This window comes from Ruegeria sp. CDSC054 (genome assembly GCF_059610645.1).
On the sequence record NZ_JBXWOA010000009.1, the window covers coordinates 1 to 113,174 of the forward strand.

Genomic DNA, 113,174 nt, shown 5'->3' on the forward strand with positions numbered 1-113,174 from the left:
CTTTTGATTGGTGAGGCTGATAATATCAGGCCTCGTTTGCCCAAGGAGAGCGACCACCGCGATCACACCATGTCATTGGAATTTGTTGTAGCTAACGGCGGAATTGTCCCGCAGAGTGGTCATTCATACCGCGTGCGGCGAAAGACGGCTTCGAACCCTTTGCGGTCATTCGGCTTGACCTGACGCAAGCATTCAAGACAAGCGGCAAAGCTAGGGCCGCTCACAGGAAAAATCAGGCCGGGATACCTGCCTTTGCAAGCCCTTCAAGGTAAAGTTCCATTTGATCGTCCCGCTTCAGATAGAACAGCTTCTTTTTTGCGAATGACCGCGAGAATTTCGGCTCTTGCACCATTAAGTTATGCACCATCTTCGCCAAATCTTTGTCCCGGCCGAGATTGGCAAGCGCCACGACTGCATGCGCGGTAGCCCAGTATTGGCAATTTGGTAAATCGCGAGCCCGCTCTGCCCAGTCCAGAGCTTTCTCGAACTGGTGATCGAAAAGCAGAGTCAGCGCGCCATAACTCAGAAAAGCCCAAAGCTGCGGATGGTTGGGGCTCATCTCCACGGCTTTCTCGAAATTAGCAATCGCCTCTTCGTATCGTCCCTCATAGGAAAGTGAGTCTCCCAATCCGCAATATGCTGGGGCCAGCGTCGGGTTCAATTTGATTGCGGTTTCATTCTCAGCCAGCGCGCTGCGGTATTCCCGGCGGGCCAATTGGACTCTGCCCATCAGCATGTAGAGCAGCGCATTCTGGTTATCCATTGAAACGGCGGTGCGAGCGGCAGCCAGCGCTTTGTCCATAAGGGCAGAATCCGGTTCCGTGTCCCAATACACCATCCCGAGAATCGTGGCATAGGCCCACCAAGCATGTGCCTCGGGAAATCTGGGGTCCAGTTCGCGACTTTGGAGAAACAACCTCTGAGCTTCACGGTTGCTTACGGCAGTAAACTTGTAAAAGTGCGCAAGCCCATGATGATAGCAGTCCCAGGCATGGGGGTTTCGGCGCGGCGAATCTTCTAACTTGCGCCGGATCGCATTTCCGACCTCGGGCTCCAGTCTGCCAACAATTGTTTCCGTGATCTCGTCCTGAACATCGAAGATGTCTTCCAACTGACGGTCATATTTTTCCGCCCACACGTGGTTGCCAGTCGATGCGTCAATCAGCTGAACCGTGACTCGAATACGCGCACCCGCTTTCCTGACCGAGCCTTCGACAACGTAGTCGGCGTCCAAGTCATCGGCGAGCTGCCGAACATTCGGGGATTTTCCCTTGTAGGCAAAGGTCGTGTTGCGCGCGACGACCTCGAGCCAGTGGTGTTTCGACAGAGCAGTAATTATGTCTTCGGACAACCCGTCCGAAAAATATTCCTGTTCGGGGTCGCCTGAAATGTTGTCAAATGGCAATACGGCGATTGCAGTTCCGTCAGGGGACCCAGGCGGTTCAAAATCATCAAGCGGATCTACAGACTCGGCGTTCCCCCACCACCAGACTGGCACCGGTCGATCAATGTTCTTAAGCTCACGGTTTTCTCCGCCTTGGAACGCGCAAGCCGTTTTGCTGTCCAGGCATTCATAGGCGGAGCCGGAGATAAGAACCTGCCCGGCTTCGGCAAGCGCTTCCAAACGAGCGGCGACGTTAACGCCGTTACCAAAGACATCATCCTCCTCGAAAACGACTTCACCTGTGTGTATCCCAATTCTCAACTTCAGCGTATTCTCGCTGGCCAAAGAGTTCTGAATGGCGACAGCACAGGTCACAGCGTCAGAGACTGATGGAAACTCGACTATCCAACCATCCCCCATGCATTTCACTAAATTGCCGCGATGCGCGACTACAGAAGGGTCAAAAAGCCCAGATCGAAGCTCTCGCAACGCGCTGAGCGTTCCGCTTTGATCCGAGTTCATAAGGCGGGAATACCCAACCAGATCGGCTGCTAGTATGGCGGTCAGCCTGCGTTTCAGAGGTCATCCTCCTCCGAGCAAAGTGCAATTATCAAAGATTATCATGCGCAGGCTTGGAAAGAAACCGAAGGGCGACTTCGTCCGCAAGACGGCCGCCGGATGAGTAAAGTTGCACCGAAGGCATGAGCAAGGCCATTGGATGTCACAGTCGTGCCAAAGAGCATTAGCAGCGCAACAGCAGCGCTACTGGCCCACGCGTAACAAGCTGAATTGGAAGGACTGAGAGCTTCCCCAGGGAGTATAGTGTGTGTGCTTCCGATGCGTGACCAGAGAAATACGATCGCCTAATACCTCGCATAGCCCCTCTGGATCATAGCGAACGATTGGCAAACCGCTGCACTTCTCCGGACCGTCGAGCGCAAACGTTGCGATAATCGCATGGCTACCTGGGAGAAGGCAGCGGTACAACTGGTCCCGGTAGGCGGAACGGTCGTCCGCATCGACAAGGAAATGAAATACGGCGCGATCGTGCCATAGATCATAGCTTCTCTCCGGGCTCCAGGTTGTGACATCGGCTGCGATCCATTCAATCTGCTCGCCTACGGTGCCAAGTTGTCCACGAGATCGATCAAGCGCAGCTTTGGATAAATCGAGCACAGAAACGTCGCTCAGCCCTCTTTCGATCAGGCGTTCTGCGAAGCGTGAAGTGCCTCCGCCTATGTCTATCACGGAGGAGGCATTATCGACGCCGACCACGTCGCAGAGCTCCAACGAGATCGAGGGATCATCCTGATGCCAACTCAGCTGGGTATCGTCTTTCTCGCGGTAGACCTCCTCCCAGTGGCTCACTCTCTCGTCTGCCATGGTGTCTCCACTAAAGCCCTTCAGATGGTGATCATGTAACTTTGGTTCAATGACTGCAATGTCCGCATAGCGGTCATTGACGATGCAATCGGCTGATGGTTGCTTTCACCAAAACCGGCCATTCGTACAAAGCGCAACGAACGACGGCTTCCAGCCTAAAGTTACAATTAAGTAGTAACGGTGACGTTTTGGGTTTCACCGGGCCGATCGTTTGATCGTTCTGGTCTCGATTCTAAAGTTTTCTTGGGGGCCACAGGTGATCAGGTCGCGTTGAATTCGACACAAGTACGCTGGTTGCGCTCACACCTGTTACGGCATTAGAAGCCCGGCTGCAATGAGGGGCGTAGAGTGACGGCGGGTAGGTATCGGTGATTCCTCGTTAACTGACAGCAATCTTAGATCGAGCGTGCCTTTCAAGCACTAAATAATATCGCGATCTTGGTTTCAATAATTGCCTTGACGTGACATGAACTAAGCTAACGGTATCCGCGCAAAGCCTTTGTTTGTAGAAGAAAGGAACGACTCATGACCTCAGCCAAACCAAATGTTGGCGCGCAAATCGAGCAAATGAGTTTTTTTAGGCTGGGGTCTGAGGGCAAGGTTACGATCGGTCAACAAAAAGACCGCTGGACCATGTTGTTTGTTTATCGAGGCAAGCATTGTCCTCGCTGCAAGCGCTTCTTGAACAAGTTGAATGCGGCGCTGTCAGCATGGGCTGACGTTATGGACGTTATCGTTGTCTCTGCCGACACCAAAGAAAAAGCTGCGGCGGACAAAGCAGAATTTGGCTGGGATTTTGATCTTTGTTATGGAATGACCGAAGCGCAAATGCGCTCGCTTGGTCTTTTTGTGTCATCACCTCTGTCTGATGCAGAAACTACAGGTCTATTCGCCGAACCTGGTGCGTTTGGTATCCGTCCGAACGGGACGCTGATGTTGGTCGATATCTCAAACGGCCCAGCAGCACGCCCCGATTTGGAAGAGCTTTTGGACGGCATGAAATTCAATATTGATAATGACCGTCCGGAACGAGGAACGGCCTGAGACCAACAGATCGCATGGCCTCGGTTACTCAAAGTAGCCTGGGTGCGTCTTGTGAATGAAGTCGATGGTTTCGTCGAGGCGGGACAGGTGTGTTCTGACAGCGGCTTGCGCTTGATCATGGTCTCCTGCCGCCATGGCCTGTGCAATCTCTCGGTGATCGGCGAGGATGGCGTCTGCGGCACTGCCCTTTTCAAGACTGAGCATACAAAGCCGGTCAACCTTTTGCTTGGATTCTAGCATTACATCAAATGCCATCGGATTGCCGCTGAGCACGTAGATCAGTTTGTGAAAATCATAGTCCAGCGCGTGAAACGCCGATAGATCACCGTCACTGATCGCCTGCTCTTGTAAGGCGAGATTTTCCGCAAGTTTTGCTTCACGTGTTGCGTCCCAGACTTCCATTGCTCGATGGACGATCTCCAGCTCCACCGCCATTCGAACCAATCGAGCGAGAGCCACACGCTCCATAGAAAACCCTCGAACTACGGTCGCCTTTTGTGGTCGTATTAAGAGCAGATCTTCGTTGCCGAGCCTTGTGAATGCGTTGCGAACCGGTTGGCGTGATACGCCGAATCGGCTGGCTACCTCTGTTTCGGATAGCTTTGTACCGGGAAGAATTTCAAGCGAAACGATCTCGTCGTGTAGCGCTTCATAGACCGCATCGGTTGTGGTTCGTCTGACAATTTCTTCCACGGTATGTTGCTTGCGCCCTCTGTCTTAGTCACGTTTCAAATTACAGATCCACTGTTATGGCATTGAAACAAATAGAATATTCTATTTTGTTTTGCTTGAGTGAACCAATGTAGGCCTGTCACCTATCAAATGCCCTGCGCTTTCGACTGTCAAGCAATCTGACATACTAAAAGCCTACAGTTGACATAACTTGGATACTAGTGTCCCTTTAAGGGCAGCAGCGATTCTGGTTCTTGGGGGAAATCGAAAGCTACGTGGCTTACGGTCTCTGAAATTCCATGAAAGCCAAATCCTGTCCAAAAATAACCGGGGAGGAGAACCCATGACTTTCACGAAATCGTTCTTTGCGACTGCGACCGCTGTGGCATTCATTGCAACGTCAGTTTCAGCTGACACCTGGCGTGCCTGGAATATCCACAACGACGGCCATCCCAACACGGCTGCAATGGACAAGTTTGCCGAACTGGTTGACGCCGCTACAGACGGCGAAGTTACCGTCGATGTGTTCCACGGTGGTGTTCTTGGTTCCCAACCGGATGCCCTAGAACAGGTTCGTATCGGCGCAATCGAGGTTGGTAACTTCAACCTCGGTCCCATTGGCCCAATGGTGAAAGAAGCTAACCTTGTATCGCTTCCTTTCATCTTCAAAGATGTGCCGCACATGTTCCGCGTGCTGGACGGCGACGCCGGTGAGGTTGTTTCAGCTGCGATGGGTGAAGCAGGTGTTCTGCCACTGGCATGGTTCGATGCCGGTGCGCGTTCTTTCTACAGCCAAAAGCCGATCAACACGCCCGCAGATGTCGAAGGTCTGAAAATCCGTGTGATGAACAACGATCTTTATACATCTATGATTTCAGCTATGGGCGGTAACCCGTCTCCAATGGCATTCTCCGAAGTTCAGCAAGCGCTGAAAACCGGCGTTGTTGATGGTGCGGAGAACAACTTCCCGTCGTTCAAGAATGTCGGTCACTATGAAGTGACCACAAATTATTCTTTGTCCGAACACCTGATTATCCCCGAGTGCATCTGCGTGAACACGACCAAATTCAATGCGCTGTCTCCTGAATTGCAAGCCGCTGTGCGCGGTGCCGCAGAAGAAGCCGCATTGGTCCAGCGTGAGCTTTGGGCAATAGGTTCTGAACAAGCGCGTAAAGATGTTGAAGCGGCCGGCATCACCGTAAATGAAATCGCCGACAAAGGCCCATTCCAGTCCGCAATGGATTCGGTTTATGCAGACTACTTGGCTGCAAATCCTGATATGAAAGCGTTGGTAGAAATGGCGCAAGCCACTGAATAAGTTGTCTTAACAGTTCAACTTTGAGCGCCCGGCTCCGCCAATTGGATGCCGGGCGTTTTGTCTCAGAGGAAATCCAATGCAAGAGCCCGATACCTCCCCTGCCGCCATGCGCAACATGGACAGGATTCTTGATCTGCTCGCACGAGTTTGCATGTTGCTGTCTGGCGTCGCCATTGTGGTTATGACTGCGATCTTTGCCTGGCTGGTGTTCGGGCGCTACGTTCTGAACAACACGCCCACTTGGGTTGAGCAGGTTTCACTGCTTTTGGTTATGGTCATCGCGTTTCTCGGAGCGGCTGCGGGTGTGCACAATCACACGCACCTCTCTGTTGTCGTGTTCCGCAATTTAGTCCCACCCTCTGTGCGAACGGTTTTCGTCGTGCTCACTGATGTCCTGATGGCAGGTTTCGGTGGCATGATGTTTTGGTACGGGATCGAGCTGACAATATTCAAATGGAACACCCTGATCCCGCTAATCCAATGGTCAGAGGGCTTGCGCTCCTTGCCACTGACAATCAGCGGCGCGTTGGTGTTCCTTTTTTCCACTGGCCATCTGATCCGCCTGTTTCTGGGCCGAGACGAACGCCAAGACAACATAGATCAGGGATAGTCATGGGACTCATGATTCTGTTGGGGGTTTTTGCCCTATGTGTCATCATCGGCGCTCCAGTGGCATACGCCCTTGGTATCGCTGCATTGGCTTCCTTTTGGTTTGAAGGATTGCCGATGTTTGTTGGGTTCCAGCGTATCGTGTCCGGGATCAACGTCTTTTCCCTAATGGCGATCCCGTTTTTTATCTTTGCAGGCGAGCTGATGTTTCACGGTGGAATCGCGATCCGGTTGGTTCGGTTTGCGCAGGCCGCCGTAGGCGCTGTTCGCGGTGGGCTTGGTATCGTCAATGTCTTCTCGTCCATGTTGTTTGGTGGCATTTCCGGATCGGCAATTGCAGATATCTCGGCTCTTGGGTCAATCCTGATCCCGGTGATGAAAGACAAAGGTTATGATGCTGACTATGCGGTGAACGTCACAGTGACATCATCAATTGCCGGGATCATCATCCCTCCCAGCCACAACATGATCATCTTTGCCCTTGCAACAGGCGGTGCAGTTTCAATCTCAAAACTGTTCCTGGCCGGAGTTGTGCCCGGTGTCCTTATGTGTTGCTGCCTTGCGATTGCCGCCTATGTCGTGGCGGTCAAGCGCGGCTATCAGGCCGAACAGTTTCCGGGTTGGACCGCACTGGCCATCGCCTTTGTTGGATCGATCCCTGGCTTGTTGACGGCCGTGATCATTGTTGGAGGGGTCTTGTCAGGCGTCTTTACGGTCACTGAATCCGGCGCGTTCGGGGCAATGTATGCCTTTGTGGTGACGCTTATTGTCTATCGCAGCCTGTCCTGGGAAAACTTCAAAACCGCCGTTATCTCTTCGGTGCGCACAACGTCTATGGTGATGATCCTGATCGCCTGTGCCGGTGCCTTTGCCTATATGCTGACGTTCAACCGGGTGCCGACAAAAACAGTCGAATTCCTGTTGGGTATCACAGAAAACCCGATCCTGATCTTGTTGATGATCAACGCTGTGCTGTTGCTCTTAGGGATGATCATGGACATGGCCGCGTTGATCCTGATCTGCACACCGATTTTCCTGCCGGTGATGAACATGCTGGGCATCGACCCGCTACAGTTCGGCATGATCCTTTTGGTGAACCTCGGTCTTGGTCTTTGCACACCACCTGTCGGGACCTGTCTCTTTGTGGGGTGTGCTGTTGGAAAACTACCGATGGAGAAAGCGGTCAAAACGATTTGGCCTTTCTACCTCGCCATCTTTGCCGCGCTCATGCTGATCACTTTTGTACCGGCAATATCGCTGACACTGCCGAACTTGATCATTGGTCCCTAAATCAAAGGAGAATGAGGCGATGCTGACACTAAGACGCCTGGACATAGATGACGCGGGCAAGTTGATCGCAGGAGCGCGAGCCAAGGCGCAGGAAATTGGTGTACCGATGTGTATTGCCGTCACAGACGAAAGCGGCAACCTCATCGCGTTTGAGCGGATGGATGGTGGCAAGATTACCAGCATCATTTTGGCCATCGACAAGAGTTTCACTGCAACCGGTATCCAAAAAGGAACCGATGCTCTTGGTGAAGCAAATCAGCCTGGCATGGCCGCACACGGAATATCCTCAACGCTGGGCGGACGAATGGTGACCGTTGCAGGTGGCCTTCCCGTGACGGTCGACGGACAGGTGGTTGGGGGGATTGGTGTCAGCTCGGGTTCGCCAGCTCAGGATCTCGAAGTTGCACAGGCAGGGGTCACGGCACTCTGCGAAGCCTAATTGGAAAGAGTTTAAGGAGTCAGATATGACAAAACCCGTCATCGGTTTCATCGGCCTCGGTCTTATGGGCGGTAACATGGCAGAGTGCCTGCAAAACAACAGTTTTGATCTGGTTGTTATGGGTCGGAACAAGGAAGCCGTCGCAGCCACAGTCAACCGCGGTGCTGTAGAGGTTACAACGCCACGAGAGCTTGCTGAAAACAGCGATATCGTGATGCTTTGTGTAACAACATCGGATGTCGTCGAGAGCCTGATCTACGGCGATGACGGCATCCTGGCAGGCATCAAAGATGGTGCTGTGGTCATTGACTTTGGTACCTCGATCCCAGCGTCCACACGCAAAATCGGCACAGACTTGGCCGCAAAAGGTGCTGGTATGATTGATGCGCCGCTGGGACGCACACCCGCGCACGCCAAGGATGGTTTGCTGAACATTATGGCAGCGGGCGATATAGCCACCTTTGAGAAGGTGAAACCTGTCCTGGATGCACTGGGGGAAAATGTCTTTCACCTCGGCGAGCTGGGTGCGGGCCATGTGACCAAGCTCATCAACAATTATATGGGCATGACGACAGCTTGCACCATGAGCCAAGCCTTTGCTGTGGCTGAACGCTCAGGTGTAAACAAACAGCAGCTTTTTGACATCATGTCAGCTGGACCGTCCAATTCCCCTTTTATGCACTTTTGTAAGAACTACGCGGTGGATGGTGTCAGCGATTTGGGGTTTTCGATTAACAACGCCAACAAGGATCTTGGTTACTTCCTGAAGCTGGCCGAGGACGTGGGCACTCGTGCCGAGATCGCTGAAGGAACCGCGAACAACCTTCAGGCAGCCGCGGACGCAGGCATGGGCGACGGCAACGTGCCGGAAATCTTCGACTATTTTGCCAAGCTTTAGCGTCAGATCCATCAGTCACGCATAGCAGCACCAATTGAACGGGAAAAGCAACCATGAAACTTCAGGGAAAGACCGCAATTGTCACGGGTGGTGGCCGCGATATCGGGCGCGCCTGCGCTGTCAAACTCGCCTCCGAAGGGGTGAATGTCGCGGTGAACTACTTCGCCAGTAGTGCCGGCGCCGAGGAAACCGTAGCCGAGATCAAAAAGATCGGTGGACAGGCGTTTGCAATGCAAGGCGACCTGAACAAACCCGAAGAGGTCGATGCGTTGATCGCCAAGACGGTCGATACCTATGGCAGCCTGGACATTCTGGTGAACAATGCCGGAGGTTTGATCGCGCGCAAGAAAATCGCCGAGATGTCGCTTGAGCATTGGCAGGCTGTCATGGATCTCAACCTGACCAGCACGTTTCTTATGGTCAAAGCGGCACTGCTGCATATGAAATCCGGGGCCATTGTAAACATCGCCAGTCAGGCGGGTCGCGACGGTGGTGGCCCGGGTGCGTCGGCTTATGCAACGTCAAAAGGCGGGGTCATGACGCTCACCCGTGGTCTTGCAAAAGAACTGGGTCCTGATATCCGTGTCAACGCAATCTGCCCAGGCATGATCGACACGGATTTCCATAACATACATACTCCCGATGCAGGCCGTCGGGGGCTAGAAGCTGCTGCGCCGCTCAAGCGGCAAGGCCAGTCTCAGGACGTTGCGAACCTCGTGACGTTTCTGGCAAGCGAGGACTCGGCTTATCTGACCGGGACCAATGTTGATATCAATGGTGGGATGCTGTTCTCGTGATCGCAGCAGCACAGTTGGCGTAAGTGTCAAACGCTACTGTTCGTCAACCTTCAAAGTACTGGACACCGGACTATGCGTATTCTCTCGATTGGTGAATGTATGGCCGAAATGGCCCCTACTGACGCGCCAAGCACGTATCAGATGGGGTTCGCCGGAGACACGTTCAATACAGCTTGGTATCTGGCCCAACTCACTCCCGAAACGCCCTTGTCCTATTTTACCGCCGTCGGAGACGACGCCATCTCGTCCCGGATGCTGGGTGCCATGCGCGAAAGTGGGGTGGATACCCAGCAGGTGCGGATCGTGCGAAACCGTTCTGTGGGGTTGTATCTTATCACGCTGGACAACGGGGAGCGCAGTTTCACCTATTGGCGTGGTCAGTCAGCCGCACGTCTGTTGGCGCAAGACAAGCAAGCACTCGCCCATGCCATGACGCAATCAGATCTCATCTATTTCTCGGGTATCACTCTGGCAATCTTGGACCCTGAAGGGCGCGCCGCCTTGCTCGACGCTGCTCGGTCGGCGCGGCGCGATGGAAAACGGATTGCCTTTGATCCCAATCTACGCCCGCATCTTTGGGACAGCCCGTCCGAGATGACCGATACTATCATGCAGGCGGCGGCCGTTAGCGATATCGCCTTGCCATCGTTCGAGGACGAGGCACGTTGGTTCAGCGACATGGACCCTGCGGCCACTTTGCGGCGCTATGCAAGCGCGGGTGCGGAAACGATCGTTGTCAAGAATGGCGCAGAAACGGTCCTTTATCGTAGCGGTGACGCAGAGGGCTCTGTCCATGTTCCGCCTCTGGCTTCGGTTGTGGATACGACTGCTGCCGGTGACAGTTTCAACGCTGGCATTCTGGCGGGGCTGGCAGCAGATACACCCTTGCCAGACAGCATAGCGCTGGCGTGCAAACTGGCAGGGCATGTCGTGCAAGGCAAAGGTGCCCTTGTTCCCATCAACCAAAGCCTGCTCGACAGTTGCCCACAGCCTTAGCAGAAGGATCCAGCCCATGCCGAACCCTCAGCCTGCCAAAACGATCAAACTGCATCCCGATACGCTTGATCGCTTGTCAAAGGTCAGCACGGCAACCGTGGCCACGCTGCTTTACAAACGCGGTTACCAAAACGCCTATGTTCAAGGCGTTGCCCCATTGGGCAAGGGCAAGTCCACTCTTGTCGGCCCGGCCTTTACGCTGCGCTACATTCCGACGCGACCTGATACCGACCCAATCGAGGCGTTTCGTGAGCCAGATCACCCGCAGCGCGTGGCCGTGGAGACATGTCCGGAAGGCGCGGTATTGGTCATGGATTGTCGGCAGGATGCCTCGGCGGCCTCGGCCGGTTCGATCCTTTTGACGCGACTGGAAATGCGCGGAGCAGCGGGCGTCGTCACGGATGGTGGCATTCGCGATGCCGACGGTGCCGCCGCACTAGAGATGCCAGTGTTTGCTGCCAAACCGTCTGCCCCAACCAACCTTACGAAACATCATGCGGTTGATGTCGGATTGCCAATCGGGTGTGGCGGTGTGGCGGTCTATCCTGGTGACATCGTTCTGGGTGACAGCGATGGTGTCATGATTATCCCACGTCACCTTGCCGATGACATTGCGATCGAGGCAGGCCCAATGGAGCTGTTCGAACGCTTTGTTCTGGAAGAGGTACGAAAAAACACCCCCGTAATCGGACTTTATCCTGCAACCGACCCAGACGTTCTTGAACGATTTAAGGTCTGGCGCGCACGGCTCTCTGACTGATGAGTGAATCGCTGCCATGTAGGTTTTGTCAGAAGAACTTGCCTTGGGGCGGGCAGGGGGCATTCTTAGCCTTTGTGGATGGAAAGACGATCACCATTTAAATGCTTCAAAACCAGTCCCGAGATCATCCGCCTTGCGGTGATGCTGTACATCCGTTTCCCGCTCTCGCTTAGGAATGTCGAAGATCTGGTGCACGAGCGAGGCATCGACGTGAGCCACGAAACTGTTCGATTTCGGTGGCACAGGTTTGGCCCGATGTTTGCTGCTGATATAAGGCGGAAGCGTGTTCAGCTGCTGCGCGCGTTCTCCAACTGGAAGTGGCACGTTGACGAGATTTTTCGTGAAGGTAAATGGCAAGCGGCATTATATTTGGCGGGCCGTTTATCAGGAAGGCGAGGTACTGGAAGCTGTTGTCACCAAGCGCCGAAAAAAAGCTGCAGCATTGAAATTCCTTGAGAAATTGATGAAGCGACACGGCAAAGCGGAAACCATCGTCACGGATCGCTTTGCCTCATACAGAGCCGCTCTCAGAGAACTGGGCGCGCTTGAAAAACAACAGACGGGCAGGTGGCTCAACAACCGCGTCGAGAATTCGCACCTGCCGTTTCGACGACGCGAACGCGTAATGCAGCGGTTCAGGCGGGTGCGAAGTTTACAGACATTCGCCTCCGTCCATTCCTCCGTCTACAACCACTTTAACAAGGCGCGATCTCACCAGCAGAGATACATTCAAGCTGACCCGCGCCGCCGCCCTTAGTGAGTGGCGTCAACTTTGTTCCGGATAGGTTCGCTGTTTCCGCGGCAAACTGAGGCTAGTTCGAATTAGTCGGAAAACATCTAGGGAAATCCGTTTTCGGTCGGGCGGGCAACGCGACGCCATTTTTTGCGCCAGAAATCGGATCAATGACGGACGACGCTGCAGCTTAGGTTAAGAATTGCGTCCCTCGCGTGCTGATCCGATGCCAAGGATCAGGTCGGCGCATCGTTCGCCAAGCATCATGGCAGGTGCGTTTGTGTTGCCGGCGTTGATGTCAGGCACTGCGGACATGTCGCAAACCCGTAAACGCTCGATCCCGCGCACACGCATTCTGGCGTCCAGCACTGCCATTCCGTCGCCGTCCCGGCCCATTTTGGCAGTGCCCGCCGGGTGATAGTTGGTTTTTACGAATCTCTTACAATGTGCTCGCAGCGTCTGTTCGTCGTCCGCTATCGGAATGACGATTTCGCGGATCCTTTGTGCAAGCGGGCCGGACGTGAATGCCTGGCGAAAGAACCGCTGTCCCCGGATCATCTCTTGCATGTCGTCTTCATGCTTCAGAAGGTTGGGCGAGACCACAGGCATGGCGAGAGGATCGTTCGAACGAAGCTGAACCTCTCCGCGTGATTTCGGTTTGACCACGACGGTCGTAACGGTCAGGCCAAAGTCATCCTGCACCTCGTCCAGCGCGTCGCGATCCAGATATACGATGGGAACGCAAAAGGCTTGGATGGTTGGTTCTCCATCAGGAGCCGACGGATTGACGAACGCGCCGGCTTCGACCCCGGCCGAAGTTACCGGGCCGCTGCCGAACAGTTTGAACTGGATGCCGTTTCGAAGCATCCGCCAGCCCTGACCTTGTTTGAAATATCCGTATGGACCGTTGGCAAATGCGGTGATGGGAACTTCGGGGTGATCCATCAGGTTCTGACCGACCCCGGGCAGTGGGCAGACCACGGGAATACCGTGTTCGGCAAGATGTGCATCCGGTCCGATACCCGACAGCATTAGGACTTTTGGCGTGACCAGAGCGCCCGCCGCAAGGACAACCTCACCATCACACTGGACGGTGTGGAACCCGCGTTTGTCGCGATACTGCACACCGACAGCCCTGTCGTTTTCGACAATGACTTTGCTGACCGTTGCTCCAAGCCGGATGATCAAATTAGAGTTTTTCTCGAGAGGGTCGAGGAAAGCATAAGCTGACGAGCTGCGCTTTCCGGCGCGATTGGTGAATTGATAGAAGCCGACACCGCGCTGTGTTGCGCCGTTGAAGTCAGTGTTGAATGGTTCGCCAAGGGCCTGCACCGACTGAACGAACCAACGGGACATTTCGTCGATATGCCCCGGATCCGAGACCTGCAGCGGACCGTTGCTGCCATGCAGGTCATTGTGAAGTCTGTTGTTGTCTTCCATCCTGCGGAAATAGGGCAGCACATCGTCCCATCCCCAACCAACCCTGTCGTTGGTATTTCGGAGTAGGTCGTTCCAAGCGTCATAATCGGAAGGGCGACCGCGCATATAGACCTGCGCATTCACGGACGACCCGCCGCCAAGTACGTTGGCCTGCGGAATGTCATGCACGCGGCCGTCAAGGTGGTCCTGCGGTTCGGTCTGGTGATAGGTCATGAACTTGGACCCGTTGATCATCTTGAAGATACCCGGCGGCATGTCCAGCAACGGATGGCGGTGCGAATGCCCGGCCTCCAGCAACAGAACCCTGCACTTGCCCTGGTTGACTAGTCGCGCTGCAGCTGCGGCGCCGGCAGAGCCGCCGCCGATGACGATGTGATCGAAGGTTTCCGTCATGATTTCGCCTTCAGGTCCGGCGTTTGGGTTCGCTGATCGAGTCGCGCTCGACCAGTTCGCATTCAAGCTTCACGAGTGGGTGCCTCTGACCATCCGTCGGCCCGTGGAATAGCTGTTCGACGACCCAGCGTCCCATCGCCCGGGTGGGAAGGATCATCGAGGTCAGAGGCGGCGACAGGTGTCGCGCGGTTTCGTCATCGTCAAATCCGATGACCGAGATGTCCTCGGGGATTGACAGGCCAAGTTCCTTGAGTGCCTCATAGCAACCGATTGCCATGCGGTCATTCTGACAGAAAATGGCGGTTGGCGGAGAGGGCAGGTCCATCAATTCACGCGTGGCGGCATATCCGGCGCTGGGCAACCAATTGCCTTCGACAACCAAGTCCTCGTCGAACGGAATGTCGGCGGAAGCCAAGGCGTTTCTGTACCCGGTCGTTCGTCCAGCGGCGCATTCCATGAACGGCTCGCCGGTGATAGTGGCGATCCGTTTGTGCCCGGCCTTGATCAGAGCGTTGGTCGCCGTATGTCCAGCAGCGACTTCGCCCGGGATCACCGAAGGAAAAGAGAGGTCGTCGCAAAAGCAGTTCAGCAGCAGAACCGGGGTTGCGGTCTGCGTGAGGATTTTCGGAACGACCACCCGCCGGGTGAAAACGGTTGCGTAAATGATGCCCGCAACCTGTTGGTCGAGGAAATACCGGAGCGTATTGGGCTCGACCTCGGGGTCGTTTTGGGTTTCTGCCAGCAATACAAGATTTCCTGTGTCCCGAACGGCCTGTTTCACGCCGTTAAACGCGTTTACCATTTCGGGGCTCGACGCCAGATCGTCCACGACAAAAGCGATGGTGTCGTCTAGTACCGAGGGTCGGCGCGCGCTGTCTTGGGGCTTCCTGAGTTGAGAGGGCATGGCGTATCCAAGCGTGTTGGCGGCATCTAGGACTCGTTGCTTTGTGTCCTCGGAGATTTTGACGGAATCGTTCTTGTTCAGAACCAGCGATACTGTCGTTTGTGAGCATCCGGCGACGCGTGCAATGTCGTGCATCGTTATGCGCTGCCGGCCCGCGACTCGTCCTACTCCCCTGTGTTGCCTGGCCTTGTTCGCTTGATCGTTCATCGTTCAACCTTTTTGTTCGTATCCTTTTTATCGACAATGCGGAGGACGTGCAACTAATATTAGTGGATAGTAATTAATATTAGTGTTGACGAAATAATATTATTAGTGTTTTGATGGGTGATGCGGTCGCCATTGTGGTTTGACCGAGTAAGCGCGGGAGGCGAAATTGCGGTCTGTAGTAGGGGAGCTGGGTCCAGTCGTTCGGCATTCGATGTTCATCGATGGCCGCTTTGTCGACTTTGACGCGGACACGGTTGTTGTCGAAAACCCTGCAAATGAAGAGATCGTTGCGCTGGTTCCAGATGGCGCCGCCGCTCACGCGGATGCGTCGGTCGAGGCGGCACATCGGGCTTTTGGCTCGTGGTCCTCGCGCCCGGCGATCGAGCGGGCTCGGCTGGTCCTGAGGCTCGCTGAGGCCGTCCGGGTCGACGCCGGTCGTTTGGCTGCTCTGATAACCGCCGAGCAGGGCAAGCCGATCTCGCAAGCCCGAGGTGAAGTGGATGCTGCCGTCACCTTTCTTTGCCATGCGGCTGAAGAGGCCCGGAGGATTTCGGGTGACATAGTTGCATCGGACAACGAGTCCGAGGAAATCCAGATCCGGCGTCATCCTTATGGCGTTGTTGTTGCGTTGACGGCCTGGAACTATCCGTTGGCATTGGCCGCCAGGAAGGTCGGACCCGCGCTGGTCGCGGGCAACACCGTTGTTCTGTTGGGGCACGAAATCACGCCGCTGTCCGGTCTTGCGGTCGCCGAGCTTGCCAACAAGGTCGGGTTTCCGCCTGGTGTTCTTAATGTTCTGACAGGCAAGGGGCCGGTGGTAGGGCAGCGGTTGGTCGAACACCCCGATACTTCACTGATTACAATGACCGGCAGCACACGCGCCGGGAAAGAGATTTTTCGCGCTGCGGCCAACCGGATCAAGGTTGTCCGGCTCGAGCTTGGCGGTAAGGCTCCGTTCATCGTGATGGAGGATGCGGATATTGACGCCGCCGTTTCGGCCGCCATTGCCGCCCGGTTTGCCAATTGCGGCCAGATTTGCACCTGCAACGAGCGTATGTATCTGCATCGCGGCATTGCGGATCAGTTCCTGGAAAAATTTGTGTCCGCGGCCCGCGCTTTGTCGATCGGGGATCCGATGGACGACTGCGATTTGGGTCCCAAAGTCAGCAAGGCCGAAGTGACCAAGGTCGCCGAGATCATCCAGCGCAGCATCGCCGAAGGCGCCACGGTTCATCTTGCAGGCGGGCCCCTGACAGACGGGGCGCACCATAAGGGGCACTGGATGTCCCCGACGGTTCTTGAGGTCTCAGACAACGGCAATGCCGCGATGCAAGAGGAGGTCTTTGGCCCCGTGGCGACAGCAATGCGAGTCGATGATTTTGATCAGGCGATAGACGCAGCGAATGACACATCATTCGGGCTGTCTGCCTATCTCTTTACGGCATCGCACCGGCGATTGATGGAGGCCCCGAGCCGCTTGAAGTTCGGCGAATTGTACCTGAACCGCTCCAATGGCGAGGCCGTGCAGGGATTTCATACCGGTTGGGGTATTTCCGGGGTTGGGGGTGAAGACGGCGCTTATGGCTTCGATGGCTATCTGAGGAAACAGACGACTTACATGAATTGGGCATGACCTAAAACTCGCGGTCAAAACGGAGGCGACCGCACCAATGGAGGAGGAATAACCATGAAACGCAGAACTCTTTTGATCTCGACGGTTGTCGCGGGTGCGCTGTTGGGCACGACTGCGATAGCGCAGGATCTGCCACAGCTTGAGCAGAAGGAGCGCTACAAAGTCGGCTTTGCGCAGATGGAGTCGAACAATCCGTGGCGTATTGCCGAGACCAAATCGTTCCATGACACGGCCGAGGCCTGCGGCTGGGACCTTATCGCGACGGATGCAGCTGGATCAGCGGCCAAGCAGGTAGCAGATGTGGACAGCATGATCGCACAAGGCATCGACGTTCTGTTTCTGCCTCCAAGGGAAGAAAAGCCACTGATTCCGGCCGTTATGAAAGCACGCGCTGCCGGCATTCCGACTTTTCTCGTGGACCGCTCGGTTGATCCGGCCGTCGCCAAGCCAGGCGAGCATTTCGTAGCATTCCTAGGATCGGACTTCATTGATCAGGGCAACCGGGCCGCGCAATGGCTGATGGACAATTTTGACGGCGACCAGGGCGTTATCGTCCAGTTGGAGGGCACAACTGGTTCTTCACCTGCAAATGACCGTAAAAAGGGTTTCGACGACGCGATCGCAGCGGACGACCGCTTTGAGATCGTGGCTTCTCAGACCGGTGACTTTGCGCGCGATCTGGGTCGTCAGGTGATGGAAACCCTGCTGCAGGCGCACCCCGACGTGAACGTGGTCTACGCCCACAATGACGAGATGGCGATCGGCGCGATCCAGGCTCTGGAACTGGCCGGCCGCAAGCCAGGCGAGGACGTGACCATCGTTTCGATTGATGGAACGCGTGATGCGCTTCAGGCAATTATCGATGGCAAGATGGGTGTGACCGTAGAAAGCTCACCCTTCTTTGGCCCATTGGCTTGTGATGTCATGAAGAAGTATGCGGCGGGCGAGCAGATCCCTGAGTGGGTAAAGGTCGAAGACCGGATCTTTACGCAAGACAACGCCGCTGATCACATCGACGAAGCCTATTGATTCTCCCTGGTGGGTGGTGCTGGCTGAGTGTCAGCGCTGCCCGCAAGCAATTGGAGTACGAGATATCATGAACGCGCTCGTTTCGATGTCGGGGATCGACAAGTCTTTTGCTGAGGTTCCAGCACTCAGCCAGGCCAGTCTGGAAATAGCACCCGGCGAAGTTCACGCACTCATCGGGCAGAACGGTGCCGGCAAATCGACGATGATCAAGGTCCTGACCGGAGTTTACGGCCGGGATGCCGGTGACGTCTATCTGACGGGCGCGCCAAGCCGCATTTCTACCCCGCGCGAAGCGCAGAAATACGGAATTGCCACAATCTATCAAGAGCTCAACCTGGTGCCGCTGCGGTCAGTGACCGAGAACATCATCATGGGGTACGAGCCCAAACGCCTGGGCTTTCTGGTCGACTGGCGCGAGGGTAACAGGCGCGCACGCGAGGTTCTTGCGCGCTTTGGCATAGATATCGACGTAACCGAGCCTCTGGGGAATTTCTCGACTGCGATCCAGCAGTTGGTCGCGATAGCGCGAGCGGTGTCGCTGGACGCGAAGCTGGTCATTATGGACGAGCCGACGTCGTCGCTTGATGCCAGCGAGGTCGAGGTTTTGTTCGGTGTGGTGCGCGAGTTGAAGAAACAGGGCGTGTCCGTTCTGTATGTCTCGCATTTCCTTGATGAGCTGTTCCAGATCTGCGATCGGGTCACAACGATGCGAGACGGGCGCACTGTCAGCACTCGCAATGTCCAGGACACGACCAAGCTGGAAATGATCGCGGACATGCTGGGCCGCAACAAGGACGAGATTGCGGCAGACGGATTGACGGACTTCGCCGGCGCCAAAGCTAAGAAAGGCGATATCGTTCTGCGGGCCGACTCTGTTTCGACTGGCCCACGACTGACGCATTTTGACCTCACACTCCACCGCGGGGAAATTGTTGGGCTGGGCGGGCTGCTGGGCTCTGGCCGGACCGAGGCGGCGCGGGCCTTGTTCGGAGTGGACGGAGCACGCAGCGGCGCAATCGAGATACACGGTGCGGTCGGGCAACCGTCCGGACCGGGTGAAGCGATAGCAAACGGGGTCGGCTTTCTGACCGAAGATCGCAAGGCCGAAGGGATTATTCCCGACATGTCCGTGCGTGAGAACATAACGTTGGCCCTGTTGCCGAAACTAGCCAGCCGTGGTCAGATCGATTTTGCCCGCGAGCGCGAGATCGTTCAGGCCTTCATCGACGATCTGGGCATCAAGGCGGCGCATATGGACCAACCCATTCGCGAGTTGTCCGGCGGCAACCAGCAGAAGGTGCTGCTTGCCCGTTGGCTGGCGACGCAGCCCGACATCCTGATACTCGATGAGCCGACCCGAGGCGTGGATGTCGGCGCCAAGCGAGAGATCCAATCGTTCATTCGGTCTTACGTTGAGAAGGGGTTTGGCGTGGTCCTCATCAGTTCAGAATTCGAAGAACTGGTAGAAGGCGCCGACCGCATCGTGGTCATGCACGAGGGGCGCTCGGTCAAGGAACTGACCAACCCCGGGATTACCGAGAACATACTGGTGCGCGCGCTTGCGCATCATGAAGGAGGATCTAGTTCATGGACCGAGCAATGAAGTTGCCGCAACGGGTCGCCTCAATGCCCTTCCGCTTTCACGGCGGCATCGCCGCGTTGGTCGCCTTATTGGTGTTCAACGCGTTTTTCACCCCCAATTTCCTGCAACTGCAAACATTGTTCGTGAATATCAGCCAGGTTGCCACGATCGCCATCGTGGCCATGGGCATGACGCTGGTGATCGCCACGGGTGGTATCGATCTTTCGGTCGGTGCGGTCATGGCACTGGCGGGGGCAGTTGCTCCGCTGATTTTCCTGTCGGATCTGGGCGCTGCCTATCCGATGCTGGGCGTCACTTTGGCCATTGTCCTACCGCTGTTTATCGCCGGGCTATGCGGGGTGTTCAACGGTGTGATGGTTGCCGTGTTGAATGTGCAACCCATTATTGCGACGCTCATTCTCTTTATCTCGGGTCGCGGTATTGCCCAAGTCTTGACGAACGGGAACCTGCAGACGTTTTCCAACCCTTCATTCAGTTATCTTGGAACCGGCAAAGTGCTTGGCTTGCCGTTCCAAGGGTGGCTGGCGCTGGTCATTGCCTGTGTTCTGTTTTGGGTTATCACCAGAACCACTTGGGGTCGTTACCTGCTGGCTATCGGCGGCAATGAACGCGCGGCCTATCTGTCGGGCGGTCCCGTCCGGCGGGTCAAGATTGGGGCCTATGTCATCTGCGCCGTGCTTGCGGGTCTGGCGGGGCTGATCGTCGTTGCTATCAACTCGGCTTCGGACGCGGCGCGCAACGGTAATCTTATGGAGCTTGATGCCATCGCGGCCGCGGTTGTTGGCGGGGCTCTTTTGCAAGGCGGGCGGGCGCCGATCTTTGGTGCCATACTGGGAGCCGTCATCATCCAATTGGTCAAATATACGTTGTTGGCCAACGGGGTAGAGGACGAAGTTGCACTAATCGCCAAAGCCGTCATCATTATCCTGGCCGTTTGGGTCCAGCAATTCCGGAGGGCATGATTGGTGTTGGATGAAACGGCTTTTGACCTGCGAAAATACCTTCGGCGCAATTCGGCTTCGGTGACGGTGTGGATCGCACTGCTGACTTTGATCCTGTTTGGGCTGATGCGCTATGACAACTTTGGAAGCGCCTACAATTTCTCGTCTTTCCTGAATTACAACGCGATGTTCATTGCGATCGCGCTGGGCATGTGCTTCGTGATCATGACCGGCGGGATTGATTTGTCGGTCGGATCCGTGGCGGCCTTTACTTCGGTTGTTGCGGCCTATCTCAGCCCCTACGGGATTCAGGTTGCGCTGCCGGGGGCCGTTCTTGCCGGCGTTGGCTTCGGAGCGATCAACGCCTTTTGCATAATCATCCTTCGGATCCCGCCCTTCATCGCCACACTGGCAACCATGCTAGCCGCCAAAGGCGGCGCATTGGTAATTTCAGGCGCCCAGACAATTTCGGTCGATTGGGGGTCGAACTTCACCAAGCTTGGCATGGGGCAGGCGTTTGGCCTGTTTCCTTGGGCAATCGTCATCGTAGCCGGATTGACGCTGGTACTTTGGCTGGTGCTGGAAAGGACAACCATCGGGCGGACCGTCTTGGCGATCGGTGGCAGCGAGGATGCCTCGAACCTAATGGGCCTGAAAGTCAATCGCGCCAAGGCTTTCGTCTACCTGCTGTCAGGGGGCTGCGCGGGGGTGGCTGGCGTCTTTCTGGCCTCGGGTTTTGGAGCCGGACAACCCCTTGAGGGCATTGGTTGGGAATTGTCGGCCATCGCGTCCGTCGTTGTGGGCGGTACCTTGTTGACGGGTGGGATGGGTTCGATCCCTGCGACGGTTGCCGGAGCGCTTTTGCTGGGTTTGGTTTTCAACGTTCTGAACTTTGAAAACGGTCAGGGCACCATCAGTTTCAGTGCCTATTGGCAGATGGTCATACGTGGAGGCTTTCTTTTTGCGGTCATCCTTTTACAGTCTCGAGTTATTGCCAGGCAGCAGAAGGTTTTGGGTTCGTGAATCGCATAAAAAGTGTTTCAGCGCGGCTGTTCAACGTCCCGCTAGCAGAGGTCCTGGTCGATGCCAAACATGGGGATCACACGTTCTTTCAATTGATCACCGTCACCATTCAAACGACGGATGGGGTCGAGGGGGTTGGGTATACCTATACGGGCGGCAAGGGCGGTCATGCCATTCTGGCGATGATCCAGCATGACCTAGCGCCGTTCCTGGTTGAGCAAGACGCCGAACAGATCGAAAGCCTGTACGATGCCATGCAGTGGCATGTGCACTACGTTGCACGGGGCGGGATCGCCTCGTTCGCTATCTCGGCCGTGGATATTGCCCTTTGGGACATTCGTGGCAGAACGCAGAATGCACCACTGTGGCAAATGGCTGGTGGAGCGTCCAAACGGTGCAAGGCCTATGCCGGCGGGATCGACCTGAATTTCTCGTTGGAGAAACTGCTGCGGCAGACCGAAGGCTACCTTGCGCGTGGGTTCAACGCGGTCAAGATCAAGGTTGGGCAACCGGATCTGGCCGACGATCTTGCACGTGCCCGGGCAGTGCGCGAGATGCTGGGGCCGGACCGGTTCTTCATGGTCGATGCGAATTACTCCATGAGCGTCGAGCAGGCCATCGAGGCCGCCCAAGGGTTCGCCGACTGCGATATCCTGTGGTTCGAGGAGCCGACAATTCCAGACGATTACAAAGGCTATGGCCGAATTGCCGAAGCCACGGGCGTTCCCCTTGCCATGGGTGAAAACCTGCACACGATTCACGAATTCGAGTACGCCTTCGAAGACGCAAAGCTGAGTTTCATTCAGCCCGATGCCTCAAACTGTGGCGGGATTACCGGCTGGTTGCGCGTGGCCGCGCTAAGCGCCCAGCACGGCATTCCGGTTTGTAGCCATGGTATGCAGGAGCTGCACGTCAGCCTTGTTTCTGCGCAACCCAATGCGGGTTGGCTGGAAGTACACTCATTCCCGATAGACCAGTACACGACCCGTCCGCTTGTCGTGGAAGACTGCCTGGCCGTGGCCCCGGATACGCCGGGGACCGGAGTGGAATTCGACTGGGACAAACTGAATGCGGAACACAGGGAGATGCATACATGACGACCCAGACGATCTCTGCGGCGTACTACAGGGGCAACAAGAGCTTTGCCGTGGAACAGGCCAAGGCGACGGCTCCGGGCTCCGGCGAGGCCGCCATTCGCGTTGCGTATTGCGGGATTTGCGGGACGGATATCCACGTCTACCACGGCAACATGGATGCCCGTGTCGGTCTGAACCGGGTAATCGGGCACGAGATGTCCGGTGTCGTCGAAGCGGTGGGCGAGGGCGTCGATACGGTAAAACCCGGCCAGAAGGTCGTGGTCCGACCGCTGGATCACTGCGGAGAATGCCCGGCCTGCAAACGGGGGCATCAGCATATCTGTCAGAACCTCAAGTTTCTCGGCCTCGATACCGATGGTGCCATGCAAGAGATCTGGACCGTTCCGGCCCACACCTTGCACGTTCTACCGGATGACTTGCGCATGGATCACGCGGCGCTGATCGAGCCGGTCGCCGTTGCCTGCCACGATGTGCGCTTGTCTGGCCTGCAACCTGGCGAGGACGTCGTCGTCATCGGCGGCGGCCCGATCGGCATCCTGGTTGCCATGGTTGCGCGGGACGCGGGCGGAAACGTCGTGATTTCCGAAGTGAACCCAAACCGCTTGGCCATTGCCGAAAAGCTTGGTTTTGACACGATCAACCCAATCGAAACCGATCTGGTGGCCACGATCAACGGGCGCACGGGCGACAAAGGGGCGGATGTAGTTTTCGAGGTATCAGGAACGCAGCCCGGTGTTGATGCGATGACCGCCGTTGCCGCGACGCGGGCTCGGATCGTGATGGTCGCGATCCATGCCCAAAAGCCTCATATCGACCTTTTCCAATTCTTCTGGCGAGAGCTGCAACTGATCGGTGCTCGGGTCTATGAGCCGGAGGATTACGAGAAGGCGATCGCAGTTGTCGCCTCGGGCGGAGTGGACGCGGATGTTGTGATTACCGACGTCAGCCCTCTGTCAGACATTCAGGCTGCGTTCGAAGCACTGGATCGCAGCCCAACCGCAATGAAAAGCCTGATCGAAGTAGGACCGCGTTCATGAGTGTTTTGCAAAGTTTCGACCTGACGGGAAAGACAGCGCTTGTGACCGGGTGCAAACGCGGCATCGGGCGCGGCATGGCCGAGGCATTGGCATCGGCCGGAGCTGATATCATCGGAGTGTCGGCCTCGCTCGAGCTGTCCGGGTCGGATGTCGAAAAAGCCGTTACGGCGATGGGACGCAGTTTCCGGGCTTACCAATGCGACTTCTCGGATCGCGCTGCGCTGCATGCGTTCAATGATCAGTTGAGGGCCGACGGACAAACTCCTGATATCCTTGTCAACAATGCCGGCACGATCAAGCGAAAACCCGCCGCTGAACACCCGGACGACTGGTGGGACGAAGTGATCGAGGTAAACCTGTCCTCGCAGTTCGTTCTGACTCGCGAGATCGGTAAGGACATGCTGGCGCGCGGCTCGGGCAAGATCATCTTCACCGCGTCGCTGCTGACGTTTCAGGGCGGCATCACCGTTCCCGGATATGCGGCCTCGAAAGGTGGGATTGGACAGCTGACCAAGGCCTTGGCCAATGAATGGGCCGGGCAGGGTGTGAACGTGAATGCAATCGCCCCCGGCTACATCGCGACCGACAATACCCAAGCTTTGCAGGACGATCCGGTTCGGTCGAAGTCGATTCTGGAACGAACACCCCAGGGCCGTTGGGGTACGCCTGGTGATTTTGCCGGACCCGTGGTTTTTCTGGCTTCTGCAGCGTCGGACTACGTCAACGGTGAAATCCTTGTTGTCGACGGGGGCTGGATGGGGCGGTAACACCGTCAACGCGCCACGAGACCCAAGGCATCACGTCCCGATGTAGTGCACCTTCAATCGCCGCGTCTTGGGTGCCTCGCGGTGTTCGAACAGGTACAGGCTTTGTACGCGGCCCAGCGGAAGTTGCCCCTGTTCGACCGGGATGGACACCTGCGTTTGCGTCACCAGCGCGCGCAGATGCGATGGCGCGTTGTCGTCTTCGGTCGGGCGGTGGTGATATTTGCCTGGTGACTTGGGGACCAGTTCTTCGAAGAACGTCTCGATATCCTTGACCACCTCGGGATCGGCATTGGCCTGTACCAACAGCGCGGCACCTGTATGGACACACCAGAGGGTCAGTAGGCCCGAGCCAAATCCATGTTCAGACACCGTACGCTGAACCACCCCGCTGATGTCGGTGAGGGATTTGCCGGGCGTTTCAATGGACAACTCAAAAAACTCTTGCTTCATCCATCAGATCCTTTCCTTGATCTTGCGCGAATCCGCCCAGCTTTCCGCACCCCATTCGGCATTCAACTTTGAGGCTTAAGTATTTAATTTGTAACACGCTAGAGCTTTCATTCATGCAAACAGGCCTTTGAACCTGTCTATGCACAGACGAAACCCATCTTCGAAATTTCCGTTGCCGGGATGATAAACGCTTTCGAAGGAAATCACGCCATCATAGCCGTCGGATCTGAGCGCGTCCGCGATGGGATGGAACAGAGGCGCAAGCTGACCTTCCCCCATGCGGCGCACTTCCAGCGTTGCCCGTGGCGTGTCGACCTTTACGTCCTTGATGTGAATGTGCCCCAGATAGCCGCCGCGCAGTTCTTCGTAACCGTCCGGGTATGCCAGTTCATGGCACCAGCAATTGTTTCCGGGGTCCCAAAGAATTTTCAACGCATCCTTTGCATCCAACTCGTCGATCAGTCTGCGGGCTGTATAGTTGGAATTGACCAGCGTGCCGTTTCCGGTTTCTACGACAAGCGTCACGCCCTCAGCCCTGGCAAGTTCAACCGCCGGCGCGATCAGCGGCGGCATCGAGTCCCATACCCCATGCGCCACGTTCCACTTCTCGGCGCCGTTTTTTCCCCAGAGTATCTGCTCTTTTCGTTGGGTCATGATCCGAACCAGCGGAGACCCCACGATATGCGCCATGTCGATCACGCGTTTCAAGGCGTCCATGTGTCGGGTGTGCAGGTTGTCGCCGGGCCTGTTGGCAGCTGTCATCCCCGCAAAGATATGGCGCGACAGACACGACACAAGCTTGCCCCGGTCGCGCAAGAGCGCGTCGATCTCGGCAATTTCCTGCGGGGAATGGTCCCCGACCTCGGTGTCGCCCACGAACTGTAGCTCTGCATAGTCCAGGCCGAATTCGTCCATTACATCCACGGCCTGCCGCAGATCGCGGGAAATGCCGTCGCAAATCACACCTAGTTTCATGTCCGGTCCTCTCAGCGATGCAATTCTGCGCCAACGATCTCTTCGATGACGCGGGTACACACCCAGTTGTCGCCGTTCGGGTATTTGGTTTTTCCGGCGTGAAAGATCTGCATTGCGGACGAGGCAGTGTGCATAGGAACGCCCAACGCACCGGCCAGTGCCAGAGAGATCGTCAGGTCCTTGTGCATAGTTGCGATATGACTACCGGTAGCCTCGAACTTGCGATCAATGATGTTTTCAAGGGCGGTATTCACGACGCCGCACCCCGCGCTGGAGGATGAGAACACGTCAAGCAATGCCTGACCGGTGACACCGGCTTTGGCCGCCAGGGCCGCAGCCTCGAATGTGGCGGAAAAGATCGACCCGATAAGGGATTGCAGGCAGGCTTTCACGGTTTGCCCGTCACCGGCGTTTTCTCCGACCCGGTGAATGGTTGCCGACACTGCCTGCATGACTTCGGCGTTTTGGTCCAGCACATCAGCGGCACCGGCAGCCATCATCGTCAATGTGCCGTTCTGCGCGCCGGGAAACCCACCCGAGACCGGAGTGTCGATCAGGTGGATGCCGGAGCCCTCCATGTCATGCCCGATGGCGCTTGCTTCGGCCGGTGTAATGGTCGCCGACAGGATGACAGTTCCGCCTTCGGCCATGTTCGCAACCAGTCCGTTTTCACCCAGAATGACATCGCGGGCCTGATCTCCGTGCATCACCATGACAAACACGCTGGCGGCGTGACGACCGACCTGTCCCACGCTGTCCTTGGGCAGGCCGCCCATGTCGGTAAATGCCGCCATGCGTGTCTCGCTCAGGTCGAAACCGGATGTTTCAAAGCCATTCTTGATCAGGTTCTTGGCAAGGCCGCTGCCCATGTCGCCAAGACCTATTACGCCTGTGGTTTTCATTTGGACTCCTCCCGTTCTTCCGTCTTTGCCGTCTGGCAGACGTTTCGAAAATTGATGCCTCAAGGCATCGGTTTTCGCGGGAGTTTCACGCGTCTTGAACAGACGTCGGGCGAGTCCGGAAGACACCCCGCTGCCCGTTTACGTGCCGTAAGTAAACGAAGAATACCGCGCACAGGCAAGCAAAGAAGTGTTACGGACGGAAAGAAACAGCCTGATCCGACGTGTCAGGAAAACGCCGCCATGATGCCGCGCAGTTCCGCCAGCCCGCGCATTCGTCCGATCAGCGGATAGCCAGGAGTGCTGTGTCCGCCCAGATCGCTCAGCAGCTCTTGTCCGTGGTCGGGTCGCATCGGAATTTGCCAGTCGTCCCGCCCTTGAGATTTGCGGCGGCGTTGTTCGTTCATCAGCTCGCGAATGGTGCCGACCATGTCGGTGTCGCCCTCCAGATGCGGAGCCTCATAGAAATCCGGCTTCTGTCTGTCCGACCCCGCGATGCGTCGGGTATTTCGCAAGTGAACAAAGTGAATCCGGCCGCCATGCCTGCGTACGAAGTCCGGCCCATCGAATTCGGAGGAAACACCCAGCGATCCGGTACAAAAGGTTGCGCCGTTCGCGGGCATATCAACCGCATCCAGCACGGCGCCGTAGTTCTCAGTACTGGACATGATCCGCGGCAGACCGAGCAACGAGAAGGGTGGATCATCCGGGTGACAGCACAAGCGCAACCCCAATTCTTGAGCTACCGGGGCGACCTCAGACAGGAAGTCGATGAGATTTGTGCGCAGCCGGTCACGGTCTATCTCGGCATATGTCCGCAACAAAGAGCGCACGTCCTGCACGCTCCACTGATCGTTGGCGCCGGGCAGCCCCGCAGTGACATTGTGCTGCAACTGGGCTTTGGATTCATCCGACAGGCGCAAGAAGCGATCCTCGGCCGTTTGCTGGACGTCGTTGGAATAGTCTTCCGACGCGCCCGGACGTTCGAGAATATATATGTCGAAAACTGCAAAATCAGTCAGGTCGAACAGCATGGCCGTTCCGCCATGCGGCTGCGGGGAGCGAAGGGCGGTGCGTGTCCAATCCAGAATCGGCATAAAGTTGTAGCACACGACTTTGACGCCACGGGCGGACAGGGCCCTGAGGCTGGACTTATACGCCTGCAGATGTTCGGCTATGTCTGCGGACTGCGTCTTGATCGCCTCGGAGACGGGCAGGCTTTCGACAACCTCCCAACTGTACCCGGCCGCGGCCAGAACTGCCTGCCGATCGGCGATGCTCGGTTCGTCCCAGGGCAGTCCAGGCGGGATGTGATGCAACGCAGTAACGATGCCCTGAACCCCGACTTGATGTAGATCGGCCAGAGCGATCGGATCATCGGGTCCGAACCAACGCCAGCATTGTTTCATGGCAGCCATCCTTCATACAGCGGGTGATCGGGCCTGATGGGAAGGGCAACACGCTGCCCGGTGCGCGCCGCGTAATAAATCGCAGTCACAAGGCCGATGGATGCGGCGCCGTCCTGCAGCGTAACGGCCGAATTTGCCTCGGACCGCAGCGCCTTGCCGATTTCGGTAAAGAACCCTTCGAAACCTGTTGGTTCGGCAGCGGCGGCTGCAAGGGCCTCGTCGATAGCGGCTTGATCCACCGGGTCCCGCGCAACGAATGTCCAAGGCGTTTGACCCGGCGCATAGGGTTCCGTGCCAGAGGTGGCGGTCACCTTTTCAAAGACGAACCGCAAGCGGGTTTCGTCCGTGGCGGCGCCTAGTGTGATATTGCTTGTGCACAAAGCTCCGGTAGCCATGCCAAAGCAGATCGCAGCGCAGTCTTCGGTCTCGATCGGGTTGACCCGCGTTGTGGTCATTGCTGACACCCAGGCGATATCACCCGCGATATGTGTCAGCAGATCATGGTTGTGGATGGCATGGCCAAGCACTGCGCCGCCGCGTTCACCGGCCCATGTTCCTCGCCACGGCACCGCGTAATAATCTGCCCCTCGGGACCAATGGGTTTCAAGCGCGGCAGTTTGGACCGTTCCGGTCAGGCCGGCGCGTTGCAGGTGGCGCAATTGGGCCAGTGACGGGCCCCACCGGTATTGAAAAACCGGAAACACATGCTTGCCCGTGCTGTGGGCGGCTGCCGCGATCCGATCCACATCCTGCATCGAGGTCGCAAGGGGCTTTTCGCAGACAACGTGTTTTCCTGCGGCCAATGCCGCAAGAGTGGTCGGCACATGTAGATGGGGCGGCAGGCAGATGTCGATGACATCAATCTCCGGATCATCCAGCGCGTCTTGAATGTTGGTCAGAGATCGAAAATCCGAGTTCTGTCGAATCTGTTCGATCCGGTCCGTATTCTGGTCGACCACGGCGGTTACGCGGAATTTGCAGTCAAGCCGTTCCAGTGCGCTTATATGTTGCGCACCGATACCTGCGCCAAGGATCGCAACGTTGATCATTTGCGTTCCGCCATTTCCTGCGCGTGCAATGCCAGTTCCATGACCGTAAAGCAGTGGGTTTGGATCATCGCGGTTTCGGTCCGGTTACGGATGTCATCGGCCAGGCGCGAAAAGTAGGGAAGGCCGGCGTCAGATGCGTCGATCTTTTGGCAGGTTTCACCATTGACGAGGATCAGATGGTCTGTTCCCGAGGCTCCACCCACATCAACGTATTTCCGCAACTCGATATAGCCTTCGGTGCCCAGGATCGTCAGGCGACCATCTCCCCAGTTTGGCAAGGCATCCGGAGTGAACCAGTCAACCCGGATGTACCCGGTGCCATTCTTGCTTCGTAGATTGAGCTCTCCGAAATCCTGCAATCCGGGATCTTTGGGGTTTGCGTAGTTCGCCACACAAGCGTTTGTGATTTCCGCGGTTTCCGAACCTGTGTAGTGCAAGAACTGATCGATCTGATGCGAGGCGATGTCGGTCAGAATACCGCCATAGCGTTCACGCTGAAAAAACCATTCCGGACGAGTTGCCCGGTTCAATCGGTGCGGGCCAAGTCCGACCGTCTGGATCACGCGCCCGATGGCACCGGCCTCGACCAACTCGGTCGCCCGGGTGCTGACGGGCGTTTCAAACCTTTCGGAAAAATTCACCGACCAGATGCGACCGGTGTCCGCAACCGCCCGTTTGATCTGGTCGAGTTGCTCGAACGTCGTACAGCCCGGCTTGTCGCTCATGACGTCCATGCCGTTTTGCATGGCGCGGATTGTCAAAGCGGCCCTATCTGCCGGTATTGCCGAAATTAGCGCCAGATCCGCCCCGCAAGTTAAGGCGTCTTCCAGTCGGGCCAGCCGTGGAATATCGGGAAACCTTTTGACGTAGCCCGCCAGCGTTTCGGGTTCGCCTTGTGTCCAAAAGCCAACGCAGTCCACGCCGATTTTGCGCATGTTTTCCGTCATGCCATAGATATGGCGGTGGTCCAGGCCTAGGGCGACGCAGGTCAGGCTCATGAGATGACTCGTGTTTTCTGGCCGGTTCGATTGGCGATCTGCATCGTGTCTATGACGGCGTGGGTCAAAAGGGCACTGCGTCCGGTGGCCATGGGTCGCGTTCCACCGGCGAGTGCGTTGGCAAAATCCTCTATGACCGCCTGGTGCCATTCATGGGTGAACGCCATGGGATCGGCCCCGCCGCCTGTGGCGGACGTTTCGCCAAACGTGGATTTCTGACCATCGAAAGTGGTTAAGGTCAGGACACCTGACTCCAGATGCGCTTTGGCGTGCGTGCCCTGGATGGTGATGGACTCTGCGGCCCCGGGATATACGGCGGTGGTTGCCATCAACGTTCCCACCGCGCCGTTATCCATTTCAAAGATTGCACCTGCCCAATCCTCGGCCTCGAGATCGTGCAACGGAGTTTTTCTCATCATGGCTTGAATGTCCGAGATCGGCCCCAGCAGCCACATCGCGAGGTCAAGCGTGTGGATTGCCTGCGAAATCATGACACCGCCTCCGTCGCGTGCATAAGTGCCGCGACCTGGCTCGTCATAGTAGCTCTGATCGCGCCACCAGGGGACACGGATTTCCACCGTGGCGATCGCGCCCAACTCACCCTGTACAATGGCTGATTTCAGCGCCTGCGAGGCGGCGCGAGCGCGGTGCTGAAAAACGATGCCCAGCAGCACGCCAGACACCTCGCACTGCTCGACTATGGCTGCCGCGGCGCCCAGCGTTCTTTCGATAGGCTTTTCCATTAGGATCGGTTTCGAAGCGGTCGAAAGAACCCGCACCAACTCTGTGCGCTGATCAGGCGGGGTTGCGATGATCGCAAAGTCGACGTTTGAGTCGTTTGCGATTTCCTCAACCGAGCTGAACGCGCGGGTGTCGTTTCGCTGCGCGAACTCAGCTGCTTTTTCAGGATTGCGCCCTAAGACGCCAGCAAGATTGAGACCTCGCTCCGATGCCTGAATGGCAGCAACATGCGTTCCCGAAACCATCCCCAAACCAATCAGCGCAATATTCATTCATTCCCCCGGATCACCCGGTCAGTCTGCGGGTTCGAACGGGAAAGATGCAACCATAAAAACTGTGTTAACAATTGCGGGCAGCAGTATCGGAGGCAGAATTGACTGGTAATTTGAATGGCATGGCAGAAGGCCTGTACCTGGGCATCAAGGACCTCCCGATCGTGTCTCCGCATGGTCACTGCGATCCGGGGTGGTTTGCAACCGATGCGCCGTTTCCCAACCCGGCAGAACTGCTGGTGGTTCCCGACCATTACGTGTTCCGTATGCTCTATTCGCAGGGCGTTCCCTTGTCCGAACTTGGCATTGGGGAAGAGGGGCGAAAGAAGGATCCTCGCGCCGTTTTTCGCACTTTTGCCGAGCACTGGCATTTGTTTCTGGGAACGCCATCTCGGATCTGGATGAATTACGTGCTGCATGAAACGCTGGGCGTGTCTGAGGAGTTGTCTTCGCGCACGGCAGACCAGGTTTACGATAAGATCTCAGGAAAGCTGGCGCGACCTGAATTTCGTCCGAGGGCTTTGTTCGACAGATTTGGGATCGAGGTTCTGGCCACCACAGATTCCGCTCTCGACAGCCTCGTTGAGCATCGGGAGATTCGTACAAGCGATTGGGGTGGGCGAGTTATTCCGGCGTTCCGCCCAGACGGGGTTTTGGATGGGGCGGACCCGGAGTTCGTACAAAACCTGAAAAAGTTGGCCGAGCTGACGGGCTGCGATCTGGGCAGCTACGATGGCTACCTCAACGCGCTGCGAATGCGGCGGGCTTATTTCATCCAGCTGGGCTGTACGGCCACTGACCACGGTATCGAACGTGTGCAGACCGAGTGGCTGGACGACCCGGATGCGCTGTACCAACGGCTGAGACGGCGGGAAGGGGCCGAACAGGATGCTCGCCGGTTCTATGGACATATGCTGATCGAAATGGCGCAGATGTCTATCGATGATGGTCTGACCATGCAGATACATGCTGGCAGCAAGCGCAACACGAACGACGCGGTAATGCGGGACTTCGGACGGGACAAGGGGGCGGACATTCCAATCGCTATGAATTGGGTCACGGGCCTTGAGGCGCTTTTGAACCGGGTCGGAAACTCGGCGGAACTGCGCATCATACTCTTCACATTGGACGAAAGCACCTATGCCCGTGAACTGGCGCCCATGGCGGGACATTGGCCGTGCCTTAGGATCGGGCCGCCTTGGTGGTTCCACGACAGCCCAGCCGGTATAGCGCGGTATTTCGATCAGATTGTTGAAACGTCCGGATACTACAATCTGGCCGGATTCAATGACGACACGCGGGCCTTTCTGTCCATTCCTGCACGGCACGACCTGTGGCGACGGGGAGTGGCGATTCATTTGGCCGATCAGGTTGCGCGCGGCTATTTCGGTCGGGATAGTGCTGAGCATCTTGCGCGGTTGCTGGCTGTCGATTTGGCGAAACAAGTTTACGGATTGCAAAGCTAGATGGGTACAATTCTTCACTTTGGCCTTGGAAACTTCGCCCGGGCGCATTTGCTGGACTACACGGATCAAGCTGGCGGATGGGACGTTGTCGGCGTCAGCCTGCGTTCATCCTCGGTTCGGGATGGATTGGCCCAACAAGGTTTCGAGTACGATTTGTGCGTACAGGGGCAGGGCGTCCGGCGCATCAAAGCTCTGCGTGACGTTCTGGTCGTGCCCAATGATCGCACAGAGATTTTCGATGTGATGGCGGATGCCGAGATCATCTCGGCGACCGTCACCGAGAAAGGTTACCATTTGGACGCCGCGGGCAATCTGAACCTTCAGGACCCAGCGATTGCCGCCGATCTGGCAGGGAAAGGGCCTGCGACGCTGATCGGGTTTTTAGCTTATGGCCTTGCGGAACGGTGCAAGCCAGTAACGGTGCTAAGCTGTGACAATCGCATGGAAAACGGCAAAACGCTCGAAATGGCAGTTGCCGATTTTGCGAATGCAGCCGGCCTGGACGTGAATTGGAATGCCGTTCGCTTTCCAAACGCGATGGTCGACCGGATCACCCCGGCTACCACGGACGCCGTTCGCGCAATCAGCGGCGATCCTATGGCTGTTCCGACCGAGGCGTTTTCGGAGTGGGTGATCGAAGACAGTTTCGCCGGTCCGCACCCGGATTGGCCGGGCGTGCAACTGGTCGATGACGTAGCCCCGCACGAGATGCGAAAGCTGCGCATGTTGAACGGTGCCCATTCCCTGTTGGCTTATGGCGGCTTGGAGCGAGGCCTGACCTACGTCCACGAAGCGGTTCGAGACCCGGTTTTGCGCCCGCTGGTTTCCGAGTTGATGAAGGATGCGGGCGCAACGCTGCCCGCAGCACTGCAAGTACAGGTTCCGGACTATGCCGAGGCTTTGTTGCGCCGCTTTGAAAACCTCGAGCTGGCGCACCGTCTGGACCAAATCGCGATGGATGGCAGCCAAAAGCTGCCGTATCGGTTTGTTCCCACACTCCGTGAGACCGGCTCTCAGGCGGTGATTGCAGGGATGCGGGCCTGGATCTCCTTTTGCATGTCCGAGACCGCCAAGGGCAGGACGCTGAACGATCCTTGCGCGTTGGAAATCGCCTCGGCTGTCAAACAGCCAGATCCGGTAGTGCCACTTTTGGACCTTGTTGGCGCTGAGGATCTCGCGTCACTTATCCGGGAATGATCGCGCCGCGGAACTGAACAACGGTGGACGCCAGATTGTGTCCGGCCATCAGGGCCTTGGCCTGCGATTTTCCTGTCAGCAAGGCTGCGAGGTACCCACCGTTGAAACTGTCGCCCGCCGCTGTGGTATCCAGCACGTTTTTGGCAGGCTCATAGGTTTGGTCAATGTTCTGACCAATGGGCAGAGGGCCATCCTCTCCGCGTTTCAATGCACCGACACCGTGATGATCGGTAAAGCGTGCCGCCACTTGATCCGCGCTTTCCCCGAACAGTGCCATCTCGTCGTCGATGGATGGTAGGGCAATATCTGCACGCTGCCAAAGCCGTTGGTTGATCTGCCGGGCGTGTTCGGCGCTGTCCCAAAGACGCGGACGAAAATTGCTGTCATAGACCAACCGGACAGAAGAGCCTTCGAGCCAGTCCAGAAGCGCAAGCCTTACTGAATGCGGAAGAATGGCCACGGAAATCCCTGACAAGTACAGCACGTCGTAACCTTTCAGCGAGCTGAAGTCATGATCGGCAAAAAGCTGGCGGGCGGCCGCCTCGCTGCGCCAATAGGTAAAGCTGCGTTCACCGTCCGCAGAGGTCGTGATCGCGTATAGTCCCGGAGAAGCGTTGGGAATGATGCGGATGCCGGATGTCCCGATGCCATGGCTGGCGACAAAGTCCGCGATGCGCCCTGAGAACGGGTCGTCGCCCAGACATGTCACATACTCCACCTGCAGATCAGGAGCCGCGCGGTGCATGTAGATGGCTGTGTTCAGCGTATCCCCGGCGACGCCCAACTTCGCGCCGGTCTCCAGCATGGACAATTCGATCATTGCTTCGCCGATGCAGGCAATTCGCGTCATTTCTTTTCTCTTTTCCAGATGATGAGCCCGGCAACCATGATCAGCGCAGCCCCTGCCAACGTGAATGCGTCCGGTACAGTGTCAAAGAACAGATAGCCCCAGATCGCAACGTAGATCAGGAACGAATAGGTGAATGGCATCAACTGGTTCGCCGTTCCGAACCGATGCGCGTTAGTCAGCAGTTGATGCCCGCACCAGCCAAAGACGCCAAGGCTAATCAGGACTATCAGACTCCAGGTGTTTTCCGGCTGGACCCAAAACCAGATGGCGAAGGGCAGCAGGACCACCGTCCCGGTAAGCCCGAGGTAGAATTGCATGGTATCCACCGCAACAACCCCGGACAGCCTGCGCGTCATGATCGAATACAAGGCCAGCGCAGTGGCGTTATAGACGATCAGCAGCATGGTCGGATGAAAGGCCGAACCAAACGGCCGCACGACAACCAACACCCCCAGAAAGCCCAGGATGATAGCCGCCCAACGCCATTGGCCTACTCTCTCCTTCAACACGAAAACGGACAGGAAGCACACGATGACCGGGCTTGAGAACATGATTGCCGACACGACGGTCAGAGGCAAAAACCGCAAGGCATAAAAGTTGAAAACGGTCGCCGAGATCAGCAGTAAGGCCCGGCTAATGACCTGCCATGGATGGTCGGTCTTGAATCGGCTGGCCTCAATCCCGCCTTTGGCGATCACACCCACAGAGATCACAAAGTGCCCCGCGTAGCGCATGAACGCCAACTGAAATGCCGGCACGCCGGCCAACGCCAACCACTTGGCCCCAAGGTCTACCAGCGAAAAGAACAGCCACGCCGTCAGCATCAGCACGATGCCAAGGCGCGGCAGGTCCGCATTGGGGTTGGCGGTGACAGCCATCGATCAGGTGTTGAAACGCTTGACGTAGTAGTCAACCATCTGGCTGACCATGTCATCCGCCTGACCGTGGTCGCGCGCATCATTCAGCGCCGAAAGCGCGCACTGCGACATCACGCTGGAAACGCCTGCATCGCGTGCCATACGGTCATAATACCCAAGGTCTTTTGCCGCGTTCTTGATGGCAAAGGCCAGCTGATTTGGGTCGCTCTCAACGCCGTAGGCTTTGACGAAATCCATCATTCCAGAATGCAGAGGCCCTGCGGCCATAACGTCATACACCTGTTTACGGTCAACACCGGTGATATCAGCCATGGCAAAGGCTTCGGCCATCGCGTTCGCAACGGTCATTCCGAAGAAGTTGTTGATCAGCTTGATCGTGTGTCCGGACCCAACGGGGCCAAGGTAAAAAACGTTTTCGCCCAAGTCTTTCAGTGTCGGCTCGGCCTTGTTAAAGGCAGCCTTGTCGCCGGAAGTCATAATGTTGAGCTTGCCCTCTAGCGCGTGCGTAGGCGTACGGCCAAGCGGCGCATCAAGATAGCTTCCGCCGGCTGCGGCAACCTCCTCGGCCAAGGCGCGTGTGCTGCCTGGAAGCGAGGTGCCAAAGTCGATGACGATCGCCCCGGGTTTCAATCCCGCGATCACTCCATCTGCGCCGCGCATACGGCTTTCGACCTGTTCCGAGGTGCCCATGCACAACATCACGATGTCGCTGGCTTCAGCCAGTTCTTGGGCGTTTTGCATCTCGCGGGCGCCACGGTCAATCGCGGCGTCCAGGTATGTGCGGTCGCGGTTTCCCAATACAGCGACCGAGTATCCTTGGTCCAACAGTCGGCTCACTATGGCTCCGCCCATTAGTCCCAAGCCGATAAACCCGATTGATGGTTTGCTCATTGGTTTCCCTTTCCGTGAATGTGTCTGGTTTTCATTCTTGTGTCTGGCGCGTGCGGCTTTGCAGTTTGAATGCTCATATTGCCCGACGGATAATCATTGGCCTTTGGGTGGTCCGGTATTTTGCCGGGCCGCATGTCAATCAGGCCGGCGCCCGCGCTCGAGCTGTTCGCGCCTTCAGCCCCTGTTCGATCCATGATGTGACCTCGAGCGTCCGGGCTGCATCCTCGACATCGATTAGTGGAGGGACGCCGTTGATCACGTCAAGGAAGTGATCCAGTTGCGCTTCAAGCGGTGCGCGTTGTTGTTCCGGTCGTGTAAGTTGGTTTTTTTGGGCCGCAGTGCCCCAATCCTTTCCACGCCACAGAGTCATGGAGGGAAAACTCACAGCGCCGCTGGTTCCCGTGATCCACATCATGTCCTGATGGGTCGTGCCGATGTTCGGGTTTTCGCCGGTTCCGGCTTCAAATCCCCAAGGGCTGGGTGCGGTGTCGGCAAAACTGATAGTGCCCGTCGCGCCGTTTTCGAACGCAATCGCAACAGCCCCGCTTTCTATCCGATCCGATCCGCGGATCGACGCGCCAGGCAGGGCGACGACATCTAAGATTTCTCCGATCACAAAGCGCAGGACATCGATATCATGCACCAGATTGATCATGACTGGACTGCCATCGGAAGTCCGCCAGTTCTGTTCAAAATAGCTCTCGGGTTTACGCATGGCCCACAGCAACGAGACGTTGATGACTTGTCCGATAGTACCTTGCTTGATCACTTCTTTCAGGCGCTGCAAGGTTGTGTGATACCGTCGATGGTGGCCTACAAGGCTGCAGACATCGGCCTTGCGAACGGCCGCCCTAAGGCGCTGGGCATCATCGACCGATGCGGCAACCGGCTTTTCGATCAGCATGTGCCAACCGCGGGATGCGGCCAGAATGCCATGTTCGGCATGCAGGCGGGTCGGCGTCGCGATGATGACGCCATCCACCGGGCCCTTCACCTCGTCCATACTGGCAAAACGCGGCGCGTCGATCTGGATCGAGCCATCTGGATCGGCCAACCCGACCAACACGCAGCCGGGGTGCTCGATCACGGCGCGCACGTGGCGGATACCGATCAATCCACCACCGGCTACAAGGATCCGTTTCACATCACCGCTCCGATTTGCCAGGGAACGAATTCGTAGTCGCCCAGGCCCTGCGCCTCGGACTTGGTTCGCGCGCCCGAGGCGACTTGGAGCAGCCGTCGGTATATTTCCTGTCCTTTCTCTTCGACGCTGGCACCTTTGGTCAGAATGTCGCCAGCATCCACGTCCATGTCTTCTGGCATGCGCGCTGCCAACTCAGAGTTTGTAGCGATTTTCAGCGTAGGCGCCGGTTTGGACCCAAAGGCAGAACCGCGCCCCGTGGTGAAGCACACTAGGTTGCAGCCGGCCGCGATCTGCCCGGTCACCGAGGCCGGGTCATAACCGGGGCTATCCATGAAAGTGAAGCCTTTGGCGGTGATGGGTTCGGCGTATTTGAATACACCGGTCAAAGGCGTGGTTCCGCCCTTCGCCGCTGCCCCCAACGACTTCTCAAGGATGGTCGTCAGACCGCCTTGCTTGTTGCCGGGGCTTGGGTTGTTGTCCATCGAACCGTGATTGCGGGCGGTATAGTCCTGCCACCAATCGATCAGTCCGATCAGTTTTTCCCCAGTTGCGCGACTAAGGGCGCGGCGGGTCAAAAGATGTTCGGCTCCGTAGATTTCGGGCGTTTCCGCAAGGACCCCTGTGCCGCCTTGGGCAACCAACAGGTCGCAGGCATGCCCGAGCGCCGGGTTGGCGGTCACACCTGACCAGGCGTCCGATCCACCGCATTGCAGCGCAACCATAAGTTCGGACGCCGGGGCTTCACTGCGTCCCGCCTCATTGGCAATGGGCAGCATTTGGTTGATCTTACTGATGCCCATTTCGACGGTGCGGCGCAATCCGGCAACGTTCTGGATGTTCATCGTCTGGAAGGTAGGACTCTGCTTCAGCCCATACGCGTCCAGCAGCCAGTCGATCTGGTTCATCTCGCAGCCTAGGCCGACCATCAGAACGGCAGCGTGGTTGGGATGTTTCGCAAACCCCCACATGACCCGTTGAAGAGCTTCGAAACCGTCGCCGGAATCCGCCATTCCGCAGCCCGTTCCGTGGACAAAGGCCACCACGCCGTCGACGTTCGGAAACTCGGCCAGCTTGTCCGGCGTGAAGTGGTTGGAAATCATACGGGCCGCAGTCGCCGAACAATTAACTGTGGTCAGAACCGCGATGTAATTGCGCGTGCCGACCCGACCACTGTCCCGGTGGTAGCCCATGAACGTATCGACCGAGGTGGCGGGTTTCATGGGCCTGTGATCCGTCGCAAACTCGTAGTCCACACTGGTGTTGCGGAACTCGATATTGTGGGTGTGCACATGGTCGCCAGGTTCGATCGGTTGGTTGGCGTAACCGATAATCTGGGCGTATTTTCTGACAGGATCGCCGGGTGCAAGATTCCGCGTGGCGACCTTGTGTCCCGAAGGGATGCGCGTATTGGTCATGACATCCTCCACCATACTGCCGGCCTCCAGGTACCGAGTTGCAACAACCACGCTATCCGTTCGATCTAAACGTACAAAAGTCATAATCAGCTTTCCTGGCGGCAGCAGCTAGGCGCAGAACGGTGAGTCCGATGTCCACCGGTGAATATCTATGTGCGGTTGTCCGGACAGCCTTGCTCGCGCCGCTTCCCAATTGGATTTGCAGACACGCCAATCTCGCAGTTCGGTTTCGGGGCGCGATCTGGACCTCGCGATGAAGCTGGGGAAATGGTCTCGACCGGTGGGCTGGCCTGCCGCACTGAAGCGGATGTCGAACGACCAGCGGAACCGGTCCGTTTCATTGACCAGCGAAGCATGTGGCGTCAGAGGGTGAAACAGGATGATCCCGCCCGCCTTGACAGGAAGGGGCACAGCCCGGCCTTCGTCAATGAATCCGTCGGCAATACCAGTCTGCGTCCGCGCACAATGCGGCAGGATGGATTGGTCCTGTGCCTTTGGCAGCACTTGCAGGCAGCCGTTTTCGACCGTTGCATCGTTGACGGCAATCCACCCCGTGACCATGTCGGTCTGATCCGCATCCTCCAACGCAACCGCCCGGTCCTGATGCCAGTCCGTCGCTGTGATATGCGCGCGCACCTCATCCTTGGATAGCTTGAGAGCGGGGGGCTTCAGCCGGACGTGCTGGATTGGATTGCTCACCAACTCTGGCCCGATCAACTGCTCGACAATGTCAAGCATGGGCCGGGCCGTTAGCAAGTCGAACACTGCAGGCCCGATATGGAACGGTGTGTCCGCCATGATCCGATCGCCGGGCAACGAGATGTCCAGCGGCTGGAAATAGTCGCAACCGGCCTGATAGGCAGACAGAAGTTTGTCCCAGAAGGTCATTCCAGACGGTTCGTCCTTGACCAGCCCTTTTTCGTACCAACCGTCATAGAGCCGGCTCAGGACATCCGAGTATTCGGTCTGTACCCGATCAAGGACATCGGCAGGGATAACATCCTCGACCACGAGGTATCCGTCCGTCTGGAACTTGCCAATCTGATCTTGTGTCAGCATGGGTGCGACCTCACAACAGCAGCGCGATGATGCCCGGCCAAATCAGAAGAACGGAAAGCGCCAGCAACTGGATCCCGATGAATGGCAGGAAGCCGCGGAAGATATCCGTCAGACTGATATGTGGCGGGGCCACCGACTTCAGGTAGAACGCGGCCGGGCCAAATGGGGGCGAGAGGAAGCTGACCTGCATGTTCATACAGAACACGACGCCGAACCAGATGGCGACATGACTCGGCTCCAACTGGCCAAAGACTCCGATTTCTTCGATAGGAAGGCGCAGGACGATCGGCAGAAAGACCGGAATAATCAACAGCACGATGCCGACCCAATCCATGAATGCGCCCATGAACAGCAAGATCAGCATCATCACCAGAATGACCAGCATGGTTGGCAGCTCCTGGCCGACGATTAGGTCGGCCACGTATTGGGGCCCGCCAGCAATGGTGTAGGCACCCGCCAGCGCGGCGGCCCCGATCGTAACCCAGATGATGGTGCCTGTGGATTTTAGGGTTCGCATCAAGCTGTCCCAAACCAGCTCGAACGATCCTTCGCCCCGCAGGATGGCGATAATCAGAACGGCGAAGGCGCCCATGCCCGCAGCCTCGGTGATGCCTGTGATCCCGCCATAGATCGAGCCGAGCACGACGCCGATGACGACCAGCGGAGCGACGAGGCCTTTGCCCATTTCCCACCCGATTTTAGCGCGCTCTCTGCCAAAGACGAAGAAGATCAGCAGAAGGGCAACGATCGTGATGCCGGCAAACCAGGGCAGGTAGTCAGCCGTTCCCAGCCTCGCGGGCTCGCCCTGGCTGGCAGCGTTCGAGCCTGAGAGCTCGAAAAACGCGGCCCGGATAAACAGAACGGTGGAAAATCCGGCGACGACGATGCTCATGAAGGCCCCAAACAGTTTGCGTTTTTCGGCCGGTTCGGGGTCGTTCGGATCCGGTTCCGGCAGCGGAGCGTGATGAGGATTCAACTGCGTGCGGATGATGATGTACAGGATGATCATCGAGGCCAGCATGAAGCCGGGAATGAAAGACGCGGTGAACAGCGACTTGATCGAGGTTTCGGTGATCAGCCCATAGATGATCAGAACGATGGAGGGAGGGATCATGGTGCCCAGCGAGCCCGAGGCGCAGATGACGCCGATCGCGAGATTTTGATCGTACCCTAGGCGCAGCATCTGGGGCAGGGCGATAAGTCCCAGCAGGACAACCTCACCACCGATTATGCCGGACATGGCTGCCATGATCACCGCCATGATCGAGGTCACGATCGCGATGCCGCCGCGTGTTCTGGAAAGCCAGACATTCAGCGACGAATACATGTCACGCGCGATCCCGGACCGCTCTAGCAGCGACGCCATGAAGATAAACAATGGCACTGATATGAGCACGTAGTCCGTTAAGAGCCCATATATCTTCTGCGCCAGGATATAGAGCGGCCCAGTGCCTGGCCGACCGGTGAGAACCCCGTCGCCGAATGAGAATGGGTTCAAAAGCAGTGTCGGTTCGAACTTCAGGACAAGAACCAGAACCGCAAGGGAAGCCGAGGCCAGACCCAAAGGCATCCCGATCGCCAGAAGCACGATCAGAGCGACCATCAGGATGAGTGAGATTGTTCCAATATCCATCAGTCTTGTCCCACTGCTCGTTTGATCATTTCAATTTCGTCTTCGTCCGGTTCATCTGTGTGGATTTCCGGCTCTTTGTTCCAATCCGCGACCAAGTTCAAAATTGCTTGCATTGCGACGAGCGAAATTACGATCAGCACCATCGGCTGCAACGTCGCCGGGATCGGAGGATTGAAGGCGGAGCCATAAAGCTCCCATTTATAGAGCTTGTTGACGAACACCTGTTTGTAGCTGCCGTAGACCAGAAAGAAGGCAAACAGGACGATCAGTATTGTTGAAACCGTGTCAAAAACGCGCTGAAGCCAACGTGGAACTGCGTCGTAAAGCAGGAATATTCGTATGTGACTGCGTTGCTGCATGGCGTAGTAGCCAGACATCAAAAACACAAAGCTGGCGAACCAGAGAGTCATTTCGTTGGCCCACTCGGTCGGCTTCTCCAGGATATAGCGCATAAAGACTTCGTAGAGCATGACGACAGTCATGATTGCTATCATCATCATCGTAACTCGGCCTATGAACAGGGCGAAACGATCCATAACCGTCGAGCCTTCGAACTCCATCGTCGCCGGGCGCACGGTCTTTGTACCAATCACTGCAAGAAACGGCAGAAGTACTAGCGCGGCCACGTCGATGATGTCGACAACCCCCCCGAACACACCAGGCAATTCAGGCGTGACGTCGCTGCGCAGATATATTTCCGTTACCTGACTTTTTAGGGATTCAGAGGTGTAAGGCAGCCAATCCAACAGGAATGCTGGAAGATGCCAAACAAGCCAACTGGCAGTCGCGACGAAGGCCAACGGTATGAGCCATTCAATTGGTCCGCCTGAATTCTTGTGCATCGCGTAACCCTCGTCCCTATCCTTCGATCCTGTAATGATCGATAAAGTCTCGATCCGGCTCGACACCCAGTCCGGGGCCAGCCGGGATCATGACACGGCCATTATTGGCCTTGACCTGATTTTGAATTTCCAGCGGTACGGTCAGCAGATCGTCCCGAAACATGTTGTCCGTTGTGTCGAACTCCAGCATCGGCTCCCATGGATGCAAACCGCCTGGAATTGCTGGCATAGCCGCCAGTAGGTGTAGATTAGTTGCGACGGCGATGGCGCTGCCCCAGACGTGATTTACGACCGGAGTGAAATGTGCGTGGCATAGGGCCAGTACCCTGAGATACTCTGAAACACCGCCCAAAGCACATACTTCTGGCTGCGCTATATCAATGCCGCGATTTTCAAGAAGATTGCGCCAGGCCCAACGATTGAATATCGCCTCTCCGCCCGAGATGTTGACTTTAAGCGAAGTGCGCAGTTCGCGGTACCCGTCAATGTCTTCTGGCGCGACCGGTTCTTCGAACCAATATGCGTCCAGCTCTTCCAGCGCCCGACCGACAAAAAATGCGTCCGAAGTCGTATAGGCATGGTTCGCATCGACCATAAAAGGAAAGTCGTCACCAACTCCGCGTCGAACTGCTTCGCACAACTTCACATCAGGCTTCGGGCCAAAGCCCGTTTTCATTTTGGTGGCGGTAAATCCCATTTCCTTGATCTTCGCGGCTTCCTCCTCAAAACGGCTGGCCAGACTAGAAATCGGTTCATCCCGAAGCATCATGCCGTAGCCGTAGCAAGGAACGCTTGTGCGATGCGCGCCGCCGACAAGCTTATGAAGGGGTAGGCCAGAGATTTTGCCGGTGATGTCCCAAAGTGCGATGTCTACCCCGGACAAAGCCTGTATTGGCATTCCGCTTTGGCCATGGTCTCGCAGAAGGTTGTACACCTTGTGCCAGACCACGTCTTTGTCCAAAGGGTCCATGCCAAGAACCAATGGTTGGATTACCTTTTCTACGATGGACTTGTTGGCAATGGCTACGTTTCCGGGACCAAAACACTCCCCCCAACCGGTTACCCCTTCATCTGTCCGAATCTCGACCAGATGGGTTGTACGTTTGTCATAATACTGTTGCGAGTAGCCCAGAACTTCCGGCATGTCGTACTGCAGTACATGGCTTATTATTCTGTTGATTTTCATGAAGTTATGGATCCAGACGCCGATCCAGAGGGGCCGCTAATGCGGCCTCTCCGTGCGTCGTAATTCGGTCGAAGTCTGACTATTGCATTGCGCCCAGGTCACGCAGGAAGTTGATGTGGCTTTCCAAAAGCGCCTGTGCCTCAGGGGTCGTCGCGAACTCAGTCCAACCTACCTGAACGGCCGCGCGATACGCTGCCAGGTCTTCAGGCGACCATTCGTACAACTGAACACCTTTTGCTTTCAGGTCTTTTGCAGTCTGAGCGTTCTGCACTTCATTGATTGTGGCATTGTGCAATGCCAAGCTATCCATTGCGACTTCCATGATCTTCTTGTGGTGCGCAGGCATCGCTTCCCAAACGTCTTTGCGACAGGCTAGGTGATCTGCAGGCATCGAGTGAAAACCGGGATAGTTTGTGTGACCTGCGATCTCGTACAGACCCAGTCCCACGTTGTTAGTCAGGTTCGCGGCATCCGCGCCATCAATGATGCCGGTTTCCAAAGCCGTAAAGATTTCGTTGAAGTCCATAACGATCGGAGAAGCACCAAGTTCCGCGAACACTTTGGTCGCAAGGCCTGGAGGGGAGCGGAATTTCCAATCTTTGAAGTCGTCCACTTTTGCAATCGGCTTGGTCGAAGAAAGCGACTCCGGCCCGGGAATCCACCATCCGATGAACTCCATGTCATAGCCGTTGTATAGATCATTCACAGCTTCTCTTCCGCCGCCATGAAGAAGCCAAGCCATTTGCTGATATGGGTTCTGATACCCGCCGAGCAGGTCGCCCGCAAACTGGAAGGCCGGATTTTTTCCCGTCTGATAGCCGCCGCCCGTCATGTCGCAGTCCAGAATTCCCGTAGCTGCGGCATCGAAGGTTTCAACTGATTTGACCACCGAAGAGGAATAGAACATTTCAACTTCGATTTCGCCGTTCGACATCTCCTGAATGTCTTCAACGAATTTTGCAGCCATCTGACCAGACAGAGTTTCGGGTGAAAAATGGGTTTGAATTCTAAGCTTCGTGGTTTCAGCCATCGCGAAACCGGCTGCCATTGTCGTTGCTACGGCCGCCACGGCCGCTGTCTTGACTATTTTCATATTGTCCTCCCAGACGTTGAGCGACGCGCGGAGTGGGAGATCTTGCCGCCTCCTTTGCCGTCACGCAGATAAACGTTAAGCCGACGAATCGAATGCAACAAGAAGAATTTGAAATTTCTGATAATTTCGAGATTCTTGCATAAATTCGAAAATAGGCTTAGGACGCTACTTGGACAAAAATTGAAGGCGCATACCGGGATGAAAGAAGAAGTCGATATTTATCAAGATCTTAAAATGCGCCTAGTCTCGAACGGATTCGAGCATGGAGCCAAGGTGAGGGCCGAAGAACTACGTAAAGAGTATGGCTGTTCTGCGAGCGCAGTTCGTGAAGTCCTTTTTCGATTGTCCGCTGTTGGATTGGTGGACTTTCAGGAACAAAAAGGTTTCCGCGTGCCAATGCGTTCGCCGCAGAAGCTTATCGAATTGACACATGTCCGTGTTTTGTTGGAGGCCGAAGGTACAACAATGTCAATCCGTAGTGGCGGGGTGGATTGGGAAGCAAGACTGACGGCCGCGCATCACAAACTTAGCCACATCGAAAAACGCATACATGCCACAGACGACCCGAGCGGCCTTATCGAGATATGGTTTGCCTCGGAGAAGGAGTTTCACCAAACGCTTATTTCTGCCTGTGGCTCGGAAACCTTAAAACAAATGCATGGCCGAGTTTACGCGCAATTCAGACAGCAGTTGATGGTGGCAGACCGGAACTTTGAGTTCATTTCTCAGAACATAAGACACCATGCCAATATACTGGAGGCAGCATTGTCAGGGGATGAACAGTTAACACGAGAGAAAATTCACGATCATCTGAAACGCCACCTAACTGGAAAGACGATGGGCGACTAGCGCCGAAAATCGTCTTCCAAATACACCTGAATGATTTCGTCGAAGCTTGATTCCGCCTCGAACCCCAACTCCAGAGTGCGATCTGTTTGAAAGTCGCGCGGCCAATTCTTGACTATTCGTTCGATTGCCTCGTCGGGTTCTCGTCTGATGAGGCCAACTGCATCTTGGCCGGCCGCGGCGCGCAGCGCTTCGATTTGTTCTGCGACGGTGCAGCTTACGCCCGGCATGTTCAACGCGCGTCGGTCATTCAAAAGCCGCGTGTCGATTGTTGCTGCGTGGGTCAAAAAAGTCGCAGCGGCGCGGGGGCTGGCGTGCCAGTGGCGAACAGTTTCGGCAACAGGCAAGACAGCCTCAACCCCATTCAATGGCTCTCGGATAATACCTGAAAAGAAGGACGAAGCGGCAGCGTTGGCTTTGCCAGGGCGCACACACAAAGTGGGCAAGCGTAAGGAAACACCGTCGATATATCCCTTCCTGCTGAAATCCGTGATCATCAATTCAGACGCCGCTTTCTGCGCTCCGTAACTGGTCAAAGGAGCCGATAGAAACTCATCGCTTATCTTTTCGGGGAACGGTGCCCCGAAAACTGCTATGGACGAGGCAAAAACCAGACGAGGCGTGTACTCGCCTCCTGACGCCTCGTGTTCATCCTTGAGTGTGTTCAGCAGTGTCCAGGTCGCCATAAGATTGACATCCCAACCCAACGCAAAGTCAGTTTCAGCTTGGCCTGAAACGATAGCTGCAAGGTGAAATATGACGTCCGGGCGCTGAGCTGCAACCGACTTGGCGATGCCTGACGTGGTCAAGTTTCCCACAATTTGCTTACCTGGCGCACTGTCGAACGGGAATGAGAGATCGAACAGTGAGATTTGGGAATCTGCTCCAAAAATTTCTTGGGTCGAAACGCGTTGGGCCAGTTTCTGGCCCAGCATTCCTCCACCGCCTATAACAAGTACCCGCGTCACAACATTCCATTCCGTTTTTTGAGTTCCAGATACAAAGCCGAGTGATCCAGTTCGGCCCCATCCATTTCGTTTATCAAATATTCGAAACGGTTGCGCACGGATTGGATGCTGGGTAGCTCAACGCCAAGGCTGCGCGCTTCTTCTAGCGTGTTGTCCAAATCCTTTATTTGCAACTTAGACAAACCTCCTGGTACAAAATTTCCATCAGACATGCGTTCGCCATGTTGTTGTAAGATAATACTGTCCGCAAAGCCCCCCTTCAGTGCGGCCCTCAACGCGGTGGGGTCTGCACCGCCTTGCTGAGCCAGTAGTGTCGCTTCGGCGACGGCCGATATTGTCACAGCGACAATTGTTTGATTGGCCAATTTGCACAATTGACCAGAACCACTTGGGCCTACATGCACAGGACGTCCCATTGCCGTCAGAACCGGCCGCACGCGCTCCAAAACGTCCTGATCGCCACCGACCATGATCGCAAGGGTGCCAGCTTCGGCACCTACGGTGCCACCGGAAACTGGGGCATCCAGATGTTGCACCCCCATCGAGGACAATTGCGCGGATTGCTCTCTGGCGTGTGCGGGTTTGGCGCTGGACATATCAATCCAGATCATCCCCGGTTTGAGTTGTTCACGGAAAGCCTCGTCAGAAATTAGCGCGCCGGTCGCGTATCCATCCGAGAGCATGGTTATTATTGCGTCTGCACCTGAAACCGCCAGCGGGGCAGTTTCCACCAATGTCGCGCCTTCTGCTGTCAAAGGTTTTGCCTTTTTCAAGCTGCGGTTCCATACAGTGAGCGGAAACTTGGCGCGCAAAATATTTCGCGCCATAGGAGCTCCCATCAGGCCGGTTCCCAACAGAGCCACTTTGAACTGCTTGCCCATCATTTACTGTCCTTCCGAAGGTGCGCCACGCATGGTTATGGCCAAACCAAAATCTCTGTCATACGCTAACGGCTCTGTGCCCACATGCCAGAAGTCGTTGCAAATCCGCCAAGGTTTCTTTGCTTCTCTGTTGATCTGTGGGACGAAGTAACACTTGTCCAGTCGCCACTTCTGAGGTCGGAATATTTATATGTCAGAAAGACTTAAGGGAAAAAGCGTCTTGGTCACAGCCGCCGCACAAGGGATCGGACTTGCAAGCGCAATTGCAATGGCAAGAGAGGGTGCAAAAGTCTATGCGACGGATATTAACCCTGAAAAACTAAATTTGATTCGCGGTCAGAATCTCGAAAATCTCGAAATATTCGAGATGGATGTGACGAATAATGACAGCATTCATCATGGGGTCGCGCGAGCGAATCCGGACGTTTTGTTCAACTGCGCAGGGTTCGTGCATCACGGAACTATTCTGGATGCAACCGATGAAGAGTGGGATTTCGCCATGGACCTTAATGTGCGCTCAATGGTGCGCACGACAAAGGCTGTATTACCGGGAATGCTAGAGCGCGGAGGAGGCTCGATAATCAATATGTCTTCCGCACTGGGTTCCACAATCGGTGCGCCAAATCGTTTTGTATATGGAACGACAAAAGCCGCTGTTGTTGGGCTGACGAAATCGGTGGCCGTGGACTTCATAACAAATGGAATCCGGTGCAATTGCATTTGTCCGGGAACAGTCGACAGTCCCAGTTGGCGTGACCGCGTAGATGCGTTGGGCGAGCAACTGGGCAGCAGAGAAGAGGCCCTTGCACAATTTGTGGCGCGACAGCCTATGGGGCGTGTAGCGAAAGCAGAAGAGATTGCGGCATTGGTCGTCTATCTGGCGAGCGATGAAAGTGCATTCACCACAGGACACACGCACATAATTGACGGGGGTTGGTCAGGCCAATGACAAAAGTATCAAAAAACGATTTGCGATCTCGCAAGTGGTTCATGAATTCTGAGAACCTTGAGATGACTGCATTGTATTTGGAAAGATACCTGAACTACGGTTTGACCCGTGAGGAACTGCAATCAGGCAAACCGATCATTGGCATTGCCCAGACCGGCAGTGATTTGAGCCCCTGTAATCGGCATCATATCGAATTGTCCAAACGTGTTCGCGATGGAATCATCGCCGCCGGGGGAACGTGCATCGAAATACCGGTCCATCCGATACAAGAGACCGGTAAACGGCCAACGGCCTCACTCGACCGCAACCTAGCTTATCTGTCCTTGGTTGAGAGTCTATTTGGGTATCCAATTGATGGCGTTGTTCTCAACATTGGTTGCGACAAGACCACGCCCGCACTTCTTATGGCCGCTGCGACTGTCAACATCCCGGCGATCGCCCTGTCGGTCGGCCCCATGCTCAACGGTTGGTGGAAAGGTGAACGCGCTGGATCGGGCACGGTTATATGGAAAGCGCGCGAAGACCTTGCGGCTGACGAAATCGACACCGATGAGTTCATGGAAATCGCAGCCGCCGCAGCACCTTCGGTGGGCTATTGCAATACGATGGGAACAGCAACGACCATGAATTCGCTTGCTGAGGCCTTGGGTATGCAATTGCCCGGATCAGCAGCCATTCCAGCCCCGTATAGAGAGCGCGGTCAAATCAGTTATGAAACGGGTAAACGCATTGTGGACATGGTCTGGGAGGATCTACGCCCCAGCGATGTGATGACACGTCAGGCTTTTGAGAATGCGATTGTTATCAACTCTGCGATTGGCGGATCGACGAACGCGCCGATCCACCTGAATGCGATCGCTCGGCACCTTGGTGTTCCGTTGACCAACGATGACTGGCAGAAACTTGGCCACGACGTTCCTCTATTGGTTAACATGCAGCCAGCGGGTGAGTATCTGGGCGAAGATTACCAACAGGCCGGAGGTGTACCCGCCGTTGTCGGTGAGCTTTTTGATGCTGGATTGCTGCCGCATCCCGATGCGATAACGGTGAACGGTAAGACGATGGGCAACAACTGCTCGACGCGCCGGTCTCAGAATAGCCACGTAATCAAGCCTGTCAGTAGCCCGGTTAAGCAACAGGCGGGGTTCATCAATCTCTCGGGCAACCTGTTCGAGAGTGCGATTATGAAGACATCTGTGATCTCAAAGGCATTTCGAGAGACCTACCTGTCGAACCCGGATGATCCAAATGCGTTTGAGGGCAGGGCGATTGTGTTTGATGGGCCTGAGGACTTTCACCATCGGATCGATGATCCCGCAGAAAACATCGACGCAAACTGTATTCTGATTATGCGCGGAGCGGGACCAAAAGGATACCCGGGTGCTGCAGAGGTCGTGAACATGCGGCCGCCCGCATATTTGTTGAAACAGGGCATCGAAGCTCTTCCTTGCATCGGTGATGGACGGCAATCCGGTACATCAGGAAGTCCGTCTATCCTGAATGCCTCACCCGAAGCTGCAGAGGGTGGTGGGTTGGCCTTAGTGAGAAATGGTGACCGACTGCGCATCGATCTTGGCAAAGGCACAGCGGATATGCTGGTTTCGCTCGAAGAGCTGCATGAACGCGCTCGCGATCTGGAGGCAAAGGGTGGGTATTCAATGCCGCCCAACCAATCCCCCTGGCAGGAGATATTCCGCGAAAAAGTAGATCGGTTGGATCGCGGTATGACGCTCAAGGGTGCAGAAAACTACCGCGATATCGCACGAGGCTTCATGCCACGCGATAACCACTAAAAGGAACAGAAATGAAACTTGTTCGTTACGGAGCCGAGGGCTCGGAAAAGCCTGCGTTGGTCGACTCTGAGGGTCAATTGCGGGATCTGTCAGCTCATATCAACGATATTACGGGGGATATGCTGGATGATGGAACGCTAGATAATTTGCGTTCGTTGGATCCGAACAACCTGCCAATTGTGGAGGGTGATCCTCGTATCGCACCGTGTGTCGGCGAAATCGGAAAATTTCTTTGCATCGGTTTGAACTACTCGGACCATGCTGCAGAAACCGGCGCAGATATTCCCGAGCATCCGATACTTTTTTTCAAGGCTAACTCAGCGGTCATAGGGGCATATGACGATGTTGTCATGCCGCGCGGATCTACCTGCACCGATTGGGAATGCGAACTGGGGGTCGTCATCGGTAAGACGGCCAAATACGTTTCCAAGGCCGATGCGCTCGAACATGTTGCGGGCTATTGCATCGTAAACGATGTGTCGGAAAGGCATTTTCAAACTCAACTGACCGGTCAATGGACCAAGGGCAAGTCGTGCGACACATTTGGCCCTACTGGTCCGTGGCTAGTGACCCGGGATGAAGTGCCTGATCCTCAAAGTCTTGGTATGTCACTGGATGTAAACGGTCAGCGCATGCAAACCGGGAATACTGCTACGATGATTTTTTCGGTTGCCGAGATCATTGAGCATCTAAGTCAACTTTTCACATTGCACCCCGGTGACGTCATTTCAACTGGAACACCGCCCGGTGTCGGAATGGGGATCAAACCGAAACCAGTTTACCTAAAAAAAGGCGACGTCATGGAGCTTCGCATCGATGGGCTTGGTGTTCAGCGGCAAAAGGTCGGTCAAGATGACTGACTTATTGCAAATCGGAGGGATCACAGAACGGATGCGAGAGCGCCTGTCCGCAGCGTTCGACATTCATCAATTGGACGATTTCAACGCGGAAAATGTTACGCATATCGTTACGAACGGGCACGATGGTGTTCCGCATAAACTGATGACATCACTCGGTAATCTGAAGATGATCAGTGTCTATGGGGTCGGCTACGACGCCGTCGACGCAAATGCAGCAGCTGAGCGCGGGATTGTTGTGACGCACACGCCCAATGTTTTGAACAAAGAAGTCGCAACCACCGCCGTTCTGCTGTTGCTGTCATGTTATCGAGAGCTCATACGTGACGACGATTACGTTCGGTCCGGACGGTGGGAAGTTGAAGGTAATGCCCCTTTGACACGATCAGCGGACAATCAAAGAATAGGCATTCTTGGTCTTGGTCGCATTGGTCAGGCGATCGTTGATAAGTTGGAGCCGTGGGCCCCCGAAATCTCTTATAATACCCGCAATCAAAAGGATGTCCCGTACCGATATTTCGACAGTTTGGTTGAAATGGCAGAACATGTGGATGTCCTCATATGCATCACGCCCGGCGGCCCGTCGACCAATAGGCTGGTCAACGCTGAGGTGTTGCGCGCGTTGGGGGCAGGGGGCACTCTTATAAACGTTAGTCGAGGTTCGGTTGTCGACGAAACTGCCCTAATCAATGCATTGCAAAACGGTGAGCTCGGGTGGGCAGGGCTTGATGTTTTTGAAGACGAACCGCGCGTTCCAAAAGCATTGCGCGAGTTGTCCAATGTCGTTCTGCTCCCTCACGCTGGTAGCGCGACTATTGAGACACGTGCAGCTATGGGTGACCTAACTGTCGACAATCTCCTGCAACACCTTAAGGACGGATCGGTGATCACAGCTGTGCCGGAATGCAGAGATCTGTAGAAGGCCAATCTGAATAGTGTTTGAGTTTGCCGTTGCGGTTTTCTTTCTGCTGATTACGCCTGGCCCAGGTGTTTTGACAACTGCGGGTATTGGATCAGCATTTGGTTTTCGATCTGGGCTAGCTTTTGTGGCCGGTTTGATGCTGGGCGGGTTCATCAACATGATGTTTGTTGTCTCTGGAGTCGCTGCAGTAGCTTTGGCTATACCGGTACTTAGAACTTTGCTGCTATTTGCCTCTGTTGGGTATTTGGGATTTCTTGCCTGGCGTATTGCAAGAGCTGGCTCAAAGGTCGGGTTTTCCCCTGCGGTCTCGCCACTTGGATTTGCGAACGGGCTGACACTTCAGTTCATTAATCCCAAGGCTTACGTGGTCGGCACAGCATTGTTTTCAGGGTTTGCCTTTTTGCCCGATGCGCCCGTTTGGGAGGTCGTCATAAAAATCGTAATATTCAATATGGTTTGGGTGCCAGTGCACATGATCTGGCTGGGTGCTGGCGCAAAGCTAGGCAGCCTAGATTTAAGTGAGAGATCACATCAAAGGATCAACTTTGCGATGGCGGCTTCATTGATGGTTGTTGTGGTGATTGCTTTGGCGTCGGCGCTTTAAACAAAGCCTGCGTCAGTCGTACCTAGCAGACGGTTGAAAGACATAAATCAAAGTGACGCCGTTATTCCGCCATCAACGTAGAGAGTATGTCCATTGACGAAACTGGATGCAGGGGAGGCAAGGAATATGGCGGCGCCGACAAGTTCTTCCACATTGCCCCAGCGACCGGCCGGGGTGCGTTTCTCGAGCCATGCACTAAACTCAGGGTCAGCAACCAATGCGGCGTTCAAAGGTGTATCGAAATATCCAGGCGCAATGGCATTGCAGTTTAGGCCATACTTAGCCCAATCAGTCGCCATTCCTTTTGTAAGGTTGGTCACGGCACCTTTTGTCGCCGTGTAAGGCGCAATACCCGGTCTTGCCAATGCGGATTGAACCGACGCAATGTTAATGATCTTGCCTGACTTTCTTTCAATCATGTGCCGTGCCACAGCCTGACCGACATGAAAGACGGACGCTACATTTGTCTGTAGTAGGTGCTCGAAGGCATCAGCGGGGAAATCCTGTAGCTCCGTCCTGTGTTGCATTCCGGCGTTGTTTATCAGGATGTCTATGGGGCCGACATTGTCTTCAAAGTTGTCCACGGCAGATCGGACACCTTCATGATCGGTTGCATCGAACGAAAGTTCACGTACCGAGGCGCCTGTTTCGCTCAACTCGGATGCTGCTGCCGCTAGTTTCGCGGTGTCGCGCCCGTTCAAAACGACTTGCGAACCAGCGGCAGCCAAGCCACGGGCCAACGCAAATCCAATGCCTTGGCTAGAGCCTGTTACTAGTGCGCGTGTTCCCTCTAGGTTGAACATTTCAAGCATCATGCAAAAACCCCTTGGTTGTCAGCACCGACTATCCGTATCTTTTGGCAATATGTATAGGGAGTCTGTGCAATGTCTTCGGCCAATGTTGCTGTTGTTATCCATGCCGCAAAAGATCTGAGGTTGGAAAACCGGGACGTACACGACGTGGGGCCAGACGAAGTCTTGATTGCCATGCGCGCGGGTGGGATTTGCGGCTCTGACCTGCATTATTATAACCACGGTGGTTTCGGTGCGATCAAGTTGCGTCAGCCGATGGTGCTAGGACATGAAGTCGCCGGAGAAATTGTGAAAGTCGGGTCAAGTGTGCAGGGGCTGCACTTAGGCCAACTGGTTGCAGTTTCTCCATCCCGCCCTTGCCAAGCCTGCATTTATTGTCTGAACGGGCAGCAAAACCACTGTCTTGATATGAAGTTCTATGGCAGCGCGATGCCGTTCCCGCATATCCAAGGCGCTTTTCAAAGCAAACTCGTGGCGAAAGCCAGTCAATGTGTTCCGGCAGATGGGTTGAGCCCTGCGCAGGCCGCTATGGCCGAACCTCTGGCTGTCTGTTTGCACGCGATTAAACAAGCCGGGAACCTCTTAGGCAAAACGGTACTTATCACGGGATGCGGTCCGATTGGCTGCCTCACGATCTTGGCGGTACGTCGTTCTGGAGCGGCCAGAATAGTGGCGACGGATATCTCGGACCAGACCCTCGCTCTGGCGCGTGAATGCGGGGCAGACGATGTCATCAACACCTACGCCGATCCGCAAAAACTGGAGCGGTTTGAAAACGACAAGGGCCAGGTTGATGTCCAACTGGAGTGTTCTGGGGCTCAATCGGCTCTGGCTTCTGGCGTCGCATGCTTGCGACCGGGTGGAACATTGGTTCAGCTTGGTCTGGGTGGAGATATGACTGTGCCGATGCAGGCGTTGACTGCAAAAGAGATAGTGCTTCGTGGGTCTTTCCGTTTCCATTCCGAGTTCTCAGTCGCGGTCGAGATGATGCGAAGCGGACTAATAAACGTCGACCAGTTGGTGACGCATTCCTTCGAAGTTGGCGAGGCTGTAACTGCCTTTGAGGTCGCGTCTGATCGAAGCCAATCAATGAAAGTGCAGTTAACGTTTCCGGAAAATGACGATGGATAGACGAATGCGTGATATTGCAAAGACTTATGAAAGAGACGGTTTCGTAGCTCCGCTGGATATCCTGACAGCTTACGAGGTCCAAACGCTGCGCGATGATTTTGAAAAAGCAGAGCGCATTCTCAGAGACGACCCAGAGAAACTCAAGCTTCTATATTCTTATCCGGACAGGCTGATACCATCATTCGATGCACTTCTTCGCCATCCGAAGCTGATTGAGGCTGCTTCAACAGTGTTGGGGCCGGACCTCATGGTTTGGAGCGGTGCACTTTTCGTAAAAGAAGCGCGATCATCGAAGATAGTCTCGTGGCATCAAGACTTGACCTATTGGGGTTTGGATGATGCTGAAGAGGTAACCTGTTGGGTTGCGATTTCAGAAGCGTCTGAGCAAAGCGGGTGTATGAGGTTTGTTCCTAGCAGCCATAAAAGCCGTATCGTGCCTCATGTGGACACCTTCAGCGAAAACAATCTTTTGTCACGTGGGCAGGAAATCACAGTCGATGTGAACGAAAAAGATGCAGTTGCTGCCGAATTGCGTGCAGGGCAGGCTTCCATGCATCACGGGCATCTCTTTCACGCATCAGGGCCCAATAACACGGACGATAGACGCATTGGTGCGGCGTTGCGTTTCATAAAGCCCTCAATGAAACAGCAAAACAGAGTGAAAACTTTGGTTGCGCTAGTCGCAGGGCGAGATGATTTTGGGCATTTTTTAGTTGCGTCCTCCCCTCAGGGCTTTTTGCATGAGAACGATTTCGTTTTGTGTCAAAGGGATGCAGATCGCAAAAAACAAATACTCTTCGCCGGAGTATAATGACTCCCTTCGAGGGTCTTGTCAGAAGAACTTTGCTTGAGCGGGGTAGGGGTGTTGCGTAGCTTTTGCCCCTGACCAGACCTGCCTCTTTCAAATACTTTAAAACCAGTCCCGAGATCATCCGCTTGGCCGTGATGCTTTACATCCGTTTCCCGCTCTCGCTTCGGAATGTCGAAGATCTGCTGCACGAGCGAGGCATCGACGTGAGCCACGAAACCGTCCGATATTGGTGGAACAGGTTCGGCCCGATGTTTGCCTCCGAGATCAGACAAAAGCGAGTTCAGCAATTGCGAGCACACTCGAAATGGAAATGGCACGTCGACGAGGTCTTTGTGAAGGTGAATGGCAAGCGACACTGTCTGTGGCGGGCTGTTGATCACGAGGGCGAGGTGCTGGAAGCCGTTGTCACCAAACGCCGAAACAAAGCTGCAGCACTGAAATTCCTTAAGAAATTGATGAAACGGTACGGTTGCGCCGCGGAGGTCGTGACCGACCGGTTTGCATCCTACAAAGCAGCGCTCAGAGATTTGGGTGCTCTCGAAAAACAACAGACGGGCAGTTGGCTCAACAACCGCGTTGAGAATTCGCACCTGCCTTTCCGACGAAGAGAGCGCGCTATGCAACGTTTCAGGCGCATGCGAAGTTTGCAGAAATTCGCCTCCGTTCATTCCTCCGTCTACAACCACTTCAACCAGGAAAGATCACTGACCGGCCGAGACACCTTCAAGTTGACACGCAGCGCCGCTCTTGCCGAGTGGCGTCAACTCTGTTCTGGATAGGTTCACGGTTTCTGCGGCAAACTGAGACTGGTTAGAATTCGTCTGACAGCACCTCATGAGGGATTGCATGCGCTATCTTCTGTTGCAAATCACTTTGCTTGTTGCTTTTGCAGGCGCGCTTCATGCGGATAAACGCAACTATATCGAGCTTGCGCAGCAAGGATGGGGGTATGAACTGCGCTCAACGATGTTGGGGCGCGACATGGCGATCCCCGTTCACATAAACGGGCGCGATCTGGCGGGCGCAGCCCTGTGCCTTGTAGGCGAAAAGCCGCATCCACAGACTTTGGCGGTTTTGAGTACATTTCGAGAATTGCTGAAGCACAGTTTTGGTCATCCGACCCCGATGCGTTACGCTGGACTTTCAGCGCGGGACTGTGGAACCGGCCGAACTGTGATTTTGCGGCTATATTCTGGATACCCTCCCAATCGCGATCTTTCAGCTGATATCGACTGGCTTAATGAAGTACATCAGCTTGGGTTGCCTCAGGGGCGCGCCTATGTGGTGACGTCTCCGGCGATGGCGCAGACTTTTTTTGGTCGTCGGGGGCAGGGGACCCATATTGTAGTCAAGCAACCGGCGCATGATCGCCCGGGCAAGCTTGAGAAGGACTTTCACAAGTCGATCCTGCTGGAAGAGTTGTTTCAGTCTTTCACATTTGGCATGGACATCCTGCTATATGATAAGTCCACGGGGTTCTTGTCCAAGCTGCAGGAAACGCCTGTGAACTTGCAGCGGCTGCCGTGGAGTTCGCATGAATTTATGCGCGCTCTGTTGAATTCGAACCCAAGCGGTCTGTGTGCGTTTGACATCTTCATGATGCATGCTGTCGCGCAATCTCCTGCGGATCAAACCATTGACCCAGGCTTCATCGACTACATTGATCGGCAATACGATCGCCTTTGGGCTCAGGCGGATGAGACTCTGGCTGATCCACAATTTGCAGCCCTGTTTGACGAAGGCTGCTCAACATCCGTCCTCGTGCCCAGGTAATACCATCTGCTGTGTTTTGCTGAACGGGCGACTCCGGGTAGCCTGAGCGCAGGTATTGCGCCCTCGGAGTCTATGGGAGGACATATGGACACAAGGTCTGAAAACCCGCCGTGCGCGATTGCGGGATTGTCGGGGTATTTGTCCCAGGGGCTTGTTGGTCACGAGCATCTGGTGGAATCCTTGCTGATCGCGTTGCTGGAAGGCGGTCACCTTCTTGTGGAAGGACCGCCCGGGCTGGCAAAAACGCGCGCGGTCAAAAGGCTGTCGAACGCTGTCGAGGGCAGCTTTGCCCGTATCCAGTGCACACCGGACCTGATGCCTTCCGACGTGACAGGAACGCCTGTGTACCAGCCCCAGGAGGGGCGATTTGAATTTGTACCGGGGCCTGTGTTTCACACTTTGGTGCTTGTTGACGAGATCAACCGCGCTCCACCAAAGGTGCAGTCCGCCCTGCTGGAATCCATGGCAGAGCATCAGGTTACAGTTGGCAATGAAACACACGCTCTGCCGGACCCGTTTCTGGTCATTGCCACACAAAACCCGATCGAACATGACGGGACGTTTCCCTTGCCCGAGGCGCAGCTGGACAGATTCCTATTACATTTGGTTCTGAACTTGCCGGATCTGGAAACGGAACGTCAGATTCTCGACTTGGTCATTGCTGAAACGCAGGATGCTCCGCCAGATGTTCAAAAGATGACGCTCGCGGAATTGATGATTGCGCGCGCTGAAGCACAGGCTGTGCATGTGGCGCCGGAATTGCGAGACTATATCGTGCGCCTCGTGACCGCGACCCGGGAAGGCCCGTTTGCCGAACATGTGGAACATGCAGTCTCACCTCGGGGGTCACTGGCTCTGGCTTCGGCGTCGCGCGCGCGCGCCTATTTGCGAGGCCGAGATTTCGCGTTGCCCGAGGATGTGGCCGCCGTTGCACCGGATGCGCTGGCGCACCGGATGGTAATGACCTGGAGGGCGGTAGCGGATGGGAAAAAGCCGCGCGAGCTGGTGGCCGACATACTGAAAACGGTCGAACCGCTGTGAGCGGTGCGCTGGCACATGCAGGCGTAAGCCTGAGGACAGATGCCCTGATTGCATTGCGGCACCTTGCGATAGCCGACCGCGAGAATCCTCAATTGGCTGCCTTGCCCGGCGGTTTTTTGACCCGTAAGCGCGGGCAGGGCGTCGAAGTTGCAGATGTTCGCGAATACGTAGCCGGGGATGACATTCGACATCTGGATCGCGGCACCACCGCCCGAACAGGGCGTCTGCATATCCGACAGTTTCAGGAGGAACGGGATCGGGTCGCCCTGTTGGTTGCCGATTTCCGCGCGCCGATGTTTTGGGGCCTGCAGCGGGCGTTTCTCTCTGTTGCTGCCGCTGAGGCTCTGGCCTTGATCGGATGGCATATGGTTGAAGGCGGCGGGCGTGTTGGCTTGCTGGCGATATCAACCGACACATCCGTGATTGTTCCGCCACGAGGCAAGACACGCGGGATGCTGGATGTGATCGGCGGCCTGGTTCAGGCTCATTCGCGCAGTCTGAGCGCCTTGCAGAACGGCGAGGATGAGAGGTGGACGCTGGAACAATCGCTTACTGGTGTTGAAAGACTGACGCCCAGCGGGTCCGAGATCATCATCGCGTCTGGTTTTGATCATCAGGGTGATGGGTTTTCTGATCTGTTGGATCGGCTTGATCATCGCCGAAACCCACGTCTGGTCCTTTTGACTGAGAGCAAAACACTTGAGATGCCAAGCGGTTGGTATCCGATCCGCCTGTCGGACGGGCAGCAAAGGCGCGTTTACCTGGGTAAGACAACGACTGATGATGCGCTGATTTACCAGAAGGTTGCTGCACATACGGCGCTTGTTGTGAACGCCAGCGACCCGGTTGAGGAAACCTCTCGCCGCATTTCTTCGGCCTTTGCGGCAAGATACGTGCCATGAGCGAGAAGGCCCTCACTGAGGCCACAATGCTGGCCAGTCTGCGAGACATCCACTTACCCTCCGAGGCTGCGGGCGGGGTGTTCGCCGAATACGCAGCTGTATTCGGGATCGCAGCGTTGGCCTCAGTAGGTTGCGTTGCCATCCTTCGGTTTCTGAGTATCAAGGACACCGCAAACAAAACTTTGAAAACGCCCGAACTATTCGCAGATCGACCCGGTTGGTCTGCGGATCGGCGCAAGGTGGCGCTTTTACATAGGCTACGCGTTCAGAACCCGACGCGTTATGCGGAACTAAGGGGTGAGCTTTACCAACCCGGCGGAGGACCCGATCTGGAGACTCTGCTAGATGAGGTTGCGGGCCGTGTTTGAGCTTGCTGATCCCTGGGTTTTGCTTCTGTTGCCGTTGCCCTTGGTGATTGTTCGCCTGATCAAACCACGGCCAGTCTTTGAACGCGGGTTCCCTGTTCCGGATCGCATTGGCGGGATGCTGTTGGCGGCAAGTCCTCAGGTTAACGCCGCGAACCATCGCTTGGCGGATCGCCTCATCTTGTGGGCCATTTGGGCGCTGACTGTCTTTGCCTTGTCCGGTCCGCGTGAGCTGCAACCAGTCAGTGCGTTGAAAGTTTCCGGGCGGGATCTTGCGATTGTTTTGGATCTTTCGGGTTCGATGGTGCGGGATGATTTTCATCTCGATGGGCGCCAGATCACCCGGCTGGAGGCAGTGACAAGCGTTGGGTCCGAGTTCGCCCGACGCCGCGCTGGCGACCGGGTGGCTTTGATTGTGTTCGGCTCTGAAGCCTATTTCGCCACGCCTTTCACATTCGATACCGAGGCTGTTGCGCGAAGGATCGAAGAGGCCACGATAGGCATATCGGGTCGTGCAACCAACATATCCGATGGACTGGGCCTCGCGTTGAAGCGGCTCGCTGACAGTCAGGCAGCGTCGCGCGTTGTGATCCTGTTATCGGACGGGGTGAACAACGCGGGGGCTACGAACCCTCGGGGCGTCGCAGAGCTGGCCGCTGAAATGGGCGTGCGGGTTCACACAATTGCGCTTGGCCCCAAAGACCTGCAAAGCGCTGAGGTCGGTGAACGCGGAGTGGTTGATGCGGCGACTTTGCGCGCCATTGCCGAGGTATCGGGCGGAGAGGCTTTTCGCGTCAAAACCACCGATGATCTGATCGAAGTGGCTCAAGCTCTGGATCGGCTGGAAGCGACGGATAGCGCGGGCCTTACGGCTGAGGTTCACAAATCTTATTGGACATGGCCCGCAGCAATGGCGGCAGCCCTTGCTTTAATTGTGGCGTGGAGGCAGGCGGAATGACTGATTTGGATGTCACTCTTCTTAGGCCATTTTGGGGACTTTCCGTGTTCTTCCTATGCGCGATGGGCTGGTGGGTAATATCTCGCCCCGGTGGGTTTGGTGCCTGGGACAGAGTAACCGATCCTCAGCTTATGAAAGCGATGGCGGCGATTGGCAGGATCGAAGGCGGTTCGATCCCGTTCACGCCAGTCGCTTTTCTGCTGACCAGCGGGATCGTTGTCATCGCGCTTACAGGCCCGGCCATCGAACGGCGCGACGCGCAAACCTATCACAATCTGGATGGTGTGCTGTTCCTTGTGGATGCATCAGACAGCGTGGTGGATGACAGCCGCTGGCCACAAATGCTGAGCATGGGGCGTTTTGGCGTCAGCGCGCTTGGATCCCGGCCCGGTGGCATCATTGTATTTGCAGGTGATGCCTATGTCGCAACGGACATGACAACGGATCACCGCCAATTGGGACAAACATTCTCTCTCATCGACAGAGAAACCGTTCCCGACAAAGGGTCACGTCCTGAGCGTGCACTCGCACTGGCGCTCCGACGGATTGAAGAAGCCGGGATTTTGGCCGGGGACGTGGTGATATTCACGGACGGAGCCGGATTGGGCTCACTCTCGCTGCAACAGGTCGCGTCTCTTGCGTCGCGCAGTGCGCGCGTGTCTTTGGTGTCGCTACAGTCTCCGACGGCGCAAACGCAAACGCATGCCGGTGTAGGCGGTGGTGCCGTGTTTACGTTGGACCAGATGGATGATCTGGCTCTTTGGTTGGCCGATGATGCCGCAACTCGGTTGGAACGTGCAGACTATCCGGTATTGTTTTGGCACGATCTGGGGCGGTATCTGTTGTTCTTGGCGCTGTTCCCCCTCTTGGTATTGTTTTGGAGGGAACGCGCATGAGATGGCTTGCGATCGCGGGTGTTGCATGTTTCGTTCTTGCTCTTGCTTTGGGCGGTGCCGCCCCATTTGGCCGCGTTGCCTTGGCGATTGGCCTATATCCGTTGGCGGCAAACCTGTTATCTGACCCCAACTGGCAAGGTGTCGCCCTATACCGTTCTGGAGATTTCGACGAAGCCGCCGAAGCGTTCAAAAGCGCCGGTGACCAGTACAATCTCGGCAATGCCGAGGCCCAGAACGGTAAATTGGCCGCCGCACTGGAGGCGTATGATCAGGCCATCGGCAAGGGTAGCCCGGATGCACAGGCAAATTTCGATGTGCTGGCCGCCTATTATGCGGCGCAGCAGATCGAGCCAGAGGCGTTGGGCCTTTTCCCGGAACGCAAGTCAGGTCCCAAAGCCGAAAGCTTTGTGGCCCGTGGAAATGCGCGCGCGGCGGGCACGGGCAGCGAGGTCACAAACTCGAACACGATGCTGGGACTGGCGGAATTGGACAGCCGCGGGCGATTGGGTGTGCGACGAATCTTTGATGACAAATTCATGGTTGCGGACCAACGATGGCTCAATCAGCTTTCCGATGTTCCGGGTGAGTTCATGGCGGCCCGTATCGCGCAGGAATACAAACGCAGGGTCAAGCTGGGCCTTTCGCCTCCTGAAGCGGAGAGCCCGGAATGAAGTGGTTGGTCTTACTTCTCATCGTTTTCCCAGTTCAGGTGCTGGCCCAATTAAAGACCGTGCTGCCATCCGAGGCATCGATAGAGGTTACCATTGAAGACAACGGATCTGTTCCCTTCACCCGGGAGATGGTGCTTTTGACGATCCGGGGTGTTTACCGCCGGCACATCACTCGTGAGGAACTAGTCCAACCCGATTTTGAAGGGTTTAGCTGGGCGCAGCTTGGGCCGGACAGTTGGTCGGAAGAAAGGATCAGTGGTCGGAAGTTCAAAGTGTTTACCCGGCGCATGGCAATCTATCCGGTCGAGGCGGGCGAGCTTGCGATTGGTCCATTCGTTCACCGGTTGACGCTGACTGACGAAAATGACGACTGGTTTGAACATGAGATTCAATCGGAACCACTGTCCATTCAGGTCACTGAAGCCCCGGCCACGAAGGATTGGTGGTTTCCGGTACGCAAGTTGCAAATCTCAGACCAATGGTCCAATGCCCCGGATCAACTCGCCCCGGGTGAGGGTGTGTTGCGTGTCATCCGGCTGGAGGCTTTAGGTGCAACCCCCGAGATGATCCCGCCGATGCCAGAGTTGACCTCACCTTCGGCTCTGATCTTCGCGCATCCTGAGAAACGTCTAGTCGAATTGACCCCGGAGGGGCCAGTAACCTATGCATTCTGGCGCTGGACCATTCGCCCGTCTAACGATACGTCGGGCATTGTTGAATCCCTGCAATTCAGCTATTTTGACACCTTCGCGCGCGAAGCTCGTGAGGTCACGATTTCACCACAACGCATTGCGTACGGCACAGTCACCGGAGCGGTGCCCACTGACGACCCCGAGGAGGTAGCGCCACCTGTGACGTTGCTGAAATGGCCAGCTTTCACAATCGCCGCTGTCGTTTTTCTGGCTGGTCTGGTTTTAGGCATGTCTGGGCATAAAGTGGCCGCTTCAAAGGCATTGCAGCGTATTAGGGTTTTCGATCCCCTGGTTCGTGATTTGCGGGGTTACGCCAAGGCCGGTCGCGCAAACGGGATGCGACAAGCTGCTGTTGCGATCTTACGTCGGGACGGACCCTCATCCGGGCACCTTGAACAAATTCGAGACTTTGACAGGCAGGTGTTCGATCCCAAGGTAGCGGCACCTGATTTGAATGAATTTGTCAGGAAATTCCTCAAAAATTAGACCCTCCGAGTTATCAAACTTCTGTTATCTATGGAATCTTTTGAAAGTATCAAAATGAAACAGTTGAACTGATCAAGAAATGATGTACTTTTCCCATTGGAGGAGAGGCCATGCTTACTGCGGGATGCCCTGAACCGTTGGACCGAGTGTCCAGCGTGCTTATTGTCGATGATCATCCGCTGTTTAGCGACGCACTGGCTGCGGCGTTGCAACTGAGTTTCGAGAATTGCCGGATTGAAAAAGCCAGCACGCTCGCACAATCATTTGAGATACTTGGCGAGGGCTTCAAACCTGACCTGATCATGTTTGACCTCAAATTGCCAGACGTCACAGGGATCTCGGGTTTTCAACAATTCCGACAGCGTTGTCCGAAGGTGCCGGTTCTGGTTATTTCCTCTCTTGCATCCGGAGAGCTTGTGCGATCTTTGCTGGAACATGGTGCGATGGGGTTCCTTCCCAAAGATACGCCAGCGAAAACACTCAAGATCGCGATTCAGGAAATCGCGTCTGGCCGTAAGTATGTGCCCGCCGAATACAGTCGGGTTGAAGAGACAAAGCCAGTAGAGAGCATTGTCTATCAATCCAGCCCTGAACTTTCATCACTGACGCCGCAACAGGTCAAAATTCTCAAACTTATTTGTGTGGGCCAATCGAACAAACAGATCGCATACGAGCTGTCGTTGGCCGAGGCGACCGTCAAGGCGCATATCACCGCTTTACTGCGTCGACTTAGGGTGCGCAATCGAACCCAGGCCGCTGTTCTGGTCGACTCGGTTGTCGCCCGTCAGTCGCGACATGAGCCGGAGGTTAAATCCTTTCTTCAGCACTAGGGGGCGCAAATGCGGGATCTGGAGCACGGACCGAATTTCATCGCTATTGGCCGTTCCACAAACTCGGACGCAAAAACCGCTGTTGAAGAAGCCTGTGCGGAATTGGATTGTCACTTATCGTGCTTCGTCTTGGCCTTTGTTCCCAGCAATCTTGATCCGGCGGAAGTGTCGAGATGCCTGAACTGGAAACTCGCGGGCGTTCCCGTTTTCGGCTGCACCACTGCGGGGCAAATAACGCGATCAGGTTATGAAGCAGATGCGCTGTTGCTGCTGGCCTTTCCGAAATCCAACTTTCGATGCTCCTCCATTCTGTACGAGGAACTCAGGCCGTTGGATTCAACGGAAATCGCAGCCACCGCGCAACGTCAGGCCGAGAGATTCCGTCATACGGCGGGATGGAACCGTTTGGCTTTGGTGTTCTCGGATGGATTGTCCAAGCAAGAAGATCTGCTGGTCTCAACTCTGGAAACGGTTCTTGACGGATTGCCGATCTTTGGCGGCTCTGCCGGAGATGGCCTTCAATATGAAGAAACGTTTGTTTTACATGGCGGCAGTGCCTACAGCAATGCCGCTATCCTGTTGTTGATTGAGACCAACCTTGGTTTTCAAGGCATCGGTTTTGACCATTTCCTGCCAATCGGGTCAGAGATTATTATCACCGATGCCAATCCGGAAGAGCGTGTGGTCTATGAGATCAATGGTGCCCCGGCGGCGCAGGAATACGCGCGGCTGGTCGGCTGCACAGCCGAGGATCTTTCGCCGCTGGTTTTTGCAGAAAACCCGCTGCTTCTGCGGCAAAATCTGAATTACTACGTGCGCGCCATTCGCGAACCGATGGACGGGGGCTCGCTGTCCTTTCTTGCGGCGATAGACGATGGCCTGATTATGACTTTGGGACGCGGGAAGGAGATCATCGAAACGCTCAAAGCCGGGCTCGATGTACGCAGCAATACCGGAACGGCACCGGATTTCATCCTTGGGTTCGACTGTATTTTGCGCAAGCTGGAAATCGAACAGAAACAGCTGAGCAATCAGGTCTCGGACGTTTTGCAATCCCACCGGGTTGTTGGTTTCAACACCTACGGAGAACAGCAATCCGGTGTACACATGAATCAGACCTTTGTGGGGGTCGCCTTCTTTGAACCGGAGAAGCGGGACCTAAGCTGACCATGCTTAATCCAGACGATCCGCTCGAGATTCAGGTCTCGAAACAAGCCAAGATCATTGATGCGCTGATGCGGCGTGCCATTCGCCAAAAGGACGTCGGGCCATCCGCCTTCCTGGCGTTTCAGTCCGCGATCGAGTTGCAGCAGCAGGTGATGGAGCAGAGCCGCGATCTGGAACGGGCAACCACCGAACTTGAAAGCGCCAGATACGAACGGGAGCAAACACGCAAAAGCCTCGTCAAAGCGCTGTCTTCCATGGAAGAAGGATTCGCGCTGTTCACTGATGGTGAGTTAAACCTGTGTAACGAGCTGTTTCAGGCGATCTTCCCGGATATGTCGGACATTGTCGGGCCTGGACTTAGCCTTGGGCGGTTCTTTCTATTGGTACAAAACAGCCCTGAGTTCGTATCGTCCGACCATGGTATCTCGAACATGTTGGACACGCTTGAACGCAATTGCCATACGGGCATGGTGTCAAGTGAAGTGGTCGAACTGCGTGGCGATCGCTGGTATCAATTCAGCGCGCAATACACGTCACCTCAGAACGTGGTTATTCTGCTCACCGATATCACTTCGGTTGTGCGTCGGAACCGCGACGAGAAAGAGACCCTGATCGACCGGCAGGAAGACTACCTTCAGGCGGTTTTCCAAAACATGAGCTCTGGCGTTTGCACCTTCTCGTCTGAGTCCCAGATCATGATGCACAATGCGCGGTTTCGAGATATTCTGAACCTGCCTCTCTCTCTTTTGCAGGGAAACGTACCTGTGAAAACGCTTTTGGATCTGATGCGAACACGGGGGCTGATTAAGGTCGATGATGAACGTAGAATCGGTCGATGGCAGCACGAGCTGAAAAATCGGGGCTGGCTGCGCAAACGTGTACGCGATGGATCGGACCGTGTTTTGGATATACAAGTCAACCAACTGCCTGATGGTGGTTTTCTGGTCGAACTCAAAGACGTCACGCTAGAAGCCCGTGCGACCGAGACTCTGGAAAACCGCGTCATGGAACGTACGGCAGAATTGACCCATGCAAATGCCAAGCTGGTTCAGGAATACGAAGAAAAAGCCCAGGTGGAAGAGGCGCTGCGGATCGCAAAAGAACGCGCTGAAGCTGCGGTGTCTTCCAAGACACGGTTCCTTGCTGCGGCCAGTCACGACCTGCTTCAGCCTATCAATGCGGCAAAATTGATGATCTCAACTTTGCTGGAGATCACGCGCGAGAGCGAGCTTTATGAGATGATGGAGCGACTAGACGGTGCATTCGGTTCTGCCGAGCAGTTGTTGCATTCATTGCTGGATATCTCACGGCTCGAAACAGATGACCCGGATACGGTCTCGCCCACAGATGTCAGCCTCGCCTCGATAATTGCAGGGATACAAGGCGACCAGATGCTGGTCGCTGAGAACAAAAATGTGAAGCTTGATGTGGTTCTGTGCTCGGTAATCGTGAACTCCGATCCGGTCTATCTTTTACGCTCGATCCAGAATCTTGTAGTGAATGCCATCCAATACACTGAGCCCGGTGGTCGGGTATTGGTGGGGTGTCGCAGACGTGGTGACAAAGTCATCCTGCAAGTCTGGGACACGGGTATTGGCATTGCACGCAAAGATCAGGAACGTGTGTTCGAAGAATTTACACGCGCTGAAAACGGGCCTCTTGGGTCCGGTATGGGACTGGGTTTGTCCGTCGTGGACCGCGCGTGCCGGCTTTTGGGCCACAAACTGGCTCTTCGGTCAAAACCCGGGATGGGATCGGTTTTTAGCATCGAAATGGACAAGGTCGAAACCGAGCAAAGTGTTGTTGAACCATTGGATCTTTTGACGAACGTCAGAGATCTGCCGTTGGATTTCATCGTATTGGTTATCGAAAATGACCGTGATGTTCTGTTTGGCACAACGCAATGGCTAGAACAGAATGGCGCCAGTGTTCTGCCAGCCCCGTCACCGCAGGAAGCCATGCAGTTCATCACAGATATAGGAATGCCGCCTGATATCATTCTAGCGGATTACCAACTGGATGATGGTGAAACTGGTGTGAACACAATTCGCCAAATCAGAGAGATGACGCAGACTCAGATTCCGGCGATTTTGATCACGGCGGATCGCAGCGAAGCTTTGCGCAAAGACGGATTGCGGCATGAGATTTCCGTTATGACAAAACCGGTCAAGCTGCCCCGTCTCCGGTCCTTGATCATCTGGAAGGTTCAGCACGCTCTGGCCACTCAATCGCTCGACACCGACAAAAGTCGGCGGTGACATGGGGCGAATAGCCAATACTTTCATTCATGGGAGGACAAAATCATGAGACTGTTTCTTTGCGGGCTGGCGGTTTCATTTTTGAGCCTTAATCCTTTGGCCGCGGCCTCGATTGACGCGGAACAGGCCTATGGTTTGCTGTTCCACAATGGTGTTCTGGACACAATCGCACGTGACAAAGAATTGGTTTACCAACGCACAGTCACAAACCAGCTTCGGGCCGACACAGCCGAGCGTGATACCGGCGATATCGCGCTCAGCTTCGCGGACGATGGAACCGAGATGGCGCATCTGGAGTTTCGCCAAAATGACAAACATCGCGCCATGGGAGTTTTTCCGGCCAGTGTCGGGAATCCGATGATCATGGTGTTTTATGAAAGCGTTGTCCGGGATATGGCTGAGTCTGCAGGGGGCAGCCCGTTCTACATCCGAAACCGCGTCAAAGACGCGCTGGTTCGACCTGCCGAAATTATCGAGGGTGACGCGTTGCTCAATGGCGAAACCATCCCTGTACAGACCATCTTCATGCGGCCCTTTGCCGAGGATCCGAACCGGGACCGGATGCAAGGGTTCGGGGATCTCGTCCTGAGCGTCACGGTGTCAGAAGAAGTTCCCGGTTGGTATCTGAGCTTTGTGGCGGAAGTCGTGCCGGAAGGCGGCGACTTGACTGTCTATAGATCGGAGATTCAGTTTGAAGGTTTGCAGGAGAGTCGCGAATGATAACATGGGTCCGTAAATGGGAACGTAGTCGCATGTCTTTCAATGCTATGTTCGCGGCTTTACTGATCGTGCCGGTCGTAGTGTCGGCGCAAAGCGTTGCAGACCGGCTTAACGACTACCCGACCGCCGCACGCGCGGACTACGTATTCGCTTGCATGGTCACAAACGGCCAAACCCGCGAGATGTTGGACCGGTGTTCATGCTCAATCGATCTGATCGCTTCGATCCTGCCATATGAGCAATACGAAAAGGCGGAAACCGTCCTTTCGATGCGCCGCGTCGGAGGCGAACGCATGGCGTTCTTCAAAAATGCGGTTTTAGCCGAAACCATGGTGGCTGACCTGCGCCGGGCGCAGGCTGAAGCCGAGGTTGTCTGCTTCTGAGATTGACGCTGAGGGCGCTTAGCTGGCCGCAGCCTTGGGCAGGTCTTTCTCAAAAGTATTGCCCTCGGTATCTGTGGCCTTGACCGTCAACATGGTCGTGCCGTTGTCGTTATAGGCAAACCGGAAAGCAGGGTTTTCCGAGATAGAGATGCCGCCGTCCATGGTGAACAACAGCTCTTCGCCCTGCCAAACTTCGATATGGTCGATGAAGTGCGCCGGAATGAACAGTTGCGTGACCTGATCGCGCTGCAGACCGGAATAGTTCGGGTGCCGGATCATGATCTGAGCTTCACGGCGCGGTGTCGATACCTGTGCTTCTTGCCCAAAACTGCGCAGTTTCATCTTGCCCATCGACGCCAAAGCGACCTCGGGGTCTTTGCTGGCTGGCGCTGAACAGCCGCCCGAGGCTTTGACAAACCGGCCTGTCATGTGGAGCCCGTCGGGCGTTTCAGCGATCACGCGGACATTCGAATACTGGTTCACCCGAACGCGCATCTCGAAATCCAGTTCTCCCATGGCCGGTGAAAAGGTGAAGACACCTGCAATTGGAGCTGGGTTTTCGTCGATTACAACGGTGGCGGCGGATATCTTGGCATTGGGATCAAGTTGCTTCAGAACGATGGGCACTGTTGCTGCGTCATGCGCCCGATAGGGAGCATCCAGCGAAAGCAGCGTGTCCGCGTTCCCGATCTTGGCATCACCCACCACATCAAACTGAAGGTCATGCCAGGTCTCGCCGTCGACCAGCGGATTCTTCACCGGTTGATCTGCCCACGCGGGCAAGAATAGCGCAAGTGAAAGGATCGTTGCGGGTGCTAGTGTTCTGGCCATGTCGTCTCCTCCGGCAACCGGTGTCGCAGAATATGTCATAAAACACCAAGAAAATACATGCCGACGAAAGGTGGTGTGGTTCTGGCAGCGAACTGTGCCAGTGTTCCGAACGGAGGGTTGCCATGTTTGAGGCCGTGATTTTGCTATGCGCGCAGGCCGCGACCGAGCCGTGCAGAGAGCAGCTTTTGCCGGGCTACGAAGCCGAATACCAAGCTGACTGCGAGCAGAAGCTAAAGGCGCGGCCTCCGTCGCTTTCTGATGGACACAGAGGTGATCCCTTCTGCCAAGTTATTGGGGTGGAATTGAAATTCGATGAAGTTGCACCCGGCCTGTTTGTGCATCGTGGTTTGATCGAGGAGCCGAACGCGGACAATCTGGGCGACGTCTCGAATATCGGATTTGTCGTCGGCCAAGACAGTGTTGCGGTGATCGATACGGGAACAGCACCCTGGATGGGCGAGGCCGTCTGGCGTGCCGTTCGGGCAGAGACGGACAAACCCGTCAGTCACGTAATATTGACCCATATGCATCCCGATCACACACTCGGAACGGCACCTTTGACTCTTTCAGGGGCGCTGGTTGTTGGTCATGTGGGCTTGGAAAGAGCGCTTCTGGACAGGCTCGGCAACTACGTCGAAAGCCTGAGCGCCGCGATCGGCCCCGACGCTTATGTGGGTGTTGGGCCAATTACAGTCGATATCGCGGTTAAATCCGAGGAAGAGATTGATTTGGGCGGGCGGAAACTGATCCTGCGGGCCTGGGAGAGGGCCCATACCGGGAATGATCTGACGGTATTGGATGTGAACACCGGTGTTATGTTCACCGGCGATCTGGTGTTTCATCGGCACACTCCGGCCCTGGATGGCGCTTTGATCGGTTGGCAGCGTGTTCTCAAAAAGATGACCGGGATGGATGTCGCCCAAATCGTGCCTGGTCATGGCGGGCCGGTCCTGGCCTGGCCGGTAGGTGCCGAGGATATGGTTCGCTATCTGGTTGTGCTCGAGGCGGACACGCGGGCAGCAATTGACGGCGGCGAACGTCTGGGCGATGCGGTTGAAACAATTGCGCAAGGCGAAGAGGCAAACTGGGAACTGTTTGAGGCTTATAATCCGCGCAACGCAACGGTCGCGTTTACCGAACTTGAATGGGAATAACCCGTTAACGAATGGCGCGCGTCAGGTTTTTTGCTGCTTCCAGGTTGGTCTGATCTGCGTCCTGGACATCCGTCAGCCGTGTTGAGGTTAGATCAGCGTTTCTAAAATCAGCACCAGACAACGTGGCTCCAGACAGGTCTGCGCCGCCCAATGTGGCCATCGACAGGTCTGCCCCGGTGAAATTCGCGTTTGGCAGCTTGGCAAATTCCAGATCGGCGCGGGACATATTCGCGTCGGTGAAATCCACGTCCGATCCACGAGCCGAAGTTAAAACGCCGCGCATTAGCCCCATGGACTGATTGCGCATATCAGCCGAGAAATCTGCCCCTCTGAACACTGCGCGGGTCAGGTTCGCCTTGGTGAAGTCAGCAGCCGTTCTGGCATTTGTGAAATCAGTGTCGCTCAGGTCTGCCTTGCTGAGCTGGGTCTGAAAGAGCTCCGCCCCAATAAGCGATGCGCCAGAAAGGTTAGCGCCTATCATCCAGGCCTGGCTCAGAATCGCACCGTCGAGAGTTGATCCGGACAAATCCGCGCCGTTCATTGACGCCGCCCTTAGAATCGCATTGCTGAAATCCAGTTCGGACAAGTCCAGATTGTTTAGCCAAACCCGGGTGAAATCGGCGGGTTTGTCGGTCATGGCGGTGTCCAACCGGGCGACAACGTCGGCGCGGGTCATCTGCGTTTCGGTCATTTTAGGCAATGTCATGTCAACGCCACTGAGCGGTGACTGGCCAAAAGCGTATGGTGGCGTAAGAGCTAACAAGATGATCAGTAAGGGTCTCATGTATCCCTCCGTTTTTGGCTGGCGCTTTAACCCTGATCCGACGTCAACTGCTGCAGCATTTGCGAGATCGCAAACAGACGGCGCTCAATTATTTGAGGAGTTTCGCAGAGATAGGTGATCGAGCGCTGACGGTCTGTATAAATCAACTGGTCCCAATCCAACTGCTCTTCAAGGGCATCGACGCGGTCATAATCCGGCGGGTCAGCAGAAAGGGCTTGCTCCATTTCCACTCGGGCCAGATCAATTTTTTTGGCTATGTCGATCTGATTCAGTGAAAACTCTCCGATCCCGGCGATGATGCGCTTGCGTCGTTTCGACAAGGTTTCGAAGACACGCTGGAACACCATTCCTAATACATCCGAATCCCCGTTGTAGCGCGCTGCAAAATCCGCGACTTGGGGCTTCAGGTCTTCCAGTTCGATCCGTCTCAGGGCCAGCAGTCCGACGATTTCGTCAATGTCGGCGCTGTTTTGTGTGGATTCACTCTCACTAACCTGGTGCGGCCACATAAGACCCAACGACAGATCTTCGACTTTGCGTTGAACACACGGCCAGGTTGGATCGGAAAAATCCGCTGCAATACTTGGACCAGCCGTACCGATCCAAGCCAGTGCCATAACAATCAGCTTGCCGTTCGACATCGCAGCTCTCCTCCACGCGGATATTATGCATGAAATCTGCGCGCTAAGTCCATTTAACCCAATACACACCATTGTCTTAATTGTTTGAACAAGGGGCTGACCCTCATACTCGACCCAAGCTGCCGGTCTGAATGATTCCGGCGCAGGGGAGGACCGACAGAAATGAGAACACGCGCGGCGGTTGCTGTGGCGGCAGGCCAACCTTTGGAAATAATGGAGGTTGAACTTGATGGCCCGAAAGCAGGCGAAGTCCTGATCGAGGTGAAGGCGACCGGTCTATGCCATACCGACGAGTTTACCCGTTCGGGCGATGACCCCGAAGGGATATTTCCTGCAATTCTGGGACATGAAGGTGCTGGAGTTGTTCTGGAGGTTGGGGAAGGTGTGACCAGCCTTGAGGTTGGGGACCATGTGATCCCGCTTTACACCCCCGAATGCCGCGAGTGCGAATATTGCCTGAACCCCAAGACGAACCTGTGTCAGAAAGTCCGCGCGACGCAGGGGGCGGGTCTGTTGCCGGATGGAACAACCCGGTTCAGCATGTTGGATGGCACGCCGATCCATCACTACATGGGCTGTTCGACCTTCGCCAATCACACGGTGGTGCCAGAAATCGCGTTGGCCAAAGTGCGCAAAGACGCGCCCTTCGACAAGATTTGCTACATCGGCTGTGGCGTCACCACTGGTATCGGGGCGGTAATCAACACCGCCAAGGTCGAGATCGGTTCGCGCGGTGTTGTGTTCGGTCTCGGAGGTATCGGCCTGAACGTCATTCAGGGACTTCGCATGGCTGGCGCGGATCAGATCGTTGGTGTCGATCTGAACGATGGCAAGGCAGAAATGGCGACGCGTTTCGGGATGACCGATTTCGTCAACCCAGCAAATGTCGAAGGCGATCTGGTGGCGCATCTGGTTGAATTGACTGGGGGTGGTTCAGACTACACCTTTGACGCCACGGGCAACGTTGGAGTGATGCGCATCGCTTTGGAATGCGCGCACAAAGGGTGGGGTGAAAGCATCATTATCGGTGTTGCGCCAGCTGGAGCCGAAATTTCGACCCGTCCCTTCCAACTGGTCACCGGCCGGACGTGGCGCGGAACGGCGTTTGGCGGCGCTAAGGGTCGGACGGATGTCCCAAAAATCGTCGACTGGTACATGGACGGCAAGATCGAGATCGATCCCATGATCACCCACAAGCTGACGCTAGATGAGATCAATCAGGGCTTTGACCTGATGCACGAAGGTAAGTCGATCAGAGCGGTAGTGGAGTACTAACATGGATCTAAAGGCCATCTCACAAAATCGCAGTTTCGGAGGGGAGCAGACTGTCTTCTCACACTCCTCCGAGACATGCGATTGTGAGATGATCTTTGCCATCTACCTGCCGCCTCAGGCAAAATCCGGTCCGGTGCCGGTGTTGTGGTATTTGTCCGGCCTGACCTGCACCCATGAAAACGCGATGACCAAAGGCGGCTTTCAGGAGGCCGCGGCGGATTACGGCGTTGCTGTGGTGTTTCCTGACACCTCTCCGCGCGGCGACAACGTTGCGGATGACGACGCCTATGATTTGGGGCAGGGGGCAGGGTTTTATGTGAACGCCACCCGCGATCCGTGGCGGTCACATTTCAGGATGTATGATTACATCGTCGACGAGTTGCGCGACATTGTTGTGAGGAACTTCCCGGTTCAGGATCGACATGGGATCACGGGTCATTCCATGGGGGGGCACGGCGCGATTACGATCGCGATACGGAACGCCGACAAATTCGGATCTCTTTCAGCATTTGCACCGATTGCTCATCCGACGCGTTCGGATTGGGGCCGCAAACAGCTCAGCAGCTATCTGGGTGACGACGAAAACACCTGGGTCGAGCATGATGCAACTCTTTTGTTGGAAGAACACGGCTGGAAAGGCGATCTGCTGATTGATCAGGGTGCGGATGATCAGTTTCTCGATTTGCTCAAACCCGAGGCCCTGGCCAACATGATGGCCAAGCGCCGCCAACCCGGACAGATCAGAATTCAGGAAGGGTATGACCATTCGTATTTCTTCGTGAATAGCTTTGCGCGGGACCACGTCGAATGGCACGCCGAACGTCTAAGCCAATGAAAACAGAAAGGAAAGAATGATAGTGTTCAGAACGGTATTCATGGCAACCTGCCTCATGCTTGCACCCACCTTCGCAAGTGCCGAAGGCGATCCCGAAGCGGGTGAGAAAGTTTTCCGCAAGTGCAAAGCCTGTCACGCTGTGGGCGAGGGGGCCGAAAATAAGGTGGGTCCAATGCTGAATGGTATCGTTGGCCGTCAGGCTGCCACCGTTGAGGGGTTTGGCTATTCACCAGTGCTGATTTCCCTGTCCGAAGAAGGGCTGGTTTGGACACCCGAAGAACTGGACGCGTTTCTGACCAAACCACGCGACTATGCGAAGGGGATCAAGATGACCTTTGCTGGGCTGCGTAAGGAGGACGATCGCACCAATATCATCGCATATCTTGCGACCTTTGAGGACACCGGGTCGTAAGAGATCGAGTTGCTTGCCCGTCGATGTGACCGGAAAAGGGCCGGTCTGGGCGAGCATAAACAGACACCGCAATCCGACCTGGGTGAGGTGTTGCAATGCAGCGAGATCGCTGCACGAAAGGGAGGAGATTGAATGAAAAATCTATCGCTTTGGACCTCCGGGATTGCCGTTGCACTGGCCACTGCGGCTTATGCCAATGACGACCTGGTTGCCCAGATGGAGAACTCGAAACAATGGGCGATCCAGACGGGCGACTACAAAAATCAGCGCTATTCGGCATTGGATCAGATCAACGCAGACAACGTTGGTGATCTGCAGGTGGCGTGGACTTTCTCGACCGGCGTTCTGCGCGGGCACGAAGGTTCGCCGCTGGTGATTGGCGACATGATGTATGTCCACACGCCGTTCCCGAATATTGTCTATGCTCTGGATCTGGCCAATGACGGCAAGATCGTCTGGAAGTACGAGCCCAAGCAGGACCCGGATGTAATTCCGGTGATGTGCTGTGACACTGTTAACCGTGGTGTGGCCTACGCAGACGGCAAGATCTTCCTGCATCAGGCGGACACCAAGGTTGTGGCGCTGGATGCCAAATCCGGTGATGTTGTTTGGGAAGTCCAAAATGGTGACCCGGCGATTGGTGAAACGAACACCGCTACGGTTCTGCCTATCAAGGACAAGGTCATCGTCGGCATTTCAGGTGGTGAGTTCGGTGTGCGCGGGTCGGTTACGGCCTACGATATGAACTCGGGTGAGCAAGTCTGGCGCGCCTATTCCATGGGGCCGGATTCGGACATCCTGGTTGATCCGGACAAAACCACTCATCTGGGCAAGCCGGTTGGCGCGGACTCGGGCACCAATACCTGGGAAGGCGATCAGTGGAAGATCGGTGGCGGCACCACTTGGGGCTGGTATTCTGCCGATCTGGACGAGAACCTGATGTATTATGGCACGGGTAACCCGTCGACCTGGAACCCGGCGCAGCGCCCCGGTGACAATCGTTGGTCCATGACCGTCATGGCGCGCGATATCGACACCGGTGTGGCAAGATGGTTCTACCAGATGACGCCACATGATGAATGGGACTATGACGGCATCAATGAAATGATCCTTACAGAACAGGAAATTGATGGCACCGAGCGCAAGCTGCTGACCCATTTCGACCGCAACGGTCTGGGGTACACGATGGACCGCGTCACAGGTGAACTGCTGGTGGCCGAAAAATTCGACCCGGTTGTGAACTGGACAACAGGCGTCGACATGGATCCTAGCAGCGACACCTATGGTCGTCCGGCTGTGGTTGCGCAGTATTCGACGGAACAGAACGGCGAGGACGTAAACTCGACCGGTATCTGCCCGGCGGCTCTGGGTACCAAAGACCAACAGCCTGCAGCCTATTCGCCGAAGACTCAGCTGATGTACGTGCCGACCAACCATGTCTGCATGGATTATGAGCCGTTCCGCGTGTCCTACACCGCTGGTCAGCCCTATGTAGGTGCGACGCTGGCGATGTATCCAGCACCTGAAAGCCATGGTGGTATGGGTAACTTCATTGCTTGGGACAACACTGATGGAAGCATCAAGTGGTCGCTGCCCGAGCAATTCTCGGTCTGGTCCGGTGCACTGGCAACAGCAGGTGACGTTGTCTTCTACGGAACTCTCGAAGGGTATCTGAAGGCCGTTCATGCTGAAACCGGTGAAGAACTGTACAAGTTCAAAACACCCTCTGGCATCATCGGAAACGTCATGACGTATGAGCAAGGTGGCAAGCAGTATATCGGCATCCTGTCGGGTGTTGGTGGCTGGGCCGGAATTGGTCTGGCGGCTGGTCTGACCAACCCGAATGACGGTCTTGGCGCCGTGGGTGGCTATGCTGCTCTCAGCGACTACACCGCGCTTGGCGGTCAGCTGACTGTGTTCGCGCTGCCGAACTAAGCCAAAGAACCGACCGGCGCGGCCCAAACGGACCGCGCCGGTTTTCACCTGTAAAGAAACGAGCTTTCAATGAACCACTCTGTACGTCTTCTTGCATCTGTTCTTGTGTCTTGCCTTCCTGTTGCTGCGGCCGCAGATAATCTGGCAGTCTCGTATTCCGAGGATGGGCGGTACTACACCGAAGACGATATTCCGACATTCAACGTGGCCGAGGATGGAACGGTGGACTGGATGACCTTTTCCGGCTTCCGGCGCTATCACGCGGAATGCCATGTTTGTCACGGACCAGATGGTGAAGGTTCGACCTATGCGCCTGCTTTGAAAGAGTCGGCGTTAGATATGGATTACTACGACTTTGTCGACATCGCTACGAACGGTCGCCAAGTGGTGAACGCCGCTGAAAACTCGGTGATGCCGGGATTTGGCGACAACCCGAATGTGATGTGCTTTCTGGATGACATCTATGTATACTTGAAGGCTCATGGATCGGGCGCGATTCCGCGCGGTCGCCCACCCAAAAAAGAGGCGAAATCTGACGTGATCCGCGAGGATGAAGATGCGTGCATGGGTTAATGCTTGTATTGCTCTGACGGCACTTGGCATGTGGCTCGGTCAGGCGCTGCCTACGCAGGCCCAAACTTCTGACCTAGTATCAAAGACAGCCTTTCGCGTTTGCGCGGACCCCGCCAACTACCCTGTGTCGACCGAGGACGGATCGGGGTACGAAAACCAACTGGCCGAGCTAATTGCTGCTAAGTTGGAATTGCCTGTTCAGTATGTCTGGTTTCCCCAAGCGACGGGGTTCATTCGAAATACTTTGGCCGCTAAACGTTGCGATGTGGTGATCGGCTACGCGCAGGGTCATGAGTTGGTGCAGAACACCAATCACTACTATACGTCCGCCTATGCGCTTATCGTGCCGATGGACAGCGATCTGACAGAGGTGGATCGATTGAATGACCCGGCGCTCAAGGGGCGAAAGATCGGGATTGTAGCAGGTACTCCTCCGGCGGCGCATATGGCGCGAAACGGGTTGATCGGTCAGGCCAAGCCATACAACCTTTTCGTCGATCGGCGCGTAGAAAGTCCGGCTATCGATATGTTGGATGATCTGCAATCGGGCGAGATTGACGCGGCCATCCTCTGGGGCCCGTTGGGCGGACCATTGGTCAAGGCGGACTACCCAGGTTTCAAAGTGATTCCGCTGATTGGCGAAGACCTGCCTCCACGTTTGTTCTACCGCATCACCATGGGTGTGCGGCAGGGCGAAAAGGTTTGGCAGCGGCAGTTGAATTCATTGATCCGGCGCAGTCAGGAGGAGATCAACGTTGTGTTGGCCGGGGCCGGTGTTCCGCTGGTGAATGATCTGGGGACCGAGGTTCTGGACCTGTCGCAATGATACGCGCAACAGTTACAATCGCGCTGATCTCAACCGCCGCGACGGCGCAAACCGTCCCCGAACCCAGTGACTACCGCATGGATCACTACCGCGCGCCAGTGCCGGACCGGATAACCGGCGGCACAACCATCGGCCCGGAAGACGCCCACAACCTTTGGCAAGATCAGAGTGCAGCGTTTATCGACGTTTTGCCCCAGCCCCCCAAACCTGCCAATCTGCCTGAGGGCACGATTTGGCGCGACAAGCCGCGCGACAGCATTCCAGGAACAACCTGGTTGCCCAATGTGGGCTATGGTGCAATCGCGGATGTCACAGCGGACTATTTTCGATCGGGGTTGGAGGCCGGCACCCGTGGCGACGTTGACCACGGAGTTGTATTCTTCTGTCTTGAAGACTGCTGGATGAGTTGGAACGCAGCCCGCCGCGCAATCGAATGGGGCTATACCAACATCTATTGGTTCCCAGAAGGCACGGATGGCTGGGCCTTGTGGGGGTATCCATTGGAATGGGTCGAACCCTTTCCAGGTCAGCCCGTAACCGGGGGCGGCTGACCTAGAAGCCCGCCAGCCTCTTGTGCAAATGACTGACCGTTCCGTCCGTGTCTGTCATCGTCACGTCGACCGCTTGCGCCCGGCTTGGGACGGAAATACCGACACGTGGGTTTTCAGACAGAGAAATTGATCCGGTCATCTGGACATAGCCCACGCCATCAAGATCAATATCCACGCTTTCGACATATCGCATCGGGATGAACAACAGGGAAATCTGGTCCATCTGCATTCCCGAATGCGATGGGTGATCAATGTTCAAGTCCATCTTGTTTGCGCGATCTGCACCCAAATTGGACAGGCGTGTCAACGTATCCAGCGCGGGTACACGACCGACCAATTCGGCCTCCATCGTTCCCAGATTTTCCAACGCCAGTTTCGGATCCGTCCCGGGTGGTGCGGCGCAGGCCCCAACGCCGGATGTTTTGACAAAGGTTTCCGACACCCAAAGGCGTCCATCCGTAGTTTCAGCGATGACATGCATCGGCGTCGGGCCGTTTACGCGCATGGTCACGTCGAAGTAGAAGCTCGGCAGCGGTTCTTCCAACTCGAACACTGCAGAAACCGGCATTGGATTTTCGTCCAGCACCAGGGTCACTTTGGCTACATCTGTCCCTCGGGGGGCGATGACCTGAGCGGCCAGTTCGGCTCGCGCGTCATCGGGTGTGCGATAAGGCGCATCAATTGCGATCAACGCATCGCCATTTTCCATTGGCCGGTCGCCGTAAAGCAGCGCTTTGACATTTTCCCAGGCCTCATTTGATGCCCAGGTCGGCGCGGCCAGCACAAAAAATACAGATGCAATCAGGTGAGAAGCCTTCATTGTCTTCCTCCTTGCAGAAATCTGCCAAAGGCACGCGGCCCGTCGCAGGTTTCTATCGTTTCTATCACGGAGAGCGCCTTTGGGTCCACGATGCTGACAGTGTTGTCGAACCAGTTTGCGACCACCACCAGATTCTCGCTGGCGGTTGCATCGATGCCTTCCGGGTACTCTCCGACCTCAATCAGTGCTTCATGCTCCAACGTCTTAAGAGAGATCACGCTGAGCGTATTGGAATATTGGTTCGTGACGAATGCTCGACCATGGGCAAAGGCGATCCCATAGGGACGTTCGCCAACAGTGACCGTGGCGGTGACTGCGCCGGTTTCAACATCGATAACGCTGACATCATTGTTGCCGACATTGCCGATAAACAGCCTCGCATCAGGGGCAAAGCGCAATCCGAAGGGGCGGGTGCCGATGGTTATTCGATGAAGTGGTTGCAGAGTTTCAGCATCAAAAACCGACACCTGATCTGCGTCCTTGTCAGCCGACGCTAGAAAACGACCATCGGCTGAAATCGCGATCCCGGCCGGGGCGGCGCCTGTTGGCAGTTCCGTCAGAACCTCCAAGTTTTCGCTGTCCAGCACCCAAAGACGGGCGTTGTACCAATCCGACACGAATACCCGTCCGCGTTCTGAGTCCAATGCGATTCCGATGGGTCCGCCATTGAGCGCAATCTGCGCTATCGTCTCACCCGTCTCAGTGGACAAACGCCGCACCGTTTTGCTGTCCGGGGACACGGTGAACAGCGTTCCGTCCAACCCAACGGCCACGCCCGCAGGCTTGCCGGGCAGGGGCCAACGGGCGGTTTCCTGCATTTCGGAGAGATCAATCCGGCTGAGTTCCTCGCCGTTTTGACAAGTTATGAATGCCGTCTCTGCCAGCGCCATGCTAGCAGAGATCGCCGCAAGCAACGTGAACAATCGGCTAGCTTGCCGCACCAAAACGCTCGACCAGCGCATCCAGTCCGGCCTGATACACTCCGGTCACGGCGGCGATGGCGGCCTCATCATTCAATTCGGCTGGCGGGTCATTGTTTGGATAGCCACGATAAAAGGCCCCGCGCCATTCGATGATCGAACCGCCCCCGTCACGCGGTTTGACTGTCAGATGCGACGAGTAATTGGTTACTGGCAGTACCTCAACCGCGACATCGGTGATCCGGTAGGAATAGCTCATCTTATCGTCGCTGAATTTGTAGAGGACTTCGTCAATCGCCGGCCCATCTTCTTGACCCAACGTCAGCAACCGCGTCGCGTCAATCTCATTGCCGCCTTTGCCCTCGGTCGAGAACACCGCGGGATGCCAAGACATGTCATCGAAGTTCCCGACGACGGTCCAAACCTCTTCGGGTGAAGCTGCGACTTCGGCGGTCAACGTGACCTTTTGCCGGGTTGGTCCGTGCGCCCAGCCCATGCCCGGAACCAATAGCGCAGCGGTCGTCACAAGAAGCACTCGTCGATTCATTCTGTATCCTCCCTGAATGCGCTTGGCGGTCGTTGGCCCGTCTCCCGATCGTGCGTTCCCTGTTAATTCCAACAATCAAACACACTGAAACGGCCACCCTATACGACCCCCCTGCAAAAACGCAGTTGGCCGCGGGAAACCATAGCAAGATCAACCGCATACGCGCATTCTTATAAAATAAGAATCGAGCTTAATCATGAAGCTGATAGGCTTTGTTATACAACACGGCCAAAAGTATCGGTTCCGTTCTTGGGGCGTTTCGACCTTGATGAGCCAGCCTGATCTTTCGGTGAACGGGAGGGCATCTTGACTATGCGCGTGCTGCCGCTGTTTGCGGCGCTTTTCTGGTGTGTGTCCGCAGTGACAGCTGCGGCGATCGATGTGAAAGCTGCGGTGCTGCGGATCGACTATCCGTCGCTTCTGCCGATCTCACGCTATGATCTGAAGCCGGACGATCTGGGCTTTGCCGGTGCCGCGCTTGGGGACGAGGATAACGGCACCACCGGCGGATTTCTGGGGCATACCTATGAAACTGCAACTGTTGCAGTTTCGCCGGAAGAGGCCGACGCCGCGATGGATCAGATCATCGCCGACGGAGTACGCCTAATCGTTCTGATGGCCGAAGCCCCCGACATTTTGCGCCTGACGGATAAGGCGGCTGAGGCCGGGGTGCTGGTGTTCAATGTATCGGCACCGGATATCGATTTGCGGGACGTGAACTGTCGCGGCAACCTGCTGCATATTGCGCCGTCCCGTGCCATGACAGCCGATGCAGTGGCGCAGTTTGCGGTCTGGAAAAAATGGGGGGATTGGTTCCTGCTGGCCGGTTCAAACCCCGAAGATGTGAAACTGGCAGATGCCTATCGCCGCGCGGCTACCAAGTTTGGCGCAAAGATTGCCGAGGATCGAATCTTTGCGGATACCGGAGGCTCTCGGCGGACGGATTCCGGTCATGTTCTGGTTCAGCGTCAATTGCCACTGGATACGCAGGACGTGCGAGATCATGACGTGGTGATTGCTGCTGACGAAACCGATTACTTCGGGCGTTACCTGTCTTACCACCTTTGGACCCCGCGCCCGGTGATGGGATCAGGCGGGTTGCGCCCGACGACGTTTCACGGTGCCCATGAGGCATGGGGGGCAACCCAGTTCCAGACCCGTTTTGAGGAACTGACCGGCCGATATGTTCAGCCAGAGGACTACAACACCTGGCTTGCGCTGCGTGTGATTGGCGAGGCCGTGACCCGTGCCAGCACAGCTGACCCCGATGGAGTGCGTGACTATGCCTTGTCGGAGGAATTCGAACTGGCTGCCTTCAAAGGGCAAAAGGTAACGTTCCGCGACTGGAATGGGCAGTTGCGCCAACCGATCCTTCTGTATGACGGATCGATCACCGTCAGCGTCAGCCCGCAAGAGGGGTTTCTGCACCAGGTCTCACCGCTCGATACGCTGGGTTTGGATCGGACGGAATCCAGCTGTCAGGCATTTGAATAACCGGAGGTTTTGATGAAACGACTATTGCTGACCGTCGCCTGCGCTGCGCTGACCTCGGGTCCTGCACTGGCGGGCAAGGCTTTTGTCTCAAACGAGCGGGGTAACACCATTACCGTGGTGGATACCGCAACCTGGGAGGTGATCACCGAATTTCCCGGCGGCAACCGCCCGCGTGGCATTACCGTCAGCCCGGACGGCAAGACGCTCTATGTCTGTGCCTCGGACGACAATATCATCCGGGTGTTTGATACCGAGACCTACGAGGAACTGCCCAGTCTGCCCTCTGGTCCGGACCCCGAGCTTTTCATCCTCGAACCCTCTGGCAAGCGGCTCTACATCGCCAATGAGGACGACAATCTGGTGACGGTCACAGACACCGAAACTCGCACCATTCTGGCTGAGGTGCCAGTTGGCGTCGAACCCGAAGGCATGGGGATGAGCCCGGACGCAAAATTTGTGGTCAACACCTCTGAAACCACCAACATGGCGCATTTCATCTCCACCGAGGATTACACCATCAAGCATAACATTTTGGTCGACCAGCGTCCACGTTATGCCCAGTACACCGCCGATGGCAAACGGCTGTTTGTAACGTCGGAAATTGGCGGAACCGTCTCGGTCATGGATATTGCAGAGGACGGAGCGCCCACGGTGGTTGGCAAGATCGGCTTTGAGGTGCCCGGCGTGCAACCGGAATGGCTGCAGCCCGTCGGGGCCAAGGTAACTTCGGACGGCAAGCGTCTGTTTGTTGCTCTGGGACCTGCAAACCGGGTTGCCGTCGTCGACGCGCAAAGCCTTGAGGTTCTGGACTACATCCTTGTGGGGCAGCGGGTCTGGCAGCTCGATTTCACGCCGGATGAGAAATACCTGCTGACCACAAATGGCAATTCAAACGACATTACAATTATCGATGTAGCGGCGGAAAAGGCGATCAAATCGGTACAGGTCGGTCAACAGCCTTGGGGCGTGGTGACCATTGACTGAAGTTCTAGGAGGGACGGGAATGAAGAAACTTATGATCGCAGCGATGGTCGCGGCGTTCGGTGGGCCGGTCTCGGCGGCACCGCTCTGTGACGATCTGGGATTTGCCGGACTTCTGGCGAAATGCAATCGCGGTGACACCATCAAGCTGACGCTCGCCTCGGGGCAGCCACTGGGCGAGGACGTAGTTCTGCAATCCGGCGCGTATTACAAACTTGAGATCACTGCCGATGGCTCGGCGGAATTGGCGATCGAGGGGCCTTCGTTCTTTCGTGCGATCTGGATGAATGAGATCGTGATCAACAAGATCGAAATCCGCCCAATGGCGGTGGATAGTATCGAGTTTGACAAGGCCGGTGTGGCGGAACTGTCGTTTATCGCAATCAAACCTGGCAGCCATGAAATCCGCATCCCCGGTTCCACCGGAGAATCGCAACGCATCACGGTCAGCATTCAATAGAGAAAGGATAGCATTATGAAAAAGCTTGGGATTTTGTTGATCGCTGGACTTATAGCGGCACCGGCTTTCGCCGACGAAATTGATGCGGCAACGGTCGAAAAGATCGAAGCCTATCTTGCATCCATTGAGTGTCAAATGGACCCGGATGATATCGAGGTTGAAGTTGACGGTTACGATCTGGACGACGTCATCTGTAAGGGTGGCAACCAGTTCGACATTAAGTTGGACAAGGACCTGAATGAAGTGAGCCGCAAGGCGGAATAGCGGGTTGAAGCCATGATGAATTTGATTGCAGCATGTCTTGCGCTGACCTTCACGGCGGGCGCTCTGGCCGCAGATACTTTGCCGACCATTCGCGCAGCGGTGCTCAAGATCGGGACGGTGAATTGGGAGCTGGAGACCATTCGCCAGAACGGTCTGGACAAGAAACATGGCTTCATTCTTGATGTTCAACCCTTTGCCGACAATGGCGCGACCCGCATCGCTGTTGAAGGTGACGAAGCGGATCTGGCCGTCGCTGACTGGATCTGGGTTGCCCGCCAAAGGGCTGCTGGCAAGGATTATGTATTCATCCCTTATTCCAAAGCTGTCGGTGGGGTTGTTGTACCTGCTGACAGCCCGGCGACCAGTTTGAAGGATTTGGCAGGTGGCAAGATCGGCATTGCCGGTGGACCGCTGGACAAATCCTGGCTGATCCTGCGTGCATATGCAGCGCAGGAATATGGGATGGATCTGAAAACCGACACCGAGCAGGTGTTCGGTGCTCCGCCACTGATCTTTAAGTCCGCTCTCGGGGGAGATTATGCGGGGGCAATCAATTTCTGGCACTTCCTGGCCAAGATGAAAGCGTCAGGTATGAAAGAGTTGATCTCGGTGGAAGACGCCGGGCAGGCGCTTGGCCTTGATACAAATACGCCGCTGCTGGGCTATTACATGAAAGAGAGTTTTCTGACTGAAAATCCAGATATTGCGCAAAACCTGTTCGCCGCCAGCCGAGAAGCCAAGGATCTGTTGGCCAATTCTCCTGAGGCGTGGGAGGCGATCCGCCCTCTTATGAACGCCAAGTCCGATGCGCAATTTGAACAGCTCAAATCCGATTGGATCGCCGGGATTCCTGATCGCAGCCCAGTCGACGCGGAAGCCGCCAACAAGATGCTGGAACTGATGGCCGAGTTGGGTGGGGCCGAGCTGGTGGGCGAAGCAACAACAGTGCCACAAAGTCTGTTTGCAGACGTGGAATAAGAAGCGATGCAAGACACGCGCCTCACGCCGCTTTTGTCCATCGCGGGCCTTGTGGCGTTGTGGATAGTTGCGGCCATTCTTACGGCAGACCCTCAGATTCTGCCACAGCCTTGGGACCTGATCCCACGTTTTAAACAGGAACTGGTATCGGGCGAATTGCAGCGCAGCCTTGGTGTGACTTTGGTGCGCGTGATCTGGGCTTTCGCATTGGCGATGACCATGGGAACGATCATTGGGCTGTCCATGGGGCGTTCGGATACGCTGAACCGCTGGCTCGACCCGTGGTTGGTCATTTTCCTGAACCTGCCCGCGTTGGTATTGATCGTGCTGTGCTATCTCTGGATCGGATTGACCGAGGCAGCGGCAATCACAGCCGTGACATTGAACAAAATTCCCAATGTCGCGACGATCCTGCGCGAAGGCGGCAGAGCGCTGAGCCCGGATTTGGACGCGATGGCCCAAGTCTACCGGCTGCCGAGGCAAACGCGACTGCGACATGTGATCCTGCCGCAGCTGGCCCCTTTTATCGCCGCTGCTGCAAGGTCGGGGCTTTCCCTGATCTGGAAGATCGTGCTTGTGGTCGAATTTCTGGGACGTTCATCTGGCGTTGGATTTCAAATCCACTTGTATTTTCAGCTATTTGATGTGGCGATGGTGCTTGTCTATGCGTTTTCCTTCATTGCGGTCATGCTGATCGTCGAATGGCTGGTTTTGCAACCATGGGAGCGTAAGGCACGGCGGTGGAGAGTAGCATGATCCGCATTGACATCCGACAGAAACGCTTTGGCAACGATGTCGTCTTGGGACCCGTCTCTTTTGATATCGCTGCGGGGGAAACGATCGCGCTGACAGGACCATCGGGTATCGGCAAGACCACTCTGCTCCGGTTGGTGGCCGGTATTGATCCTGACTTTGACGGCCAAATCGTACGGCCGGATCGGCTGGCGATTGTGTTTCAAGAACCCACCTTGCTGCCCTGGCGTTCGGCTTTTGATAATCTGATCCTGGTCCACCCGAGCTTGTCTCGCGCTGATGTTGAGGCCGCTCTGACAGACGTCGGTTTGGACGGAAAGGGGAATCTGTTTCCCGGTCAGTTGTCCCTGGGTCAGCAGCGTCGCTTGTCGCTGGCGCGTGCCTTTGCCGGGCAGCCCGAGTTTTTGATTATGGACGAGCCCTTTGTGTCTCTGGACGCCGAAACAGCCGAAACGATGCTGACCTTGACCGAGGATCTGATCGCACAGCATGGCCCTGCCACCCTGTTCGTGACCCACTCCCAATCCGAAGCACAACGTCTTTCCAACCTGATACTCAACCTGATATCCGGGCCGGACGGGGCCGTTTTGGGTTAGGGTTTACTCTGCAGGCTCGGTTGCTGCTCCGGGTGAAAGGCGATAGACGAAAGGCGCGTCCGCTTTGGCGGCATGTTCGTTCGCCTGATCCTGCAAGGCCCGATGATGGGGCGATTTGATGCAGACCGGGTCAGTGGCGCTTGCGTCTCCGACAATGGCCATAGCCTGACAGCGGCAGCCACCGAAATCTATGGTTTTTCGCTCGCAGGATTTGCAGGGATCTGCCATCCAGTCCGTCCCGCGATAAGCATTGAACGCGGAGCTATTGTACCAGATATCTGCAAGCGGTTTGTCCTGTACCTTATCAAATGTAAGATGCGGTATGGATTGTGCCGCATGGCAGGGCAGAACCTGACCATCCGGTGCCACGTTCAGCCCGGTGGTGCCCCAACCGCCCATACATCGCTTGGGATAGTCATCATGATAGTCCGCCGGGACATAGTCGATGACCAATTGTCCTTTCAGGTCTCTTCGCGCCTCGGTTACCAGCTTCGTCACCTGCTGCGCCTGTTCCCGTGTGGGCATCAAAGCGTCCCGGTTCTTCAAAGCCCAGCCGTGGAATTGCACCGTTGCAACCTCAATCCGCCGAGCGCCCATCTCCTGTGCCAGTTGCAACGCGCGCGGCAGTTGGTGCGCGTTGTGACGGTGCAGGACAAAGTTCAAGGTGAGTGGGAACCCGATCTGTTTGATCCATTCGACCGTCTTCATCTTTCGGTCAAAACCGCCCCGATAACCGCCAACCTTATCCGCAATCACCGCGTCGGTGCCTTGAAGGGACAGTTGGATATGGTCCAGACCAGCCTCGTCTAATTCATTCAGACGACGTTCAGACAGGCCGATCGCCGATGTGATCAGGTTAGTATATAACCCAGCCTCGCGCGCGGATTTGACCAAAGCGACCAGATCGCGGCGCGATGCGGGTTCACCACCTGACAGGTGCAATTGCAACACGCCAAGTGCAGCAGCCTCTTGGAAAACACTTGTCCAGGTCTCAGTATCCAACTCGCTGTCGAGCTTCGCCATTTCGACCGGATTGGAGCAATAGGGACAGGATAGCGGGCAACGATGGGTCAATTCGGCCAGCATGGCGATGGGTGGTGGGGGATTGGCCTGCATCACATCACATCCAGGAAACGCCGCGCCCGCAGGGCATCCAGAAAACCAGAACTGTCTTCGGCGATCTGATCTTTCGGGGCGTTAAATTTTTTCGACAAAATCGCTGTAATTTGGCCAAAACTGCGCTGGCCGTCGACTTCAGTCAAAATCGCATGTCCAACCTGATCCAACGTCACGGCCCTTTCTGGTGCCAATAAAACCCATTTATCCCGTACGGAATCGAAATGGATGCGCACACCACGCGGGAGCAATGGGACCTCCTGCGCCAGCATCACGATGCCCGCCGCATCAGAAGACCTGTGTCCGGTTTCCAGGCACCCGGTGGAGTGCGGGCGGGCTCGACATAGGCACCCCACAGGGCATCCAGTTGTGACCACAGAACATCTGTCTTGAAAATTAGGGCCTTGGCTGCCGCATCCTGCTTTTCAGCAGTATCCGAATGATCCAATACCCACGCCAGACCAAAAGCCACGTCTTTCGGGGCTTCTTTCAGGCGATTGCGGAAATAGGACAAGGATCTGTCATCTGCAAAATCGTAGTGCTGAAGCAAACCTTCGATCCTGTTGGCGTGAATTTTTGGCGCGAAAAGTTCAGTGAGCGAAGCAGCAACCGCCTCAAGCAATGTCTTTTCACGGACAAATCGCACATAGGCATCCACCGCGAATTTGGTGGCAGGCAAGACGCCCTCGCACGAGGCAACGTAGTCCGGATCAAGCCCGACCGCTTCGGCCAGCCGCAACCAACGCCGGATGCCCCCTTCGTTCTCATCCGTGCCGTCATGATCTTCGATCCGTGACCGCCAGGCGCGGCGTAGGGACGGATCTTCAACGCGCGACATGAAGGCCGCGTCCTTCATCGGGATGGAATGCTGATAATAATACCGGTTGATCACCCAGGCGCGGACTTCATTGGGGGTACACTGACCGCCATGCAGGCGATGATGGAACGGATGCAGGTCGTGATAGCGCTCGGCTCCGATCTGGCGCAGCCGGGCTTCAAAACCGTCGCGGCTTTGAGTCATAGCGTGATCTCCATTCCATCTTGACCGATCGTCCAGCCTTTGGCCTGCGCCTGGGCGTTTTCGGTACTGCCCGGACGCAGAACTGGGTTGGTGTTGTTCATATGGACGAACACTTTGCGTCCGATCTGCATATTAGCAAATCCCGCGATCGAGCCGTCGGGGCCATCCATAGACATATGCCCCATACGCTTGCCCGTTTTCTGACCCAGCCCGGCGCGCACCATCTCATCATTCTGCCAAAGCGTGCCATCAAAAAACAGAAGGTTGGCTCCCTCAAGCTGCGCGCGCAATTCCGGCGTCAAAGCAGCGCATCCTGGGATGTAATAGGCTGTCTTTCCTTGCGTGCGCAGCGCCACCCCGACGGTCTGTTCGCCGACCAGATCCGTTTGGACCTGTTCACCTTCCAGATACAGAGGCACTTTTCCGGGTACTGGAAAAAGGGTCGCAGTAAGGTTTGTAACCAGTTCAAAGGGCTCATTCAGCAAGACCGGCCTGCGTTTCACGACCGAGGCATTCAAGGCATCGAAAATCGGGTTTTCTGCAATCACGTCATGAATGCCGTTGGTCGCAAACAGCGAGAAAGGTTGCATCTCGCGCAGCGTAAGCAAACCCGCCACATGGTCGATATCCCCGTTTGTCACCAACACCGATTGAACCGGCATCTCTCGCAATCCTGTTGGAAACAGGACGGGCGTGTTGCCCAGCTGTATGCGAATATCTGGAGAAGCGTTCAGGATAGCCCAGTTTCGGCCATCGGGGGACACGGCCAGAGATGACTGCGTTTGCGCAGGAATTTCTCCGCGTCGCGCAAGATTGCAGTTTTCACATCCGCAGTTCCATTGCGGAAGGCCGCCGCCAGCAGCGGCCCCAAGAATTATCGCGCGCAACGTCATCTAGTGTTGGCGCTTACGGCTGATCAGATCAGGCCGCCGCCACGCTCATCATCATGATCTGGGCCGTACATGTTGATTTCCATGCCGCACTCGATTTCGCGGATAACAGGTTTGCTCCAAGCCATATCGGGGTCCTCCTCCTAAGATGTGCTTTCAATCAATGTGGCAGGTCCGGTGCGCCCGTGCGACTCTTAATTCATAAGAAGGATTTAGACTTTGGTCGGTACTCAGGTGTCATCCAACAACGGAGTAAGCCCTTGTAGGCAAAAGCCTTGATTGCGTATTGTTATGATTTCAAACCCAAAATCATCAGACGCCAGCTTTTTTCGCAGATACCCGATGTAGACGTCGACCACGTTTTCGTTACTGGACCCCTCCTGCGACCAGAGCGTGTCAAAGAGCTCACCGCGTGAGATGGGCGATCCCGCTTTGCTATTGAGCAGCATGAGCAGATCGAATTCGCGCTCTGTTAGCGCGATGCATGTTCCGCGGATAGTGAGCGTTCTGTCTTTTGTTGAAATCCGCGCTGGATCGGGGCGTTGCGATGCTACGCGGTGTTCCTGTACCTGCAGCCGGGCAACAAGCTCGTCAAAGCTGAAGGGTTTCACGACATAGTCATCAGCTCCGGCCTCAAGCCCGGCGGCGCGATGATCGACGTGAGAGAGGGCCGACAACATCAGGATAGGAATCGCGACACCGGCCGCGCGCGCAGATTGAACCAGCTCGATACCACTGTCTGCGCCCAGCATGACATCGACAATTGCACCAGAGTATTCACCGCTCTTCAACCGCTCCAGCCCTTGAACGGCGCGATTTTCTGCTTCGGCAGAGTAGCCGTGCAGCGAGAGGCCCCGCACAAGCGCCGAAGCAATTTTTGGGTCGTCATCAATGATCAAGAGTCTCGAAGCCATGGGACCACACTAAGCCTCTGCCAACGGCAATCGAATGCAGACATTTGTACCGGGATTTACGCCTAAGGAACGTTCACGCGCGACCGGGCTGGTGATCGAGATCGATCCTTCGTGCGCCTCGACGACCCATCTGGCCAGAGCTAGCCCGACGCCAAATCCCTGACTGTTCGCTGCAGCACCTTGAACAAACCGTTCAAATATCTGATCTTGTGCGCCTTCAGGAATTCCCGGACCGTTGTCGATTATCTTTATCTGAGCACTCCCATCTTTTGATTGGCCGGAAAGTGACAATGCTTTTCCATCGCGCGCGTGCCGGATCGCATTGCGCAACAGGCTGAGCAAAACTTGACGCATCCAGTTCGGATCGCAATGCAATGCACAATCCGGGAATTTTTCGACCTCGAGCTGCATATTAGCGTTGTCGATTTCGGGCTGGATGTCACCCACAACGGTTTGTATCAACGCGCGCAACGCAACATCTCGCGGTTCCAAAGCCAATTCCCCGGTTTCAGACCGCGCAACACGCAGCAAATCGTCAATACGCTGGTTCAGTTTTGCCGCACTGGTTTCGATAGTTTCCAAAGCCTCTGGCGCGGTCTGGCTGTCCCGTTGGCCAATCTGCGACTCCATCATGATAACTGTCAACGGTGTGCGTAATTCGTGGCTGATATCTGCAAAAAAGCGACGACGGTTTTCATCAATCCTGGACAAGGTATCATTCGCCGCGCTGAGTTCCCGCGTCCGCTGATCAATCGTTTCGTTCAATCCGGCCCATTCCGCATCAACCTCATCCTGACGCTGCTTCAACGCAGCCGCCATTCGGTTGGTCTCACCATACAATTGACCGATCTCATCGTTGCGGGTTTTTGGCAGCGAAATAGCAAACTCTGATTGGCCAACCTGAACTGCGGCATTGTGCAGCCGGTCCAGACGAGAAAACTGTGGCCTTACCAGACCAAAGTAAAACCATGCCGTGCTGAGCAAAGCAAATAGCGCAAGTGCCAATGCGACCCAGGTCAGCGTCAGGCGGGTCCGTTCGATTCCGGCCAATGTCGCGTTTCGAAACAGAACCTCGGTATTGACTGCCTGACTGAGCAAGGGATCGAAAGCGGATGCAAACGAGTCGATATGGGCACGCAGCCGTGCTTGATCGGCATCTGTATCAGCAAGCCCGTCCAGCGTATTGGCCAGCAGCGCCTCCATCCTAGCCAGGCCGAGGGATTGGGTTCCATACCGAGATTGCTCGTCCAGTCCGAGCGACTGAACGGCGGCTACGGCCTCCTCCACATCGGAGCGCAGTTGCAAAAAGGTTGTCCCGATCTGGTCCCGGATCGGGGATAGGCGTTCCAGTCGGGTTTCGACGGATTGATCGGTCTGGATCGACTCGGTAGCGATCACAAGAAATGTGGCGGCCTGTGCCGACAAAGCGGCATAGCGCGCCATCCGTGTTTCTGAAGCCAGCGCGGTCTCCAAACGGTTGGCGACGGTTTGCATCCCGAAATAGAGAATAGCAGCAGTCAACAAGGTGCCAGATCCAAGCACAACCGCACCGAGACCTAAACGGGTTTTCAGAAGCAGGCTGCGTTTCGTGGTTTTGAGCTGGTTCTTCATGACTTCCGCTTCATAAGACCACGGGCCGGATCATATCCCCAAACGGCAATCGTGCAAAAAACAACTGTGGACCCAAGAACCCAGACTAAGGCCGCCCAATTGATCTGCAGGTAAAGCAAGAACCTGATCAACTCGACCACATGCGTAAAAGGGTTGAAGGCGCAAATATTGCGCAGCAAGGGCGAACTTTCGGCCATTTTCCACAGGGGGTAGAGTGCTGATGACAGGAAGAACATAGGGAAGATGACAAAGTTCATTACACCGGCGAAATTCTCCAGTTGTTTGACGAAACTGGACAGCACCAGACCCAGCGCCCCCAGCATCAGACCACCCAGAACCAAACCCGGCAGTACTGCAACATAGCCGGGCAGGGGGAGGACAATTCCAAACAGCGCCGCCAAAGCCAGAAAAGTATAGACTTGTAGGATCGAGATTGCCGTTGATCCCAGCAGGCGGCAGAACAACAGCCACCAGCGCGGGAACGAACTGGTCAGCAATAGGCGCATCGAACCCATCTCGCGGTCATAGACAAGGCTGAGCGAACTTTGCATCCCGTTGAACAGCAGGACCATCGCACACAGGCCGGGTACGATGTAGGTCTCATACGTGATGTAAGTCTGATAGGGCGGGATGATCGATAGGCCGAGGGCCGCGCGAAACCCGGCGGCGAAGATCACTAGCCACACCATTGGCCGGACCAGAGCTGCAAGAAACCGTTCGCGTTGATGGACGAAGCGCAGAAACTCGCGCCCGATAATAGCCCGGGCGACACCCCAGAACCCGCTCATGCTTGGACCTCGGTTTGGGACAAGAACCAATTGGACAGCGTTTGATCACCGCGCAGGTCGCCCGACTGTCCGCGGGCCAGAATCCGACCGCGATGCAGCACCAACAATTGGTCATCGTCGCGCACTTCATCTGTGAGGTGCGTGGCCCACAAAACACAAAGCCCCTGTGCCGCCAGATCGTGTACATGGTCGGTTATTGACCGCCGCGCCGCAGTATCAAGTCCGACGGTTGGCTCATCCAACAGCAAAACCGAAGGGTTGTGCATCAGCGCGCGCGCCAGTTCCATTCGGCGTCGATGACCTCCATTCAGGTCGCTCACGCGTTCCCCGGCCCGTTCCCGCATGTTCAACCGGTCTAGTGCTGCGTCGACCCGGGTTGGAACCGCTGATCGCGGCAACCCGTGCAGGGCGGCGAAATAGGTCATGTTCTGGCGCACCGTCAGTCCCATATCCAAAGTCGGCTGCTGAAAAATCACGCCGAGTTTTGCCAACGCTTTACGCGGTGCTCGGCGAAGGTCATAGCCCGCCACACTGATTTCACCATCTGGCGCCACAAGAAGCCTTGTAAGTAGAGACACCAAGGTCGACTTCCCGGCACCATTCGGCCCGAGCAGGGCGCAAAAGGTCCCAGGCACCACGTCGAACGAGACAGAATCCAGCGCCGCTTTGGCACCAAAGTGAAAGCTTAGCTCGCGTACGGCGAGACCGGGGTTGGCTTCTGCCGGGGACCGCGTGTTTGGCATACTTCCTCCGTCCCGAACAGTGGGTTTTGACGGCAGCTTGCAATGTCGGGTCACGTTTCTCAACCTTGCAGTCCGATGTGTAACCGCGACTTAAGTATGTGAAGGTTCACGGATATGTTATGTATCCGAAAAGAGATGGCGCAGGTAACATCAGAGTCTGACCAGAAAGAAAGAGCCGCAATGACCCTAAATCGGCGCGATGCAATGCAGGTGAGCCTTTGGGCTTTGATGTGCCTCGCTTCGCCGTTACGCGCGCAGGATTTGGTGGCTCTGCCAAACGTCGCGACGCTGGAAGAACTAATCTACAGTTTTGCAGGTGATGCAACGCCTGAGAAAGGTGGCGTCTTCATCGGTATGGAAGCCATTGCCGAGGATGGCTATCGGGTACCGGTGACAATTTACGCTCCCTCAGCAGAGGAGGTCATGTTGATCGCGCCGGGCAATCCGGTTCTTCCGGTTCTTAGGGCGCGGTTCGGACCTTTGGCTGGCGCACAGTCTATCGCAACGCGCATGCGCCTGGGGCAATCTCAAGAGGTTTTTGCCCTCGCGCGCCTGCCGGACGGCAGTGTCAACCGTGGTGCACAGGCAGTGTCAGTTATTGTTGGCGGTTGCGCATGACAGAGGTGCTGTGACATGGCCGCAGGCGTCAAAACCCGTGTCAAGCTACCCAAACGGGTCCGAGCCGGTGAGGTGGTCACGATCAAGACCTTGATCACCCACCGTATGGAGTCTGGGCATCGCCTTGATTCAGAAAACCAGCCTATACCCCGGTCGATCATCCATCGTTTTCTGTGCGAATTCGAAGGCGAGGTGGTCATCGACCTCGACACCGGCCCGGGCATTTCTACAAACCCGTTTTTTGAGTTCCAGGCACTTGTTCCAGGACCTGGCGTTTTTACCTTCAGTTGGTTTGACGATGACGGCGCGATCTACACCGATAGCCGCGCAATTTCGGTCGTGTCATGATGCCGACGAAAGTGGTGGTTCTGATCGAGCGTGGAATTTGCAAGCGTTGGGCGTTGAAAGACTGTGGATCAAAAGTGCGGAAGGCCATGCTCGCCACCTGTGCCTGCTTTGGCATTCTCCCCGTTGCCGGGTTAAGGGCAGAAGCGAAGGACGGGGACGTGGAGCTTGGGGCATATCTGTCTGCGGAATGTGTGACTTGCCATCAGGCAAATGCGCAGACGGACGAAATCCCACAGATTGTCGGGCTTGATCCCAACGCTTTTGTGGCCGCGATGCTGGCGTATAAGGCCAAACAGCGTGAACATCCCATCATGCAGATGATGGCCGGGCGTTTAAATGATGACGAAATAGTGGCGTTGGCGGCCTACTTTAGCACGTTAGAGTGACATGGGCCGCAGGGAGGGGTTCAGATGACCTGGAACAGACGCGAATTTCTGGGTGCCGCGACGGGCGCTTTGTCAGCACCAGCAGTTCTGGCGGAGGGCAGCGGAAAGCCCCGTGTCGTCGTCGTTGGTGGTGGGGCCGGGGGGGGCACGGTCGCGCGATACATTGCCAAGGATAGCGATGGTGCAATCGATGTCACTCTTATCGAGCCGTCACAGGTGTATTTCAGCTGCTTCTTCTCTAATCTCTACATCGGCGGCCTGAAATCGATCGATGAGATCGGGCACACTTACGGTGCGCTTGCTGCAAATTATGGTATCAACGTTATCCATGACTGGGCCGTTGCGGTCGATCGGGTCGACAAAAATGTGACTTTGGCAGGTGGTCAGGTGCTGCCCTATGATAAGCTGATCCTGTCACCCGGTATCGATTTCATCGAAGGGTCTGTTCCAGGCTGGGATCTATCGGCGCAGAATAAAATGCCCCACGCTTATGAGGCCGGTTCTCAGTCTCAGCTTCTGCGTGCCCAGATCGATAACATGCCGGAAGGCGGGGTGTATGCAATGGTTGCGCCACCAAACCCTTATCGCTGCCCACCCGGTCCATACGAGCGTATTTCGATGGTGGCGCATGTTCTGAAAACCACCAACCCTACGGCCAAAATTGTTATTGCCGACCCTAAACCAAAATTCTCTAAAATGGCTCTGTTCGAGGATGGCTGGGCCACGCACTATCCGGGCATGATCGACTGGATCGGCGAAGACTTTGGCGGCGGAGACGTATCGGTAGACCCGGATCAGATGACTCTGACGATTGACGGCGAAGAAATGGCTGTTGATGTTTGCAATGTCATCCCTGCGATGAAAGCCGGACGTATTGCCGAACTTGCGGGTGTTACGGATGGCCGATGGGCGCCGGTCAATTCGGCTGACATGTCGTCAAAAACCGACCCGGATGTTTATGTTCTGGGCGATGCCTGTCAACAGGGCGACATGCCAAAATCTGGATTCTCGGCCAATTCGCAAGCCAAGGTCTGCGCCAATGCTGTCCGGGGTTCGCTGACCGGGTCCCGAATATTCCCGCCTAGATACGCAAACACGTGCTGGTCATTGATCGCTGTAAATGACGGTGTCAAAGTCGGTGCGACATACGAAGCGACTGAAGAAAAGATAGCACGAGTTGACGGCTTTGTCAGCCAAGTCGGTGAGGACGCTAACCTGCGCAAGACAACCTACGAAGAATCCGAGATTTGGTACGCCGCCATCACAGCAGATATGTTCCACTAGAAGCTTTATTGCGAAATTTTTTACCAACTTCGGAGGGTCTTGTCAGAAGAATTTTGCTTGAGCGGGGCAGGGGTGTTGCGTAGCTTTTGCCCATGACCAGACCTGCCTCTTTCAAATACTTTAAGACCAGCCCCGAGATCATCCGCCTGACAGTGATGCTGTACATCCGTTTCCCGCTCTCGCTTCGGCGTGTCGAAGAACTGCTGCATGAGCGTGGTATCGAAGTAAGCCATGAAACTGTCAGATACTGGTGGAACAGGTTTGGCCCGATGTTTGCTGTTGAGATCAGACGGAAGCCTGTTCCGCGACTTCGCATACACCAAATGAAATGGCACGTGGATGAGGTTTTTGTGAAGGTGAATGGCAAGCGGCATTACTTTGGCGGGCTGTTGATCACGAGGGCGACGTGCTGGAAGGCGTCGTAACCAAACGTCGAAGCAAAGCTGCAGCATTGAAATTCTTCAAGAAACTGATGAAGCGACATGGTAAAGCGGAAAACGTCGTCATGGATCGCTTCGCATCGTATGGGGCCGCTCTCAGAGAGTTTGGTGCTACCGAAAAAAAGCAGACGGGCAGGTGGCTCAATAACCGGGTCGAGAGCTCGCACCTGCCGTTCCGGCGACACGAACGCGCAATGCAGCGTTTCAGGCGTATGCGAAGTTTGCAAAAACTCGCCTCCGTCCATTCCTCAGTCTATAACCACTTCAACCAGGAAAGATCGCTCGCCAGCCGAGACACCTTCAAGCTGACACGCACCGTCGCTCTTGCCGAGTGGCGCGAACTTGGTATGGCATAAAGGGCACCTATATTGGCTTAGCTGAGACTAGTTCGAATTTGTCTGACGGCACCGCCACTCATACCCGCCTCAATTCAAATGTGCTTTCCGCCGCAAGACCTTACCCAAATATCGGCGCGCTCGAACTATCACGTTTCGGGTGACGGCAAATTCACTGCAGTCCGGATTCGCGCAACCCAATCCCATTGCCGATTGGCCTGAGCGCCCGGTTTACATCAGGATTAATCGAAACAGACAGCGAGCCGCGTTGCTTTGATGCAGTTCCGTAGGGGGGACCAGTTCTTGGTCTCATGCTCAGCTTGAACCCAACTGCTAAAGCGCTCCGGCTACCATGCTGGAGGCACAAGATAAGCCCCCCACGATGATTTGCGCGACAATGCCTGGGCATAGCTGACTGTTACTTTCTTTACAAAAAATCCCAAATTTCGTGAACAAATTTACAAAATTTTGTTTCAAGACTAGTAATTTATTGAGAAATTTTCTGTCCGATTTCCATTATTGGAATGCACAAAAGTGCGCTTTCGTCTGCTGGAAGAGGAGCCAAAGGACGAAAAATGGAAATGGGAGGAATAAATGACTAAGAAAAATGTCACGCGCCGCGGCGTGCTAAAGTCCGGTGCCGTTGCAGGTACCGGTCTGGCCCTGCCTACGATCTTTACGGCTTCGTCGGCCGCTGCCTTTACTAATGAGCCGACAGGGTCATCCGTCACTCTGGGCTTCAATGTTCCGCAAACCGGACCTTATGCCGACGAAGGCAATGATGAACTGCTGGCGCAACAGCTGGCGGTCGAACATCTGAACGGCGAAGGCGACGGTGGTTGCCTGAACACTTTCTCGTCGAAGGCGCTGCAGGGGAACGGTATCCTCGGCAAGAAGGTCGGGTTCGTCACCGGCGACACCCAGACCAAATCGGATGCAGCCCGCGCATCGGCCAAGTCGATGATCGAAAAAGACGGCGCAATCATGATCAACGGTGGTTCGTCCTCGGGCGTGGCAGTTGCGGTTCAGGGCCTGTGCCAAGAGGCGGGCGTGATCTTCATGGCCGGCCTGACCCATGCAAACGACACTACGGGCAAGGACAAGAAGGCCAACGGTTTCCGTCACTTCTTCAATGCCTACATGTCGGGTGCCGCGCTGGCGCCGGTTCTGGCGGCTGAGATGGGCAAGGAACGTCGTGCCTATCACCTGACGGCCGACTACAACTGGGGCTGGACCCAGGAAGAGTCGATCGTTGCCTCGACCGAAGCCCTGGGATGGGAAACGGTCAATACGGTCAAAACACCGCTGGCGTCCACGGACTTTTCGTCCTACATCGCGCCGGTTCTGAACTCGGGCGCGGATGTACTGGTTCTGAACCACTATGGCGGGAACATGGTGAACTCGCTGACCAACGCGATCCAGTTCGGTCTGCTCGACAAGGTTGCAAACGGCAAGGACTTCAAGATCGTCGTGCCGCTGTATTCCGAGCTGATGGCCGCTGGTGCGGGCGAGAACATCAAAGGTGTGCTCGGGTCGATGAACTGGAACTGGCAGCTGCAGGATGAGGGCACAAAGGCCTTCGTGAAGTCCTTTGGTGAGAAATACGGCAAGCCGCCGTCCAACTCCGCTCAGACCTGTTATGCACAAGTGCTGCTTTATGCGGATGCGTGTGAGCGTGCAGGCACCTTCAATCCCTGTGGTGTTGCCGAAGCTCTGGAAGACTTTGAGTTCGACGGGTTGGGCAATGGTCCGACATGGTATCGCGGTGCCGATCACCAGTGCTTTAAGGACGTGCTGGTTGTGCGGGGCAATGAGAACCCGACCAACGCCTATGACACGCTTGAAATCGTCGAGATCACGCCGCGTTCGCAGGTCGAGTACGATCCCGAGCACCCAATGTTCGCCGGTGGCGAACTGGGCAAGTGCAATCCAGGCGCGTAAGCCTTTTGGCGAATGTCTGACCGTCGTTCTCGGCGGTCAGACGACTTACGGCCAGGCCTGTGGGCCTGGTCTCAACCACTCAATCCACACTGACCAACCCTGAGGTGGGCCCAATGGACGCCATCCTACTGCAAATACTTAACGGTCTGGACAAGGGCTCGGCTTATGCGCTGATCGCGCTGGGTCTGACTCTGATCTTCGGGACGCTCGGCGTCGTGAACTTTGCCCACGGGGCTTTGTTCATGATTGGCGCGTTCTGCGCCGTTACTTTGCAAAAGCTGCTGAACCTGAGTTTCGTGACCCTGGATGAAACGCAAAAAGACTTTTTGGGTAATCCACTGAAGGTCGAAACACCTTATATCGAGGCCTGGTTCGGCCCCGAAGTCGGCGCAACGATCATCGACTGGTCCGTTCCGCTGTCCATCCTGTTTGCGATCCCGATCATGCTGCTTGTTGGCTATGTGATGGAACGCGGGCTGATCAAACATTTCTACAAGCGCCCGCATGCAGACCAGATCCTGGTGACCTTTGGTCTTGCGATCGTTCTGCAGGAAATCGTCAAGTATTTCTTCGGCGCCAACCCGATCCAGACCCCTCCGCCTGATGTACTGAGCGGATCTGTCGATCTGGGTACCATGGTTGGTTTTGATCCCAATGCAATCATCTACCCGATCTGGCGATTGGTCTATTTTGGCTTTGCCGTAGGCATTATCGGCGCAGTGTTTTCGTTCCTGCAGTTCACCACCTTTGGGATGGTCGTCCGTGCTGGGATGGCTGACCGGGAAACGGTGGGCCTGCTGGGCATCAATATTGACCGCCGGTTTACCATTATGTTTGGCATTGCCGCCGGTGTCGCTGGACTGGCCGGTGTGATGTACGGGCCGCTCAACCCGCCGAACTACCACATGGGAATGGACTTTCTGGTCCTTAGCTTCGTTGTGGTTGTTGTTGGCGGAATGGGATCATTGCCAGGCGCCGTTCTGGCAGGCTTTTTGCTGGGCATTCTGGAAAGCTTTGCCTCGACCACCTGGGCCACCACAACGATCCCAGGCATCAATCAGATCATCATCTACCTTGTCGCCATCATCGTGCTGCTGACGCGTCCGCGCGGGCTGATGGGGCGCAAAGGCGTGATGGAGGAATAATCAATGTTGGGACTGAATAAAAAAGACACCAGCCTGCTGATCGTCGTCGCACTCCTGACCTTGCTGGCGCCTTTCATCCTGAACCCGTTTCCAGAGGGCAGCGCCATGGCGCAGTTCAACGCGGGTTACCCGGATTTGATGCAGAGGTTCGTGATTTTCGGGATCTTTGCTATCGGGTTCAACATTCTGTTTGGCCTGACCGGGTACTTGTCCTTCGGTCACGCGGCCTTTCTGGGCGTAGGATCATACTCGGCAGTTTGGATGTTCAAACTGCTCAGCTACAACGTCATTCCAGCCATCGCGCTGAGTGTCGTCGTCGCGGGCCTGTTCTCACTACTTATCGGGTTCATCAGCCTGCGGCGGTCGGGGATCTATTTCTCGATCCTCACGCTGGCCTTCGCACAAATGAGTTTTGCGCTGGCCTACTCGGTGCTGTCAAACCCCAAGTTTAACCTGACAAACGGGGAAACTGGCTTGCAGGTTTATGCAGACGATCCGCAGATTCTGCAGGGCGCCAACGCGCCCGACCTACCGCATCTGTTCGGCTTACCAATGCGCGCGACGTACACGATGGACGTCGGCGCGTGGAGCTTTGACTTCAACGCAGGCTACTATCTGTGTGCAGTGATCATGATGGTCGTTTTCTACTTGTCGATCCGCATCTTCCGCTCACCCTTTGGCATGATGTTGCGTGCGGTGAAGTCGAACCAACAGCGGATGAACTATACGGGTCTGAACTCCAAGCCATATACGCTCGCGGCCTTTGTGATTTCTGGCATGTACGCCGGTCTGGCCGGTGGTCTGATGGCCGCCATGGACCCGCTGGCAGGTGCCGAGCGGATGCAATGGACGGCCTCGGGCGAGGTGGTTCTGATGACGATCCTCGGTGGTACGGGCACGTTGATCGGCCCGGTTCTGGGCGCAGGTTTCATCAAGTATTTCGAGAACATCTTCTCGAAGATCAACGACAACGTCCTGCATAGCTGGTTCGCATTCCTGCCTGACGGACTGGAGGACGCCGTGGTGTTCGTGATCCACCCGTTCATCGGCAAAGGCTGGCACCTGACGCTGGGCATCCTGTTCATGCTGGTTGTCATCTATCTGCCGGGTGGTCTTGTCGAAGGTGGGCAACGTTTGCTCAAGCGCTTCAAGCGCAAGAATAAAGACACCGACGATGCGCCCTCGGGCAAAACAGAACCGGCCGAATAAGGGGCGAGAAATGGCAATTCTAAGAGTGAAAGACGTCAGCAAACGCTTCGGTGGCCTCAAGGCGCTGACAGATGTGAACCTCAATATCGAAGAGAACTCGGTTCATGCGATCATCGGCCCCAATGGCGCGGGAAAATCGACACTGCTGAACTGTCTGGTGGGCAAGCTGATGCCAGACACCGGATCGGTGTTGTTCAACAACAACTCGGTTCTGGGACTCGAGCCGTTCCAGATCAACCAGATGGGCATCAGCCGCGTGTTCCAAACGCCTGAGATCTTTGGCGAGTTGACTGTGATGGAGAACATGCTGATCCCGATCTTCGCGATGCGGGATGGGGCATTCCGGATGCATGCCTATGAGACCATCGCTAGCGAACGTGAGGTCGTCGAACAGGCCGAAGTCATGCTGGAAGAAATGAACATGGCCGACAAACGCGAAATGCACGCGGCGTCGCTGTCCCGGGGCGACAAGCGGCGACTTGAGATTGGCATGTGCCTTAGTCAAAATCCGCGGCTGTTGTTGCTGGACGAACCTACGGCTGGCATGGCACGGGCGGACACCAACAACACCATTGATTTGCTAAAACAGATCAAGGATGAGCGCGACATAACCATCGCTATTATCGAGCATGACATGCATGTGGTCTTCAGCCTTGCGGAACGCATCACAGTTCTGGCGCAAGGGACGCCGCTGGTCGAAGATACTCCAGAGAAAATCCGTGGACATCCCAAGGTTCGTGAAGCCTATTTGGGCGAGGCGGCGTAAGGAAAAGCTATGAACGAGAAACCCGACTTTTCAAAAAACGCCAATAGGGCAAGCACCGCGCCTGCGTTCCTGTCTGTATGGGACATGCATTCGTACTACGGAGAAAGCTATATCGTGCAAGGCGTCAGCTTTAACGTGCACGAAGGCGAGATTCTGGCCCTGCTTGGACGGAACGGCGCTGGCAAAACCTCGACACTCCGGTCGATAGCGCGGGTAGGCGATCCTGAAGTAAGGCACGGTGAAATCTGGCTGGATCATCAGCCGCTACACAATATGACAAGCTACGAAGCGGCGTCTGTTGGCCTTGGCCTTGTGCCGGAAGACAGACGAATTATCCCAGGGCTGACCGTTGAGGAAAACCTGCAGCTTGCCCAGATTGCCCCGCCTGTCGGTTGGTCTCTGGAGCGGCTGTATGAGTTGTTCCCGCGCCTAGGCGAACGCAGAAAGCAAGAGGGGATTACCTTGTCGGGTGGCGAACAGCAAATGCTGTCAATCGCAAGAGCCCTTGCTCGGGATATCAAAGTCCTGCTTCTGGATGAGCCTTACGAAGGTCTGGCGCCGGTCATTGTCGACGAGATTGAAAAAACACTGGCTCACGTCAAGCAACAGGGTATGACTACGATCATCGTCGAACAGAACGCCGTCCGAGCATTGGAGTTAGCCGATCGCGCGATCATTCTGGACACCGGCACTATCGTATTTGATGGGACGGCGAACGAGGTGCTTCAAGACACCGGCCTTCGCGAGGAGTATTTGGCGATCTAAGGCAGGCTCGAAGTCTTAGGAACATTCTGGTTGCAAACGCCTTAGTTATGGTGACGCTCGAATTCTTCGGACGCTTGCGCTCCTGCACTCATGATAAAGGCAGCTAACTTTGATCCGCCATATAGTCCTGACAAAATTCCGGTCCGACGTGACCGAAGAAACCATCGGGAAGATTTACAGGGGCCTGTCGGACCTAACCGACGCCCTGCCGGGTGCAGGCGGGTTTGCCGGTGGCCGCAGCGAAAGCCCTGAACAGATCGAACGCGGTTACAAGCATGGGTTTGTGATTGATTTCGATGATTGGGCCGCATTGGCAAGCTATCAAAGCAACGAGAGGCACAAAGCGCTGGGCGCGCAGTTGGTCGAAAACGCCGTGGGCGGCATCGACGGAATTCTGGTCCTGGATTTAGAGGTCTGAGACAGTAAAGCGGGTTTAACCAGATTCCGAATGGCTGACTGAAACGGTGTGCTGACCGTCGCAGCGTGGCGCCGCGCGCCTGTGTCCCTGTAACCGTTCGACGGCAAGATTTTTGATCTGCGGAAACAGCCCTGATCAGCTTGATCACCAATGATTTGACGGACCCAATTTTACTGAATTCGCGTCGCCAACGCAGATAGCGTTAGGGCGCAGAAGGGGCGAACGGCGGCGCATTCTGCCCTTGCGAAAATGGCAATAGATGTACGTCGAACACCGGATTACTTGTCTTCAAGCGGTCAATTTTTTATACTACTTTGTACATTTTTTTGAATTTTTTGATGTTCACGAGTGTATTTGGTTTGCCCGAGTTGCGACAGCAAAGAGCGTGTTCCGGCGGCCAGTTCGGGGGTATTGATGACAAAGGCCAGCGATCCAAAAGCTCGCCCTGAAGTTGCCAAAAATGACGCTAACAAAGTGTCGGGTGTTTATGACTTTGTGCAATCTCCTGACTGGCAGGAGATGCTTGAAAATGCTCGGAAACAACGAGAAATAAACATCGCCACTCGCAAGGCAAAAGCCGCTGCTTCACAGTCATCTGATCCAGACCAACCCAAAGCCACGAACTCAACCGATGGTGCGCAACCAGCGAACGCGCTAAACGCAGCGGCGGGGCTGTCGGGAACCTTTGGTAAGTCTGCCCAAGCTACCAGCTCTCACCAATCTGGTGAGTCGGTTCAAAAAGCGACGGCAGGACGATTTGACAGTCAAACCGTCAATGATGACAGTCGCGCGACTGAAAACGTGACACGCGATGCTCGAGGAGAAGCACACACTGTGCCGCCCGATGGCAGGCCCGCGCCGGGCATCCATCCCGACAACACGCCAGAGGATCTAGCCGACCCGAAATCAGGTCAAAAGCTTCCCGAGGAAGGGTTCGCGGATCGATTGCGCAGAACCCTTCAGGAAAGAACAGACGATCAGAATCGCAAGCGTCTCAAGATGCGGTTGGGACTGGTCGCGGCAGGATGCGGCATCGGTGTTGTTGCGTCGTCGTCGGTTTTTTTGATTTTGTCTGGGTTGAACGCCCCCGGTCCAACCGAAAACGCAGGTTTGGTGAGCCAAGAGACCGCGGCAACAGGCGCGATCATGCAACAAGACGCGGAACTCGCCGAGCGATCGGTGCCGCCGTCCGACATTACAGGTGATGCGGCGGACCCGACTGTAACTTCTGAAACCGTGTTCGATGTACCATCTGAATCGAATTTGCCTGACGGTGACGCAGCCGCGTCACAGGATTTGGCCTCGTTGTCGCGACCCTTGTTAGATTTGTCCGAGCAACCGGGCGGTTTCAAACCAGAATTGTCGCGCTTGGCACCTAGTGTTCGGTCTTTCGTGCCGACCCTTGTCCAGCCACCATTGCCGATAACCCTGCCAAGCTATCGACCTCGGGAAGAGTTGAATCTTGGTTTTGTCCGGCTTCAATCCACGGCGGAAATTTTCAGCACTTCTGTCGCTTTGCTTGAAACAACGGTGACTGTGGTTAAACCCGAAGAGTTTTTGAAAGGCGTAAACGTAGCAGCAACCCCAAAAACAATGCGTCCGCCTGTAGTTCCGATCCAGCCCGGTGTACTGGACTATACAGTGACGCAAGTATCTTTGGATGTCCTCTTGACCGAGCCCGAGAATGGTACTCAGCCGGAACAGGGTTTTCAGACAAGCGAAGCAACCGGTTCGGACATTGCCGTGCGACCAGAGGGAACAAACCTTGCTGCCGAGATTGCGCAACCGTTGCCATACGAACCCCAGCCCGAGCCTGTCGAATTGGCGGCATTGCCAATCGCGCCAAAGCCAATCGACGCGCCGGCCCCATTGATCACACCGGCCGCTTACGAGACATCATTGGCTTTACGGGCACCGGTCCTTTCGGTGACACCAAGCCCACTGGAACCACCGGTCTTGCCTCGGGCACCGGCTCTGCTGAATGATGCAATCACACCCCCGGAACCAGAGCCTGCCCCGGCAAACATGTCCGTGACCTTCCGGATCTATGCGCCGACCAATGTTCCGCAGAGCGTTGTGGATTCTGTTGTGTCCAACCTGACTTCGACCGGACATGAGCTTAACGGGCAAGCCCGCGTGGGGTTTAAGATCACCCAGTCAAACGTTCGTTTCTATCACAAGCAGGACGAGGAAAGAGCCGCCACCCTTGCCAGAGACTCCGGTGCATTGCTGCGGGATTTCACAGGGTCCAACAACAAAACTCCTAGTGGAATCGTAGAGTTATGGTTGGCAGGAAAAGGCTCTGGCGTCGCCAGTGTCAAGCGAACCAACACACGCAGCACGGCCAGAACCCAAGCCCCTAACCGCGTCAATCAACTGAAAAGTCAGGTCCTGAGCAAACTTAAGAAAGCGACGACCCAATGACTGTATTTTTAAGCTATACTGAAAAGGCTGATTCAAGATTTTGTACTGTTAATTGTTTCCGACGAGGTATCCAAAATGACGGATAGACGACTTATCGGCATCGTAACTGCTCTGCTATTCTTATCGACGACCCAAAACGCGCGTGCCGAAATTACGCTTGAGCATCTGCTGGCCATCGACCAAATGCTGTCCACCAATGACATTCAGGCACTGTATTCCTACCTCGACAAAAACCCGGAGCTATTGACCGGCGAAGATGAACTGTCGCTGGAGCTGCGGAGCTTTCACGAGGTCGCATCTGTTGGCAATCTGGATTTCAGCTATGCCACCAGTGCACCGGCCAGCAGCGAGAACCGTGCGGCTAACGAGGCATTCGATGCCTCGCGGCAACACTGAGTCGGATGTCAGAAATGCTTGCCTTCGGGCGATCGAACACACCAACGATCGCCTATGTCATCGAGCCGCGGTTCTCTGGCGGGACTTCTGCGGCTGTGGCGGCCGAATTGCCGGTGGCCGCCGAATGCGGGCAGGTGGTCGTGCACGCGATCACGTCCAGGACGTTTGGCACCAACCAACACGTTTCACCGTTTTTGCGGCAGGTGCTGGACGAGCTGAACATTCCGATCATTTGGGATGCACCCCGGATCAGCGCGGATTTCGTGTTTTTGCACAACCCGTCTTTTTTGAAATTTCAGGACACGCTTGGCACAAGGATCATTGCGCGCGAGCTGTACGTGATCACGCATGAGAATTTTCTGCGTCCGGGCGGGGCGGAAGGGTTTGATGTTTCAAGCTGTCTAAGTCAGATCGAAGCCTCTACAATTTCGCTGAGGAAAACACTCGCGCCGATATCACCGTTTAATCGAAGCGGCGTAGTCGACTGGTTGGCAACCTCTCGTGTGGCGCGACAGTGGGACGTTTTGGGCTCTGACTGGTTCAACATTTGCAAGACCGAGATGAGCGCCCCGTGTGAAACACCACAGGACCGCCGTGGGCGTCATTCGCGACCTGGATTCGAGAAATTCCCGGTTATTGCTGATTTGGACAGCTGTTTTCCAAGCCATTCGCAGTGCAATGTAATTCTAGGGGCGGATGCTTTGTTGAATGCCCGTGTTCTTCGCGCGCATTGGACCTTGCTTCCCTTTGATGCCATAACTGTGCAAGAGTTCTTTGGAATGATTGACTTTTTTGTATATTTCACCGCGCCGACCTGGCAGGAAAGTTTTGGTCGCGTTGTAGCCGAAGCGGTTGCTGCGGGTAAGGTGGTTCTAACCAACGCTGATACTGGCGCTACGTTCGGAAATGCTGTCTTGGCTTGCCAGCCATCACAGGTGGACGCAATCATTGCCGACCTGATCGCCCAACCGCAGAAGTATCATGATCAGGTGGCCAGATCGCAATCGGCGCTGCAGAACTACTCTGCAGGGAAATTCAAGGCGATGCTGTCGGGGGTTTTGTCCGCCGATAGCGGGGTGAACAAATGATCTATGTCGAAGTGGGCACACGCTCATTGCGGTCGTTTGACACGCAGTTGATCTTTGCTGAGCAGCTTGCCGCACGTGGCTTCAATGTTTGCATTGATGCCGATTATCTGCCCGAGGATGCAGGGCGTGGCAGGATCTACGAGGCAGCCAAGTTCCTTGTCGACCCGGGTGAGAACAAGGCGCAGAGTGTATTCGTACTGGGTGCAGAAGAGATCGATGATTTTCTTCTTGCGTCGTTGCGCAACAAACAGCTCGACCCGAGTGTCCCGGTTGTTGCGACGGGCCGCTTTATGACTCAGCAAAGCTATATCGCGGCCAAGGCCCGGCTGGCCTATGCGCTTGGGCGCGAAGCCCAGGTGATCGACCTGACAGATTTTCAACCGCGACCGGTGTTGCCATCTACCTCCAGCCCTTTGGTGGCGGATGTTCGGCCAGTATCGCGGCGGTCCAAACGGGTGGTGCCGAACGTGACCGTTGTTCTGGGTTCGATGGAGTTGGACAACCCCGAGACGCTGTCTTGTTTTTCCCGGATGAGCAGCCAGAGTGGCTATAACCTGAAACTCATTGTTAGCGGCGCACAGAACGAGGCGATCAAGGCGTCGCCGTTTCACGATTTGCCGACCTACTTGTATACCGGACTGTCGCCGCTGACTTTGGCAATTTCGACGGATATTCTGGCGATGTTCGGTAATGGAATTGCCGGAGTTCGCATGGCCGCTTTTGCGGTTGAGCTGATTGCAACGGGCGGCGTTGCCATTGACTGTACCGACGATGAGGTTCTGATGTCCTCGGGCGCACCTGCATTGCTGGGCCCCAAGACTCCTTTCGCATTGGATGGGTATCTGATCGGCAATGTGATCGGGAACGTGCCGCAAATTGTCGAACAGGCCTCAAAATCGCAATGGTTGCACACAGTTGATATTTCTCGTCTGGAAACGGCTGCAGGTCTGAAACCGAAACGGCGTCAGACGGAACAGGACAAGCCCAAAACCCTGTTTTTCCCGACAAACGGGGTGGGGCTGGGCCACGCGCAGCGGTGTAGTATCATTGCCCGTGAAATGCCGGACACCATGACAAAAATGTTCGCGGCCTTTCCCAGCTGCATTCCGCTTGTTCGCCGTGAAGGTATCGACTGCATCCCGCTGGTTCAGCGCACCGATACAAAGACCAATTCTGATGGCAATGACGTGCTGACCTATCGGCGTCTTGGTGGGGTACTTCAGGAAAACGACACGTTGGTTTTTGACGGCGGCTACGTGTTTGACTCCGTCTACCGGGTGATCCGTGAACGCAAACTGTCGGCGGCTTGGATCCGGCGCGGGTTGTGGCCCGAAGGCCGGTCCAGGCAGACCATGCTGCGCCGCGAAAGCGTGTTTGACCGTGTCATCGTGCCCTCCGAGGCATTAGACGAGCTGAACGACGCTTACAGCTATGGTGACCATGTCCATTATGTCGGGCCAATCGTGCGTCAGGTGGAACAATCCGCCGCGGAAATAGAACAGCTCAAGACCCGGCTGGCGGAACGTTTCGGGCGCGACTTCAAGCAACTGGTTGTCAGCATGTTAGGGGGTGGGGTTGCCTCGGACAGGTCTGCACAATTGCAGGCGATCTCGGGCATGCTTGAGGCGCGCAAAGATTGCCTGCACCTTGTTGTAACGTGGCCCGGAAGCACGGTTCAGCCTGCCACATTTGGTTGGAAAAACACCCAGGTGGTTCAGACGTTAGAGGCGACCAAGCTTTGTCTTGCCGCGGATGTGGTTATATCTGCAGCCGGTTACAACTCGGTCCTTGAGATGCTGTACCATCGCATCCCGGCGATATTTATTCCGCAGTCAGCACCCTATCTGGACAATCAGGAACGGCGCGCCACAGCCATGGCCGACCGTGACTTGTGCGCCGCTATCACAGAGCGCGAATTCATGAAGCTTGAACGCACGGTCGCAGATTGGTTGGATCATGACGGAGCCGAATTGTACCGATCCGCTTTGAATGATTTTGAGCTGCCAAAAACGGGGGCAGTCAAGGCCGCCGAATTGTTGACCGAATTGGGGGCCGGATATGACCAGTGATCTATGGTTCGAAATCCTCAGCCGAACGTCGCCAAATCGGCCCGTGCCGCTGGACGATCTGATCAATGAGGATCACGGCGCCAAGCCGCTTGGCAAGGTTGTCTTTCCGAACATGCGGCTGGCACCGTCGCTTATGCTGTGGGACCGCGAACCCGGTGGTCCGGTGCATATCGGCGTGCGGGTGCATGAACCGCCAGAGATACCGTATCGCATCGCCAGGCTTTTGGCCGCCGCCGCGATGGAGCGGGAGGTTTTTCCGGTCATTCTCAGCCGCGTTGATTATTGCGGTCTTGAACGGTTCGGGTTTCGTGTCGAACGCGTTCCCGAGGAGGCCGCTGCAGCCCAGGCCGCCGAGGAAGAAATCAGAAAATACTGGGACCTGGCGATTATCATTGACGGGCATGAAATCGGTCTGTTGGGCTAGCGAGACGCCGATTTAGGGCAAGGAGCGTTTTGTGAAAATCATGACCGGCGGACAAACGGGCGTTGATCTGGCGGCTTTCCAGTTCGCTTTGGAAAACGAGATTCCCTATGGCGGCTGGGTTCCGAAAGGCCGCTTGAATGAGGCGGGCCGCATTCCGGATCGCTTCACCAATTTGTCTGAAACGCAGTCTGAAGATGTTGCCGAGCGAACAAGGATGAACGTTTTGTCCTGCGACGCGTTGCTGGTGTTTTTGGATGGATCGACCAGTCCGGGAACGCAGTTGACCATCGATTTCGCGCAAGAGATCGGAAAGCCTAATCTGGTCGTTGATCTAGGGCAGGGGCTTGAGGCGTGCGCGCGCCAAGTAAAGCATTGGGTTATGGCGAGACCCAATGCGGTATTGAACGTCGCGGGTCCCAGAGAAAGCGAAGCCCCCCAAATCGGAGCCAAGGTGACAGCAGTACTACGTCAGTCGATTTTGCCTAAAAAAAGGAATGTTAACTAAGCATGGGTTCCGGGTATACGACGTTTCGCCAGTAGGCGCGGCACCCGCCGGTTGCTAGGGTTGGGACAACCAGATTGCGAAGGCCAAGTTTCATGTTTGCAAAAACCTCCGGACAGATTGATTTTGGCAAGGTCCTGATCGTCGATGACCATCCATTGTTTTGTGATGCTTTGTCGATGACGTTGCAAAGTGTCACTCGAATTGGTGAAATCCACACCGCAGATCGATTGGAAAACGCGATTGCTCTGATTGCCAGTGGGTTGCGACCAGATGCGGTTATACTGGACCTCAACCTGCCGGATGTGGACGGGCTTGAAGGTTTGGTGCGCGTCAAAGCGGCCACCGATGCACCGGTCATCGTGGTGTCGTCGATTTCAGAGAACCGCGTGATCAGTCAGGTGATCCGTGCGGGTGCCTCAGGCTATGTCCCCAAGCACAGCCAGCGAGATGTGTTTCGTACAGCTTTCGAGACAGTTCATTCCGGGGGCGTCTTTGTGCCGGACGGTTTTGCACTGATTGACGACGATGCGGAAACCGAACACAGCGACGCCGCCAATCGGCTTGCCACATTGACCAATCAGCAATCGCGCATTCTGCAGCTTATTTGTGAGGGTAAGCTGAACAAGCAGATTGCGTTTGATCTGTCCATTGCCGAAACCACGGTCAAGGCGCATGTAACTGCAATCATGCGTAAACTCGGCGTGCAAAGCCGTACGCAAGCCGTGCTGCTTGCCAAGAAGGCTTCTCTTGCCAGCGTCTTGCAAGAATAAGCCCTCGCGCCATATCATATGAAAACGTTGCGCTTCAGGGAGGAGGGCAGGATGAACCAAGCAGTCGGGTGGGCGACAGCTGCCGCCCGTGCGCCAGGTATCGTCAAAACGGGCTTTGTACATCGCAACACGGATCACGCGATTGAAAAACTCGCGGGATCCTTGGGCGATGATCTTTTGTCCTTGGTTATTATGTTCGTGAGCTCCGGCGCGGATGCGGCGGCGGTTATTTCCGAGGCAGTAGTTGCCTTTGCGCCAACGCCTGTAATCGGATGCACCACAGCGGGCGAGCTTGCAGATTGCGGCTATGGCGAAGATCAGATTGTCGCCATCGGATTACCGTCTTCGCATTTCGAGGTGCGCACTCTGTTGGTGCCCGACCTTGGGAATTTCTCGGCGCAGGACATCATCGACCAGATGATCCGCAACCGTAACGATATGGCGGCGTCCGTACCGGATTGGAAGCACGAGTTTTCCTTTTTGATGATCGACGGTTTGTCGACGAAAGAGGATGCGCTGACGTCGGAACTCGCTGTTGGACTGGGGCCGGTGCCCTTGTTCGGCGGGTCCGCAGGGGACGGAACCTATTTCGGCGCGACTTATGTGTTGATGGACGGTCAGGCCATGCAGAACGCGGCGATCCTGACGCAGGTTCGCACGCGCTGTCCGATCAAAGTGTTCAAGACGGATCACCTGTTGCCAACGGCGCGGCGTATGGTCGTCACCAAGGCCGATCCGGCAAACCGTATCGTGCAGGAAATCAACGCCGAGCCAGCCGCGCGCGAATATGCCCGTCTGCTTGGTAAAGATCCTGAACAGTTGACGACCTTTACCTTTGCGGCCCACCCGCTGGTTGTGCAGATCGGCGGCCAGCATCATGTACGGGCCATCCAGCGCGTCGCGGGCAATGGTGACCTTGTGTTCTTTTCCGCGATTGATGAGGGGCTGGTGCTGACGCTGGCCGAACCTCGCGACATGGTTTCGCATCTCGAGGAAGAAATCGCTGCGCTGACACAGACCACCCGTCCGGACACGATCCTGGGCTGCGATTGCATCCTGCGCCGGCTGGAGGCACAGGAAAAGCAAAAGACGGGCGAAATTTCGCGCCTGCTGGCCGAGAACCATGTCGTCGGGTTTTCGACCTATGGCGAGCAATTCAATTCGATCCATGTGAATCAGACGCTGACCGGCGTCGCGATTTACCCTCCGGAAGACGGGTAGGCGATGATTGAATCCCTGACCGACCCCAATGATCCGCTTGATCGGCAGAATGAAAAGCTGCTGAAGATCGTCGCGGCCCTGATGCGGCGGGTCGAGGAATCCACTGACGCCTCGGGCGCGGCTTACGCACAGTTTCAGCGGGCTGCCATGCTTGAACAGGAAGTGCGGGCCCGAACAGATGACCTTGAGCGGGCGTTGGACTTGCTCAACGACTCGAACGCGCGCTTGGCGCAGGCCAATCAGGAAACCGAAGCCGCCCGCGCAAACCTCGCCAATGCGATCGAGGCGGTACAGGAAGGGTTTGCGCTGTTCAATCGGGATGAAGAAATGGTCCTGTGCAATAGCCGCTTTGGCCTGCATATGCCCGACATTCAGACCAAGCTGACACCGGGGTTGCGGTTCACCGATTATGTCTGGTTGGTCAGCCAGTCCAGGTTCCTGTCCTTGCCCGGGGTCGTTTCCCCAAAGGACTGGGTACAGCGGCGCATGGCACGCCATGCTGAAGATCACGTTGTCTTTAACATCCGCCTTAGCGGCAACCGCTGGATGCAGGTATCCGAACACCGGACGCCGGATGGCGGCACGGTGATCCTGCAGACGGATGTGACCGACATCATGCGGTTCGAGCGGCAGGAAAGGGACCGTATCCTCGATGACAAAGCGCGCCTGATCCGCGCGACACTGGAACATATCGATCAGGGGGTCTGTATCTTTGACAGCAAGCTGCGTCTGGTCGGGTGGAACAACCGCGCCAGCGAACTTCTGGCCATTCCCAATGCGCAATTTCAGATTGGCGCACCGTTCCAGACGTTGTTTCACCGGTTAAGCGCGACAATCAGTTTTGAGGGCGGTGTGAGCGACGCTGACCTGCTGGCCTGGGTCAATCGCTCGACCGAACGTCCGCCGCTGCAATTCCAGATGCACAGCGGTCGTGCCAAGATTTTGTCAGTCTTTGCGCAGGAAATGCCGGATCAGGGATTTGTGATTTCTTTCACTGATGTGACGGAAGACAGAAAATCCGCGCAAGCCCTGGTCGAGGCCAAGGAACTGTTGGAACAGCGCGTTGCATCGCGGACAATGGAGCTCGCGGACGCGCTGAACGAGGCAGAACGCGCGAACGCATCAAAATCGCGCTTTGTTGCGGCGGCCAGCCACGACCTGTTGCAACCTCTGTCGGCTGCAAAACTCTACGTCTCGACGCTGGGCAGTGGATTGGACAAGGCTGACGCGCGGGATGTCGCTGCGAAGGCGGAAAGCGCGCTCAACAGTGTAGAACACATTCTTGAGGCGCTGCTGGACATATCGAAACTGGATTCCGGGCGGGCATCGGTTCACTTGTCTTCCGTCCC

General features: G+C 55.8%; 115 protein-coding genes and 3 pseudogenes (1 of these 118 running past the window's edge). 78 read left to right on the forward strand and 40 right to left on the reverse strand.

Annotated elements, in window-relative coordinates; translation table 11 throughout:
* Positions 1–183, forward strand: a 183-nt coding sequence (locus AC2FGC_RS16375) for a hypothetical protein (RefSeq protein WP_496782909.1), incomplete at its 5' end; no start/stop codon positions are given.
* 49 nt (positions 184–232) lie between these two features.
* Here AC2FGC_RS16375 and AC2FGC_RS16380 read toward each other — a convergent pair.
* Together AC2FGC_RS16380 and AC2FGC_RS16385 are read right to left on the reverse strand one after the other, a co-directional pair.
* Entirely contained in the window at positions 233–1,963 is a 1,731-nt protein-coding gene (locus AC2FGC_RS16380; protein ID WP_496722946.1) for an adenylate/guanylate cyclase domain-containing protein, read from the reverse strand.
* Positions 1,964–2,146: 183 nt separating this feature from the next.
* Positions 2,147–2,767 (reverse strand): class I SAM-dependent methyltransferase, encoded by a 621-nt coding sequence (locus tag AC2FGC_RS16385; protein WP_496721839.1) that lies wholly within the window; start codon positions 2,765–2,767, stop codon positions 2,147–2,149.
* A 525-nt stretch (positions 2,768–3,292) separates the two neighbouring features.
* Here AC2FGC_RS16385 and AC2FGC_RS16390 point away from each other — a divergent pair.
* Complete coding sequence (locus tag AC2FGC_RS16390; RefSeq protein ID WP_496769812.1) at positions 3,293–3,811, forward strand: redoxin domain-containing protein; 519 nt, start codon at positions 3,293–3,295, stop codon at positions 3,809–3,811.
* 24 nt (positions 3,812–3,835) lie between these two features.
* Here AC2FGC_RS16390 and AC2FGC_RS16395 read toward each other — a convergent pair whose 3' ends face one another.
* Positions 3,836–4,504: a GntR family transcriptional regulator gene (locus AC2FGC_RS16395; protein WP_480793256.1), complete on the reverse strand. Its 669-nt coding sequence runs from the start codon at positions 4,502–4,504 to the stop codon at positions 3,836–3,838.
* Between the two features lie 322 nt (positions 4,505–4,826).
* Here AC2FGC_RS16395 and AC2FGC_RS16400 point away from each other — a divergent pair, with 322 nt between their 5' ends.
* The 9 genes and pseudogenes from AC2FGC_RS16400 (at position 4,827) to AC2FGC_RS16440 (ending at position 12,375) form a co-directional block, all read left to right on the forward strand.
* Positions 4,827–5,801: a TRAP transporter substrate-binding protein gene (locus AC2FGC_RS16400; protein WP_496769811.1), complete on the forward strand. Its 975-nt coding sequence runs from the start codon at positions 4,827–4,829 to the stop codon at positions 5,799–5,801.
* Positions 5,802–5,877: 76 nt separating this feature from the next.
* Complete coding sequence (locus AC2FGC_RS16405) at positions 5,878–6,411, forward strand: TRAP transporter small permease (protein WP_496721847.1); 534 nt, start codon at positions 5,878–5,880, stop codon at positions 6,409–6,411.
* A 2-nt stretch (positions 6,412–6,413) separates the two neighbouring features.
* Positions 6,414–7,700, forward strand: coding sequence for a TRAP transporter large permease (locus AC2FGC_RS16410; RefSeq protein ID WP_010437285.1), 1,287 nt, complete (start codon positions 6,414–6,416; stop codon positions 7,698–7,700).
* A gap of 19 nt (positions 7,701–7,719) precedes the next feature.
* Complete coding sequence (locus tag AC2FGC_RS16415; RefSeq protein ID WP_496721849.1) at positions 7,720–8,139, forward strand: GlcG/HbpS family heme-binding protein; 420 nt, start codon at positions 7,720–7,722, stop codon at positions 8,137–8,139.
* A complete protein-coding gene (locus tag AC2FGC_RS16420; RefSeq protein WP_496721851.1) occupies positions 8,102–9,037 on the forward strand; it encodes an NAD(P)-dependent oxidoreductase in 936 nt (311 codons plus the stop codon). Before AC2FGC_RS16415 ends, AC2FGC_RS16420 begins: the two co-directional genes overlap by 38 nt.
* 53 nt (positions 9,038–9,090) lie before the next feature.
* Positions 9,091–9,834, forward strand: coding sequence for an SDR family NAD(P)-dependent oxidoreductase (locus AC2FGC_RS16425; protein WP_496721853.1), 744 nt, complete (start codon positions 9,091–9,093; stop codon positions 9,832–9,834).
* A 72-nt stretch (positions 9,835–9,906) separates the two neighbouring features.
* Positions 9,907–10,830, forward strand: a complete 924-nt coding sequence (locus AC2FGC_RS16430; RefSeq protein WP_496721855.1) for a sugar kinase — start codon at positions 9,907–9,909, stop codon at positions 10,828–10,830.
* Between the two features lie 16 nt (positions 10,831–10,846).
* Positions 10,847–11,590 carry a ribonuclease activity regulator RraA gene (locus tag AC2FGC_RS16435; protein WP_282120607.1) on the forward strand — a complete coding sequence of 248 codons (744 nt, stop codon included), beginning with the start codon at positions 10,847–10,849 and terminating at the stop codon, positions 11,588–11,590.
* Between the two features lie 78 nt (positions 11,591–11,668).
* Positions 11,669–12,375, forward strand: a pseudogene (locus AC2FGC_RS16440) (IS6 family transposase).
* Between the two features lie 143 nt (positions 12,376–12,518).
* Here the strand turns inward: AC2FGC_RS16440 and AC2FGC_RS16445 are convergent.
* Positions 12,519–14,156 carry a GMC family oxidoreductase gene (locus AC2FGC_RS16445; RefSeq protein WP_496721857.1) on the reverse strand — a complete coding sequence of 546 codons (1,638 nt, stop codon included), beginning with the start codon at positions 14,154–14,156 and terminating at the stop codon, positions 12,519–12,521.
* Positions 14,157–14,166: 10 nt separating this feature from the next.
* Complete coding sequence (locus tag AC2FGC_RS16450; RefSeq protein ID WP_496721859.1) at positions 14,167–15,195, reverse strand: LacI family DNA-binding transcriptional regulator; 1,029 nt, start codon at positions 15,193–15,195, stop codon at positions 14,167–14,169.
* Between the two features lie 238 nt (positions 15,196–15,433).
* Here AC2FGC_RS16450 and AC2FGC_RS16455 point away from each other — a divergent pair, with 238 nt between their 5' ends.
* The 8 genes from AC2FGC_RS16455 (at position 15,434) to AC2FGC_RS16490 (ending at position 24,397) form a co-directional block, all read left to right on the forward strand.
* Positions 15,434–16,900, forward strand: a complete 1,467-nt coding sequence (locus AC2FGC_RS16455; protein WP_496721861.1) for an aldehyde dehydrogenase family protein — start codon at positions 15,434–15,436, stop codon at positions 16,898–16,900.
* Positions 16,901–16,954: 54 nt separating this feature from the next.
* Positions 16,955–17,929 carry an ABC transporter substrate-binding protein gene (locus tag AC2FGC_RS16460; RefSeq protein WP_496721863.1) on the forward strand — a complete coding sequence of 325 codons (975 nt, stop codon included), beginning with the start codon at positions 16,955–16,957 and terminating at the stop codon, positions 17,927–17,929.
* Positions 17,930–17,996: 67 nt separating this feature from the next.
* On the forward strand, positions 17,997–19,532 hold the full coding sequence (locus AC2FGC_RS16465; RefSeq protein ID WP_496721865.1) for a sugar ABC transporter ATP-binding protein: 1,536 nt from the start codon (positions 17,997–17,999) through the stop codon (positions 19,530–19,532).
* Positions 19,517–20,494, forward strand: coding sequence for an ABC transporter permease (locus AC2FGC_RS16470; RefSeq protein WP_496780451.1), 978 nt, complete (start codon positions 19,517–19,519; stop codon positions 20,492–20,494). Before AC2FGC_RS16465 ends, AC2FGC_RS16470 begins: the two co-directional genes overlap by 16 nt.
* Positions 20,495–20,497: 3 nt before the next feature.
* Positions 20,498–21,496 (forward strand): ABC transporter permease, encoded by a 999-nt coding sequence (locus AC2FGC_RS16475; protein ID WP_200833187.1) that lies wholly within the window; start codon positions 20,498–20,500, stop codon positions 21,494–21,496.
* On the forward strand, positions 21,493–22,593 hold the full coding sequence (locus AC2FGC_RS16480) for a mandelate racemase/muconate lactonizing enzyme family protein (protein ID WP_496721869.1): 1,101 nt from the start codon (positions 21,493–21,495) through the stop codon (positions 22,591–22,593). The genes AC2FGC_RS16475 and AC2FGC_RS16480 overlap by 4 nt, the downstream gene beginning before the upstream one ends.
* The gene (locus AC2FGC_RS16485) at positions 22,590–23,630 is read left to right on the forward strand and encodes a zinc-dependent alcohol dehydrogenase (RefSeq protein WP_496721871.1); all 1,041 of its coding nucleotides are present in this window, start codon (positions 22,590–22,592) and stop codon (positions 23,628–23,630) included. The genes AC2FGC_RS16480 and AC2FGC_RS16485 overlap by 4 nt, the downstream gene beginning before the upstream one ends.
* Entirely contained in the window at positions 23,627–24,397 is a 771-nt protein-coding gene (locus AC2FGC_RS16490; RefSeq protein WP_496721873.1) for an SDR family oxidoreductase, read from the forward strand. Before AC2FGC_RS16485 ends, AC2FGC_RS16490 begins: the two co-directional genes overlap by 4 nt.
* 30 nt (positions 24,398–24,427) lie before the next feature.
* On the opposite strand, the gene AC2FGC_RS16495 is transcribed toward AC2FGC_RS16490, so the two are convergent.
* The 7 genes from AC2FGC_RS16495 to AC2FGC_RS16525 form a co-directional block, all read right to left on the reverse strand.
* Positions 24,428–24,847: a secondary thiamine-phosphate synthase enzyme YjbQ gene (locus AC2FGC_RS16495; protein ID WP_496721875.1), complete on the reverse strand. Its 420-nt coding sequence runs from the start codon at positions 24,845–24,847 to the stop codon at positions 24,428–24,430.
* A 111-nt stretch (positions 24,848–24,958) separates the two neighbouring features.
* Entirely contained in the window at positions 24,959–25,822 is an 864-nt protein-coding gene (locus tag AC2FGC_RS16500; protein ID WP_496721877.1) for a sugar phosphate isomerase/epimerase family protein, read from the reverse strand.
* An 11-nt stretch (positions 25,823–25,833) separates the two neighbouring features.
* Positions 25,834–26,724 carry an NAD(P)-dependent oxidoreductase gene (locus AC2FGC_RS16505; RefSeq protein WP_472723369.1) on the reverse strand — a complete coding sequence of 297 codons (891 nt, stop codon included), beginning with the start codon at positions 26,722–26,724 and terminating at the stop codon, positions 25,834–25,836.
* Between the two features lie 224 nt (positions 26,725–26,948).
* Positions 26,949–28,130: a mannonate dehydratase gene (gene uxuA / locus AC2FGC_RS16510; protein WP_496721878.1), complete on the reverse strand. Its 1,182-nt coding sequence runs from the start codon at positions 28,128–28,130 to the stop codon at positions 26,949–26,951.
* Positions 28,127–29,179 carry a Gfo/Idh/MocA family protein gene (locus tag AC2FGC_RS16515; RefSeq protein ID WP_496721879.1) on the reverse strand — a complete coding sequence of 351 codons (1,053 nt, stop codon included), beginning with the start codon at positions 29,177–29,179 and terminating at the stop codon, positions 28,127–28,129. The genes uxuA and AC2FGC_RS16515 overlap by 4 nt, the downstream gene beginning before the upstream one ends.
* On the reverse strand, positions 29,176–30,177 hold the full coding sequence (locus AC2FGC_RS16520; RefSeq protein ID WP_496721880.1) for a Gfo/Idh/MocA family protein: 1,002 nt from the start codon (positions 30,175–30,177) through the stop codon (positions 29,176–29,178). The genes AC2FGC_RS16515 and AC2FGC_RS16520 overlap by 4 nt, the downstream gene beginning before the upstream one ends.
* Positions 30,174–31,190 carry a Gfo/Idh/MocA family protein gene (locus AC2FGC_RS16525; RefSeq protein ID WP_496721881.1) on the reverse strand — a complete coding sequence of 339 codons (1,017 nt, stop codon included), beginning with the start codon at positions 31,188–31,190 and terminating at the stop codon, positions 30,174–30,176. The genes AC2FGC_RS16520 and AC2FGC_RS16525 overlap by 4 nt, the downstream gene beginning before the upstream one ends.
* A gap of 122 nt (positions 31,191–31,312) precedes the next feature.
* Here AC2FGC_RS16525 and uxaC point away from each other — a divergent pair, with 122 nt between their 5' ends.
* Positions 31,313–32,656, forward strand: a complete 1,344-nt coding sequence (gene uxaC, locus AC2FGC_RS16530) for a glucuronate isomerase (RefSeq protein ID WP_496780493.1) — start codon at positions 31,313–31,315, stop codon at positions 32,654–32,656.
* Positions 32,657–33,853, forward strand: coding sequence for a mannitol dehydrogenase family protein (locus AC2FGC_RS16535; protein WP_496721883.1), 1,197 nt, complete (start codon positions 32,657–32,659; stop codon positions 33,851–33,853).
* Here the strand turns inward: AC2FGC_RS16535 and AC2FGC_RS16540 are convergent.
* From AC2FGC_RS16540 to AC2FGC_RS16585, 10 genes and pseudogenes are all read right to left on the reverse strand, one after another.
* Positions 33,840–34,703, reverse strand: coding sequence for a sugar kinase (locus AC2FGC_RS16540; RefSeq protein ID WP_058277412.1), 864 nt, complete (start codon positions 34,701–34,703; stop codon positions 33,840–33,842). The genes AC2FGC_RS16535 and AC2FGC_RS16540 overlap by 14 nt on opposite strands.
* A complete protein-coding gene (locus AC2FGC_RS16545; protein ID WP_496721885.1) occupies positions 34,700–35,581 on the reverse strand; it encodes a DMT family transporter in 882 nt (293 codons plus the stop codon). Before AC2FGC_RS16545 ends, AC2FGC_RS16540 begins: the two co-directional genes overlap by 4 nt.
* A 3-nt stretch (positions 35,582–35,584) precedes the next feature.
* Positions 35,585–36,511, reverse strand: a pseudogene (locus AC2FGC_RS16550) (NAD(P)-dependent oxidoreductase); the annotation flags it as partial.
* Positions 36,512–36,611: 100 nt separating this feature from the next.
* Positions 36,612–37,616 carry a Gfo/Idh/MocA family protein gene (locus AC2FGC_RS16555; RefSeq protein WP_496721887.1) on the reverse strand — a complete coding sequence of 335 codons (1,005 nt, stop codon included), beginning with the start codon at positions 37,614–37,616 and terminating at the stop codon, positions 36,612–36,614.
* Positions 37,613–39,115, reverse strand: coding sequence for a UxaA family hydrolase (locus AC2FGC_RS16560; RefSeq protein WP_496721889.1), 1,503 nt, complete (start codon positions 39,113–39,115; stop codon positions 37,613–37,615). The genes AC2FGC_RS16555 and AC2FGC_RS16560 overlap by 4 nt, the downstream gene beginning before the upstream one ends.
* A gap of 24 nt (positions 39,116–39,139) precedes the next feature.
* On the reverse strand, positions 39,140–40,090 hold the full coding sequence (locus tag AC2FGC_RS16565) for a phytanoyl-CoA dioxygenase family protein (RefSeq protein ID WP_496721891.1): 951 nt from the start codon (positions 40,088–40,090) through the stop codon (positions 39,140–39,142).
* 10 nt (positions 40,091–40,100) lie between these two features.
* Positions 40,101–41,723 carry a TRAP transporter large permease gene (locus tag AC2FGC_RS16570; protein WP_142634770.1) on the reverse strand — a complete coding sequence of 541 codons (1,623 nt, stop codon included), beginning with the start codon at positions 41,721–41,723 and terminating at the stop codon, positions 40,101–40,103.
* The gene (locus AC2FGC_RS16575; RefSeq protein ID WP_496721893.1) at positions 41,723–42,565 is read right to left on the reverse strand and encodes a TRAP transporter small permease subunit; all 843 of its coding nucleotides are present in this window, start codon (positions 42,563–42,565) and stop codon (positions 41,723–41,725) included. The genes AC2FGC_RS16570 and AC2FGC_RS16575 overlap by 1 nt, the downstream gene beginning before the upstream one ends.
* Before the next feature lie 16 nt (positions 42,566–42,581).
* Positions 42,582–43,751: a mandelate racemase/muconate lactonizing enzyme family protein gene (locus AC2FGC_RS16580; protein WP_496721895.1), complete on the reverse strand. Its 1,170-nt coding sequence runs from the start codon at positions 43,749–43,751 to the stop codon at positions 42,582–42,584.
* Between the two features lie 79 nt (positions 43,752–43,830).
* Positions 43,831–44,844, reverse strand: a complete 1,014-nt coding sequence (locus AC2FGC_RS16585) for a TRAP transporter substrate-binding protein (RefSeq protein WP_480793242.1) — start codon at positions 44,842–44,844, stop codon at positions 43,831–43,833.
* 198 nt (positions 44,845–45,042) lie between these two features.
* Here AC2FGC_RS16585 and AC2FGC_RS16590 point away from each other — a divergent pair, with 198 nt between their 5' ends.
* Positions 45,043–45,693 carry a GntR family transcriptional regulator gene (locus AC2FGC_RS16590; protein ID WP_496721897.1) on the forward strand — a complete coding sequence of 217 codons (651 nt, stop codon included), beginning with the start codon at positions 45,043–45,045 and terminating at the stop codon, positions 45,691–45,693.
* Here the strand turns inward: AC2FGC_RS16590 and denD are convergent.
* Both denD and AC2FGC_RS16600 read right to left on the reverse strand, forming a co-directional pair.
* Entirely contained in the window at positions 45,690–46,658 is a 969-nt protein-coding gene (denD, locus tag AC2FGC_RS16595) for a D-erythronate dehydrogenase (protein WP_496721899.1), read from the reverse strand. The genes AC2FGC_RS16590 and denD overlap by 4 nt on opposite strands.
* Complete coding sequence (locus AC2FGC_RS16600) at positions 46,655–47,542, reverse strand: NAD(P)-dependent oxidoreductase (protein ID WP_496782913.1); 888 nt, start codon at positions 47,540–47,542, stop codon at positions 46,655–46,657. Before AC2FGC_RS16600 ends, denD begins: the two co-directional genes overlap by 4 nt.
* A gap of 187 nt (positions 47,543–47,729) precedes the next feature.
* Here AC2FGC_RS16600 and AC2FGC_RS16605 point away from each other — a divergent pair, with 187 nt between their 5' ends.
* From AC2FGC_RS16605 to AC2FGC_RS16625, 5 genes are read left to right on the forward strand one after another with little or no spacing between them, the layout of a single operon-like run.
* The gene (locus AC2FGC_RS16605; protein WP_496721903.1) at positions 47,730–48,488 is read left to right on the forward strand and encodes an SDR family oxidoreductase; all 759 of its coding nucleotides are present in this window, start codon (positions 47,730–47,732) and stop codon (positions 48,486–48,488) included.
* Entirely contained in the window at positions 48,485–50,281 is a 1,797-nt protein-coding gene (locus AC2FGC_RS16610; protein ID WP_496721905.1) for an IlvD/Edd family dehydratase, read from the forward strand. The genes AC2FGC_RS16605 and AC2FGC_RS16610 overlap by 4 nt, the downstream gene beginning before the upstream one ends.
* An 11-nt stretch (positions 50,282–50,292) precedes the next feature.
* Positions 50,293–51,141 carry a fumarylacetoacetate hydrolase family protein gene (locus AC2FGC_RS16615; RefSeq protein WP_496721907.1) on the forward strand — a complete coding sequence of 283 codons (849 nt, stop codon included), beginning with the start codon at positions 50,293–50,295 and terminating at the stop codon, positions 51,139–51,141.
* Entirely contained in the window at positions 51,134–52,057 is a 924-nt protein-coding gene (locus tag AC2FGC_RS16620) for a 2-hydroxyacid dehydrogenase (RefSeq protein WP_496721909.1), read from the forward strand. Before AC2FGC_RS16615 ends, AC2FGC_RS16620 begins: the two co-directional genes overlap by 8 nt.
* 16 nt (positions 52,058–52,073) lie before the next feature.
* Positions 52,074–52,664 carry a LysE family translocator gene (locus AC2FGC_RS16625; protein WP_496721911.1) on the forward strand — a complete coding sequence of 197 codons (591 nt, stop codon included), beginning with the start codon at positions 52,074–52,076 and terminating at the stop codon, positions 52,662–52,664.
* Between the two features lie 47 nt (positions 52,665–52,711).
* On the opposite strand, the gene AC2FGC_RS16630 is transcribed toward AC2FGC_RS16625, so the two are convergent.
* Positions 52,712–53,479, reverse strand: coding sequence for an SDR family oxidoreductase (locus AC2FGC_RS16630; protein WP_170777660.1), 768 nt, complete (start codon positions 53,477–53,479; stop codon positions 52,712–52,714).
* 69 nt (positions 53,480–53,548) lie between these two features.
* Between AC2FGC_RS16630 and AC2FGC_RS16635 the strand changes: the two genes are divergently transcribed.
* The 16 genes from AC2FGC_RS16635 (at position 53,549) to AC2FGC_RS16710 (ending at position 68,560) form a co-directional block, all read left to right on the forward strand.
* Positions 53,549–54,607 (forward strand): L-idonate 5-dehydrogenase, encoded by a 1,059-nt coding sequence (locus tag AC2FGC_RS16635; RefSeq protein WP_496721913.1) that lies wholly within the window; start codon positions 53,549–53,551, stop codon positions 54,605–54,607.
* A 4-nt stretch (positions 54,608–54,611) separates the two neighbouring features.
* Positions 54,612–55,418: a phytanoyl-CoA dioxygenase family protein gene (locus AC2FGC_RS16640; protein WP_496721915.1), complete on the forward strand. Its 807-nt coding sequence runs from the start codon at positions 54,612–54,614 to the stop codon at positions 55,416–55,418.
* A gap of 65 nt (positions 55,419–55,483) precedes the next feature.
* The gene (locus AC2FGC_RS16645) at positions 55,484–56,197 is read left to right on the forward strand and encodes an IS6 family transposase (protein WP_496721917.1); all 714 of its coding nucleotides are present in this window, start codon (positions 55,484–55,486) and stop codon (positions 56,195–56,197) included.
* A 67-nt stretch (positions 56,198–56,264) separates the two neighbouring features.
* Positions 56,265–57,191 (forward strand): hypothetical protein, encoded by a 927-nt coding sequence (locus AC2FGC_RS16650; protein ID WP_496721919.1) that lies wholly within the window; start codon positions 56,265–56,267, stop codon positions 57,189–57,191.
* Positions 57,192–57,275: 84 nt separating this feature from the next.
* The gene (locus AC2FGC_RS16655) at positions 57,276–58,232 is read left to right on the forward strand and encodes an AAA family ATPase (protein WP_496721921.1); all 957 of its coding nucleotides are present in this window, start codon (positions 57,276–57,278) and stop codon (positions 58,230–58,232) included.
* A complete protein-coding gene (locus tag AC2FGC_RS16660; protein WP_496721923.1) occupies positions 58,229–59,134 on the forward strand; it encodes a DUF58 domain-containing protein in 906 nt (301 codons plus the stop codon). Before AC2FGC_RS16655 ends, AC2FGC_RS16660 begins: the two co-directional genes overlap by 4 nt.
* Positions 59,131–59,502: a hypothetical protein gene (locus tag AC2FGC_RS16665; RefSeq protein WP_496721925.1), complete on the forward strand. Its 372-nt coding sequence runs from the start codon at positions 59,131–59,133 to the stop codon at positions 59,500–59,502. Before AC2FGC_RS16660 ends, AC2FGC_RS16665 begins: the two co-directional genes overlap by 4 nt.
* On the forward strand, positions 59,480–60,457 hold the full coding sequence (locus tag AC2FGC_RS16670; RefSeq protein ID WP_496721927.1) for a VWA domain-containing protein: 978 nt from the start codon (positions 59,480–59,482) through the stop codon (positions 60,455–60,457). Before AC2FGC_RS16665 ends, AC2FGC_RS16670 begins: the two co-directional genes overlap by 23 nt.
* Positions 60,454–61,353, forward strand: a complete 900-nt coding sequence (locus AC2FGC_RS16675) for a vWA domain-containing protein (RefSeq protein WP_496721929.1) — start codon at positions 60,454–60,456, stop codon at positions 61,351–61,353. Before AC2FGC_RS16670 ends, AC2FGC_RS16675 begins: the two co-directional genes overlap by 4 nt.
* Complete coding sequence (locus AC2FGC_RS16680; RefSeq protein ID WP_496721931.1) at positions 61,350–62,024, forward strand: hypothetical protein; 675 nt, start codon at positions 61,350–61,352, stop codon at positions 62,022–62,024. Before AC2FGC_RS16675 ends, AC2FGC_RS16680 begins: the two co-directional genes overlap by 4 nt.
* Positions 62,021–63,202: a hypothetical protein gene (locus AC2FGC_RS16685; protein WP_496782916.1), complete on the forward strand. Its 1,182-nt coding sequence runs from the start codon at positions 62,021–62,023 to the stop codon at positions 63,200–63,202. Before AC2FGC_RS16680 ends, AC2FGC_RS16685 begins: the two co-directional genes overlap by 4 nt.
* A 110-nt stretch (positions 63,203–63,312) precedes the next feature.
* Positions 63,313–64,032, forward strand: coding sequence for a response regulator (locus AC2FGC_RS16690; RefSeq protein ID WP_496782917.1), 720 nt, complete (start codon positions 63,313–63,315; stop codon positions 64,030–64,032).
* A 9-nt stretch (positions 64,033–64,041) separates the two neighbouring features.
* The gene (locus tag AC2FGC_RS16695) at positions 64,042–65,199 is read left to right on the forward strand and encodes an FIST N-terminal domain-containing protein (protein WP_496721937.1); all 1,158 of its coding nucleotides are present in this window, start codon (positions 64,042–64,044) and stop codon (positions 65,197–65,199) included.
* A gap of 2 nt (positions 65,200–65,201) precedes the next feature.
* Entirely contained in the window at positions 65,202–67,457 is a 2,256-nt protein-coding gene (locus AC2FGC_RS16700) for a hybrid sensor histidine kinase/response regulator (protein WP_496782919.1), read from the forward strand.
* 45 nt (positions 67,458–67,502) lie between these two features.
* On the forward strand, positions 67,503–68,177 hold the full coding sequence (locus AC2FGC_RS16705; RefSeq protein WP_496721940.1) for a hypothetical protein: 675 nt from the start codon (positions 67,503–67,505) through the stop codon (positions 68,175–68,177).
* A 47-nt stretch (positions 68,178–68,224) separates the two neighbouring features.
* Positions 68,225–68,560 carry a hypothetical protein gene (locus AC2FGC_RS16710; RefSeq protein ID WP_496722949.1) on the forward strand — a complete coding sequence of 112 codons (336 nt, stop codon included), beginning with the start codon at positions 68,225–68,227 and terminating at the stop codon, positions 68,558–68,560.
* Between the two features lie 18 nt (positions 68,561–68,578).
* Here AC2FGC_RS16710 and AC2FGC_RS16715 read toward each other — a convergent pair whose 3' ends face one another.
* The gene (locus AC2FGC_RS16715; protein WP_496721942.1) at positions 68,579–69,391 is read right to left on the reverse strand and encodes a quinoprotein dehydrogenase-associated SoxYZ-like carrier; all 813 of its coding nucleotides are present in this window, start codon (positions 69,389–69,391) and stop codon (positions 68,579–68,581) included.
* A gap of 122 nt (positions 69,392–69,513) precedes the next feature.
* Between AC2FGC_RS16715 and AC2FGC_RS16720 the strand changes: the two genes are divergently transcribed.
* Positions 69,514–70,545 (forward strand): quinoprotein relay system zinc metallohydrolase 2, encoded by a 1,032-nt coding sequence (locus AC2FGC_RS16720; protein ID WP_496721944.1) that lies wholly within the window; start codon positions 69,514–69,516, stop codon positions 70,543–70,545.
* 4 nt (positions 70,546–70,549) lie between these two features.
* On the opposite strand, the gene AC2FGC_RS16725 is transcribed toward AC2FGC_RS16720, so the two are convergent.
* Both AC2FGC_RS16725 and AC2FGC_RS16730 read right to left on the reverse strand, forming a co-directional pair.
* Entirely contained in the window at positions 70,550–71,329 is a 780-nt protein-coding gene (locus tag AC2FGC_RS16725) for a pentapeptide repeat-containing protein (RefSeq protein WP_496721946.1), read from the reverse strand.
* 26 nt (positions 71,330–71,355) lie between these two features.
* Entirely contained in the window at positions 71,356–71,970 is a 615-nt protein-coding gene (locus AC2FGC_RS16730) for a hypothetical protein (RefSeq protein ID WP_496782921.1), read from the reverse strand.
* Positions 71,971–72,132: 162 nt separating this feature from the next.
* On the opposite strand from AC2FGC_RS16730, the gene AC2FGC_RS16735 reads away from it, so the two are divergent.
* From AC2FGC_RS16735 to AC2FGC_RS16765, 7 genes are all read left to right on the forward strand, one after another.
* Entirely contained in the window at positions 72,133–73,245 is a 1,113-nt protein-coding gene (locus AC2FGC_RS16735) for an S-(hydroxymethyl)glutathione dehydrogenase/class III alcohol dehydrogenase (RefSeq protein WP_496721950.1), read from the forward strand.
* Between the two features lies 1 nt (position 73,246).
* Positions 73,247–74,080 (forward strand): S-formylglutathione hydrolase, encoded by an 834-nt coding sequence (gene fghA / locus AC2FGC_RS16740; RefSeq protein ID WP_496721952.1) that lies wholly within the window; start codon positions 73,247–73,249, stop codon positions 74,078–74,080.
* A 40-nt stretch (positions 74,081–74,120) separates the two neighbouring features.
* A complete protein-coding gene (locus AC2FGC_RS16745) occupies positions 74,121–74,492 on the forward strand; it encodes a c-type cytochrome (protein ID WP_496782923.1) in 372 nt (123 codons plus the stop codon).
* A gap of 132 nt (positions 74,493–74,624) precedes the next feature.
* Positions 74,625–76,427, forward strand: a complete 1,803-nt coding sequence (xoxF5, locus tag AC2FGC_RS16750; protein WP_496721956.1) for a lanthanide-dependent methanol dehydrogenase XoxF5 — start codon at positions 74,625–74,627, stop codon at positions 76,425–76,427.
* 69 nt (positions 76,428–76,496) lie between these two features.
* The gene (locus AC2FGC_RS16755; protein WP_496721958.1) at positions 76,497–77,000 is read left to right on the forward strand and encodes a c-type cytochrome, methanol metabolism-related; all 504 of its coding nucleotides are present in this window, start codon (positions 76,497–76,499) and stop codon (positions 76,998–77,000) included.
* A gap of 28 nt (positions 77,001–77,028) precedes the next feature.
* Positions 77,029–77,826, forward strand: coding sequence for a substrate-binding domain-containing protein (locus AC2FGC_RS16760; RefSeq protein ID WP_496722951.1), 798 nt, complete (start codon positions 77,029–77,031; stop codon positions 77,824–77,826).
* Entirely contained in the window at positions 77,823–78,377 is a 555-nt protein-coding gene (locus AC2FGC_RS16765; protein WP_496721960.1) for a PQQ-dependent catabolism-associated CXXCW motif protein, read from the forward strand. Before AC2FGC_RS16760 ends, AC2FGC_RS16765 begins: the two co-directional genes overlap by 4 nt.
* Position 78,378: 1 nt before the next feature.
* Here AC2FGC_RS16765 and AC2FGC_RS16770 read toward each other — a convergent pair whose 3' ends face one another.
* Genes AC2FGC_RS16770 through AC2FGC_RS16780 form a run of 3 tightly spaced genes read right to left on the reverse strand, consistent with a single transcriptional unit; the run spans position 78,379 to position 80,664 of the window.
* Positions 78,379–79,197: a quinoprotein dehydrogenase-associated SoxYZ-like carrier gene (locus tag AC2FGC_RS16770; protein WP_496721962.1), complete on the reverse strand. Its 819-nt coding sequence runs from the start codon at positions 79,195–79,197 to the stop codon at positions 78,379–78,381.
* Entirely contained in the window at positions 79,194–80,159 is a 966-nt protein-coding gene (locus AC2FGC_RS16775) for a YncE family protein (protein WP_496782926.1), read from the reverse strand. The genes AC2FGC_RS16770 and AC2FGC_RS16775 overlap by 4 nt, the downstream gene beginning before the upstream one ends.
* Positions 80,125–80,664, reverse strand: a complete 540-nt coding sequence (locus tag AC2FGC_RS16780; protein WP_496721966.1) for an SRPBCC family protein — start codon at positions 80,662–80,664, stop codon at positions 80,125–80,127. The genes AC2FGC_RS16775 and AC2FGC_RS16780 overlap by 35 nt, the downstream gene beginning before the upstream one ends.
* A 312-nt stretch (positions 80,665–80,976) precedes the next feature.
* Between AC2FGC_RS16780 and AC2FGC_RS16785 the strand changes: the two genes are divergently transcribed.
* The 7 genes from AC2FGC_RS16785 to AC2FGC_RS16815 are packed head-to-tail and all read left to right on the forward strand — an operon-like array spanning position 80,977 to position 86,190.
* Positions 80,977–82,158, forward strand: coding sequence for an ABC transporter substrate-binding protein (locus AC2FGC_RS16785; RefSeq protein ID WP_496722953.1), 1,182 nt, complete (start codon positions 80,977–80,979; stop codon positions 82,156–82,158).
* 12 nt (positions 82,159–82,170) lie between these two features.
* Positions 82,171–83,142 carry a YVTN family beta-propeller repeat protein gene (locus tag AC2FGC_RS16790; protein WP_496721968.1) on the forward strand — a complete coding sequence of 324 codons (972 nt, stop codon included), beginning with the start codon at positions 82,171–82,173 and terminating at the stop codon, positions 83,140–83,142.
* 19 nt (positions 83,143–83,161) lie between these two features.
* The gene (locus tag AC2FGC_RS16795; protein ID WP_496721970.1) at positions 83,162–83,599 is read left to right on the forward strand and encodes a cupredoxin domain-containing protein; all 438 of its coding nucleotides are present in this window, start codon (positions 83,162–83,164) and stop codon (positions 83,597–83,599) included.
* A gap of 15 nt (positions 83,600–83,614) precedes the next feature.
* A complete protein-coding gene (locus AC2FGC_RS16800; protein ID WP_496782929.1) occupies positions 83,615–83,863 on the forward strand; it encodes a PepSY domain-containing protein in 249 nt (82 codons plus the stop codon).
* Positions 83,864–83,875: 12 nt separating this feature from the next.
* The gene (locus AC2FGC_RS16805) at positions 83,876–84,841 is read left to right on the forward strand and encodes an ABC transporter substrate-binding protein (protein ID WP_496782934.1); all 966 of its coding nucleotides are present in this window, start codon (positions 83,876–83,878) and stop codon (positions 84,839–84,841) included.
* A 6-nt stretch (positions 84,842–84,847) separates the two neighbouring features.
* Entirely contained in the window at positions 84,848–85,597 is a 750-nt protein-coding gene (locus AC2FGC_RS16810) for an ABC transporter permease (RefSeq protein ID WP_496721976.1), read from the forward strand.
* Positions 85,594–86,190: an ABC transporter ATP-binding protein gene (locus tag AC2FGC_RS16815; RefSeq protein WP_496721979.1), complete on the forward strand. Its 597-nt coding sequence runs from the start codon at positions 85,594–85,596 to the stop codon at positions 86,188–86,190. The genes AC2FGC_RS16810 and AC2FGC_RS16815 overlap by 4 nt, the downstream gene beginning before the upstream one ends.
* Positions 86,191–86,193: 3 nt before the next feature.
* Here the strand turns inward: AC2FGC_RS16815 and pqqE are convergent, their stop codons facing one another.
* From pqqE to AC2FGC_RS16860, 9 genes are all read right to left on the reverse strand, one after another.
* Entirely contained in the window at positions 86,194–87,306 is a 1,113-nt protein-coding gene (gene pqqE / locus AC2FGC_RS16820) for a pyrroloquinoline quinone biosynthesis protein PqqE (protein ID WP_496721981.1), read from the reverse strand.
* Complete coding sequence (gene pqqD / locus AC2FGC_RS16825) at positions 87,306–87,578, reverse strand: pyrroloquinoline quinone biosynthesis peptide chaperone PqqD (RefSeq protein ID WP_496721983.1); 273 nt, start codon at positions 87,576–87,578, stop codon at positions 87,306–87,308. The genes pqqE and pqqD overlap by 1 nt, the downstream gene beginning before the upstream one ends.
* Entirely contained in the window at positions 87,578–88,327 is a 750-nt protein-coding gene (gene pqqC / locus AC2FGC_RS16830) for a pyrroloquinoline-quinone synthase PqqC (protein ID WP_496721985.1), read from the reverse strand. The genes pqqD and pqqC overlap by 1 nt, the downstream gene beginning before the upstream one ends.
* Positions 88,324–89,220: a pyrroloquinoline quinone biosynthesis protein PqqB gene (gene pqqB / locus AC2FGC_RS16835; protein ID WP_496782936.1), complete on the reverse strand. Its 897-nt coding sequence runs from the start codon at positions 89,218–89,220 to the stop codon at positions 88,324–88,326. Before pqqB ends, pqqC begins: the two co-directional genes overlap by 4 nt.
* A gap of 23 nt (positions 89,221–89,243) precedes the next feature.
* On the reverse strand, positions 89,244–89,345 hold the full coding sequence (gene pqqA, locus AC2FGC_RS16840; protein WP_085823998.1) for a pyrroloquinoline quinone precursor peptide PqqA: 102 nt from the start codon (positions 89,343–89,345) through the stop codon (positions 89,244–89,246).
* Positions 89,346–89,447: 102 nt separating this feature from the next.
* Positions 89,448–90,131: a response regulator transcription factor gene (locus tag AC2FGC_RS16845; protein WP_496721990.1), complete on the reverse strand. Its 684-nt coding sequence runs from the start codon at positions 90,129–90,131 to the stop codon at positions 89,448–89,450.
* Between the two features lie 9 nt (positions 90,132–90,140).
* Complete coding sequence (locus AC2FGC_RS16850; protein ID WP_496782938.1) at positions 90,141–91,742, reverse strand: sensor histidine kinase; 1,602 nt, start codon at positions 91,740–91,742, stop codon at positions 90,141–90,143.
* Positions 91,739–92,530 carry an ABC transporter permease gene (locus AC2FGC_RS16855; RefSeq protein WP_496721994.1) on the reverse strand — a complete coding sequence of 264 codons (792 nt, stop codon included), beginning with the start codon at positions 92,528–92,530 and terminating at the stop codon, positions 91,739–91,741. Before AC2FGC_RS16855 ends, AC2FGC_RS16850 begins: the two co-directional genes overlap by 4 nt.
* Complete coding sequence (locus AC2FGC_RS16860) at positions 92,527–93,273, reverse strand: ABC transporter ATP-binding protein (protein ID WP_496721996.1); 747 nt, start codon at positions 93,271–93,273, stop codon at positions 92,527–92,529. Before AC2FGC_RS16860 ends, AC2FGC_RS16855 begins: the two co-directional genes overlap by 4 nt.
* A gap of 180 nt (positions 93,274–93,453) precedes the next feature.
* On the opposite strand from AC2FGC_RS16860, the gene AC2FGC_RS16865 reads away from it, so the two are divergent.
* The 20 genes and pseudogenes from AC2FGC_RS16865 to AC2FGC_RS16960 all read left to right on the forward strand — a co-directional run.
* On the forward strand, positions 93,454–93,891 hold the full coding sequence (locus tag AC2FGC_RS16865) for a thiosulfate oxidation carrier protein SoxY (RefSeq protein ID WP_496721998.1): 438 nt from the start codon (positions 93,454–93,456) through the stop codon (positions 93,889–93,891).
* 15 nt (positions 93,892–93,906) lie between these two features.
* The gene (soxZ, locus tag AC2FGC_RS16870; protein ID WP_496722000.1) at positions 93,907–94,239 is read left to right on the forward strand and encodes a thiosulfate oxidation carrier complex protein SoxZ; all 333 of its coding nucleotides are present in this window, start codon (positions 93,907–93,909) and stop codon (positions 94,237–94,239) included.
* Positions 94,236–94,625 carry a c-type cytochrome gene (locus AC2FGC_RS16875; protein WP_496782940.1) on the forward strand — a complete coding sequence of 130 codons (390 nt, stop codon included), beginning with the start codon at positions 94,236–94,238 and terminating at the stop codon, positions 94,623–94,625. Before soxZ ends, AC2FGC_RS16875 begins: the two co-directional genes overlap by 4 nt.
* Before the next feature lie 24 nt (positions 94,626–94,649).
* Positions 94,650–95,909: an FCSD flavin-binding domain-containing protein gene (locus tag AC2FGC_RS16880; RefSeq protein ID WP_496722004.1), complete on the forward strand. Its 1,260-nt coding sequence runs from the start codon at positions 94,650–94,652 to the stop codon at positions 95,907–95,909.
* 92 nt (positions 95,910–96,001) lie between these two features.
* Positions 96,002–96,705 (forward strand): annotated as a pseudogene (locus AC2FGC_RS16885) (IS6 family transposase).
* A gap of 573 nt (positions 96,706–97,278) precedes the next feature.
* The gene (locus AC2FGC_RS16890; RefSeq protein ID WP_058274871.1) at positions 97,279–98,625 is read left to right on the forward strand and encodes a substrate-binding protein; all 1,347 of its coding nucleotides are present in this window, start codon (positions 97,279–97,281) and stop codon (positions 98,623–98,625) included.
* 113 nt (positions 98,626–98,738) lie between these two features.
* Positions 98,739–99,770: a branched-chain amino acid ABC transporter permease gene (locus AC2FGC_RS16895; protein ID WP_282150859.1), complete on the forward strand. Its 1,032-nt coding sequence runs from the start codon at positions 98,739–98,741 to the stop codon at positions 99,768–99,770.
* A 3-nt stretch (positions 99,771–99,773) separates the two neighbouring features.
* Positions 99,774–100,979: a branched-chain amino acid ABC transporter permease gene (locus AC2FGC_RS16900; RefSeq protein WP_496722007.1), complete on the forward strand. Its 1,206-nt coding sequence runs from the start codon at positions 99,774–99,776 to the stop codon at positions 100,977–100,979.
* A 10-nt stretch (positions 100,980–100,989) separates the two neighbouring features.
* The gene (locus AC2FGC_RS16905) at positions 100,990–101,745 is read left to right on the forward strand and encodes an ABC transporter ATP-binding protein (RefSeq protein WP_282118831.1); all 756 of its coding nucleotides are present in this window, start codon (positions 100,990–100,992) and stop codon (positions 101,743–101,745) included.
* Positions 101,746–101,754: 9 nt separating this feature from the next.
* Positions 101,755–102,510 carry an ABC transporter ATP-binding protein gene (locus AC2FGC_RS16910; protein ID WP_058274761.1) on the forward strand — a complete coding sequence of 252 codons (756 nt, stop codon included), beginning with the start codon at positions 101,755–101,757 and terminating at the stop codon, positions 102,508–102,510.
* Positions 102,511–102,619: 109 nt separating this feature from the next.
* Positions 102,620–102,928 (forward strand): Dabb family protein, encoded by a 309-nt coding sequence (locus AC2FGC_RS16915; RefSeq protein ID WP_496722009.1) that lies wholly within the window; start codon positions 102,620–102,622, stop codon positions 102,926–102,928.
* Positions 102,929–103,342: 414 nt separating this feature from the next.
* The gene (locus AC2FGC_RS16920; RefSeq protein ID WP_496782943.1) at positions 103,343–105,352 is read left to right on the forward strand and encodes a hypothetical protein; all 2,010 of its coding nucleotides are present in this window, start codon (positions 103,343–103,345) and stop codon (positions 105,350–105,352) included.
* Between the two features lie 75 nt (positions 105,353–105,427).
* The gene (locus AC2FGC_RS16925) at positions 105,428–105,748 is read left to right on the forward strand and encodes a hypothetical protein (RefSeq protein WP_282150864.1); all 321 of its coding nucleotides are present in this window, start codon (positions 105,428–105,430) and stop codon (positions 105,746–105,748) included.
* 14 nt (positions 105,749–105,762) lie between these two features.
* The gene (locus tag AC2FGC_RS16930; RefSeq protein WP_496782946.1) at positions 105,763–106,836 is read left to right on the forward strand and encodes a hypothetical protein; all 1,074 of its coding nucleotides are present in this window, start codon (positions 105,763–105,765) and stop codon (positions 106,834–106,836) included.
* Positions 106,833–108,905, forward strand: a complete 2,073-nt coding sequence (locus AC2FGC_RS16935; RefSeq protein ID WP_496782949.1) for a glycosyltransferase — start codon at positions 106,833–106,835, stop codon at positions 108,903–108,905. Before AC2FGC_RS16930 ends, AC2FGC_RS16935 begins: the two co-directional genes overlap by 4 nt.
* The gene (locus AC2FGC_RS16940) at positions 108,895–109,329 is read left to right on the forward strand and encodes a hypothetical protein (protein ID WP_496722018.1); all 435 of its coding nucleotides are present in this window, start codon (positions 108,895–108,897) and stop codon (positions 109,327–109,329) included. Before AC2FGC_RS16935 ends, AC2FGC_RS16940 begins: the two co-directional genes overlap by 11 nt.
* A gap of 40 nt (positions 109,330–109,369) precedes the next feature.
* Positions 109,370–109,834 (forward strand): putative molybdenum carrier protein, encoded by a 465-nt coding sequence (locus AC2FGC_RS16945; protein WP_496722955.1) that lies wholly within the window; start codon positions 109,370–109,372, stop codon positions 109,832–109,834.
* Positions 109,835–109,926: 92 nt separating this feature from the next.
* Positions 109,927–110,604: a response regulator gene (locus tag AC2FGC_RS16950; protein WP_496722020.1), complete on the forward strand. Its 678-nt coding sequence runs from the start codon at positions 109,927–109,929 to the stop codon at positions 110,602–110,604.
* Between the two features lie 51 nt (positions 110,605–110,655).
* Positions 110,656–111,825 (forward strand): FIST N-terminal domain-containing protein, encoded by a 1,170-nt coding sequence (locus tag AC2FGC_RS16955; protein WP_496722022.1) that lies wholly within the window; start codon positions 110,656–110,658, stop codon positions 111,823–111,825.
* A 3-nt stretch (positions 111,826–111,828) separates the two neighbouring features.
* Positions 111,829–113,174 carry the 5' portion of a PAS-domain containing protein gene (locus AC2FGC_RS16960; protein WP_496782950.1) on the forward strand. 859 nt of this gene lie beyond the right edge of the window, so only the first 1,346 of its 2,205 coding nucleotides appear in the window; the start codon lies at positions 111,829–111,831; its stop codon lies beyond the right edge, outside the window.

Bases quoted from the DNA above. Each gene is read 5' to 3' on its own strand.
- AC2FGC_RS16385 (WP_496721839.1), bottom strand. From the start codon at position 2,767: ATGGCAGACGAGAGAGTGAGCCACTGGGAGGAGGTCTACCGCGAGAAA.
- AC2FGC_RS16390 (WP_496769812.1), top strand. From the start codon at position 3,293: ATGACCTCAGCCAAACCAAATGTTGGCGCGCAAATCGAGCAAATGAGT.
- AC2FGC_RS16400 (WP_496769811.1), top strand. From the start codon at position 4,827: ATGACTTTCACGAAATCGTTCTTTGCGACTGCGACCGCTGTGGCATTC.
- AC2FGC_RS16405 (WP_496721847.1), top strand. From the start codon at position 5,878: ATGCAAGAGCCCGATACCTCCCCTGCCGCCATGCGCAACATGGACAGG.
- AC2FGC_RS16410 (WP_010437285.1), top strand. From the start codon at position 6,414: ATGGGACTCATGATTCTGTTGGGGGTTTTTGCCCTATGTGTCATCATC.
- AC2FGC_RS16415 (WP_496721849.1), top strand. From the start codon at position 7,720: ATGCTGACACTAAGACGCCTGGACATAGATGACGCGGGCAAGTTGATC.
- AC2FGC_RS16425 (WP_496721853.1), top strand. From the start codon at position 9,091: ATGAAACTTCAGGGAAAGACCGCAATTGTCACGGGTGGTGGCCGCGAT.
- AC2FGC_RS16430 (WP_496721855.1), top strand. From the start codon at position 9,907: ATGCGTATTCTCTCGATTGGTGAATGTATGGCCGAAATGGCCCCTACT.
- AC2FGC_RS16435 (WP_282120607.1), top strand. From the start codon at position 10,847: ATGCCGAACCCTCAGCCTGCCAAAACGATCAAACTGCATCCCGATACG.
- AC2FGC_RS16445 (WP_496721857.1), bottom strand. From the start codon at position 14,156: ATGACGGAAACCTTCGATCACATCGTCATCGGCGGCGGCTCTGCCGGC.
- AC2FGC_RS16450 (WP_496721859.1), bottom strand. From the start codon at position 15,195: ATGCACGACATTGCACGCGTCGCCGGATGCTCACAAACGACAGTATCG.
- AC2FGC_RS16460 (WP_496721863.1), top strand. From the start codon at position 16,955: ATGAAACGCAGAACTCTTTTGATCTCGACGGTTGTCGCGGGTGCGCTG.
- AC2FGC_RS16465 (WP_496721865.1), top strand. From the start codon at position 17,997: ATGAACGCGCTCGTTTCGATGTCGGGGATCGACAAGTCTTTTGCTGAG.
- AC2FGC_RS16470 (WP_496780451.1), top strand. From the start codon at position 19,517: ATGGACCGAGCAATGAAGTTGCCGCAACGGGTCGCCTCAATGCCCTTC.
- AC2FGC_RS16485 (WP_496721871.1), top strand. From the start codon at position 22,590: ATGACGACCCAGACGATCTCTGCGGCGTACTACAGGGGCAACAAGAGC.
- AC2FGC_RS16490 (WP_496721873.1), top strand. From the start codon at position 23,627: ATGAGTGTTTTGCAAAGTTTCGACCTGACGGGAAAGACAGCGCTTGTG.
- AC2FGC_RS16495 (WP_496721875.1), bottom strand. From the start codon at position 24,847: ATGAAGCAAGAGTTTTTTGAGTTGTCCATTGAAACGCCCGGCAAATCC.
- AC2FGC_RS16500 (WP_496721877.1), bottom strand. From the start codon at position 25,822: ATGAAACTAGGTGTGATTTGCGACGGCATTTCCCGCGATCTGCGGCAG.
- AC2FGC_RS16505 (WP_472723369.1), bottom strand. From the start codon at position 26,724: ATGAAAACCACAGGCGTAATAGGTCTTGGCGACATGGGCAGCGGCCTT.
- uxuA (WP_496721878.1), bottom strand. From the start codon at position 28,130: ATGAAACAATGCTGGCGTTGGTTCGGACCCGATGATCCGATCGCTCTG.
- AC2FGC_RS16515 (WP_496721879.1), bottom strand. From the start codon at position 29,179: ATGATCAACGTTGCGATCCTTGGCGCAGGTATCGGTGCGCAACATATA.
- AC2FGC_RS16520 (WP_496721880.1), bottom strand. From the start codon at position 30,177: ATGAGCCTGACCTGCGTCGCCCTAGGCCTGGACCACCGCCATATCTAT.
- AC2FGC_RS16525 (WP_496721881.1), bottom strand. From the start codon at position 31,190: ATGAATATTGCGCTGATTGGTTTGGGGATGGTTTCGGGAACGCATGTT.
- uxaC (WP_496780493.1), top strand. From the start codon at position 31,313: ATGGCAGAAGGCCTGTACCTGGGCATCAAGGACCTCCCGATCGTGTCT.
- AC2FGC_RS16535 (WP_496721883.1), top strand. From the start codon at position 32,657: ATGGGTACAATTCTTCACTTTGGCCTTGGAAACTTCGCCCGGGCGCAT.
- AC2FGC_RS16540 (WP_058277412.1), bottom strand. From the start codon at position 34,703: ATGACGCGAATTGCCTGCATCGGCGAAGCAATGATCGAATTGTCCATG.
- AC2FGC_RS16545 (WP_496721885.1), bottom strand. From the start codon at position 35,581: ATGGCTGTCACCGCCAACCCCAATGCGGACCTGCCGCGCCTTGGCATC.
- AC2FGC_RS16560 (WP_496721889.1), bottom strand. From the start codon at position 39,115: ATGACTTTTGTACGTTTAGATCGAACGGATAGCGTGGTTGTTGCAACT.
- AC2FGC_RS16565 (WP_496721891.1), bottom strand. From the start codon at position 40,090: ATGCTGACACAAGATCAGATTGGCAAGTTCCAGACGGACGGATACCTC.
- AC2FGC_RS16570 (WP_142634770.1), bottom strand. From the start codon at position 41,723: ATGGATATTGGAACAATCTCACTCATCCTGATGGTCGCTCTGATCGTG.
- AC2FGC_RS16575 (WP_496721893.1), bottom strand. From the start codon at position 42,565: ATGCACAAGAATTCAGGCGGACCAATTGAATGGCTCATACCGTTGGCC.
- AC2FGC_RS16580 (WP_496721895.1), bottom strand. From the start codon at position 43,751: ATGAAAATCAACAGAATAATAAGCCATGTACTGCAGTACGACATGCCG.
- AC2FGC_RS16585 (WP_480793242.1), bottom strand. From the start codon at position 44,844: ATGAAAATAGTCAAGACAGCGGCCGTGGCGGCCGTAGCAACGACAATG.
- AC2FGC_RS16590 (WP_496721897.1), top strand. From the start codon at position 45,043: ATGAAAGAAGAAGTCGATATTTATCAAGATCTTAAAATGCGCCTAGTC.
- AC2FGC_RS16600 (WP_496782913.1), bottom strand. From the start codon at position 47,542: ATGATGGGCAAGCAGTTCAAAGTGGCTCTGTTGGGAACCGGCCTGATG.
- AC2FGC_RS16605 (WP_496721903.1), top strand. From the start codon at position 47,730: ATGTCAGAAAGACTTAAGGGAAAAAGCGTCTTGGTCACAGCCGCCGCA.
- AC2FGC_RS16610 (WP_496721905.1), top strand. From the start codon at position 48,485: ATGACAAAAGTATCAAAAAACGATTTGCGATCTCGCAAGTGGTTCATG.
- AC2FGC_RS16615 (WP_496721907.1), top strand. From the start codon at position 50,293: ATGAAACTTGTTCGTTACGGAGCCGAGGGCTCGGAAAAGCCTGCGTTG.
- AC2FGC_RS16620 (WP_496721909.1), top strand. From the start codon at position 51,134: ATGACTGACTTATTGCAAATCGGAGGGATCACAGAACGGATGCGAGAG.
- AC2FGC_RS16630 (WP_170777660.1), bottom strand. From the start codon at position 53,479: ATGATGCTTGAAATGTTCAACCTAGAGGGAACACGCGCACTAGTAACA.
- AC2FGC_RS16635 (WP_496721913.1), top strand. From the start codon at position 53,549: ATGTCTTCGGCCAATGTTGCTGTTGTTATCCATGCCGCAAAAGATCTG.
- AC2FGC_RS16640 (WP_496721915.1), top strand. From the start codon at position 54,612: ATGCGTGATATTGCAAAGACTTATGAAAGAGACGGTTTCGTAGCTCCG.
- AC2FGC_RS16650 (WP_496721919.1), top strand. From the start codon at position 56,265: ATGCGCTATCTTCTGTTGCAAATCACTTTGCTTGTTGCTTTTGCAGGC.
- AC2FGC_RS16655 (WP_496721921.1), top strand. From the start codon at position 57,276: ATGGACACAAGGTCTGAAAACCCGCCGTGCGCGATTGCGGGATTGTCG.
- AC2FGC_RS16665 (WP_496721925.1), top strand. From the start codon at position 59,131: ATGAGCGAGAAGGCCCTCACTGAGGCCACAATGCTGGCCAGTCTGCGA.
- AC2FGC_RS16670 (WP_496721927.1), top strand. From the start codon at position 59,480: ATGAGGTTGCGGGCCGTGTTTGAGCTTGCTGATCCCTGGGTTTTGCTT.
- AC2FGC_RS16675 (WP_496721929.1), top strand. From the start codon at position 60,454: ATGACTGATTTGGATGTCACTCTTCTTAGGCCATTTTGGGGACTTTCC.
- AC2FGC_RS16680 (WP_496721931.1), top strand. From the start codon at position 61,350: ATGAGATGGCTTGCGATCGCGGGTGTTGCATGTTTCGTTCTTGCTCTT.
- AC2FGC_RS16685 (WP_496782916.1), top strand. From the start codon at position 62,021: ATGAAGTGGTTGGTCTTACTTCTCATCGTTTTCCCAGTTCAGGTGCTG.
- AC2FGC_RS16690 (WP_496782917.1), top strand. From the start codon at position 63,313: ATGCTTACTGCGGGATGCCCTGAACCGTTGGACCGAGTGTCCAGCGTG.
- AC2FGC_RS16695 (WP_496721937.1), top strand. From the start codon at position 64,042: ATGCGGGATCTGGAGCACGGACCGAATTTCATCGCTATTGGCCGTTCC.
- AC2FGC_RS16700 (WP_496782919.1), top strand. From the start codon at position 65,202: ATGCTTAATCCAGACGATCCGCTCGAGATTCAGGTCTCGAAACAAGCC.
- AC2FGC_RS16705 (WP_496721940.1), top strand. From the start codon at position 67,503: ATGAGACTGTTTCTTTGCGGGCTGGCGGTTTCATTTTTGAGCCTTAAT.
- AC2FGC_RS16710 (WP_496722949.1), top strand. From the start codon at position 68,225: ATGTTCGCGGCTTTACTGATCGTGCCGGTCGTAGTGTCGGCGCAAAGC.
- AC2FGC_RS16715 (WP_496721942.1), bottom strand. From the start codon at position 69,391: ATGGCCAGAACACTAGCACCCGCAACGATCCTTTCACTTGCGCTATTC.
- AC2FGC_RS16720 (WP_496721944.1), top strand. From the start codon at position 69,514: ATGTTTGAGGCCGTGATTTTGCTATGCGCGCAGGCCGCGACCGAGCCG.
- AC2FGC_RS16725 (WP_496721946.1), bottom strand. From the start codon at position 71,329: ATGAGACCCTTACTGATCATCTTGTTAGCTCTTACGCCACCATACGCT.
- AC2FGC_RS16730 (WP_496782921.1), bottom strand. From the start codon at position 71,970: ATGTCGAACGGCAAGCTGATTGTTATGGCACTGGCTTGGATCGGTACG.
- AC2FGC_RS16735 (WP_496721950.1), top strand. From the start codon at position 72,133: ATGAGAACACGCGCGGCGGTTGCTGTGGCGGCAGGCCAACCTTTGGAA.
- fghA (WP_496721952.1), top strand. From the start codon at position 73,247: ATGGATCTAAAGGCCATCTCACAAAATCGCAGTTTCGGAGGGGAGCAG.
- AC2FGC_RS16745 (WP_496782923.1), top strand. From the start codon at position 74,121: ATGGCAACCTGCCTCATGCTTGCACCCACCTTCGCAAGTGCCGAAGGC.
- xoxF5 (WP_496721956.1), top strand. From the start codon at position 74,625: ATGAAAAATCTATCGCTTTGGACCTCCGGGATTGCCGTTGCACTGGCC.
- AC2FGC_RS16755 (WP_496721958.1), top strand. From the start codon at position 76,497: ATGAACCACTCTGTACGTCTTCTTGCATCTGTTCTTGTGTCTTGCCTT.
- AC2FGC_RS16760 (WP_496722951.1), top strand. From the start codon at position 77,029: ATGTGGCTCGGTCAGGCGCTGCCTACGCAGGCCCAAACTTCTGACCTA.
- AC2FGC_RS16765 (WP_496721960.1), top strand. From the start codon at position 77,823: ATGATACGCGCAACAGTTACAATCGCGCTGATCTCAACCGCCGCGACG.
- AC2FGC_RS16770 (WP_496721962.1), bottom strand. From the start codon at position 79,197: ATGAAGGCTTCTCACCTGATTGCATCTGTATTTTTTGTGCTGGCCGCG.
- AC2FGC_RS16775 (WP_496782926.1), bottom strand. From the start codon at position 80,159: ATGCGCTGGTCGAGCGTTTTGGTGCGGCAAGCTAGCCGATTGTTCACG.
- AC2FGC_RS16780 (WP_496721966.1), bottom strand. From the start codon at position 80,664: ATGAATCGACGAGTGCTTCTTGTGACGACCGCTGCGCTATTGGTTCCG.
- AC2FGC_RS16785 (WP_496722953.1), top strand. From the start codon at position 80,977: ATGCGCGTGCTGCCGCTGTTTGCGGCGCTTTTCTGGTGTGTGTCCGCA.
- AC2FGC_RS16790 (WP_496721968.1), top strand. From the start codon at position 82,171: ATGAAACGACTATTGCTGACCGTCGCCTGCGCTGCGCTGACCTCGGGT.
- AC2FGC_RS16795 (WP_496721970.1), top strand. From the start codon at position 83,162: ATGAAGAAACTTATGATCGCAGCGATGGTCGCGGCGTTCGGTGGGCCG.
- AC2FGC_RS16800 (WP_496782929.1), top strand. From the start codon at position 83,615: ATGAAAAAGCTTGGGATTTTGTTGATCGCTGGACTTATAGCGGCACCG.
- AC2FGC_RS16805 (WP_496782934.1), top strand. From the start codon at position 83,876: ATGATGAATTTGATTGCAGCATGTCTTGCGCTGACCTTCACGGCGGGC.
- AC2FGC_RS16810 (WP_496721976.1), top strand. From the start codon at position 84,848: ATGCAAGACACGCGCCTCACGCCGCTTTTGTCCATCGCGGGCCTTGTG.
- AC2FGC_RS16815 (WP_496721979.1), top strand. From the start codon at position 85,594: ATGATCCGCATTGACATCCGACAGAAACGCTTTGGCAACGATGTCGTC.
- pqqE (WP_496721981.1), bottom strand. From the start codon at position 87,306: ATGCAGGCCAATCCCCCACCACCCATCGCCATGCTGGCCGAATTGACC.
- pqqD (WP_496721983.1), bottom strand. From the start codon at position 87,578: ATGCTGGCGCAGGAGGTCCCATTGCTCCCGCGTGGTGTGCGCATCCAT.
- pqqC (WP_496721985.1), bottom strand. From the start codon at position 88,327: ATGACTCAAAGCCGCGACGGTTTTGAAGCCCGGCTGCGCCAGATCGGA.
- pqqB (WP_496782936.1), bottom strand. From the start codon at position 89,220: ATGACGTTGCGCGCGATAATTCTTGGGGCCGCTGCTGGCGGCGGCCTT.
- pqqA (WP_085823998.1), bottom strand. From the start codon at position 89,345: ATGGCTTGGAGCAAACCTGTTATCCGCGAAATCGAGTGCGGCATGGAA.
- AC2FGC_RS16845 (WP_496721990.1), bottom strand. From the start codon at position 90,131: ATGGCTTCGAGACTCTTGATCATTGATGACGACCCAAAAATTGCTTCG.
- AC2FGC_RS16850 (WP_496782938.1), bottom strand. From the start codon at position 91,742: ATGAAGAACCAGCTCAAAACCACGAAACGCAGCCTGCTTCTGAAAACC.
- AC2FGC_RS16855 (WP_496721994.1), bottom strand. From the start codon at position 92,530: ATGAGCGGGTTCTGGGGTGTCGCCCGGGCTATTATCGGGCGCGAGTTT.
- AC2FGC_RS16860 (WP_496721996.1), bottom strand. From the start codon at position 93,273: ATGCCAAACACGCGGTCCCCGGCAGAAGCCAACCCCGGTCTCGCCGTA.
- AC2FGC_RS16865 (WP_496721998.1), top strand. From the start codon at position 93,454: ATGACCCTAAATCGGCGCGATGCAATGCAGGTGAGCCTTTGGGCTTTG.
- soxZ (WP_496722000.1), top strand. From the start codon at position 93,907: ATGGCCGCAGGCGTCAAAACCCGTGTCAAGCTACCCAAACGGGTCCGA.
- AC2FGC_RS16875 (WP_496782940.1), top strand. From the start codon at position 94,236: ATGATGCCGACGAAAGTGGTGGTTCTGATCGAGCGTGGAATTTGCAAG.
- AC2FGC_RS16880 (WP_496722004.1), top strand. From the start codon at position 94,650: ATGACCTGGAACAGACGCGAATTTCTGGGTGCCGCGACGGGCGCTTTG.
- AC2FGC_RS16890 (WP_058274871.1), top strand. From the start codon at position 97,279: ATGACTAAGAAAAATGTCACGCGCCGCGGCGTGCTAAAGTCCGGTGCC.
- AC2FGC_RS16895 (WP_282150859.1), top strand. From the start codon at position 98,739: ATGGACGCCATCCTACTGCAAATACTTAACGGTCTGGACAAGGGCTCG.
- AC2FGC_RS16900 (WP_496722007.1), top strand. From the start codon at position 99,774: ATGTTGGGACTGAATAAAAAAGACACCAGCCTGCTGATCGTCGTCGCA.
- AC2FGC_RS16905 (WP_282118831.1), top strand. From the start codon at position 100,990: ATGGCAATTCTAAGAGTGAAAGACGTCAGCAAACGCTTCGGTGGCCTC.
- AC2FGC_RS16910 (WP_058274761.1), top strand. From the start codon at position 101,755: ATGAACGAGAAACCCGACTTTTCAAAAAACGCCAATAGGGCAAGCACC.
- AC2FGC_RS16920 (WP_496782943.1), top strand. From the start codon at position 103,343: ATGACAAAGGCCAGCGATCCAAAAGCTCGCCCTGAAGTTGCCAAAAAT.
- AC2FGC_RS16925 (WP_282150864.1), top strand. From the start codon at position 105,428: ATGACGGATAGACGACTTATCGGCATCGTAACTGCTCTGCTATTCTTA.
- AC2FGC_RS16930 (WP_496782946.1), top strand. From the start codon at position 105,763: ATGCTTGCCTTCGGGCGATCGAACACACCAACGATCGCCTATGTCATC.
- AC2FGC_RS16935 (WP_496782949.1), top strand. From the start codon at position 106,833: ATGATCTATGTCGAAGTGGGCACACGCTCATTGCGGTCGTTTGACACG.
- AC2FGC_RS16940 (WP_496722018.1), top strand. From the start codon at position 108,895: ATGACCAGTGATCTATGGTTCGAAATCCTCAGCCGAACGTCGCCAAAT.
- AC2FGC_RS16945 (WP_496722955.1), top strand. From the start codon at position 109,370: ATGACCGGCGGACAAACGGGCGTTGATCTGGCGGCTTTCCAGTTCGCT.
- AC2FGC_RS16950 (WP_496722020.1), top strand. From the start codon at position 109,927: ATGTTTGCAAAAACCTCCGGACAGATTGATTTTGGCAAGGTCCTGATC.
- AC2FGC_RS16955 (WP_496722022.1), top strand. From the start codon at position 110,656: ATGAACCAAGCAGTCGGGTGGGCGACAGCTGCCGCCCGTGCGCCAGGT.